Raw genomic sequence first — 115,343 nt, 5'->3', positions numbered from 1 at the left:
TTGGTCGCCCTGGTCGTATTGCTGCGTTAAGACGTTTCCTAGATTACGTTAAACAGCACGACAGCGTGTGGCTATGTCGTCGAATCGATATCGCGAACCACTGGCACCAACATCACCCATACAACGGACAACAAAATTAGAACGAACAGCAAGGAGGCTTAACGTGACTGAATTTCGATCTTGCCAACCAACAACCATGAGCCGCGATACCTTTATCGTGCACTTTGCTGATGTTTACGAACACAGCCCATGGGTTGCTGAAGCGGTGTATGACCAAGGTTTGAATGCCGAAGATGATCATATTGAGAATCTTCATCTAAAAATGGCATCGACCTTGTTAAATGCCGATCAAGGCAAACAGTTGGCTTTGATCAACGCTCACCCGGATTTAGCGGGCAGAGCAGCAGTAAACGGCGAACTCACCGAGTCGTCGACCAAAGAACAAGCGGGGGCGGGCATCGACCAATGCAGCGCCAAAGAATTTGAAAAATTCACTTCTTACAACAACAGCTACAAAAGTCGCTTCAATTTCCCTTTTATCATGGCGGTGAAGGGAGCCAATCGTTACCAAATTCTTGAGTCGTTCGAGATGCGATTAGGAAATGATAGTGAAACTGAGTTTGCTACGGCGATTCAAGAGATCAACAAGATCGCGATGTTTCGTCTCTGGGATATGTAAGTTAACGGAGTTAACAGCTATCTCAGCCCAGTCTTAGTGCGCTAAAGGTTTGATTTGTAAAAACATAAGCCACTAAGTTCTCATTTTATTATTACTTGATTAATTTCATAGGATTACACGGACATGACCCATAAATTTGAACAGTACATAAACCTTGCAGACGAAAAACTCGGCGCAGAAGCTATCTTCGCAACAGACGATTTTTTCGCGGATAAAAGCCGTCTACTCAGCCACGCAGCGCCAGAGTGGAAAGACGACTTATACGACGACAACGGCAAGTGGATGGACGGTTGGGAAAGCAGACGCAAACGCGGCGAAGGTTACGACTACTGTGTCGTTCGCCTTGGCCTAGCTGGCACCATTGCTGGCGTTGATATTGATACCTCATTCTTCACAGGTAACTTCCCACCTTCGGCATCAATTGACGCGTGTTATTCACCACAAGGTGAGCCAACTGACTCAACAGAGTGGCAAGAAATTCTGCCTTCAATGGCACTACAAGGTGATCATCATCATCTTGAAGAGATTGAAAGCGACCAAGTATTTACTCACCTACGTTTGAACATCTACCCAGACGGCGGTGTCGCTCGCTTACGTGTTTATGGCCGACCGAGTGTTGATTGGGACGCGATAGATTCTCAACAACAAGTCGACCTAGCATCGGTTGAACACGGTGGCCGAGCACTGGCATGTAGCGACGAGCACTACGGCAACAAAGCTAACATCTTAGGCCCAGGCCGTGGTGAAAACATGGGTGATGGCTGGGAAACAGCGCGTCGTCGTACGCCGGGTAATGATTGGGTAATCGTGGCATTAGGCCACCCAGGCAACATCGAACGTATCGTTGTGGATACGGCTCACTTCAAAGGTAACTACCCAGACAGCTGCTCAATCCAAGCGGCTTATGTGAAAGGCGGTACCGACGACCAAGTAGAAACACAAAGCCTATTCTGGCGTGAACTGTTGCCTGCACAAAAGCTGCAAGCGCACGAAATTCACGAATTCATTTCTGAGGTTAATGACCTTGGTGCGATTACCCACGTACGTGCAAACATATTCCCAGATGGTGGTATCAGCCGTTTGCGTCTATTTGGTACGAAGGCGAAATAGGTAAGGAAATCAGATATGAGTAATGGAATACGTCGTTTATCCATCGAACCGTTAACCAAGCAGGCTTTTGCAGAGTTTGGCGATGTTATCGAGTCCGATAATAGTGATTTCTTCATGATCAACAGTGGATCAACACGTCGCTACCACAAGCTAGCGACAACGGATGTGCAAGACCAAGACGGAGAAGCCATCATCAGCATCTTCCAAGCCACACCGTTGAGCTACCCACTAACCATCAAAATGTTAGAGCGTCATCCACTTGGCTCTCAGGCATTCATTCCATTACTTGGTCAACCCTATTTAATTGTTGTTGCGCCAAAAGGCGACGATCCAACATTAGCCAATAGCCGAGCTTTCTTGAGCAACGGCCGTCAAGGAGTGAACTATCACAAAGGGGTGTGGCATCACCCAGTTCTCGCCCTCACCGATCAAGACCAGTTCTTGATCGTCGATAGAGGCGGCGAAGGGCATAACTGTGACGAAGTTTATTTCGACAGCGACCGAGTGGCATTGCATTTGGACGACTTGCCAACGGACGACAATAAGGAAGAGCAACGTTTAGCTAAAGCGTTGTGATACAGGAGTTTATTATGGATCCGCATATTACAGAATGGTTGAATTTAGCAATACGCTGGGCTCACATGATTGTTGGTGTTGCGTGGATAGGCGCATCATTTTACTTTGTTTGGTTAGAGAACAACCTTAACCGAGTAAACCCAAAAACGGGCCTTTCAGGCGACTTATGGGCAATTCACGGCGGTGGTATTTATCACCTAGAAAAATACAAACTTGCGCCACCAGAGATGCCAGAGCACCTGCACTGGTTTAAATGGGAAGCTTACTTCACGTGGATCACCGGTGTGTGTCTACTGGGTGTGGTTTACTACCTCAACGCGGAGATTTACCTGATTGCACCGGGCTCTGGCCTTGATTCAACAACGGCAATCGCGATTGGTATTGGTTCATTCGTTGCCGGCTGGTTTATCTACGACTTACTGTGTGACTCACCATTAGGTAAAACCCCCGTGTTGCTTGGCGTTGTGCTGTTTGTGCTGCTCGTCGCTGCGACATATGGCCTAACTCAAGTGTTCAGTGGCCGTGGTGCTTACATTCATGTGGGTGCAATCATTGGTACCATCATGGTGGGTAACGTATTCCGCGTTATCATGCCTGCACAGCGTAACTTGGTGAAAGCGATTGAAGAGAAGCGCGAACCGGATCCGGCATTGCCAGCGAAAGGTCTACTGCGTTCTCGTCACAACAACTACATGACCCTGCCAGTGCTGTTCATCATGATCAGTAACCACTTCCCAAGTACTTATGGCTCGGAATACAACTGGCTGATTCTTGCTGGGCTAGCGATCTTCAGTATCTTGGTGCGTCACTACTTCAACACGCGTCATGGTAGTCAGAAGTTTGCATGGACAGTGCCAGTAGCTGCATTGGGTATGATCACGCTTGCGTTTGTGACTTCACCTTACGCGAAAAAACAGATGACTCCAGTTGTACAGGCGCCAGTGGTTCAAGAAGTGCAAGTAAGCGCGACTGAATCGACGGTAGAAGAGGCTGCTTCAATCGATACTGCTTCAACTACAACTGATGCTCTAGCTTTACCAGCAGACCACGCAGCTCAAACCGCTAGCGCAGGAGTCAGCTTTGAAACCATCAACAAGGTCATTCAAGAGCGCTGTTCTGTGTGTCACTCTTCAACCCCGAGCCACGCTGCTTTTGCTGCTGCGCCAGCCGGTGTGATGTTTGATACTCCAGAAGAGATTAAAGCCAACGTCCCAAGGATTGTTGCTCAAACCGTAACAACCAAGGTGATGCCGCTCGGCAACATGACTCAAATGACCGACGAAGAACGCGCACTCATCGGAACTTGGGTAGAGCAAGGCGCGACGCTTCAATAATCATGTGAAATCCTTTACCTAAGAGCATGAGTCTTAGGTGAGGCTTGGGGAGAGTTTGGTTTCGGGCACGCACCAAACTCATCCCACCCTGTTTCCCCGGTTCCTATAACCGGGGCTTTTTGTTTTTGGACAAAAGAAATGCAGAATTATCATTCAGTTGGTGACTCTAGGTGCATATGTGAATTAAAGTGTGCTGTTGGTTGTTCCTGTCTAGTCGGGCAGAGTGTTGATGTTCAAGATCAGTTGAGAGAGTTATGAAAAATATCGTTGTATTTAATACTGAAACAGCAGAGCACCGAGTTTTTGACGTATCAGATTCTGATGCGGAGAATTATCAAGAGATACGTTCTTTGCTAGTCAAAGCTTTAGATCTAGAAATTATTTATGACCAAATAATTGAAGCATATTGGGACTTCAAAAATAAAGTTAATTATTGGAATTTAAGGTCTATTTCAACCCCGTTTGCTGACTATGTACTAAACCATGAAATTCGTAGCTCTTTGAATAGTTTGGCTTTTAACTTGTTCAACTTAAGTAAGTTATATCTTGATTGGCATTTTAATGAACGGAAGAAGCGATGTTTTGCATTTGAGATTACGAATGACGAAGCTGCTAGAGTTGCTGTCGAATCACAACGTCAGGATATTTACGACTCAAATATTCATTACGTAGTTGGCTGCGACTTGAGAGGACATAGCCAACATAGCGCTTTACCTGTAAGAACTTTTACTACTGGTGTTCGCTACGATCACGGAACATCAAGTCGCACTGCTCATTTCAGTATTTTTTACGATTACGATGACCTAGTTAAAGCTGGTGTCCCAAAGAAAAAATTATCACATGATATTAAGCTAGAACTCTCAGAAATTATCGACGGTTTCGTATACGCGATTTCTCAAAAGCACATGTTGAATCGTGAGTTATCCGATTCAATTGTTCGTGATGGCCGTGAAAGATATTTGACTAAGTGGCAAAGTTTGGTCAATGACACGAATTTTGAACGGTATCGTTGCGAACTACATTTGGAAGGTGGTGAAAAGCATGTGTTATCTCTTGAGTGGTTTGAGGTGTACGGTCATCTCCAATTAAAGCATCGTAGGTCAATAGATTACTCAGCGATTCGGTTCGAAAAGTGAGTTAGATATAATCAAAAATGAGTTGTATGTAGTTTTAATCACAGTGTCTGAGCTATTAAATAGGGTTTAAGGAAAAGACAAATATGGATATTGCCGTACTAACATTTGATGGATTTAACGAGCTAGATTCTTTCATCGCATCGGGTATTTTGAATCGAATGAAAGAGTTTGGTTGGAATGTGCAGATTACTAGCCCTACAGAATCAGTGACTTCAATGAATGGAGTCACAATTAAATCTCAACAGCCTTTAGAGTTCGCGAATACAGCTGATGCGGTGTTGTTTGGTAGTGGCATGTTGACCCGCGATGTCGCCCAAGATGATAAATTACTCTCAAGGTTAAACCTTAATCCACAAACACAATTGATTGGTGGTCAATGCTCAGGGACTTTATTGATGTCGGTATTGGGGTTACTGAATCAAGTTCCAGCCTGTACTGATTTAACAACGAAGCCATGGGTAATTGAATCCGGTGTGACCATATTGGACCAACCGTTTTATGCGGAAGGTAACATTGCTACAGCGGGTGGCTGCTTGTCGTCCAAATACTTAGCTGCATGGGTTATCTGTAAGCTCGCAGACCAAGAACATGCCGAAGCTGCAATTCACTATGTTGCGCCTGTTGGTGAGAAAGAAGACTCTGTGAATCATTGCATGTCGATAGTAAGTACTTACGTTTAAACTGATTCATTGCGTGCGCAGTCCTGTATAAGGTTCTTGATATGAATCTCTACCCATGGCATTTTTAGTCCAAATTGACTTTAGTTAGGACAAAAAATGGAAGACTTGATAGTCGCGTATTTTAGGGCATTGAGCTCATTCTTTAGGTATATGTTTCAGTCGATATTGATTGAGTTCATTGGTTACGGAGCTGGCTGGATAGTCTGTAAAGTATTCACATTAGGGCGCTTCCCCCCATTGATTCCAACTGAAAAAGAGCGAACCAGAATCTCTTATATTGGAGCTATTAGCATCGTATTGTTTCTGTTAGCAATTGGTGTGTTCAATAGTTTGTGATTCGGAGTAAGGATATATGAAACTTTACCCCGCGGAGCAATACCAATCAGCTTGCAACGAGCTGTTTGTCCGATACGAACGTGACATCAAAAAGCTAATCCCTAATGCGAGAGTTGAGCATGTAGGCGCATCTTCTATTCCTTTTGCCGTGTCTAAAGGCGATTTGGATATCTTCGTAGGTGTTGAGCTTGGCGAACTTGAGGATGTAATAGAGAGACTCACAACACTCGGCTTTACAGAGAAACTCGATACCTTAAGAACGCCGGAACTGTGTATGTTGGAGTCTACATTAGGGGATGATGTGGCCTTGCAAGTGGTCGCCAGTGGTTCTGAGTTCGAATGCTTTCTAAGGTTTCGTGACAAGCTACGTGCGAATCCGGCATTAGTTCAGCAATACAACACCCTCAAAATGTCTTGCGAAGGTTGGCCGCAAGAAGAGTACCGTGAAAAGAAGTCTGACTTTATCGAGCATGTGCTGGCGGTGAAATAGCAAGTCGTCTTGTGATAGATTGGGTTAGTGACACAGACTGGCTTTACATTTTCCATTGATTCCTTGAGGTAGGCTTATGATTACAATTAGAAAAGCGGCTGAGTCTGATGCTCAGGATATTTTCGATATTCGAAGCCGTGCCATTGTCGAGAAGTGCTCGGCTTATTACTCAGAAGAACAGCTGTCAATATGGACGCAGGGTGGAATGTCTGATGGATTCATAAGCGATGTAGTCCAAACCTTTCACGTTTCAGAAGTTGATGGTCGAGTGATTGGCAGCGGCAAGATCAACATCGAAACTGGTATGATTGATGCTATTTTTGTGGACCCAGATTTTTCCGGAAAAGGCGCAGCGAAGCAGATGTTGCAGTTCTTAGAGGAACTCGCGATTCAACACAATTTGCCGTTAATGAAGTTAGAATCGACTCTGAATGCCGCTGCGTTTTATCGTGCGTGTGGCTTTATTGGTGATGAACTTTCCACTTATCACTCTCCTAGAGGTATTAGCCTCGACTGCATCCCGATGGAAAAACCGTTACTTGCTTAAATAAACAGCACTAACGCCAATTCTTAGTACTGTTTTTACTTTCCCCTTACACTCTTTTCAAATATCGAATTTAGTATCAAATTTCTCTTTGTTATACAGGCAAGTCTCTCATTATGAAGAACTTCTTTGATAGCGAACTCATGCTCTCTAGCTCCTTGAATTTCGTTTTGCTATCGCTTGGGCTAACGCTCCTTTTTCATCTTCCTATTTGGTGTGGGTTCAACTTGAGCCGACGCAAGTGGAAGCTTATGGATTATTTATGGCCGTTCTTGGCGGGTATCGGGATGCTGGGTGCAGTGTCTGAGATTCGTGCGAAAGTAGCGGGTGATTGGGTTGAAACAGAACAAACCAGAGCGGTGGCGATTTTAGAGTCGGTTCAGCAGTTTTCTTTGGATAAGCTGCGAAGTGATACCTGCACAGGTCAACCATCTTTAGATAATCACGCTCAGCACCATGAAGCGTGTTTGTGGTATCTGAATACGGCGATCACGTTCAAAGATGTCGATTTCACCTTGTTACCGAATGCATCGGATTTTACGGTCCCTGCGCCGAGCGTGTCGCTGGTGGAAAGCGACGCCGTGTGGGTGGATGGTATGTTGAGTCAGTATGAGAAGCAGAAAAACCAATACATAAAAACCAGAGAAGCGCAGGTGAAGCAGCCGCTAGAAAGCATCTTCTGGTATGTGAGTCCTTACTTAGTGTGTTTTGCTATTGCTTTACGTTTGACGAAAGTGACCGCAGAGCTCAAATTAGATAAGTGCGCATAGTTTGAGTTCCTATACCCAGATAGAAAAGGTGAAGTAATGAATGTGAGTGAGTTTTCTCGGTTGGTGGGTTTGTCGGCTCACACGCTTCGCTACTATGAAAAAATCGGCTTGTTGAAAAATGTTCATCGGAACAGTAGCGGTCATCGAGTCTATACATCGAAGGACGTTACCTGGATTGAGTTCGTGAAGCGCTTAAAAGACACCGCAATGCCACTGGACGAAATTCTGGAATACGCAAAGCTAAGGGAGTTAGGGCCAGAATCGACTTCGCAGCGCCAAGTGTTGCTCGAACAACATCAACAGAATTTGCGTTCCCATATCGAAGAACAGCAAAAGCATCTGGCTGCGCTAGAGCAAAAAATTAGTTTGTATCGAGATGGAAAAGTCCGTTGACTTAGAGTCGACTCTAACTTGTAAGGTGTTCCTGTGAACTATAAATACAGGAACAAACTCATGAATCAATCACGTTTCGACATTGGCTTAGAAAGGCTTAATCACATCGACGGGGAAGCAGGGCAACAGGTTATCGAAAGCCTGCAAGACATCTGCCCTGATCTTGCCAAATATACTATCGAGTATCCTTTTGGTGATATCTATTCACGCCCCGGTTTGGATTTGAAATCACGAGAGATCGCGACCGTCGCTGCCCTTACCGCACTCGGTAATTGTGCCCCTCAGCTTAAGGTGCATTTGAATGCGGCACTCAATGTTGGATGCAGCGAGGAAGAGATTAAAGAAGTGATACTGCAGATGTCGGTGTATGCGGGGTTCCCAGCTGCGTTAAATGGCATGTTCGCATTTAAAGAGGTGCTTGCGGAGAGAGGCACAGCTTGAGATAAATAGAAAATATAGTCTGAAAAGGGAGCGTCAACTTTGCTAAGTTGCGCTCCCTTTTTATTGATTGGCTAAGTTTTAAAGGTCGTAAACCTGAAGGTTCGCGGTTCTTTAAGATGACATAGACAGCGCGAATGACAACAAGATCGGCAAGGTGACCACGCTCAGGAAGTTGCCGAACAACACCATAGACGCGACCTTGGGTGGCTCGACATTGAAGCGTTCTGCAAACAGGTAGTTCATCACGGCAGGTGGCAGCATGGTGAACAGCACCATCATTTGTAGGTGCAGCGTTGGCAGCGGGATAAAGAAGTAGATGATGGCGAAGGCGATGGCACCAGTAAACAGCGATTGAGCCGTACACAGCAAGCCAACTTTGAGTCCGCTGAGCTTCAAGTTGACCATTTGCGAACCCAACGACAACAGCATGATGGGCACGGCTGCTTGGCCGAGTAGCGATGTTGCTTCGTAGATTGGATTCCATACTGCAATGCCAGACAGGTTGAGCGTCATCGCTAATGCTGCGGCTAAGAATATCGGCATCTTGAGGATCTGCTTGATCGGATTACCTTCACTCAACAGCGCCAAGCCAACACTAATGTGCACGCAAGCCGATACCACAAACAGCAGTACCGCAGGGGCTAACGCGCTTTCGCCAAAGGTATACGTGAATAGAGGAATCGCAAGGTTGCCACTGTTGCGGAACATGTGTGGCGGAGCCCAAGCTTTGAAGTTGAGCTTAAAGATCTTACAGATTGGTATCATCAATAAAGCAGGCACCAACACCGCGACCAAAGAGGCGGTGATGAGTGGCAATTGCTCGGTGTCGAGGGGCATGGTGGTCAGCGAGGCAAACACTAGCGCAGGAATACACACATCCATGTTGATCCGATTGATCGGTTTGAAATCGGGCTTGAGCCAACGACCTACCGCAAAGCCAGCACTGGCTAAAGCAAAAACGGGAAACAGAATGCTGACGACCTGTTCGAACATAGAATTCCTTTCTAGATGTAGTGCTTCCATTTAGCTGAGAAACGAATGTTCGAGAGAGACGCTAAAGTGAAGTATGAAATCGGGATGTATAAACATTAACCTATCAATATAATGACTTGGCGTCACCGAAGATCGTTGTCTGTGAGCGGTTAATTTATATTTCTTTGAATGAAGCACAAAAAAGACCAGTGGCATCAGCAACTGGTCTTTAAAGGCTAGATAAATCTGGACGGATTTTTAATTAACGACGGCTGCCGCTGTCTAGCGATTGTTACTCGGTTTTAAGCCTAACTAACGAGCTTTTTGTAATCTTTGAAGTTCACATCGTAGGCCTTTTCGCCGTAGATGTAAGTCTCGCTAACGGTTCTGTCGTCACCCAAACTCATTAGCACAAACAACTTCTCTTCAAGCTTGGTTGTTTGTTCCATTCTAAAGCGCATCAGCTGAGTTGCGTGTAGATCCAACACTACGAAATCCGCTTCTTTGCCGACTTCCAAGTTACCAATCTTGTCTTCTAAATGCAGCGAACGTGCGCCGCCTAGTGTTGCCAAGAACAGCGATTTAGCTGGGTGCAGCTTCTTATGCTGTAACTGCATGATCTTGTACGCTTCACTCATTGTTTGCAGGATTGAGAAGCTGGTGCCTGCGCCTACATCAGTACCCACGCCGACACGAATACCGTGATCTTCCATCTCTGGTAATCGGAACAACCCCGAGCCTAAGAAAAGGTTAGAAGTTGGGCAGAAGGCGATGGCAGATTCAGTATCGGCAAGGCGTTTACATTCACAATCAGAAAGGTGAATACCATGAGCAAATACCGAACGCTTGTGAAGTAGTCCGTAATGGTCATAGACATCTAGGTAACTGTCGCGTTCAGGGAACAGCGACTTCACCCACTCGATCTCTTTCTCATTTTCTGAAAGGTGCGTGTGCATGTACACGTCTGGATATTCTTCTAGCAGTTTACCGACAGTAGCAAGTTGCTCTGGTGTGCTGGTTGGCGCAAAACGAGGCGTCACAGCATAAAGTAGTCGGCCGCGGTTATGCCATTTCTCAATCAGTTCCTTGGAGTCAGCATAGCCAGATTCCGGTGTGTCGGTGAGGTAATCAGGCGCATTGCGATCCATCAATACCTTACCTGCGATCATGCGTAGGTTGCGTTTCTCAGCTTCTTCAAAGAACACGTTAACCGACTCTTTGTGCACGGTACCGAACACGAGTGCAGTGGTGGTACCGTTGCTTGCTAATTCGTCTAGGAATAGCTTCGCGACTTTGTGTGCATAAACTGGGTTTTTGAAGCGTTTTTCTTCTGGGAAGGTGTAGTTCTCTAACCAATCAAGTAGCTGCTCACCGTAAGACGCGATCATCCCTGTTTGAGGGTAGTGGATGTGCGTATCAATAAAGCCAGAGGTAATCAGCTTGTCTTTGTATTCTTTTACTTCGAGTGTTTTAGGTTGGCGAGCCAATACCTCATCGGCATGGCCTAAGTCGACGACATGGCCGTTCTCAACCACTAAAACACCGTCTTCAAAATAGTCGTAAGACTCATCGATACCGACATCTTTTGGGTCGGCGACGCTGTGTAAAATGCTGGCGCGATAAGCTTTGCGTTGCGTTGTCATGTTTACTTCCTTTTAATGACTTCAGCGACGTTATGGCCACTGAAGCTTTGCGACTTGTGTTAGGCGATCTTCTCTTCCAATGGTGGTTCGCCTACGTCGCTTGGTTGACTGTGTTGATCGGTCAAATCCTGATTTCGATATTGTTTGGTTGGGCGCTTTTGTTCAAGTGTTTGGCCTTGATAGTGTGCGATCAGTTCACCAGCAACCGACACCGCAATTTCGGCAGGATGTTTGCCATTCACCGCACTAATGCCAATCGGGCAAAGCATAGTTTCAATTTGTTCTTGGCTATAGCCGCGTTGCTCTAAGCGGAAGTCGAACTTCTTGCGCTTAGTAAGCGAGCCAATCATGCCGAAGTAACGGCTGTCTTCACGGTCGATAATCGCTTTGGTTAAATCGAAATCGAGCTGGTGGTTGTGCGTCATCACTAGGTAGTAGCTGTTCGGTGGCATGTGTTTCACTTCACCGACTGGATCGTCTGAGACAAGCTTTTTCACACCGTGTGGTAGCGTTTCAGGAAATACTTCTTCACGCTCATCAATCCAGGTCACACGGAAGGGTAGGGTTGCGACAATGTGCAGCAGCGCTTTGGCAACATGACCTGCGCCGAACAGCACAAGGTGGTTCTGTTGAGTGCCAATCGGCTCAAAGCTTAGCGTTGCCATTCCGCCACAACACTGGCCTAAGCGAGCACCTAGGTTGAAGCGTTCCACTTTGAGTGATTTTTCGCTGGCAATCAGCATCTCGCGAGCCATTTTAGTGGCCACATGTTCAAGGTGACCACCACCAATCGTAGCGATGATTCGGTCACGAGTGACAAGCATCTTGGTACCCGCATCACGTGGTACTGAGCCTCTGTCTTCAAGCACTGTCACCATCACACATGGCTCGTAGTTCTCTTCCAGTTTTGCCAGTTCGTGAATCCAATTATCCTTAAACATATGTCCTCCTAAATCCCTTCTATGCTTCCTAAGCTATTTATTGCGCCCTAAGCGGTCTATATAAACCGAGCCTTAAGCCGTTTCTGATTGAGCATCGACCGAGGTCGGAGCGGTTTCAGTGACTTCCTGTATTGCCATCAGAATACGTTCTGGCGTTGCAGGTGTGTTGAGCTTAGGAATCGCGCCATCGACGGCGACATAGCTGATTGCGTCTTTCAGTGCGCTCCATACTGACATACCCAACATGAAAGGCGGTTCACCCACGGCTTTCGAGTTGAAGACGGTGTCTTCTGGGTTGTTACGGTTTTCTAAAAGATGCGTTCTGAAATCAATTGGCATATCAGCAATCGCCGGGATCTTGTAACTCGCAGGACCATTGGTCATCAAGCGGCCTTGCTGGTTCCAAACCAACTCTTCCGTCGTTAACCAACCGACACCTTGCACAAAGCCACCTTCGACTTGGCCGATATCAATCGCAGGGTTCAGTGAAGCGCCCACGTCATGCAAAATATCGACGCGCAGGATCTTGTTTTCGCCCGTTAGGGTATCAACGATAACCTCTGAACAAGATGCGCCGTATGCGTAGTAGTAGAACGGGCGACCGCGTGCTTTTTCGTGATCGTAGAAGATCTTCGGCGTGCGGTAGAAGCCTGTGCTCGACAGCGAAATTTGATTAAACCAAGCCAGTTCAACAAATGAGTTGAAGGTCATGATCTCATCGCGGATCTGCACCATACCGTTCTTGAATATGACTTCTTCAGGCCACACTTTGAAGTGTGAAGAAGCAAAGTCGATCAAGCGCTGCTTAATGGTTATTGCGGCGTTTTGCGCGGCCTTACCGTTGAGGTCGGCGCCCGATGAGGCTGCGGTTGGTGATGTGTTCGGAACTTTGTCTGTGTTTGTAGCGGTGATCTGGATACGTTCGACATCGACTTGGAACTCCTGTGCAACGATTTGTGCCACTTTGATGTTCAAGCCTTGCCCCATTTCCGTACCACCGTGATTCAAATGAATACTGCCATCGGTGTAGATATGGATGAGCGCACCTGCTTGGTTCAAGAAAGTCGCAGTAAACGAGATACCGAATTTCACTGGTGTGATCGCTAGGCCTTTCTTCAAGATAGGGCTTTGCTTGTTGAACTCGGCAATTTCTTTACGACGTGCGTGGTAGTCACTGCTGCGCTCAAGCTGTTCGGTTATCTCAGGTAAAAAGTTGTCTTCAACGGTTTGGTAGTAGTGGGTCACGTTACGGCCTTCTTCGCCGTAGTAGTTTGCCTTACGTACTTCCAAGGGATCTTTTTTCAGGTAACGCGCAATCTCGTCCATGATGTGTTCGATGGTCATCATGCCTTGCGGACCACCAAAGCCACGATACGCGGTATTCGATGCTGTGTTGGTTTTGCATCGGTGACCGACCACAGTTGCATCACCTAGATAATAGGCGTTGTCTGAGTGGAACATCGCGCGGTCGACGATAGAGCTTGATAAGTCAGGTGAGTAGCCACAGTTACCTGCAACGGTAATATCAGCACCTTGAATCACACCATTGTCGTCAAAACCGACGGTATATTGGTTGTAGAACGGGTGGCGTTTACCTGTTTGCTGCATGTCTTCACTACGCAGCAAACGCATTTTTGTTGGTCGACCGGTTAGGCTCGCGATAACCGCTGCCATACAAGCTGGAGAGGCCGCTTGAGTCTCTTTACCACCGAAGCCACCACCCATACGACGCATATCAATCACGACTTTGTGCATCGGTACACCAATCACTTCCGCAACCAGTTTTTGTACTTCGGTCGGGTTTTGGGTCGAGGTATACACGATCATGCCGCCATCTTCGGTTGGCATCACGCTACTGATTTGAGTTTCTAGGTAGAAGTGTTCTTGGCCGCCGATCTCTAGATCACCAGAGATCACGTGTTTCGCTTTTGCTAATGCTGCTTTAGAGTCACCACGCTGTTGAGTGTGGCTCTCTGTGACGAAGTGTTCTTTCTCTAGCGCTTCTTTGACATCAAGGATGGCGGGTAGCTCTTCGTATTCAATGATCGCAGCGTGTGCGGCTTTACGTGCGGTTTCTAAATCGTTAGCTGCCACGGCAATCACAGGTTGACCGTAGTATTCCACTTTGCCATCAGCAAGCAGTGGGTCACCCGGAAGAATTGCACCGATATCCAGTTCGCCCGGTACGTCTTTGGCTTGAATGGCAATCGCCACACCTTCGAATTCGTAACACGGTGACAGGTCTATTTTAGTGATGTTGGCGTGTGCTTGAGTGCTCAGGCGTGCGTAAACGTGCAGCTGATTTGGGAACTCTAGGCGGTCATCAATGTACACCGCTTCGCCCGTGACTTGCTTGGCTGCACTGTCGTGTTTAACGCTTTTACCTACGCCAGTTTTTAGGTCTTGTTTTGCAATGGTAACCATCTCTTCGTGGGTCATCGCATGCTCGTGTGATTTAGACATAAGACGTTACCCTTGTTTCGATTTGGTTGTTTTTGTTTTGTTGTTCAATGAAGTAGCGACGCAGCATGTTGGCCGCCGACAATGAACGGTACTCTTGGCTTGCACGGAAATCAGAGAGCGGTTCAAAGTCGTTATACAGTTCCTGCATCGCTAACTTAATATTAGCGTCTGTCCACGGTTTGCCTAATAACGTATTTTCACAACGCGCCGCGCGCTTAGGTGTTGCAGCCATACCGCCAAAGGCGATACGAGCGTAAGAAACCTTGCCGTCTTCGATTTGAATATCAAACGCACCACATACCGCAGAGATGTCATCGTCTAAACGTTTAGACAGTTTATAAGCTCGGAAACTGTCGTTAGTTGGTTTAGGAATGATGATCTGTTCAATGAATTCACTTTCTTTTTGAGCCGTCACCTTGTAGCTAATGAAGTAATCTTCGATCGGCATGGTACGTGACTCATCACCACAACGAAGTTTGATCTTCGCGTTCAGGGCAATCAGCAGAGGAGGAGTGTCACCGATAGGCGAGGCATTCGCCACGTTACCGCCGATGGTGCCTTGGTTACGCACTTGCAGTGAAGCAAAGCGATGCAACAGTTCACCAAAATCTGGGTAGTGTTTTTTCAGTAGCGCGTAAGAATCACTGATCGGCAGGTTAGCGCCAATGATTAAATCGGTGTCGGTCTCTTTACATACCTTCATGTCTTCAACAAGGTTTACGCTTATCAGTGTTTCAATCTCGCGATGGAATTGCGTCACTTCCAGAGCTAAATCCGTACCGCCAGCAACCAGCTTAGCGTTCGGGTGGGCTTGAAAAAGCTTGGCCAGCTCATCGGTACTTTTCGGGGAAAAAGCGGTGAGGTGACCAAGGCGTAAGTTGGCCTCGGTGTCTTGAATGCTTTCTAATTTCTTGATGGTGTTGCGTTCAAGTTCAGCAAATTGGTCTATCAAAGGTTGGTCTGTTGAAAGCGACATCGCAGCATCAACAATTGGGCGGTAGCCAGTACAGCGACATAGGTTACCCGCCAGTGATTCCATGACGTCTTCTTTGCTCGCATCGGGTTTGTTCTTACCTAGCGCAAACATCGACATGATGAAGCCCGGAGTGCAGTAACCACACTGTGAACCGTGAAAATCAACCACTGCTTTTTGCACTGGGTGCAGAGAGCGGTCTTTGTTTTGCAAATCTTCTACCGTGATCAGTTGCTTACCATGCAGCGCTGATACAAACGTTAGGCAAGAATTCACCGAACGGTATTGCAGTTGCCCATCAACTACTTCACCTAGAACGACCGTACATGCGCCGCAGTCGCCTGAACCGCATCCCTCTTTTGTACCTGTCTTATTGATCTTGGTACGAAGGTAGTTGAGCACTGTCATGTTAGGTGACAGATTGTCTTCACGTCTTATTTCCTGATTGAGCAAAAAAGTAATCAAGAGACCTCCTTGTATATCGACATATTTCCATGTGTATTCTTTTTGACTTCTAGGTCAATAATTATCCATCCTGACCCCGTGGTCAACTATTTATTTACAAAAATGCAACAAAGAGGCGTTAATTGAAATTGTATACAATAAATTATCGACTATATTTAGTTGTTTTATAAAGGGTTGTCCGAAGTATCAATCAGTTTGATGGTGTGAATGAATTGATAGTGATGTATACAAAATGACGGCAGGGTTTGTGGGGTAGGCGGGAAATGCATTATTGAGGCAAAGTTAACGGTTTAGGCCTGTTTTGATGGGGCTTTAAGGATAAGTGGTATCGATTTTTGTACCGAGTTAGAGAAGGTGGGGCATAAAAAAGAGAAGTGAGCACAGGCGCTCACTTCTCTCTATTTGTTAACAGGTGGTTGCTAATGTTTGTGCGGTAATGTTCTTAGCATCGCTATATCGTTGCTACGGCTATGATTTGCTCTTGAGCAGATCAGAGAACACCACGTGTAGGTCGCTAGAAGCTGTGCTGCTGTCTAAATTGAGCTTTGAACGGATGTGGCTTAAGTGTTCTTGCATCAACTCTACCGCTTGCTCTTCATTGCCTGATTCAATCGCATCAAGTAACCCTGAGTGCTCATCTAAAGAACAGTTTGAATGATTACCTGTTTCGTATTGAGCGATCAGCAGTGAAGTTTGTGACACTAAACTGCGCTGGAAGGCAAGAAGTGGTGCGTTTTCTGCCATTTCAGCCAGTTTGATGTGGAACTCACCAGACAGTCGTAAGCCAGAACCGTAATCGCCTTGGTCAAAGGCGCAATTCTCTTTCGCTACTAATTTTCTACATTCTTCGATTTGAGCTTTGGTCGCGTTTTTCACTGCTAGTTCGGTGATAGCGATTTCCATCACTTCACGCGCTTTAAATATCTGTTTGGCTTCGTCTACCGTTGGCGCAGCAATCATTGCCCCTCGGTTTGGACGGATCACCACAACTTGTTCTAAAGATAGACGTAGCAAGGCACGACGGATGATGGTGCGGCTAACGCTAAAGATTTCTGCTAGCGCTTCTTCGCTTAATTTGGTGGCTGGTGGCAGCCTTTGTTCTAATATCGCGTCGAAGATATGGCAGTAAACAACATCGTCTTGAGTCTGGCCTGTTACTTTCGTTTTTACACCTTTGGAGACAGAATTTTTGAGAGCTGTCATAGAGATAAGGGCCCTTGTTTAGTCGAGTTGGGTAAGTCGAGAATAATTCATGAGAGTTACTCTATATTGTATACATTTATCTATACAATGCCACCGGATGAAAGTGCGATGCACGCTTATTTGTTAATGACTTATAACATTTAGTTTGCAGTGAACTGTGTGCAATCTAGAGCTTTAAGTCATTCGCCCTAAAACTAGACGCGATTATCACCGCAGCTATACGCAACGATCTGGCTTATTTCGCTCAGGCTACGGCCTGATTGTTGTTGCCATTCGTTGAAGGCTTTACCTGCCGCCAGTTGTGCTCGCTTGGTGTTACGACCGCTATCGATAACATCTGTACTACGCAGGTGCGCTTCAACGTCAGAAGACAAGATAAAGGTGTCTTTGCCCATTTGACGTAAGGTGTAGGCGCCCGTGTTACCGCCTAAACGCTTGCCGTGCTTTTTCAGGTAATCCCAAAGCTCGGTGATGCGCTCTGATGGCCACTCGGCAACCATTTGCGAAAATGAATCGGCTTCACGCTTGGCATTGTGGATCATGGTGGCGTTAGCTGGGATGGTCATCACCTTAGTGAGGTGACGAATAATACGCGGGTCTTGTGCTTTTTGTTCCCACATCTCGTTCGGCAGCATCAGCATTTTTTCGATATTGAATTCAAAGAACACTTCTTCAAATTGCGGCCACTTCTTTCTCACCACATTCCATGAAATACCACACTGGAATACCTTTTCGGTAAAGGCAGCGAGCCAACGATCGTCGGTGATTTGTGATAGCTCGGCTTGTGAAAGGGGCGCACGAACAATTTTTTCGAGTTCGGCCGCTCCGCCTTTGCGGTGAGCTGCACGTTGGTAAATAGTATCGAATTTTTCTTGGGTCATGAAGGTTCCAAATTACATCTGTGTATCTTGAGTATGTAGCCAATGCTTAATGATATGGGGTCAAATCTAGTAATTAAAACGAACTAGCAGAGCTTTAATTCCATCTGATACAAGGGCCACGTTTTGCCATTGAACTCTTTGACGCTCGGCTCTTTGTCGACCACCTGAAAGCCGGCTTTGTCGTAGCAACGTTTTGCTCCGATATTCTGCTGAAATACCGCCAAGCTGATGGTGGTGACATCAGGGATTTGTTTCGCGGCGTCTAATGCACTTTCTATCATTGATTGCCCAAGCCCTTTGCCTCGTTGGTTTGGGTGAATCGCAACTCGGCAGAAACGAAGTTCACTGTCTGACATACGTTGAAACTCCATAAAACCGAGCAAGTCATTAGCATTCGAGTTAGTGCTAGATGTGGAGAATGTGTAAAGCTCGACATGGGGCTCTTGAGAACGTTCGATGATAGAGGCGGCTTTTAACGGCCAACCAAATGTTCTCCCTCCCCATAGAACGTAGTCTTCTAAGGATGTAAACCAAGTGATGATCTCTTCAGCGTCGGATGCTTTAAAGCGGTTTATTTCCATATCCTTCTCTCTTCTTTATCGCTTGTCTCTTTTTATAAGCCGTTAAACTTCTGCGCCCAACTGTTCCAGAAAACCGCGCATGTAGTCGGTGCGCTTGTTGGCTTCTAATTTGGCGGATTCTGTATTCATGGTTTCAGCCAGCTTGAACAGTTTTACGTAGAAATGGTCGACGCTGTAATGCTTATCATCCAAGTCACGCTGCTTGGCGAACGGGTCTTCGTGGTTATAGAGTTCAGCGTTAAAGCTTTGACCAACGTATAGGCAGCGAGCAATGCCAATCGCACCGAGAGAATCTAGGCGATCAGCATCTTGAACAATCTGTGCTTCCAAGGTCTCTGGTGTGATGTTGGCACTGTAACTGTGAGTGACAATGGCATGATGGATCTCATCAAGATAGGACGCAGGATATTCGATAGATTTGAGATAAGAGATGGCTTTGTCTGCTGCCATTTGTGAGCTTTGAGCGCGGTCTGGGTGGTTCTTGGGAAAGGTGAAGCAATCATGAAGGTAAGCGGCGGGCACCACGACTTCAAGCTTAGCTTGTTCTTGAGTACATAAAGCCTTGGCAGTTTTGACTACGCGCTTAATATGGCTGATGTCGTGCGCGGCATCTTGTGTCATTTCTTGTTTTGCAAAATCAAGCAGTTGGCTTTCAAATTTTTCTATCACGCGTCCCTTTCTCCATTATCAATATTGCTTATCGATCAGTGTCGTTTCATATCGACTTTAACAGTTTCAAGCGCGAGTTTTTATCTTTTATAAAAGGAATACCCACAAAAAAACCGACTCTGTGAGTCGGCTTAATAGAAAGGTTATTCTGTGTTGATTAAAGCGTTATCAACGGTAATAAGAGCCTAAGCTGCAGCTTGTTGAAGCTGCGCTAACACATGATGCAGAGAAGGGCTGATCGTGTGACCAAGCGCTTTTACTTCTTCGCAAGGCTCAACCAAATCAGGGATCTGGAAGCTGATCATGTTGGCTGCCATTGATGCGCGAATACCGTTGTTTGAGTCTTCAAACGCTAGGCAGGTTTCAGGGGCAACACCTAGGCGTTCTGCCGCTAGCAGGTAGATCTCTGGGTGAGGTTTACCGTTGGTCACTTCACAGCCTGTGCTTAGTGAGGTGAAGTAAGAATCTAGGCCAGCCAGCTCAAGCTTCTTTTTAGCGATATCAAGCTGAGTTGAGGTCGCAACCGCGATTGGAATGTCGTTTGATTTCAGCCATTCAAGAAGTTCAATCACGCCATCTTTAACTGGGATAGCCTGGTGCTTAACAATCGCACTGTAGCGAGTGCGCCATTCATTGTTCAATGCTGGGTAATCTAACCCTTCGCCGTAGCCATTTCTAAAGATCTGTTCGATGGTTTTTGCGTTACAGCCAATGATGCCTAGGTAAACATCCTGCAAAAACGGAACACCTTGCGCGTGACATGCTTCTTCAAAAACCTGCATACAAAGTCGCTCGGTGTCGAGCAACAGTCCATCCATATCAAAAATAGCAGCTTGGAAATTCATATCCGTGGTTCTTTCTGTGTTGTCGTGGTGAGGGCGAGTATTTTGACATAGTGTCTAGTGATAGGCGAGTCAACGTTCAGTAAGAATATATCCAATCGGCTCGGCAATATGCTTCTGAATGACTTCAAATGTGATTGATTGTGGTTGAAATAATATCGTTCAGTTATGAGCCTGATATTTTATAGGCCATCCAGATCTAACAGAAACAATTATGACTATTCCACATAACAAATCTAGCTTGTGCGTCTGGCTTCTTATTACATTTCATAAACTTACAGGCGTGTTAGCGTGACCATAATCTTATAAAAAACAATTCGCGGAAGCCTGCAATCATAGTGTGACCAAGCAAAAAGTAAATGGTGGAACTTACGGACAAAATAGAATTAGTCCACATTTTTAGCAGGGTTGCTTATGTTGTATTTTGAGTTTCTATTTTTACTTGTCGTTCTCTATATCGGTTCTCGATATGGTGGTATTGGTTTAGGGGTTGTTTCTGGTATTGGCTTGGTTATCGAGGTGTTTGTCTTCAAGATGCCACCAACGTCTCCACCTGTCACCGTAATGCTGATTATCCTCGCCGTGGTAACCTGTGCTTCGATCCTCGAAGCGGCTGGTGGCTTGAAATACATGCTGCAAGTCGCGGAAAGGGTACTGAGAAAGAACCCGAAACGCGTCACCTTGATAGCACCGTTCGTGACTTACTCGATGACTTTCTTATTGGGTACTGGCCACGCGGTTTACTCCATCATGCCGATCATCGGTGATGTGGCATTGAAAAATGGCATCCGTCCTGAACGCCCAATGGCGGCTGCATCGGTGGCGTCTCAGCTAGCAATTACGGCATCTCCAATTTCTGCTGCTGTGGTCTATTACCTCGCTCAACTTTCAGATATCCAACACTCGATTACTCTGCTTTCTATTCTTATGGTGACGGTGCCTGCAACGCTGTTCGGCACACTTTTGCTTTCTTTGTATAGCTTGAAACGCGGTAAAGAACTGAACGACGATCCTGAATACCAAGCGCGTCTAAAAGATCCTGAGTGGAAAAAACGCATCGAGAGCACTACTGCGACTTCTTTGGATGAAGTACTGCCAACTTCGGCTCGTAATGCGGTATTGATTTTCCTATTGTCGATTGTGGTGATTGTTATCGTGGCGATGGTGCCAGAGATCAGAACAATCGTAGACGGCGACAAGCCAATCAAGATGTCGGTGATCATCCAAATGATGATGCTCTGCTTCGGCGGTATCATCTTGCTGGCAACCAAAACCGACCCGCGTGATGTACCAAATGGTGTGGTATTCAAATCAGGTATGGTGGCAGCGATTGCTATCTTCGGTATCGCTTGGATGTCAGATACTTACTTCCAATACGCAATGCCTCAGTTTAAATCTGGCATCGTGGAAATGGTGACCAACTACCCATGGACGTTTGCACTAGCGCTATTCATCGTATCGGTTGTAGTGAATTCTCAAGCGGCTACTGCACGTATGATGTTACCTGTTGGCCTCGGTCTAGGTTTAGACCCAGCCTTGCTTATCGGCTTGATGCCAGCAGTGTACGGTTACTTCTTCATCCCGAACTACCCATCAGATATCGCAACAGTGAACTTCGATGTGTCAGGCACCACCAAGATTGGTAAGTGGTACTTCAACCACTCATTCATGTCGGTTGGTTTGATCGGTGTGGTCGGCGCATGTTGCTTAGGCTACGCACTGGCACAGATTTTTATCGCTTAATGTATTAGCTAAGTAAGAAACTAAAAACAGCGCCTGAATTGGCGCTGTTTTTAGTTGTGATTAAGGAGGTGTCGTCAGTCGTTTTGATATTTATGACTCTTAAAGAACAGGTGGGTTAACTGAGTTTTGAAGTATCGATGATCTGAGAGGACATTAAAAAAGGCCACTCAATAGGGGGGTGAGTGACCTTCAGGAGTTTAGGTTGGGTTTTTAGCAGGAGTATAAATTCCCATCGACTAGAACGGAATTTGGTTCGCCGTTTTTATCAAGAATTGTTGCAGATGCTCGGTATCCTACTTTTAGGTAGCCTAGCTCATTTTCAAGATTCATCGCATGGGCTGGGTTAGTGCTAGCCATTTGGTAAGCGTGTTCTGGGCTAACGCCCCAATCAATAAGGTTTTTTACGGACTGAGCCATGGTGATATGCGCGCCTGCGAGGTTGCCTGCTTCGTTAACTAACTTACCATCTTTGACTCGAATCTTTTGGCCATCAAGAATGAAGCTTTCATCAGGGTTTCCTACTGATGCCATTGCATCGGTAACCAGCACCATTTTATTTTTGGGCTTGAGTTTGATAGCCATTAACAAGTTTTGTGGGTGAACGTGAATACCATCAGCAATGTAAGATGCCCAACAATCATCATCACTTAGTGCGATACCGACTGCGCCAAGTTCACGACCAGTTTGTGATGACATCGCGTTATATAGATGGGTAAAACCATGGATGTTCTTACGCTTACCAATCAGATCTAGCTCGGTAAGGTTGGTATGTCCTGCTGCAATGATGCAACCCTTATCTGATAGCCATTTGATGGATGCTGAGTCCACTTGCTCAGGCGCTAAAGTGATGAAGTTAATGCCTTGCGTTAGCCACGGAAAAGCGTCCAACTGTTCAATGCTCGGGCTGTAGAAGTTATTTTCATCGTGAGCCCCCTTTTTTACAGGATTTAACCATGGACCTTCTAAGTGAATGCCTAGCAAACCATCAACTTTTTTCTCTATCCCTTGCTCAATTGCGTTTAGCGCCGCTGTCATAGCGGATGGCTTTTCGCTCACTAGGGTAGGTAATAGATACGCAGTGCCGCCTTTGCGGTGTGCTTTTATGATGGTTTCAATCGTGGGAACGGATTGAGCATCATTGAGCATCATGCCACCACCGCCGTTGACTTGAATATCGATAAAGCCTGGGGTAATGATAGCGTCACCGTAACTAATCAAATCGACACTTGAATCGAGTTTGTCGATTGGGGTTATTTCGAGGATCCCGGTGTGATCAAACACTAAAGCGTGTTGCTCTAGATAGCGTTCACCGTCAAATAATGTGCGTGCGGTAATGGCTTTCAACATGATGCTATCCTTTTCTTATTTCGCTATTTTTGCACTAGCGGCTGCGTCGAGGTACCACGATGTTGCAACTTCTAGACGCGTTAGTGCGGAGCCAACAGTCACTGAAAGCGCACCGGCTTGGATTGCTTGTTTGCATAGTTCTGGAGAGTTGAATCTTCCTTCTGCCATAGTGAGATAGCCTGCTTGAGCAAACTTGGTAACCAGTTCAAAGTCTGGCTCTTCTGGAGTTGTTTCACCAGTGTAGCCAGAAAGCGTAGAACCGATCAATTCAATGCCTTGGGAATGCGCCCAGAAGCCGTCTGCAAACTCGGCACAATCGGCCATACCAATACAACAAGATTGAACAATAGCTTGCGCAATGACTTGGCGGGTTTCCGGTCTAACTCGATCGGTCGCATCGAAAGCAATAATCGCTGCACCGGCTGCTTCTAGTGCTTTCACATCATCAACAAAGGGTGTGATACGCACCGGGCTGTCAGGTAAATCTCTCTTTACGATGCCAATGATAGGGATGGATACGGCTTTCGCCACAGCAGCAACGCGTTCAGCACTTTCTATTCTTAACGCTGGTGCACCTGCCATTTCTGCGGCCTTTGCCATAGCAACAACAAACTCAGTGGTGTCGAGTGGACTTCCTTCAACTGGTTGGATAGAAACGACAATAGTGTCGGCCAGTGTTTTGGCTATTTTAGTGATATCCCAGTTCTTCATTACTCGCCTCTTAATATGATCTTTATTCTTCAGAACTTATTTATGAGGCAGTTATACTACTGAAAATAATCTTCATCCACAGTGAAGATTATATTTTTTATACCGATCACATATTTTCTTCATGGTGTTTGAAGAAAATTTTTATTGTGTTGATAATTGACTCGATTAAGGGGAGCTGCATAGCGGTTTAAATACAATTTTAATAAATCAAAGGGTTTGGAGGGTACATGAACGGTATCTTTTCTGTACTACAAAAGATCGGTCGGGCATTTATGTTGCCCATTGCTGTTTTGCCAATGGCGGGTATTTTACTTGGGGTTGGTGGGGCATTTACGAGTGGGCCACTCATTGAAACTTATAATCTGACCTTCTTAGCTCCAGGAACGCTTGCCAATCAGTTTTTGGTACTCTGTTTCCAAGCGGGTCTATTCGTGTTTGTAAACCTACCATTGCTATTTGCAGTTGGCGTTGCGATTGGTATGGCGAATAATAATAAAGAAACAGCGGCACTCTCCGCAGTACTTGGCTTCTTATTATTTCACACAGTGATTGGTGCAGTACTTGGTTTCCAGGGATTCTCACCAGAGACTACCAGTATTGAGGGGCTTATTGCGGCTGGCGCCAATGCGGATGAAGCGGTGGGTTTAGCCTCTCTGTATACCAAAGAGCTTGGCATATTTACCCTACAAACAGGTGTTTTTGGCGGTATTACGTGTGGCCTACTATCGGCGTTTATCACTAACCGTTTCTCAAACGTGACACTACCTGATTATTTGGCGTTCTTTAGCGGAAACCGCTTAGTACCCGTCATGACAATGGTGTTCTTTATTCCGTTAGCATTTGTGTTCCCATTCATCTGGCCACCAATTTTTAAATCTATCGTTTTTGCAGGTGAAGCCTTCTCTGCAATGGGGTACATCGGTACTTTCTTCTACGGTTCATTGATGCGTCTATTGAACGTATTTGGTCTCCATCATGCGATTTACCCATTGTTCTGGTATACCGAATTAGGTGGCGTACAAGAAGTTGCCGGTGAAATGGTCGCTGGTGGCCAAAAGATTTTCTTTGCTCAGCTCGCTGATCCAGCGACGGTACATTTTAGCTCTGAAGCAACACGCACAATGACCGGTGGCTTCTTACCAATGATGTTTGGCCTGCCTGCCGCAGCTTTAGCTATGTACCGCTGTGCAGACGATAAGAATAAAGCCAAAGTAAAAGGTATCTTGTTCTCAGCTGCGTTAACGTCGTTCCTGACAGGTATTACTGAGCCACTAGAGTTTACTTTCTTGTTTGTTGCACCAGCATTGTACGCGGTACACGCAGTGCTAGAAGGCATCGCTTACATGTTGATGCACATGCTGGACGTCGCGGTTGGCATTACTTTCTCTCGCGGTATCATCGACTTTACCTTCTTTGGTCTGTTACAAGGAACAGCGAAGACATCGTATCAATGGATTCTGATCCTTGGCCCGATTTACTCTGTGATTTACTACTTTGTGTTCAGCTTTATGATTCGCAAGTTCAATTATTCAACACCGGGCCGTAACGATGCTGAGAGCAAACTTTACACACGTAAAGACTATAGCGGTAAAGAAGGTGGGCTGATTGATGACATCGTGACGAATTTAGGTGGTAAAGAGAACATTGCTTCGATTGACGCTTGTATCACTCGCCTGCGAATTACTGTGAAAGACAGTGAGTTACCTGCCAGTGATGAGGTTTGGAAATCGTTGGATGCCAAAGGAGTGATTCGCTCCGGCAATGGTATTCAGTTGATTTACGGAACTCAGGCTGAAACCTATAAGAATCAGATAATCGAAAAATATCAGTTATAACAATTAATTGAGATAAGAGCCTAGCAATCGCTAGGTTCTTGTTGTTTGGAAATTACGTTATACTCACTGCGTTAGTTATGGAATCAAGAGCACTATGAACGCACAATCTCAAGTCAATTTACTCTCTCGCCTTCGCTATGGCATGGAAGGTTACAGCCCTAAATTAAAGAAAGTGGCTGATTTTATTGTATCTAACGCTGATAGCGCTCAATACCTAACCATTACAGAGTTAGCAAGAGATACTACGACAAGTGAAGCGACCGTGATTCGCTTGTGTCGAGACTTGGGCTTTAAAGGTTACTCTGACTTTCGAATGGGATTGGCAATTGAGCTAAGCCAGCCGCGATCACAGAAAGCAAATGAACCCCTTAATGAGAATGCAGATCGAATTGACAGCGCGACCCAAAGTGCGATTACCAGCCTGCAAGACACCAGTACACTGATAGATAGAAAGCAGATTGATCGTATTTGTCAGATGATTCATGAAGCCGACAATATTCATTGTGTCGGTGTTGGGGCATCGAGCATTGTTGGTCGTTACTTATCTTTTCGCTTAACTCGAATAGGTAAATGCTCGACCATGTTTGAAGACACTCATATTGCAGCGATGCGTGCCGTTAAGTCGAAAACAAGTGATCTGTGGTTTGCGATTTCAAGCTCGGGTTCAACGAAAGATGTGGTGTATGCCGTGACAAGAGCGAAGAGCCAACAGTCTCCAGTTGTGAGCTTAACTAACATTCGCCATAGCCCATTATCAGTGACTTCTGATGAAGTGTTGGTTGCCGCTAGACCAGAAGGCCCTTTAACTGGCGGTGCATTCGCATCAAAAGTAAGTGCATTGCTTTTGGTCGACGTCTTGATTAATCAGTTGGTGGCTGAGTACGAAGAGTACGCAGAATCGGTAAAAGACACCGCTGAAGTAACCATGGCGTTTATGGTTTGAGTACTGAATTTATTGGATACTCGATTTGATTTTGAAAAACAGCGCTTATTCGGCGCTGTTTTTGTATCCACTGTTTAACGAGCCTGATTTGTATCAGCGACCAATCTTAACGTGGCTCAAAAGCCAAAGACTGAATTGCTTCTTCGACAGTCAGGAAGTGGATCTTCATCAGGCATACTTCTGCTTTCTGGAACTCGTGATTTCGAATCAGTTTGGTCACGTTTTCAACTGAATACTGCTCAGCTCGTTTAGCTAGAGACAGTTGATTTGATCTTGATTCAAGTGAGTAGCTGTCGCCTTCAGAATCGATGAGGTAATCATCTTCGCCCAAGATCATATCTGAGCATTCTGCCTGAAATTCTTTTTCGGATGCGACGTAAATAAGTTCATCATCACCGTCGAGTTTTACTAAAGATGGCCAACTGATCATTACTGCCTCTAAATCATGTGTGTTGAAGTTTGTGTCGACTATAAACAGTTTTGAACCTTGGATCACCTATTGTCCTGACTGTTCAAAACGTTACTTACTTAAAGACCGCCCTAATGGTGCAAAATAGCCTTGCATCGCATTGTAGATTTCCTCTCTATGAGCGAGGTCGGGGTACAGAGGGAACATATCTGGTTTGGTTGTGCCATCAACTAGGTAACTGTTTTCGATATCTGAGCAGGATTCAATCGCAGATTCAAAAGCGCGCGCCATCATCTCTGTTGGTAACGAGAAATAACGAGCAGATGTCGCTTTGTCGGCAATAACACTGCGCGCAACGTAGTCGTGCTTATCCAGGTTGTTGTCACTGAGTAGTGTGGCATCGAACAGAGACATCAAACTCTCGTTTAATGGGTGAGGTCGCACCTTTCTATCGTGTAACCAACAGTTGCTAGCGAACAAGATGTGTTTTCGAGGACCTGAGGTGTCACCAATCTCAAACGCTTTTTCGGCAATATAGTGGTCAAACGCATGCCAAAACTCGTGGGCGAGTGCACCAGCACCAGCGTTCTTGGCAAGGGCTAATTCTCGTTGGTTCGGTGCGTAGTGTGCTTGCACGCCTTTTCTGCCACCACTGCCAAACGCTAAGCCTAATGTGCCGCGCAGGCCAATGGCTTCTGGCGGCAGAGCCAAGATGTAAGCCAAGTCTGCAAGCGAGTCGAATATCAGATTCGCAGCCAGCTCTTTCTCTTCTTTGGTTACCCAAGCACCCACGCGAATACTGCCCATACCAAAGGTCTGCTTGATGTCCATGAAAGACACCTGATCACCATGGCGATAGTCTGGGCCTTTGCGAGTCTTGTATTTAAAGTGGGTTAACTTCAAAAGAGTCCTTGGAAATGGTGGTAGATGCAGTTTAGAACTGTTGTGTGCGCATTAGGTTAAGCTTAGAAAGTTAACACCTTTGTGACTAAATTACCGAACAAAATGAGTTAGGTTGTGTTCGAAAGCCTCCCATGAGGTTGGGGTACCTTCGTGGGTCAGCGGAAACAGAGACTTATTTGGCTTGGCGTAACTCAATCGGTGAAGCCTTTGCGTGACGTGGTAGCTATCGAGCCCTGAAATCGTGACTAAATCTAGCGCTTCTAAATCAAGGTAGCCATCCGGCATCACGGCACGCTTGGGTGCTTGAATCGTAATAACCTCTCCAATCAGCATCTGGGTTTGATTACTCTCTATTGATATCTGTTCTTTCAAAACCAGCCCTATCTTGAGTGCACTTTCTAATACAAACGGCGCGGGAAACATGTCGTCATAATAAGGGGTGAGCCCAACGGCTTTGAATTCGGATGCCGACTTTGGATAACGAGCCGAGGTTTGATGCGCTTTTTGAACAAAGTCAGCGCCAATGCTGTTGATGGTGAAGTGTTTGGTTTCGAGAATGTTGTCCAAGGTGTGGCGACGGCTCTCTGCTGGCCGAACTATGAAGCCAAACAAAGGTGGGTTTGACCCTAGATGAACCACAGAGCTCACCACAGCAAGATTTTCTAGCCCTTGTTTATCACACGTACCAATCAGGTTTGCGCTCTTGAACCCCGATAAGGAGTTAATTAAGCGAGCGCGCTCTCGCTGATCCATCGTTTGTATATCTTGTCTTGAAAGGGTCATGTCCTTCATATCTTCTCTTCTTCTCATTTTTGTTTTCGACGATTTGTTTACTAACCAAATTATATTTACGCGGAAGCCCCCTCTAACGATCAGCTGAGCGTGTGCCTTTGCATAGATTTACGTATGTTGACGTCGCTTTACATCACGCAAGCTAAAGTAATGATGTCGTCTTTATGAGTGTTAAAAAATGAAAACAGTCCGCAATATCCTCTGGGCAATGATTGCCATAATGTCAGCCTTTTGGTTTGCGATGGAACCGCAACTCTTCGCTTCAAGCAACGTATTTGAATGGCGCTCCGCCATGATTCAGTACTCGGGTATTTTGTCTCTGATGTTAATGTCCATCACCATGATCTTGGCGATGCGTTTGCCTATGGTTGAGAATTGGCTCAACGGCATGGATAAAGCGTATCGAGTCCACAAATGGTTGGGTATCGGTGGCGTAGCTCTGGGTGTGACACACTGGTTGTGGTACCAGATCCCTAAGTGGCTAGTGATGTCTGGAGTGTTGGCTAAGCCTGTTCGCCATGATGGTTCCGGCCCGGCAAGAACTTTGTCTGGTTGGGAAGCGTGGGTCAATGGGCTACACGGTTTCGCTGAAAATATTGGCGAGTGGGGTTTCTATCTATTGCTTGTTTTACTGGTGGCGTCGTTGTGGGCGGCAGTGAAATACAAACCGTTTAAATTGTCACATCGCTTGATGTCTGTCGCGTATCTGTTGATCGCGTTTCACTCGGTATTACTGCTCAAACATGCCTATTGGGGCCAGCCTATTTATTACCTAACTGTGACTTTTGCTTTGGTTGGGTCTATCGCGGCGATTTACAGTTTGTTTGGTTTTGTAGGGCGTCGTAATCGTCACTCTGCTGCTGTTTCTTCCACTCGATATTTTCCACAAGCCGAAGTGATGGAGTTGGTGCTAAAGCCCGATACATCTTGGCGAGGACACAAAGCAGGGCAGTTTGCGTACTTGCGCTTCGGCAATGAAGACCCGCACCCGTTTACCATTGTTTCGGGCAGCGAAGATTCAGAACTGCGCTTCTTGATTAAAGAGTTGGGTGACTTTACTAATGGTCTTTATGAACGAGTAAATGCGGGCGATGCGGTTACGGTGGAAGGGCCTTATGGTCGACTTGAGTTTGACTTAAGTAAGCCACAAATTTGGATTGCGGGTGGTGTCGGGATAGCGTCATTTTTTGCAACGCTTGAAGCGCTCAAAACAGAGAAGACTCACTCTCACATCGAGCTGTTCTATTGTACTCGTGGTGTCGATGAGCATTTAGTGGATGAGTTATGGCACCTTGCACATCAAGTTGGAGTGAATTTGAACGTGATAGACACCTTGCATTCACCTCGATTAAACGCTGAACGCATTGCTCATCAGTGTGGTGATTTAAACGATTATGAACTGTATTTCTGCGGGCCAGAGCTGTTCTCAACATCGCTTAAAAAAGAACTCGATGCGTGCAAGTTCAATGTTGACCAGAATTATCACGAAGAGCTGTTTGTGATGCGTTAAAAAGACCGAATGAGGTATCAATAGCGTCAAGTTTGGCTCTTCGTTGCGGTGTTGGGGGAGCTGTCTGATTTGGCGTTATTGATACTTAACTACAAGCTCTAATTAAAAAGGCAAAAGTTACTCAATTTTTTATTGCAGCGGTTTGCTATTGAGCGATACCATGTACGGCTGTTTTATTGGTAAAGATTGCAAAATGTCAGATGAAAAGCTCGCGCTAGAGTGGATGCGTCAACAAGCGCATAGAATTGATCCATATGTTATAAATCCATCATTTGATGAGTGTGTCGAACTGCTTGAACCTGCTTTCAAAAAAGGGAAAAGTGTCGCGCAGCTAAAATATCTATTATCAGAAGCCGATCGCCGAGCTGGCGCTGCCGAGCGTAAACATGCCGCCTTAAAGTTCGCCAAAGAAAAAAGCCCGAAGGCAGGCCAAAACCTTCGTCTGCAAAGCAAGCTTCAGCAAGTTCAGTTAGCGCTAAAGCTAGCAACTGGCGACAACAACATGACCATATCGCAGTTTTGTTCTGAATATGATGTTAGCAAGCGGGACGGTAACGTAGCGTGGAATGAAAAGCTGGTTGAGCAGAACAAGAAGAAGTGATTTCCGCAATGCCTTATGCTTTTTGAAGTGATAAATGATAAATGATAAATGATAAATGATAAATGATAAGGCTTCATCGCTCAAATACCAATTTCAAACCCTACCAATAAATGCCGTTCAACTGTGTTTTAAAAGCCTGAAAAGCGTCTTCTCTTCTCAGGCTTTGCTAACGGCTAGTCACTCATCTTTTCCGTCTTAACCGTAAATCACTGCTAAAAGTATCGATTAGCGAATTTCATATATTACGGTCGAATGTTATTGAAACTGACCTTCTGCGTTCCATCAACTTGACTCTCCAACTCCACCACATCACCTTGATAATAGTAAGGTTCCATTGGCATCTTGCTGTTGGTTGGCCTTGCGTAGTGCAATACCGCGGGTTGGTCCTCAACTTGCTGCGCGTACAAATAACCAATCAACGCGTGCTCAAATTGATGGTAGCCGTTGCCCCAATGAAAAGCCTTAGTACGCTTAGGTTCAAGCCCTACGCCACCGTATTTGTGGTCAACCCACACATCATGAAAGGTTGGCAGGGTGTATTGCAGAACTTCTTTCATTGAACCATCAACAAGCGATACCGTCATTGCGGCTTGATCGAGCTCTGCCCATTCCCATGATGACGCCCAATTAGTGTTTGGCTTGCTTTGCCACCCAGTAATCTCTTGTCCTTTCCACGTATTCTGAAGTTCCTCGCCAAAATATTGGGAGACGTTCACGAACTCTTTCTGGTATTGAGCTTGCTCTAAGGTGTGTTTCATCCCTTGGATGCCAAATTGCGACCATTCAGAGTTATTCAATGTTTGGCCTGTCAGATAAGTCATCCAATACGCTTTGATGGTGTGCCCAAAATCGTTGTGATTGGCGTTCGGCATCATGGCTGCTTTGCTGTGAATGGCACCGTAGAAGCGTTGTTCATCTTCAGAGTGGTAGTGCTCAACCATGGTTTTTGTCAGCCAATTCAGATCATCAAGCCATTTCGATTTGATAGGCTCTTTTAGCAGGGGTGCTACTAACAGCATGTAGCCGTTAATCTGGTCAAGCTGTGCAACCAACTCCCGCTGAGTGGCTTTGCCATCTACGCCGTCAGTAAGTACCCACGCTAGGCCGCTGTTGTCGTTAAGTCGATATTTATTAAAGATAAATGCTTGTTGGGCAATGAGCGCTTCCTCTACCTGCTTGTCTTGGGTTAGGTAGTAGTACATTGCCAATCCAACTAGTGCATACGCTTGATCTTGAGCCGTTCGCTGTTGCCACTCAAGCCCAGATTTCCCACCTTTGGTAAAGCTGATGAAACCGCCATTTTGTTTATCTTCTAAGTGTTCAATAAGGTAGTAAGCCCCTTGCTTAGCGAGCGCTAATGCCTGCTTATCACCAGTCAGGTGGTATAGCACGCCATATGCGTAGGTTTGGCGTGATTTCATCCGAGTGAACTCTTTGCCAAAGTGTGGCGTGATCCAGCCTCTGTTCAATTCAGGACAAACATTAGTCACATCAAGCAATGTTCCATCATCACAACGAAAAGTAGGGAAGTTGCCTATCGGTTCGCCCTGAGCGCTCGGCATCATCCAATAAGGCGCAAGCCCTTCAGAAGCATGATTGATCCAGTCTTGTCCAGAGGGAGGGGTGACGTTGGCAGATACAGCTAAGCTTGTGACACTGAGGAATGCGATAGAGGTTCGTAACATGATGTTTATCTTAACGAATTGGATTTTGTTGAATATAAACAATCAGGTCTGCACATTGTGGTTCGGTGATCACAGTCGACAAAATTATTGCGATTTGGGTAAAGGTTCAGGTGATTGGTGGTTAAGTGAATCGACTCGAGAGCGAGCTAGGGCCTTGATCATTAACTGATAAATCTAACGCTATTTTGTTTTTTAATTAAAATGTTAAAAGGTAATAAATTATCGAAAAACGATAATTTATTATTGATCATCATTTAATTTGATCTTAGTATCCTCCTGTCAACTTAACAGGAATATTCATTATGTCTAACATCCAAAAACAGAGCCGACGTGTTCGCATGCTATTGCAGTTCTTTCTTGTACTTACTCCTATCATGGTGTGCTACTTCTGGTTAACCGTTGAGACTCCCTATGACTTTATAAGTGCGACAGGTATTTTTTATCTCACCTATGACATCGGGAGTTACACGATGTTGCCGCTTACTATGACAACAAGAATGGTTGCTGCGTTCACAAGTTTAGCGATGTCCAGCATCCTGATATACGCACTAATGGTTCTGATACGTTTATTTCGCAACTATGAGCGAGGCGAAATCTTCTCTTTGGAAAACGCAATGTCATACCAGAAACTCGGGTATAGCTTTTTCTATTGGGTATTTGGGTCGGTTATCTATGGTTCATTGATGTCAGTGATTTTGTCGTTCAATAATCCACCAGGTGAGCGTATCTTTGAGATTAGTTTTGTGGGTATGGACTTTTTGACACTTATATTAGGTATGATTATCTTGATCATCTCATGGGTGATGAAAGAGGGTTATATTTTGGCCGACGAACACAGCCACACGATTTAAAGGACTTGTCATGACTATCTGCATTAATTTAGACATTATGATGGCCAAGCGGAAAATGCGATTGAAGACATTGGCAAAAGAAGTAGGGATTACAGAAGCCAACTTGTCGGTGTTAAAGAATGGCAAGGCCAAAGCGGTAAGGCTATCGACACTTGATAAGTTGTGCGAAGTGTTAGAGTGCCAACCTGGTGACATATTGGAATTTGAAGCGAATGTTCACCAAGACAGCGTTACTTCCGAGTAGCGAGTCAGCGGATCGTATTCACTAGTAACAACAATGAGTCTCGACGCTATTCGAGACTCATTCTCTCCAAACTAAACAGGTTCTCCCGCCTCGTCTTCTTCAACGATATCCTTTTCTAAACTCGCCTCCGCCAACCATTTTTTTATAGACGGGCTATTCAACACTCGTTGTTGATACTGTCGGGCCTTGTCCGAAAGCTTGATGCCATAGGTTTCGACTCGCAGCGCTACAGGTGCAAACATCGCATCAGCAATCGACCATTCACCAAATAGCCAGCCCTCTGGGTATTGCTCCATTTGCTCTGACCAAATGGCATCGATGCGAGCGATGTCTTTTAGTGCACCTTCACTCAAAACCAATTTTCTTTTGGCTCGGCAATTCATTGGTAATTCATTTCTGATGTTGAAAAAACCAGAATGCATTTCTGCCGAGATAGCTCGGGCTAAGGCGCGCTCTGCAACGGATGTTGGCCAGGCAGCGCCGTTTAGGTAGGTATCATTAACGTATTCGAGAATTGCGAGTGAATCCCACACTGCAACGTCACCATCAACTAGAGTCGGCACTTTTGCGGTGGGCGTAACTTTCGCTAACGTGTCGTAAAAATCTGGCGTGAATAGCTTAAGTTTGATGACGTCTGCGTTGAGGTTGTAGTGTTCAAATATTAGCCATGCGCGCAGTGACCAAGTGGAGTAGTTCTGATTAGCGATATAAAGCTGCATAAATGCTTCCTTGCGTTTGGTGGGTATGCATTTGAGCTTAAGGGATTGTATTACGGCGCACTAACGGATAATTTTGATGCAATACATTAATAAAAACGATGGGTGGTGATTTCAATATGGATATTGATGCGTTGCGAGGCTTTCTCGCGTTTGTGGAGACCAGCAGTTTCACACGCGCTGCAAAGCAGATTAATCGCACCCAATCAGCCTTTAGTGCTCAGATGCGCAAGTTAGAGGAAGAACTTAACGTCACTCTGTTTCAAAAGGAAGGACGCAACCTGGTTTTGACTGAGGCGGGCTTGGCATTACGTTCTCATGCGGAGCAACTCGTCGCACTCCACAATACGGCGTTGAAACAAGTAAAACGTTATGAGGACAAACAGCCACTGAGATTAGGTTGCCCTGAAGACTATAACGACAGTATCTTGCCGAAAGTGATTAAGCTGTTGCAGAACGCAGAACCCACGTGCTCCATTCAAATATTTAGCTTGCCGAGCATTACGCTTAGAGAGTGGCTTGATGATGGTAGGCTTGATGCTGCTATCGTGACCCGCGCTCCCGATAGTGAAGAGGGATATTGGCTAACCAATGATGTGGGCGTTTGGATAAGCAGCCCTGATTTTGTGTTTGATGACTCTAATCCTGTGCCATTAGCTCTGTTCCAAACCGATTGTAAGTACCACGCTGCGGCCGTGAATGGCTTAACCAAGCAGGGTACGCCTTATCAACTGTTGGCTTGTAGCAATACCGCTTCAGCGCAGCGTGCGATTGTAAAAGCAGGATTAGCGATTGGTGCGATGGGCAAACTCAGTGTGACCCCGGATCTGAAAATCCTCGACGACATGCCACCGCTGCCTTCGGTTGATATTGTGTTGATCCTCGCAAGCAAGCATCACCCCGTATTGGATAAAGAGGTGCTCAATCAACTTGTCGAGTTGGATTCTGATTAGCTTTTTTCTAAATGACTTTTGTTTTCTCACTCAGGAGTTGAGCTTTTTACGATGAGATAAGGTGGATAAGAGATAGGCCGAGAACATTGAGTTTCTCGGCCTTGTTTTTATGGAAGAGAGAGTGAATTAAGATAGCTTAAACTTACTCAGTTCTCCGTGCAAATCTCCAGCTTTTACTGTCAGATCGTTACTAATTTGGACCGACGATGTCATGGTGCCCATCACCTCAACGGCAGTGTCATTGATGATCACCACATTACGGTTAATCTCTTCTGATACCGAGCTTTGTTCCTCAGCAGCGGAAGCAATCTGGTTGTTCATGTCGTTGATCACTTCAATCGCTTGGTTGATTTCTGACAAGGCGAGATGAGCGGCTTCAGTTTCGCCTTTGGTGTCGTTTGCTTGCTTTTGGCTTTGCTCCATCAATACCACGATAGATTGAGTCTCTTGCTCTAAGCGAGCCAACATAGAGCGAATCTCTTCGGTCGAACCTTGAGTACGATTCGCGAGGTTACGTACTTCATCAGCAACCACAGCAAAGCCACGTCCTGCTTCACCCGCACGGGCAGCTTCAATGGCAGCATTCAGTGCAAGTAAGTTAGTTTGTTCTGCAATACCGCCAATTTCACTCAAAATACCTTGAATGGCGGTGCTTGAATCAACTAAGTTTTGCGTTTGTTGCTGCGCATCATTGACCTGAATGGCCAAGCTATCTACTGCGCTCGCGGCATTGTCCATACGTGCCATACCATTAAGGCTGTTGCTTTGCACTTGGCTCGCAGCTGCGGCCGCTTGAACGGCTGAACTTGCCACTTCTTGTGCAGTCGCACTCATTTCATTAATGGCTGTTGCAAGTGAGTTCACTTCGTTAACTTGAGAATTCAACTGATCACGAGAAACCTCAGCGCGAGCTTGGCCTTCAGCGGCATTTTTATCTACTTGGTCTGCCGTTACCATAACGGTTAGGAGCATTTCTTGTATGCGAGATAGGAAGGTATTGAACCAATGTGCTAGCTGAGCAGTTTCATCCTTACCTTTCACTTCAATGCGATAAGTTAAGTCACCCTCGCCTTGTGCTGCATCTTTGAAACGTTCCACTAAGTTGTTCAGAACCTTGCCTAAAGAGTTGGCGATAAATGCCATGGAGGCAATGCCTAGAAGAGCTGCGATGATCCCCGCCCACACACCTTTTTCAAGTGCTTTTGAATTCTGTTCATCACTCCAATTCGTGTAGTCGTCGACGCTTTTTGTAAGGTGACTACTGGGTACTGAAACCATGACGACCCAAGGCGCATCACTGGTATTAATTGAAGTAATTGCGTATTCATCGCCGCCGAAAGTGACAAGGCCAGCGCCTGTTCGCTTAGCGATAGACTGAATGCTCGACCATTCTGCTTCCAATTCAGATGAGACTTTTTTACCTACCATATCTGCAGAGCGACTGTTGGCCAGTGTAATGCCTTTCCAAGAAGTGATGAGGATCTTGCCTTTGCCATCAAACAGGTTACGAGCAAACAATTCACTCTGGCTTTGAAGTTCAAACAAAGACAAATCAAAGCCAATTGAGCCAATGATTTTCCCGTCTTGTTTGATTGGTTGGCTGATGGTGGTGATGAGCTCTTGCTTACCTCGAACCGGGTAGAAATACGGTTCCATCACAAATGTCTTACCGGTTTGGTAAGGCATTAAGTGCCAATCGTCTTTTCGCTCCCCGTTACTGTTGAGTTCAGTATTGCTAAAGCTCTCCATTGCGACGGCATCAAAGCTGTTGTGATCATTTGGAGAGAAGAAAGGTGCAAGGTAGCCTTGGCTGTTAAAGCCTAATTCGGTGTTTGAGCTTTCTTGGGAGTTTGAGTTACTTTCGCTGTTCAACGTAGCTTGCTGTGGCCATGTTTTGTTTTCCCAAACCATGTAGCCCGCAAATACAGCTTTGTTTTGTGCTTCCAAGGCGGCAGTAAACTGTTTAACAACAAGGTCTGCGCTTGCGTTGGTTTCTGAACTCAACTCAATGATTGAGCGTGCTTGTTTTAGGTTGGCCAATACAGGGTCAAGCTGGTTAGCGATGTTTAAACCTTGTTGAAGCGCTGTGTTTTGTAAATCCGATGTTGTGGCGTCTGTCAGCTGCGTTTTGACTTTTTTAGTGACTTGCTCATTCACATCGGTAAATGCGTTGGTCGTCATCCCCATTGCGATTAACAGGGTGAAAGCCATTGCCCCGCCTGCACTTACCGCAATTCGTGTACGTATACTGTTAAACATATGATCTCATGCCAAATATTTTAAATTTGCTGAGATTTTAAACAAGATAAATGAATGAAAAATTCAAAATAATGAATACAAAAAGAATAGACAGATCTAATTTATAAACAGGATTGCATTGGGCTTATCTTTATATTTGATGTGTGGGTTCTGAAAGATAAATAAATACTTACTTAAGGTTAAGTAACCAATTGTATTTATTGATCTTTAAACCTTATTGATAAAGTGGTCTTTTATTAGGTGAGAACTGTGTTTTTTTCGCTCGTTACTGAATGTGGATTATTCATTATATGACAATGGTCACACTTAATTTTACTCAAAGTCATTCGCTCCCTCTATTTATGCGAGTGTTTATGTTTGTTTTATCAATTTAGGGCAGCCAAAGCTTGGTTCATTTCCTTCATTGAAGAATCCCCAAACTCTTTAGTTTTCGATAAATAGTATTACGGCTGATGCCCAGTATTCGGGATGTCTTGCTGATATTACCTTGGTTGGCTTGATAGGTTTGTAGCAAGGTCTCTTCAACGGTACTTCTTAAGTCAGCATTTGACTTACCTTCGATGATACGAGAAGCAGTAATCTGATGATGACTATCTTGAGCTAAAGAGGTGAGGTGCTGAGCAAGGTGGCTTGGTACATGTTCTAGAGTGACTTGTGGTACGTCGCTCGCGAGTAGGGCGGTAACCTTCAGTAAGTTATCTAATTCTCGGATATTACCCGGCCAAGAATAAGCGCATAGTAAGCTCATTAAGTGCGGGCAGATTGTCTGTTCGTCTTCCGCGTACTTACTGTGAATGTGCTCGATTAAGGCGTGTTTGTCTTGTCGGTGTTGCAGGCTTGGCAGAGTAAAGGCCAAGCCATTCAGGCGGTAAAAGAGATCTTGTCGAAATTCCCCCGTAGCGACCAACTGTTCTAAGTTTTTATGAGTCGCGGCGATGATCTGACAATCGACTTGGTAGCTTTGGTTCGAACCCACAGGGACCACGGATTTGTCTTGCAGAACATGCAGCAATCGACATTGAGCCTCCAATGGCATGTCGGCGATCTCATCCAAAAATAGAATGCCCTTGTCTGCTTGACGGATCTTGCCTTGGAATCCTTTGTGGCTTGCGCCAGTAAATGCGCCCGGCGCGTAGCCAAACAGCTCAGATTCGATAAGATCTTTCGGCAGCGCCCCACAGTTTACCGCCACTAAAGGCGACGATTTACGCTGGCTTTGCTTGTGTAATGCTTTAACAAATTCGCCTTTTCCAACGCCCGTTTCTCCTAAGATTAATAGGCTGATCCCTTTATCGATAACCTTATTAGCTTGCTGCCAAGCGTGTTCTATCTTTTGTTCGCCATGGTGCAAATCGCACGATGCTGAAATGGAGCGCGTGCGTTTGGTGGTTGGTTGTTTGAGATGCTGTTTCTCAAATACAAAGGGCGTGTCTAATGAGGTTCGGTTGAAGAGGGTATCTATGCATTCGCCGACGATCGAGGTTTGATCCAGCAGCTGAGAGGCGACCTGATTGTGCGCCACTACTTCGCCAGCCTCATTGGCTATCACTATCCCTTGCCAACCACTGTGTAGTAAAGATTTCTCACACGCAAGATCGATTCGAGTGGTGCCTTGTGGGATGTGGCTCAGTAGCTGGTTCTCAACAAGCTGAACCATATTTTGAACCAGTAATTGGACGGAACTGTCGTGTTGTTGCTGCTCACTGGTGATGTCCAATACGCCAACCATCTGGCCTTGATGATCGAACACCGGGCTTGCTGAACAGCTGATAAATCGATGCTGGTGGATGAAGTGTTGTTCGCCAATGATGGATACTGGCTTGGCTTCAACAATGGCGGTGCCAATCGCGTTGGTGCCTTTCAGTTGTTCCTGCCAACAGACTCCAGAGCTGAGTGCAATTGATGTCAGCTTCTCCTTAAACCGCTCCTGTCCCCAACTTGCCAGAATCACTCCTTCAATGTCGGTCAAAATCAAACGACTGTCGGTGCGTGCAAACATCTGATTAAACAAAGGCAGCGCATTGCGTTCGACGATGTTGATTAAGTCAGAAGATTGATGTCGTCGCTGTTTAAGAATCGATTGTGGCAGGCGAATGTCTTCGGGAAGTCGTCTCTGTTTTAGACCCGCTTCTGTGCTGCGGTGCCAAGAGGACGAAAGCCAATCTGAGGTGTTTGCTTGTTGAAGGTGCATGACTGTTCCATGTCGTAACAGTGAGGGTGTACCAATTTGGAACAGTTGAACACTGGAGTGGTTTCCAGACGTCCGTTCAATGCCAACTCACTTTGGGTTGTAAACGTTTGGTAATCATAGTTTTACAATTTATTAACAACAAGTTTTGAAGTTCTGGCGTGTGATTTGCGTTGTTACTGTTGTGAAGAAAACACGAAGTATCAGTGTTTTAAACAGAAAGCATAAACATGGGCGTCTTGTCATGAGTTCTTTTCTCAAGAGGAGCCGCCATAAAAATAAGACAGCTCTCGCTCAATAACGAATAACAAATCAAAGAAGGATCTAACTATGATTTACGCACAGCCGGGTAGTGATAACGCAGTGGTGAACTTTAAAGCGCAATACGATAACTTTATCGGTGGCGAATGGGTGAAGCCTGTCAGCGGCGAGTATTTTGATAACACTTCCCCAGTGAATGGTCAGGTGTATTGCCAAGTGGCACGCTCAACCAAGGCCGACATTAGCTTGGCACTTGATGCGGCGCATGCAGCTCGTGCAAGTTGGGCTTCGACCAGTGTGACTGAGCGCTCTAACATCCTGCTTAAAATTGCCGACCGCATTGAAGCGAACCTTGAAGAAATCGCGGTCGCTGAAACATGGGAAAACGGCAAGCCTGTGCGAGAAACCTTAGCGGCAGATATTCCTTTGGTTGTCGATCACTTCCGTTATTTCGCGGGTTGTATCCGAGCGCAAGAAGGCAGCGCAGCTGAGCTCGATTCAAACACCGCAAGCTACCACTTCCCTGAGCCAATTGGTGTAGTAGGGCAGATCATTCCTTGGAACTTCCCGATTTTAATGGCGGCTTGGAAACTGGCACCAGCACTGGCAGCAGGCTGTTGTGTGGTGATGAAGCCAGCCGAGCAAACACCGACGTCGATCTTGGTGATGATGGAGAAGATCGCCGACCTTCTGCCTGCAGGCGTGGTCAACATCGTGAATGGTTTTGGTAGCGAAGCGGGCCAAGCATTAGCAACCAGCGATCGTTTGGCGAAGCTAGCCTTTACCGGTTCAACAGAAGTCGGCCACCACATATTGAAATGTGCCGCAGAAAGCTTGATTCCATCAACGGTTGAGCTTGGCGGTAAGTCTCCAAACATCTACTTCCCAGACATCTTTAACCATGAAGATGAATACCTAGATAAGTGTGTCGAAGGCATGCTGCTTGCGTTCTTCAACCAAGGTGAAGTGTGTACTTGTCCATCACGTGTGTTGATTCATGAATCGGTATACGACAAGTTCATCGCGAAAGTAGTCGAGCGTGCTCAAACTATTAAACAAGGTAACCCGCTAGATACTGATACGCAGGTTGGCGCACAAGCTTCAAAAGAGCAGTTTGATAAGATCTTGAGCTACCTAGAAATTGGTCGTCAAGAAGGTGCGAAAGTGCTAACAGGTGGTGAAATCGCGCAGCAACCAGATGATCTCGGTAATGGTTATTACATTCAGCCAACCATGTTGGAAGGGCACAACAAGATGCGAGTCTTCCAAGAAGAGATCTTCGGCCCTGTTATCGCGGTAACGACGTTTAAAGATGAAGCAGAAGCGCTAGAGATTGCCAATGACACCGAATATGGCTTGGGTGCAGGCGTGTGGACGCGTGATGCAAACCTAGCGTATCGCATGGGGCGCAACATTGAAGCGGGTCGTATTTGGGTGAACTGTTACCACGCTTATCCAGCACATGCCGCGTTTGGTGGTTATAAGAAATCAGGCATCGGCCGTGAGACACACAAGATGATGCTCGACCACTACCAAAATACTAAGAACCTATTGATCAGCTACGATACTAATCCGTTGGGCTTCTTCTAATACAGGTTCGTTCTAAAAGAATGAGAATGAATCATGGGTACAAAGAATAACTAACAACGCAGTCGGCTTTAATAAAAACAAAAAGTGAAAGCAAAACGCCCAACTCATTTGAGTTGGGCGTTTTTATGTCTGAATCGTTTTAGCTTTGCGAAAAGAAGATCTCGGGCTTGTGGACCGGGCCATAGTTGCCTTCTAGCTGAGTGAGCTCTAAACCTTGCTTTCCGATCAGAGTACCGACCAATTGGCGGTTAAACGGGTAGCTGTCGGGGTTGTTAATATACTCTTCAACATCAATCCATTTAGCTTCTGCAATTTCATCAGTGTCTTGAATCGCAATCTCTTGAGTTTGAGCGATAAGGTGACAAATAAAGTAGAGGTTTGATTTGCCGAATTGATACGGGTGTCTTGTCGCCATGCCAACCACAGAAACGAATGTGGCTTCGATGCCAGTCTCTTCCAAGGTTTCTCGAACCACAGACTCTTCAATGCCTTCACCCAACTCAATATGGCCGCCAGGTAATTTGTAGCCTGTCATGCCATGCTCTTTGATCATCAGCACTTGGTTGTGTTCGTTGGTGATCAACGCGCCAGCACCCAAGGTGTGGGTAGGGATGAAAGGCACGAACTCGACAATTTCGGATTTATGGATCAGTGTAATTTCGTCTTCCAAACAGTTGTGAAACACAAAGCCAAGTTCAGTCGCCACTGAAATAAGGTGCGAGAGTGAAATAGGCAAGCTAATCCAAATGATGCCTTTGTTATTCTGCTTTGAAAATTCGGTGATCTGGCTGAGTTCGGCATTGAATGAGTCAGCATCGTGAGGGGCTGTTGCTGGGTCGATGACGATGCCGTTAAATTTGTCGAGCGTAAATTCCACGGGTGATCCTTTATTATTTTTGATTTATAGGGAGTCGAGCATAGGTGGAGCTTATCTTATCTCAAGAGCTTATAAAACCTGCTCTACTTGTAGCATTTTTAAGTGCACGGTAGTAGTGGGTAAAAAGTGAGGGAGAGTGTAAAGCGGGCGGCTTGAAACAAAAATTACGCTAGAAACAAAAAACTGCGCTTGGAAGCCAAAGCGCAGTTTTAAAATAGGGTTTATTTGGATTCGACTCTAACGAATATAGTTTGCATCAACACTTACGTACCAGTGTTGCAGTTTGCCGTTGGCCTTTTTGATCCATAAATCGTTGGTATAGCTCTCAATCTTACCGTTAACCGTTAAATTGAACGTGTTCTCGTCGAATTCACCAAGCTTGACGAACTGGTCTGTGGTAACTAGGAACGGGTCCATGTCGTCCACGCCAACCACATCTGAAATCACATAGTAGTGGTAAGTCAGCGGCTTGCTTGCATCATTCGGGTTGCTGCGATACGCCACAAGCTTGAATGGTTCCGTTAATGGAAGGTCGAGCGTTTGCTTGTCCATGGTCGCTGGAATCGGGATAAACAGCCAAGCGGTAAACAGACCGCTTAATAAAACCATCAGGAAGAAAAGAGTCTTAATTGCTTTCATAGCAACCTTCAAAATAGGTGATGTAGAAGACGCTATGGTAACAGGTTTGATTTGCCGATTGTAAGAGTATGAATAAGTGAAGGCGACACCCGTCTGTTAGGAAACTTGAACGCATTGACACACTGTTCATAAGTCACTATCTACACTAGTGCGAGTGACCTTGAGATAGGTTGATCATCACAACACCTGCTGCCACAAATAACATACCAATCCACACCATAGTATCGAGGTGCTGGCGGTAAACAAATGTAGAAATCAAGCTCACGGTTACGATAGCCAAGCCCGCCCATAAAGAGTGAACCACCCCAACTGGCATCCCTTTCATTGCTTGGCTCAAAAATAGAAATGCCGCCAAGTGTCCTGAAATTACCAATAGAGCAGGGATGGGTTTAGACAAACTGAAACCGTCGGTTGCTTTAAGTGCTACGTGAGAAAGTGCTTCCGCCATCACGCCCATCATTAAGAAAAACCAGCTCATAGTCGTACCTTTTAGTTGTATTGTTTTTTGTTGGTATAGCGGGGTATTTGAAAGTGTTAATCGTTGTTGCTGCTCTTTAGTAACAGCGTATTTGGCCAAACAGCAGGCACAAAAAAGCCCACACCTCACGCTTTTGCAAGGTGTGGGCTAATTCGGTGTGACTACTTGTTTAGGTAAGCTGCATGGAACTCAATGTGTTCATCAATAAAGCTAGAGATGAAGTAGTAGCTGTGGTCGTAACCTGGCTGTATACGTAGCTCTAAATCGGCATTGGTTACCTTAGCCGCTTCGACTAATTGCTCAGGCTTAAGCTGCTCAATCAAGAAGTTATCGGCTTCACCTTGGTCAACCAACATTGGCAGCTTCGTGCCTTTGGTTTTTAGAAGCTCAGAGGCATCGTAGTGCTTCCACTCTTCAATATCTAAGCCTAGATATTGGTTGAATGCTTTTTGTCCCCAAGGGCATTGCATTGGGTTGGTGATTGGGCTGAATGCGGAGATAGAACGGTAGCTATCTTCGTTCTTAATACCAATCGTTAGGGCACCGTGTCCGCCCATGCTGTGACCAGAAATCGACTTCACTGAAGTCACAGGGAAGAAAGACTCAATCAAGGCTGGAAGCTCTGTTACCACGTAATCGTACATATGGTAATGGCTGTCCCATGGTACTTGAGTGGCATTCACATAGAAGCCTGCACCTTGGCCGAGATCGTAGTTTTCATCGTCGGCAACGCCTTCGCCGCGTGGGCTAGTATCAGGTGCAACAATAGCAATGCCTTGCTCAGCCGCAGCTTTGAACGCGCCGGCTTTTTGCATGAAGTTTTCATCGGTACAGGTTAAGCCTGATAACCAATACAAAACAGGAACTGGGTTTTCTTTGCTTGCGTTAGGCGGCAAGAAAATCGCAAAACGCATGTTGCAGTCAAGCGTTGCAGAAAAGTGGGTGTATTGTTTGTGCCAACCACCAGCAACCTTTGCTTGGCTAATGTTTTCGATTGTCATCTATTGTGCTCCGTTAGGTTGATGGTTTTGGGAGTAAATTTGTCTATATCACTTAAAGTTTCACCACCCACCGGGCAGGAGGTGGTGAAGACAGTTTTGCTCTGATGTTTAAGTCAGAACTGTGGTCTCGACACCTAAGTGCTGAGACCAAGGAGAATTATTTATCCATGTGTAGAACAGTACGGATAGATTCACCTTTGTGCATTAGGTCGAATGCTTCGTTTACGTCTTGCAGACCCATAGTGTGAGTGATGAACTCTTGAAGACCAAACTCACCTGCCATGTAACGGTTAACGATTTCTGGAAGCTCAGAGCGGCCTTTAACACCACCGAAAGCAGAACCACGCCATACACGACCAGTCACTAGTTGGAATGGACGAGTTGAGATCTCTTGGCCTGCACCCGCAACACCAATGATGACTGATTCGCCCCAACCTTTGTGGCAGCACTCAAGTGCTTGACGCATCACGTTTACGTTACCAATACACTCAAAAGAGTACTCAACACCACCGTCTGTCATCTCAACGATAACGTCTTGGATTGGCTTGTCGAATTTAGTCGGGTTGATGCAGTCAGTCGCGCCAAGCTGTTTTGCTAGCTCGAATTTGCTCTCGTTGATATCAACACCGATGATGCGGTCAGCACCAGCCATGCGAGCACCAATGATTGCAGAAAGACCGATACCGCCTAGGCCGAATACAGCAACGTTGTCGCCTTTTTCAACTTTAGCTGTGTTCAATACCGCGCCCATACCCGTAGTTACACCACAACCTAGAAGACAAACTTCTTCAAGTGGTGCTTCTTTGCTTACTTTCGCTAGTGAGATTTCTGGAAGTACCGTGTACTCAGAGAAAGTAGAGCAACCCATGTAATGGAAGATTGTTTCGCCATTGATAGAGAAGCGGCTTGTACCGTCTGGCATCAGGCCTTTACCTTGCGTTTCACGAACGGCTTGGCATAGGTTAGTTTTACCAGATTTACAGAACTTACATTCGCCACATTCAGCTGTGTAAAGTGGGATAACGTGGTCGCCAATTTCAACACTTGTAACGCCTTCGCCGATCATCTCAACGATACCGCCACCTTCGTGACCAAGAATAGAAGGGAAGATACCTTCTGGATCGTCACCTGAAAGAGTGAATGCATCAGTGTGACAAACACCAGTAGCAACGATGCGAACTAGAACCTCACCAGCTTTAGGAAGTTGTACATCAACTTCTTCCATTTTTAGTGGCTCGCCAGCTGCCCATGCAACCATTGCTTTTGATTTGATATGAGTTTGACCAGGTTTAATTTCGATTGTCATTGGATGTTTCCTATATATGTCAGTACAGCGGATAACCGTGCAATTAAATTCAACCCGTTAAGCGTAGTTGAGCTTAATTGTTTCCGCTCTCTCGTTTTGTTGGAGCTAGTATAGGTGCGAGCCTTGGTTTTGATAATCCCCCTAAATAGAAAATGATTATTACGTATTTGTAATAATGAGTGTATTCAGAGGAGTTCAGAAAGGAGGGTTAGTTACTCAGAAAATCTAAGGACACAGTAAACAGGAACTATGTAGGCAAGACATTTATTAGAAACAAATGGGGCGTAAGCTTTCCGCCTATTTTCTCGTTGTAGACTCAAACATGCTTTTATCTCTTACGCCCTCAGTGATGCTGTCACTCGCTATTATGCTTGAAGTTGTCGCCACTTCTCTATTACCTAAAACACAACAGTTTACTTCTCTACCCGCCACTGCCGCAGTGCTAGTCGGTTATGGCTGTGCCTTTTATCTGTTGTCTCTCACGGTGCAAACCATGTCTTTGGGTGTGGCGTATGCGATTTGGTGTGGGGCAGGGATTGTATTAGTCGCAGCATTGTCTTGGCTGGTCTACGGGCAAAAACTCGATATCTTCGCGATCATCGGTATCGCTTTGATTCTGGCAGGTGTTGTGATTATTAACTTGTTTTCGACGTCGGTGAGTCATTAGGGGAGCTAGTTGTGTTATGCGTGAGGGGGACACAACTTTGTGACTCGTTATGTACGCAACACAGGAGTTTCAGCTACTGAACTTGTTAAGTTTAACCCTCAAGAACTTATTCCTAGTTAACTTATCAATAGTCGAGTTGGTTGATTCTCGACTGTTACATCCCTGCCCGTTTATTTGACAGATTGAATACTCTACACAATTTAGCGACGAGCCTTTCCCGACTAGAATTCACTCAAACGCAGTAAATATGCAACATATGCAACAATAAGCAATTCACTCGATTGACTTTCTTCTAACTTATTGATTTTATAAAAAGTCACAAAGAGAAGGTCGCATTATTTTATTACTTGCTATTTAAAGGTCGCTATAGCGACTTTGCTACTACTTGTCATAGATTTTGTGGAAATCACAAGTTACACACATAAATAATAATTATTACTTATACAACAGAGTCAGAGATGCGAATTTTAATTTTCTTAATAGTTTCTATTAGCTTGGCTGGGTGCACTCAAGATCGACATCAAGAAGATATTGAAGCAAAAAAAGCTGCATACTTTCAACAGGCAGAGCAAGGGGACGCTCATGGTCAATTTAATCTAGGCGTTATGTATGAAGACGGAAAAGGTGTATCTCAGGACGATACACAAGCAGTGTCTTGGTATAGAAAGGCCGCAGAGCAAGGGCATGCAAGAGCTCAAACCAATTTAGGACGGATGTACAAAAAAGGCAGAGGTGTTTCCCAAGATTATGAAGAGGCGGTGTCTTGGTATAAAAAGGCAGCTGAGCAGGGGGAGGCGAGCGCTCAAAACAATTTAGGATGGATGTACGACGAAGGCCGAGGTGTCTCTCAAGATGATAAAGAGGCGGTGTCTTGGTATAGAAAGGCCGCTGAGCAGGGGTACGCTAGAGCTCAAACCAATTTAGGATGGATGTACGAAAATGGCCGAGGTGTCTCTCAAGATGACAAAGAGGCGGTGTCTTGGTATAGAAAGGCCGCTGAACAGGGGTATGTAAGAGCTCAAACTAACTTAGGATGGATGTACGAAAAAGGCATCGGTGTTTCCTTAGATAACAAAGAAGCGGTGTCTTGGTATAGAAAGGCCGCTGAGCAAGGACATGCGAGAGCTCAAAACAATCTAGGCGTTATGTACGAAGAAGGCCGAGGTGTTTCTCAGGACTATAAAGAAGCGGTATCTTGGTATAGAAAGGCCGCTGAGCAGGGGAACGCGACAGCTCAAAACAATCTTGGCGTTATGTACGAAAAAGGCCGAGGTGTATCTCAAAATGACAAAGAGGCGGTGTCTTGGTATAGAAAGGCCGCTGAGCAGGGTGATGCGAGCGCCCAAAACAATCTAGGCATTATGTACGACGAAGGCACAGGCGTTTCTCAAGGTGATAAAGAGGCGGTGTCTTGGTATAGACAGGCCGCAGAGCAAGGGTATGCGAGAGCTCAAACCAATTTAGGATGGATGTACGCCGATGGCACAGGTGTTTCTCAAGATTATAAAGAGGCGGTATCTTGGTATCAAAAGGCGGCAGCGCAGGGGTATGCAAGAGCTCAAACCAAGTTAGGATGGATGTACGTCGAGGGCACAGGTGTTTCTCAAGATGATAAAGAGGCGGTGTTGTGGTTTAGAAAGGCCGCTGAGCAAGGGCATGCGCTAGCTCAAAACAATCTAGGTGCTATGTACGCAGAAGGCCGAGGTGTTTCTCAAAATTATGAAGAAGCGGTGTATTGGTATAGAAAGGCCGCAGAGCGAGGACACGCGCTAGCTCAAAACAATCTAGGCACCATGTACGCAGAAGGCCGAGGTGTTTCTCAAAATTATGAAGAAGCGGTGTCTTGGTATAGAAAAGCCATTGAGCAGGGTGCTATGGATGCTCAATATAATCTTGGATTGTCTTACGAACGAGGTGTGGGTGTAATTCAAGATTATGAAGAAGCGGTGTTGTGGTTTAGAAAGGCCGCTGAGCAAGGGCATGCGCTAGCTCAAAACAATCTAGGCAGCATGTACGTAGAAGGTCGAGGTATCTCTCAAAATTATGAAGAAGCAGTATCTTGGTATAGAAAAGCCACTGAGCAAGGACTTGCGCTAGCTCAAAACAATCTAGGCGTTATGCACGAAAAAGGCCTAGGTGTTTCTCAGGACTATAAAGAAGCGGTGTCTTGGTATAAAAAGGCTGTCGAGCAAGGATATGCGCTAGCTCAAAACAATCTAGGCGTTATGTACGGAGAAGGCCGAGGTGTTTCCCGAGATGATAAAGAAGCGGTGTTTTGGTATAAAAAGGCCGCTGAGCAGGGGGTTGTAGATGCTCAACATAACCTTGGAATGTCTTACGAGCAAGGTGCGGGTGTTTCTCAAGACGATAAAGAAGCGGTGTATTGGTATGAAAAGGCTGCAGAGCAGGGGCATGCGAGATCTCAAAACCATTTAGGGTGGATGTACGATGAAGGCATCGGTGTTTCTCAAGATGATAAAGAGGCGGTGTCTTGGTACGGAAAGGCCGCTAAGCAAGGACTTGCGACAGCTCAAAACAATCTAGGCGTTATGTACGCAGAAGGTCGAGGTGTTTCTCAGGACTATAAAGAGGCGGTGTCTTGGTATAGAAAGGCCATGGAGCAGGGTGATGTAGATGCTCAAAACAATCTAGGTGTTATGTACGCAAAGGGCACCGGTGTTTCTCGAGATGAAAAAAGCGGTGTCTTTGTACACAAAGGCAGCTCAGCAAGGACTTGCGACAGCTCAATACAATCTTGGATCAATGTACGCAGAAGGTAAAGGTGTGGCTAAAAACGATAAAACATCTTACATGTGGTTAAAATTAGCTCAATATAATGGCAAGGAAGGGATGCAAAACGACTTCGATATAATGACTAAAAGAATGACATTAATCGATGTCAATGAGGCGAAAAAAAGAGCTAAAATATGTTTGGAATCTGATTACATTCGATGTGATTAAATACAACCTTCATGCAACGTCAATAGTTGATTGAACTTAACTGCACTTAATCCGCACCGAGATTTAGACATATGACAGGCTCCCGATAGGGAGCCGTTTTTACACTACAAAGTCAATTCGAAGGGTGAATTTCTTCTAGCTCCACCGCTAAAGGCTTTTTACTCAATAATAGTGGTTTGAGCGGAACCGCATTTAGTCGGCATCTAAACCAACCTTTTATTAGTGCGATTTTACGCATCGCTCTCGCTCTCCAATACTCACTTTTTCATACCTTAGTTATCCACGAATTGCTAATTTAGAGTAAGCCCTGAGACACTTTTGTCCAAAAACGAGTTTGTCTACCCTTCCTCACACCCCAACACAGCCACAAACGCATTCAAATACTGCTCTATAGTCAGATCTGCAGAAACAGGTGGTAGCTCTACGGTAATACACGGTAGGTTTCTTTCTTGGCACCAGGTGCCGAAAGAGCCTGGGGTTTCGTAATCCACGTCTTCAACGAGCGGCAAGTTGAACTGTTTGCCTAGCCAAATGGCGAGTTCGGATTGAGCTGGGTCGTCGACCATGGCAAGTGGTTCGTGGAAAGAGATGACGAATTTAGGTTTGCGCTGCTCAATGAGGTTGATGAGCGACTGTACTTCCGGTTCAAGTTGGTCGGCTTGTCCTGTTTTCACTTTTACATCTCTGACTGGTGTGTGAGAGCTCCAGCGGTAAACGGTGCCGCCTTCTGTCCAGTTTTTCGTCGGGAATGCGCGGTTCAAATCGACTTGGTTAGCGTTGGCGCGTGTGCCTAACTGATTACCATCTGGGTTCATCGACAAGATCACATCGTGTCGCAAGTTGGCGGCTGGCAGGCTTCTTAGCGCACAAGACAAGCCTGCGATAGACGCGGTTTCATCACCGTGTGTGCCTGCTATGATTAGACCTTGAGATTCGTTTTCAACTTGCGCGGGGAAATAGAGCAAGGGTGCGCCCAATACCGACTTTCCATATGGCAGCGGCTTTATTGAAAATGCAGCTCTTTCCGTTCTTGGAATTAAACTCACCTTTATCTCCTGACTGATCAAGTACTATCAAGTATTAACGATTACAAAAACTACTTAGATAAACGAAAGCATTAAAACTCGTCAACCGTCGCATTGTTAATTTTATTACTTTGCTTCAAAGATAGGCTAGGAGAGCAAAAAAACATGGATTTTAAGAAACATTCAACGGCTTTACTCATTTCATCTTTATTGACCCCTTTTATCTCAGTGACTGCCGTTGCTGACACATTGCCTGCCGGAACTTCTCTGGCGAAAGAGCAACATTTGGTACGTGCTAATGATGCAGAAGCTGCGACACTCGATCCGGCAAAGGCAGAAGGCTTGCCTGAAATGCACATTCTACGTGACCTGTTTGAAGGTTTAGTGATCCAAGATCGCGATGGCAACATCACTCCAGGTGTCGCGGAATCTTGGGAAACCGAAGACAACCAGACGTTTGTATTCCACCTGCGTAAAGATGCTAAATGGTCGAATGGCGATCCGGTGACCGCCGATGATTTCGTGTACGCGATAAGACGCGCGGTCGACCCGAAACTGGCATCGCCAAATGTGTGGTATCTAAAGCTCACCAAAATCAACAATATTGCTGATGTGGCAGAAGGTAAGAAGCCGATTGAAGAGCTAGGCGTGTCGGCTGTTGATAAACACACAGTTCGTTTTGAGCTAGACAGCCAAGTACCTTATTTTGTGGCGATGACAGGCCACACATCCATGATGCCAGTGCATAAAGCAGCCCTAGAAAGTAGCGACAAGCCGTGGAGCGATCCTAAGCAATTTGTTGGGAATGGTGCATTTGTGCTAGACGAGTGGGTGGTGAACGAGCGCATTGAACTGAAGAAGAACCCAAAATACTGGGACAGCTCAGATACCCACTTAACCGAAGTAACTTATATTCCGTTTGAGAATCAGAATGCCTCAATTAACCGTTATGCCGTGGGCGAGGTCGATATCACTTCTGACGTACCAACACATATGGCGCAACAGCTGAAAACAAAGTATCAAGACGCTTATACCGCCGTCCCTCTACTGTGTACTTATTACTACGCATTCAATACCACACGACCTCCGTTTGATGACGCGAGAGTGCGTAAAGCGGTGTCTTACTCAATGATGCGTGATGTGATTACCAATGGCGTCACTCAGGTGGGTAACTTGCCGGCTTATACCTTTGCTCATGAATATACAGCAGGCTTTGATGCGACTCAGCCTGAATACAGCACATGGACTCAAAAGGAACGTGACCAAAAAGCAAAAGAGCTGCTGAAAGATGCGGGCTACGATGCTTCTAACTCATTGGACTTCAAATTGCTCTACAACACCAGTGAGTCGAACAAGTCGATTGCAGTGGCCATCGCTTCAATGCTCAAAGGCAACCTAGGCGCGCAAGTTGAACTTGAAAACCAAGAGTGGAAGTCTTACCTAGTATCACGTCGCCAAGGTGACTTCGATGTGATGCGTGCTTCTTGGTGCGGCGATTACAATGAAGCGTCGACCTTCTTGAGCTTATTGCGTTCTGAGTCTTCGGGTAACTTTGCGCGTTACAACAACGACAAGTACGACGCTGCAATGGACAGCGCACTGTCAGCAACTAATGAGCAAGATCGCCAAGGATTCTATGATCAAGCGGAGCAGTTACTGGCTGAAGATATGCCTATCGCGCCAATCTACTACTACATGCAGGCTCGCCTAGTGCGACCAAGTGTTGGTGGCTTTGCGAAGAACAACGTTGAAGGGCGCATCTATTCTAAGGACCTCTACATCAAAGAATAGATAGGCTAAATGCGAGTTCAGGCCTAACGCATAGATATAAGAGATAGAAGAAAAGGGACGTTGAACATAAATATATGATTAACGTCCCTTTATTATTTCCATATTTGTAATGAATCTAATTATGGGCGATTTAAATTGTCGATAAATGAACAATTGAGCTTGAAGTTGATACTAATCCCTATTATTTGTAATTTTATCATTGATACCTGAGATAAGGTTATTGATATTTATGATGTTTGTTTTTCTTGATAATAAATAAATCCCTATTTATCGAGCTCTATATGCCTATTTTTCTATTTGTGTTTAAGTTGATATCGATCAATTGAAATAAACTCATTCATTCCTACGCTTAATTGTATAAACAGATCAATGGAAGTTAGGAGAGTAACAATGAAGTACTCAATAATTACACTATCAACCGTGGCTGTACTTACGATCATTCCAGTCAGTGCTGTTCACGCAAAAGATAAGATACTAGAGAGCAGTAAGCTTACCTCAAATATAGTTATCGATGGCAACGTTGATGCCGTTTGGGAGCAAGCTAAACCACTGACACAGAAGGTGAACAAATTACCGTATAAACCAAATAATGGCTATGAAGGCATTAAAAAAACCAGTGTGGAAATGAAGTCGATGTATGACAGTGAATACATTTACTTCTTGTTTACTTATGCCGACCCGACCAAAAGTATTGACCGCTTTCCTTGGGTTAAACAAGAGGATGGGTCATGGAAGCAGTTGAAAAATAAAGATGATACTGGGCACGACAATACTTACTACGAAGATAAATTTGCGGTCTATTGGGACATCAATGCTGAAGGCTTTTCTGAGAAAGGGTGTAATGCTGCATGTCACAGAGCTAAAAAGGGTAAAAACGCAGGGCGTGATGATAAGAACCCAGCACGTAAATACACCAAGCAGGAAGGCGAGTTTATTGATATGTGGCACTGGAAAGGTGTGAGAACCGCGGTACATAATCAGCTCGATGACCAATATGTTGATAGTAATACCGATCCAAAACAAAACAAAGGTTGGGGACGTAAAGGAGACAGCAAAACGGGGGGGACTACGTTAATAACGTAAAAGACGGCCAGCCAGCCTATGTATCAGATAACTTAACCAATGAAACATTACTTATTTTAGACTCAGAGAAGAAGCCGTTTACAACTGACTACAATAAGTTAGACCGAATTCCAGGGCTAACAGGTAAGCCATTTACCGGTTCCCGTGGTGATATCGAAGTCGGTGCAATTTGGAAAGCGGGTGTTTGGACTCTGGAAATGAAGCGTAAGCTTGTAACTACGGGTGAAAATGCAGAAACGCAAGATGTGCAATTTAACGATTTGAGCCAATCATATCCATTTGGTGTTGCGGTTTTTGATAACTCTCAAATTAATCACATATACCATCGTGGTGTGTTAAACCTTGAGTTTAAATAAGTATAACACTCGTAACTAACTGAAATGATTTGTGTCGAAATAATCGGCTCAAATCATTTCTTCACAGAAGAGTACTATTATGGTCAAAACAGTTACTCAATATGTTTCTTATTTATTTGTGTTGACCACGTTGAGTATATTCTTTATGCCGCTATCGCTCTGTTCTGAGTCAACAGTTCAGGATTCCGCTTCCCATAATGTAAAACCGTTTTCTAGCCAAATTACCAATGAAGCGGAAATGCAGATTTTAGTAAAGGAAAATAAGCGTTGTATACGGTGCCATCAAAAAAAGCGTCTGCTTAAAAATATTGATGCCATCGCTTCTGTAGGAGCACATGCCAGTACCGAGTTTTACAACAACTGCACAGCTTGTCATGGCAGAAAAGGTTCTCACCCCAAAGATTCTGATGTGGTGAGTGTTATTCCATTCGATGATCATATCGACTTGCCAATTTTCGAGCAGAACCAAAAGTGTATCGCCTGTCATTCTCCTGAAAGCTTGAGGGTCAGTGAGTGGACTCACGATGTACATGCCACCCAATTGACATGTTCCAATTGTCATAATTTACATCGCGATTCAGACCCGATTATCGGTATCAGTAAGAAGTTTCGCATTGGGTTATGTGCAACCTGCCATCAAGCTATTCTGCGTGAGAAAGAGTTTAAGTCGCATCAGTAAGAAGGAGCCAGTTTTATGAGTACGACTAAATATTTAATTGGTGTGTTACTTGCTGGAGTATGCGCACTGGTGGTCGCTGAGGATTTACCTAATCCAGATGAGCATAATCTTGCGAATATTCACCTAAAGGATGAAACATGTGCGGGGCAGTGCCATCTAGACGAAGAGCCTTCTGACGATCTTGAGTTTGAATATAACAACTGCGTGGAGTGTCATGATGATTTTGGTCACCTCGAAGGGAGTCAGCATAATCTAAAGCACAAAGAGAGCGAAGAGATGGAGTGCGTTGAGTGTCATCTTCCCCATGAAGAATTTGATCCTAAGGACACTTGTACCGATTGTCATGATGAAGAAGACGAAGAATTATCAAACTTTTATTCAGTTAGGCTAGAGCGCTATTTAAACATGTCTAGCCTTGATATTGAGCCGTAAATGACGGAAATTTTGATCTGGTAAAAATAAAAACCCCCATTCGCTGACAAAACGAATGGGGATTTTAGTTACTAGGGGGTAGTTACTTTATCAATAGTGAGCAATCACTAATTTATTGATTCTTTATTTAGATAGCCTTTAGTTTTAGATCGCCACCATAGTCGCAGCTTTCTTCATCGCTTCCTTAGTTGAACACTCAATCACGTTCGCGTTAGCAAAGCGGTGAGCGTCTTTCACTTGAATATCGTGAGCTAAGATAACCAGTCTTGCGTTAGCCACATCTAGGTCGGTGATGCGGTTCTGAATACCGTTTTGACCTTGAGTTTCTACCTTAATCTTTAGGCCTGCTGCTAAGCCTGCTTTTTCCAGTGCTTTCGCCGCCATGAAGGTGTGTGCAACACCAGAAGGGCAACATGTTACTGCTACGATGTCGTACTCGCCTTCGCCTGCTACAGGCGCTGTTTGAGCTTGTACTGGCGCTTCAGTCATGTCCTCATCTGTTTCAACCGCTACAGGTTTCCAGAAACCAACGATAACCGCTGTTGTCAGTGAACCTAGCGCAATACCGACGACGTACATTGGAATGTTGCTTGATACTGGCGCAGTGATTAGGCCGCCCCACGGTGCGTGCAGTAGAACGTCTGTCATGAAGCCGAACACACAGCCAACGATACCACCGGCAACGATTGAAGGAAGTACGCGCATTGGGTCGTTCGCTGCGAACGGGATAGCGCCTTCAGAGATACCGATAGAACCCATGATTGCAGCCGCTTTACCTGCTTCTTGTTCTTGTTTAGAGAACTTGTTTTTGAATAGGAACGTTGCCAGTGCCATGCCTAGAGGTGGAGTACAAATCGCGATGCCTACACCGCCCATTAGCCATGGTTGTGTGTCCACTTGCGTTTGAGCGAATAGGGTTGCCACTTTGTTGATTGGACCGCCCATATCGAACGCCGTCATACCGCCAAGGATAGTGCCTAGAACCATCTTAGATGCGCCAGCCATTGAAGCTAGGAACTCGTTCATTGAAGACATGAACAGTTTGATTGGCTCACCGATGCCCCACAGTACGATACCTGCAGAGATTAACGTGCCTAGAAGCGGGTAGATGAAGTAAGCACCTAGCGCCGTCATGTTTGCAGAAAGCGGGATCTTCTTAAGTTGGAACACCACGCCACCGGCGATAAAGCCAGCCACGATACAGCCAAGGAAGCCGCCGCCCATATCAGCCATGATGCCAGAAGAGATCATCGCTGGCGCTAGTGCTGGTTTATCTGCAATTGAGTAACCAATAAAGCCGCCAAGAATGATTGGGAAAAGAACAAGGCCCTTGATACCGATATTAGAGATGTCTGCCAGTAAGCCGTCTGCAGGTACAGCACCTTTGCCTGATGCCATGACCGCTAAGGCCAATAGAACACCACCGGCTACGATGAAAGGCAGCATGTGTGAGGTTCCGAAAAGCAGGTGGCCTTTCATGGTACTAAGGATTTTTTTAAAGTCGCTACTACTGTTTTTATTATTGGTATTCGTAGCTTGAGTTGTTAGGGTGCTCATAATTTTCTACGCCTTATGAATTAATTAAAATATTAAGGATTTGCTGTTCGTCTTTTGCGTTATGGATATCTTGAATAAATTCATCGCTGAATTTTCCAAATAGTTCTTGTAGTACATAAATATGATGGTCAGCACCGTTATCGGGTGAGGCAATCATAAAAAACACGCTTGGGTTAATGCCGTCTTCATCGCCATACTCGATACCTTCACGCTTAACACCAACAGCGATTGCCGGCTCAGTTACCGCCTTACTTTTTGAGTGTGGGTAAGCGATGCCGTCCATTGAGGTGATGCTTTGAGATTCACGAATTTCGATGTCTGCCAAGAAGGCTTCTTTATTACTGATTCGTTTGCTTTCAAATAACATGCCTGCCAATTCTTCAAACAGTTCTTTTTTATTATTCGCTTGAAGGTTGTTATTAATTAAGTTGACGTTAGTTAGCTGTGTGATCATTTATTAACTCATTCACTATTGAAGTTCTTGAATTAAAATTAATGGATTAAGCTGATTCGCGAAATAGCAAATAAAAGCCCTTCACTGTACATTTGTACCAAGCAAAATTAAGTGTGATTTGCATCATTCATCCAGTGTGAGATGGGTCATATTTGATAGTGTATTTCGATGCTGAAATAATTTTCGTTAGGAATAAAAGAGCTGTAGGGACAAAAAAGCTCTAGGAAAACAAAAGCTATAGAAACAAAAATGCCCCGCAAAAGAAGGGCATGGATAGTGTGTGATTAGTGGTGATGGAGCTAGCTGTAAGCGCGCGCTACACGTCCAACGCAGTCCAGTTTGTAACTCTCAGCGTAAGCAGGAATAAACACCGATTGGCCTTTCTCTATCACGCAGGTTTCACCGCATTGGTGAGTGAGCACCATGGATTCGTCGAGTGGCAGTAGGATCTCTGCGCCTTCGGTAGTGATCTTGCGTTGATGTGAGTTTTGCACGATAGAGAACTTAAAATCCTCGACTGGAATTTCGTATTCCATCACATCATCTTGCTCTATCGGGCTTAGCAGTAATCTATCCGCGGGCTTTTCATTAAATCGAGTACAAGAAACCAGTTCATTCACGTCCATGTATTTAGGCGTCAGCCCTGCACGTAACACATTGTCTGAGTTCGCCATGATCTCTAGCCCTGTCCCTTTGATGTAAGCATGGGGAGTCTCGGCATCCAGATACATGGCTTGCCCCGGCTTTAAGGTAATTACGTTCAATAGTAACGGTACAAACAGGCCGACATCACCTGGATATTGATCTTCCAGTTCTGAAATCAATTGGAATACACGTTTATCAGAAAGCTTGGCCTTCATGATCAACATAGTAAGCGCCATTCCTTTTTGCTCGCCCTCTAAAGACAGTAAGCTCGCAAAAAAGCAGGCTAATCCATTGGGAGTTTGATCGCCCGTGAGATCGTTGACCATCGAATGAAGCTCTGGAATATCGAGGTAATGAAAATGCTCGAGGATCTCATTGATTGACCTAAAGCCATTCATCGCCGTGTAGTCGGTTAGGGCATACACCAGTTCTGGTTTGTGGTTGGCATCCTTGTAGTTACGATTGCCAGCTGTCATCGGAATACCTTGCTGCTCTTCTAGAGCATAGCCAGATTCAGCTTGTTGTTTGTTTGGGTGTACTTGTACAGAGAGTGCTTTCTCCGCCGCTAACACCTTGAATAGATATGGCAATTCACCAAAGCGACTTGCCACTTTCTCGCTTAAAAATAGGTTTAGGTTCTTGGAAATCAAGCTCGATAATGTGGTTTGCTGCCCGTTGTCGTTCACCATTGAACAACCATTCGGGTGAGCCCCCATCCAGATCTCCGCTTGCGGCTCACCAGACTGGTTATCTATCCCAAACAGTTGGCTAAACGAAGAAGGGCTACCCCATGCGTAGTTTTGAATCACGTTAGTCATAGGGTAGAAAAAACGTTGTACGAACGAATCGTTCGCTAAAGAAAAATCAGACATCGAAATCACCATGAAGGGAAACATGGCTTGAGCTCTACTCGACCTACTGAAATGTCTGAGTAGAATAGGGGCTCAAGCCATTGGAGTTGAAATGGCTTAAGCCGCTGCTGTTGTTAGCTTGGCTTTACGTAGATTTTTAAGCGCGATACAAGTCACCGCAGTCACACCCGCACCTGATGCCATGCACAGAAGTGCCAGCAATGGGTAGTTCATTGCGCCTAGTAGAGCAACAACCGGACCACCGTGAGCAACGCTGTTGGTGATTCCGAATGAGAACGCCATAACCGCTGCAGTCATTGAACCAAGTACGTTGGCTGGGATTACTGACATAGGGTCTTGAGCCGCGAAAGGAATCGCACCTTCAGAGATACCCACCAAGCCCATCGCACCTGCTGCTTTACCCGCTTCGATTTCAGAAGATTCGAACAGGTCGAACTTACGGCCAAGTCTGGTTGCGATAGCCATGCCTAGTGGAGCCACAGGGATTGCACACGCCATCGCACCCATGAATTGAGTTTGACCACTAGCAATCATGCCAACCGAGAACAGGAACGCGACTTTGTTGAATGGGCCACCCATATCAAAGCCAGCCATACCACCAAGGACAATACCAAGCAGAACCACGTTGCCTGTGCTCATGCTGGTTAGCAGCGCAGTAAGAGCATCCATCAACCCAGCGATTGGCGCGCCGATAACAAAGATGAATAGACCCGCGATGAATAGAGAACCAGTGATCGGAGCGATCATGATAGGCACTAGCGGTTGAACGAATTTGTGGTAGTTAAACGAGGTAATCCACTTAACGAAGTAACCAACCAATAGGCCGGCGATGATCGCGCCAATGAAGCCTGTACCTGCGTCAGCACCATAGAAAGAACCGTTGTTGGCAATCCAACCGCCAATCAAACCTGGAGTTAAGGCAGGGCGGTCTGCAATCGCGTAAGCAATGTAGCCAGCCAAGATTGGAATCATCAGGGTGAACGCAACCACACCCACTTCTAGAATTTGGTTCCACATGCTGCCAGCAGGAATTGCCATACCGGATTCACTTGGCTCGCCACCAATTGCCAATGCTAGGGCAATCAAAAGGCCGCCAGTCACCACGAATGGAATCATGTGTGATACGCCATTCATCAAATAACGATAAAGGTCAGAACGCGCTTGTGATGCTTTCTCTACAACAGATTGATTGGTCGGCGTTTGTTCGGCTTGGTAGCTAGGTGCGTTGAGTGCTTGTTTAATCAAGCCTTGCGCATCTTTGATTGGCGCTTTTACGTTGGTGCTGATAACGCGTTTTCCGGCAAAGCGAGCCATGTCGACCTGTTTGTCACAAGCGACGACAATCGCGTCTGCACGTTCGATCTCGTCTTGAGTAGGGCTGTTTTTAACACCAATAGAACCGTTAGTTTCGACCTTGATGTCGTAACCAAGAGCCGCCGCGCCTTTCTCTAGCGCTTCAGCTGCCAAATAAGTGTGTGCAACGCCGGCTGGGCAGCCTGTCACACCAATGATGAAGCCTTGTTTCCCAACGTTATTTTCCGTTTCTGATGGCTCAGGTTTGCTAAGCAGTAGTTCTAGTGCTTCTTCTTCAGATTGAGCATTCATGAAGCTTTCGATAAAGCCTTCTTCAATCAGTTTTGAAGAAAGCTCTGCCAGTACTTCGATGTGGTGATTATCGCCGCCATCAGGAGAAGCGATCATGAAGAACAGTTTTGATGGCTGACCGTCATCGGCACCGTACTCGATGCCCTGCTTGTGGACGCCAATAACAACCGCGGGTTTGATCACCGCGCTGCTTTTCGCGTGTGGTAGAGCAATGCCTTCTTCAAACCCGGTATTACCTTGCTCTTCACGAGCTTTAATGTCGGCAAGGAACTGTGCTTTGTCTGAAATTCGACCTTGTGCATAAAGCACGTCTATCAGCTCTTTGAATACTTCTTCTTTTGAATCAGCGCTAAGCGAAAGCTTAATCAAATCTTGATTGATCAATGTTGTGATCATAATGAACCCCTACTCTTTTTTATTTTGTTAGGGGTATTCTGGAATCTACAGCTTACCTTCTGTAGTGAAGAAAAAATGCATTTACTGGATGATTGATGCGTTCTAAATGGAGTGTGATTTTGATCGGTTAGTGGTGCGTTTTTCGGTCACTGTTGACAGCGGTTTTGAGGAGCTTAGGCTTTTATTTATAAGGTCTGCAGCGTCTTGGGTTCTCAGGGGGATTACGTGCTATATCAGATTTGTGACTGGAGATTTATTTCCACGACTGGATTTTTGTAACCTAGATCTCAAATTGTGATTTTGCTCAATAGCGCTATGTTTCACTAAAGGGTATATCTATTCCCGTAGCCTTATTGCTGCCCACTAGAGTTCGAATAATGATATTTCATGACTTAATCTCGTCTGTGTTAAATGAGCGAAAACCGTTTCATAACATCTGGTTTGGGGGAGATTTTCACACGCCTTCAGCATTCAGTTATCAGGTGAACTTTCCGCGTTTAGAGCTGGTGCTCGACGGTGAGTATATTAATGAAATGGAGAGTCATGAGCGTAAGGTCACCAATGTTGTTGCGAAAGCGGGGGATGCGATTTTCATCCCGCCTAACTGTTGGAATAAGCCCAATTGGGATACTGATTGTTCGGTGCTGAGCATGTTGTTTGGGCGTCGTCAGCTGGGTTTAAGTTTGGTGAGCAAACGCAAAGGTGAGGAGAGTTTTTATGATATTCAAAAGCACAGTATTCAGACTCGCTCTGGTTTTGCGATTGATAACATTCTAGAAGCGCTCAGCTCACTCGCGAGGGAGAGTAACAAGCAGCCTATGGATGAGTTATTGCTGCAAGCGCTACTTCAATACAGTAAGACGATGTTGGATGCGCCTGTCGAAAAATCTCACAGCCGAGTTCAGGATGTGTATCAGGGGATTTGTATCTACATTCAAGAGAACTTCCACCGCCAAATCACCCGAGACAGCATCGCCTCGCGCTTTAGCATTTCATCGAACCACTTGTCGCGAATGTTCCGTCAACAAGGCCACATGACGCTAGCAGAATACATCACCCGTGTGCGAGTTGACCGCGCTAAGTTCATGCTCAAGAAGTACAACTTCAAGCTCAATGAAGTGTCTGTTCGTTGCGGCTTCAAAGACGTGAACTACTTCTGCCGAGTATTTAAAAACCGAACCGGAAAAACCCCAACTGAATACCGTGGATCTATCTAGTCCAAGCTATTTGATGAATCAAATAAGGCGAGATGAGATGTACATCAACAGGGCTTGTAGATCGACACTGCTGCGGGTCTTCTGTAAACGCTCATTGACCTGATCGTGAAGCAGGTTTCTGGTTAGGTTAGTGGCGGCCACAATGTGCTCTCGTTGCGGCTTGGTTGGAAGCACTAAAGCGATAGCAACGTGTACTTCGCCGATACGTGATGCCCAATCAATCGGGTCGTCACTGACGATGACCGCAATCGAGAGATCTTGAGTCGATTCAAACATCACATGTGGCAGCGCGATCCCCGGTGAAACGCAGGTAGAGGAGCGTTCTTCTCGTTTAATAAACGCCAGAATCAGTTCATCCGGATCTTGTGGATACACTAGATGAGCGAGCCCTTTTAGGCATTCAAATTTAGTCAGTTGGGTTTGAGCTTTAGCATGATGCCAATTGATCTCACAAGATGGACATATCTGCGGCATGCGCTGGATTAGATCCTTGGAGAACTCATGATTCACTTGCGAACCAACCATAGCGTAATGCTCGGCAATCACGTCTTTAAGAACGAAACAGGCCAGCTCTGCATCAATACCCACAGCGGTAATCTGGCACAAATCCCCTCGGAGTAAACCCACTTGTAACATCGCGACAGATTTGGAGAGATCGGCGGTTCGGTTTTGAGTGATGTTGATAATACGGATGGTACTTTTGAATTTTTTAGCCAAGCGGCTAAGTGGCTGCGCGACGTGTGAGTTCGCGGCAGGATCGTCAACGAAGAAGGTAATCTGATATTCATTCATGAAAGGTTTAAGCTCGGCAATGCTTAATAAAAACCTTGTCGACGCTTAACAGCACCTCTTCCATAGGAATGAATAAGGTTTTAGCAGGGTCGAAGCGGCTTGGTTGTTCAATGTCGATATCAGAGACGATCAACACCTTGTCTGCGAGGCTAATGTCCTGTGCAGAGAGTAAGTTTTCAATACCCATAGCGCCTTGTGTTTCAACCTTGATTGAAACGTTGAATTTAGGGGCTGTTTTATTTAATGCATCAGCTGCCATATAGGTGTGCGCAATGCCTGTAGGGCACGCAGTTACCGCTACAATTTTCATTATTATTCTCGGCTTAATCTCGCCACTTTACTCTCTCGTATGGGAAAACCCAGTATAGACCGGGAGCATACAGTAGGGGCGATACGTTTATGGGTTCTGTGGATTTTATGGATTGGCGTTTTTTATTCTAAGGTGGACGTCACACTCTGAGTTCTTGGTTACAATAATCCAGTTAATGCACCTTTCGTCCTATATGATGATCGCTGACACACAGCTAATCTTTTCATCCTATTAACATCGAATTTTAATTTAGGTCGGAAGAACCTAATTACTTCAGTCTGAAATCAGGCGAGGCAGAGTAAAACATGGATATCACTGACATTATCGAGCCCGAGATTATCTGCTTAGATTTGCAAGCAGACTCAAAACAGGCAGTATTTGAAGAGCTAGTCGAGTTACTCGATCGCGCTGGTAAGCTCTCGAATAAAAGTGAATTCCTTGATGATATCTGGAAGCGTGAGGCTATTGGTAATACCGGTTTTGATGATGGTATTGCGATTCCACATGCGAAAAGTACTGCCGTTGCAAAGCCTGCTGTTGCTGTGGGCATCAGCCGAACGGGCATAGATTATGGTGCTGATGGCGGTGAACTGTCTGATGTGTTTTTTATGCTCGCTTCACCTGATAACAACGACGACCATCATATTGAGGTGCTGGCACAGATTTCTACCAAACTGATTGAAGATGGCTTTGTTACAAAATTAAAGGCAGTGGAGTCGGTTGAAGAGGCTCAAGAACTGTTTCTCGAAGTCAATTCTGAATCTTTCGATAGCTACGCTTCTAGCCATCATGAAGTGTACGTTGAGCCGCTCAGCCCTTGGGCGCAGTCTCTCAATCGCCTCAAAGAGCACTTGTTATACGGCACCTCGCATATGATTCCCTTTGTGGTCGCGGGTGGGGTGTTGCTGTCTTTGTCGGTGATGATGTCGGGTCATGGTGCTGTGCCTGAAAGTGGTGTGTTAGCAGACATCGCACAGATGGGGATCGCAGGCTTAACCCTGTTTACTGCCGTTCTAGGCGGCTACATCGCGTACTCAATGGCTGATAAACCCGGTTTAGCTCCCGGCATGATTGGTTCTTGGGTGGCGGTGAATCAATACAATACCGGCTTCCTCGGTGCGATTGTGGTCGGTTTCTTTGCCGGTTTTGTGGTTAACCTACTTAAAAAGATCAAACTGCCAGACAGTATGATCTCGTTGAGCTCTATCTTCATCTATCCACTCGTCGGCACTTTCGTCACTTGTGGCGCGGTGATGTGGGTGATTGGCTCTCCGATAGCTCAAGTAATGCTTGAGATGAACCAAATGCTAACGGGTATGGCAGGTTCTGGAAAAATGGTGCTCGGCAGTATTTTAGGCGCTATGACGGCCTTTGATATGGGTGGCCCAATCAACAAGGTCGCAACGCTGTTTGCTCAAACGCAGGTAAATACCCAGCCTTGGTTGATGGGTGGCGTTGGCATTGCGATTTGTACGCCACCACTGGGCATGGCTCTGGCGACTTTTATATCGCCGAAGAAGTTTAAACGAGACGAACGCGAAGCCGGCAAAGCCGCAGGCATCATGGGAATGATTGGCATCAGTGAAGGTGCGATTCCATTTGCTGCTGCCGATCCTGCACGTGTTCTACCTGCAGTTGTGGCTGGTGGTATTGTCGGTAACGTAGTTGGTTTTATGTTCCATGTGGTAAACCATGCACCATGGGGCGGTTGGATTGTTCTACCTGTTGTGGATGGCAAGATTGGCTATATCATTGGCACACTCGCGGGGGCTCTTACCACGGCTTTAATCGTAATATTGCTGAAAAAGAATGTGGTCGAAGGTGAGGCTCGCTCTAATCAGTTTGCGGGTGGTTCGGTGACCGAAGAAGGGCAAGCGGATGTACTCGCGATCACTTCTTGTCCGTCTGGTGTTGCTCACACTTTCCTAGCGGCTAAGTCTTTGGAAAAGGCGGCACATCATCTCGGGGTTAGAATAAAAGTTGAAACGCAGGGCGCCAGCGGGATAGGCAATCGCATCACACCTAAAGATATTGAAAGGGCGAGGTTGGTGATCTTTGCTCATGACGTGGCGATTAAGGAAGTCGAGCGCTTTGCGAATGTGAAAACCTTAGATGTCAGCACCAAAGAGGCGATGCTTAATGCACAGGCGCTGATCATGAGAAAGGTATAACCCTTAAACACTAAAGTTAATCATCTATAAAGTTAAGTAGATCAAAACTAAAAAGACTCCGCTCTAGCATTTGGCTAACAGTGGAGTCTTTTTGTATGGCTTCTAAAACAAGCTCAGCTTTTAGAAAGGATGATACTTAAATACGTCTTCAACCATTGAGTTAAGTAAATCGATGTCGTCACAGGTTTTCGCGTAGGTACGCAGGCCTGCGATTTGAACCTGAACATGACGAGCTAGTTGAGTCGGTTCACGCTCTTTGTTTATTTCACCAAGATCTTGTGCTTCGGTAATCAGCTTGGCGAATTCACCTTCCATGATCTTCAGTGATTTCTTCGCTTCTTCTAATAACTCGGCGTGCTCATCGGTCAGTTCTGCGACCGTTTTTGCCAGCATACACATGCCGTTTGGCGCACTCTGTTTTGATTCGACAACGGCACGTTTTACGAAGTTTTCCAGCGCTTTGATAGGCGAGTCTGTTTCGCTGCGGAAACTGTTCAGATTGAGGATACCAAGTTCGGTATAGCGAGCCAGCGTCTCTTTAAACAAACCTTCTTTGCTGCCAAAAGTCGCGTAGATGCTACCCGGACGCATATCAATCACGTCTTGCAGATTACGCATAGAAGTCGCATGAAAGCCTTTTTCCCAATACAGGTTCGTTGCTTTATCTACTACATCCTGTCTATCGAATTTCGCGGTCTTGGCCATAACATCTACTTCATTAATCTGAACATATGTTCAATATTTTATGCTGAACGCTCGTTCCAGTAAAGGTATGTTTTGCTCGACTTAATTGCCGGTCTTGCACCTTACTGGTGCATAAGGCGCTTGATTGAATGCAATTTATGACGAGCTTTGACAGCTTCTACGGTGAAATATTTCTCAATGTCTGATGAAGGCTAGTCGTCGACAACTTCGACGGTTTTATGTTGCGCACCGTAATAGGTGCCTTCGTCGATGGTGTACATCAAAGTTGCTTCACATTCAGGGCAGTCGAACTCTTCATTGGGCTCGATGGCTTCCTCTTCTACCCACTCCCATCCAATGTGTTCTTCGCAAGCTGGACAGTCCATAAATACCTCAGGTTATGCTTTTTAGTTGATTGAATTGTTAACTTTTCGGGGCGGCATTATACATAGTTGCTGCTTAATATGTAGTGAGTAATCAGCCGAACCTGAGTGTTTTCCTACCCCTTTAGTATTAATAAAAAGCGTCATTTTTCAGTCACTTGCGTCGGGAATATGTTGTTGCACGGTTTTTGTGTTCGATAAGGTTGCATAGCTAACAGATTTATAAATAAACCAATGAATTTTGTAAGGTTAAATGCTAGCGTTATCGATTGCCGATAACATGGCACGGTAATTGATAAAACTAAATATTATATGATCTTAGTAAAAGTACACCGTTTTAGAAGTGTGTCTAATTACATTACAGATAAAGATTCGTTAGCTGCTAGGAAATAACAATGAAATTAACCGATATGTCTTTTAAGCAAAAAATCATCGCTTTGCTTATTTTACCGATCTTAGGGTTTCTATGGCTGAGTGCTTCTACGATTTCTAAAAGCGTAGAAACGACCAGCGAAATGTCGTCATTAAACCAACTGACTCGTTTGTCGGTTGTGTACAGCGAACTTGTACATGAGCTACAAAAAGAACGCGGTATGACGGCAGGTTTTATCGGCTCACAAGGTACGAAGTTTGTCAGTGAGCTGCGAGCGCAAAGAACAAGTGCGGATAACAGACGCAATCAGAGAGCTGAGTACTGGCAGTCTGCAGAAATCGACTTACCCCAGATCTCCCGTCTGAACACTGAAATCAGCCAAAGCCTAAATCAAATTACGTCTATTCGTAATCGTGTTGATTCTCAGTCGATCCCACTTTCAGAGGCTTTAGGTTACTACACTAAACTGAATGCAAAACTGCTCAGCGTATCGGCTTTAATTGCTGAGTTAAGCTCCGATGCTACCATCACTACGGAAACCATCGCTTATTACAACTTCTTGCAAGGCAAAGAGCGAGCTGGTATCGAGCGTGCTGTCCTAAATAACACTTTTTCTAAAAATGAGTTTGGTCCAGGTATGCTGGTTAAGTTCATCTCTTTGGTGACACAGCAAAACACGTATTTCTCGAACTTTGAAGTTCTGGGTAACCCAGACAACGTTCGCTTCTTTCAACAACAATTAAATGACCGTTCGGTCGCGGAAGTCGAGAAGCTTCGTGATGTGGCTGAATCAAAAATGAGAGGTTTTGATGTAGACCCTGTGTATTGGTTCGCGCAATCAACTGCTCGTATTGTTCAGTTAAAGAAAACGGAGAATCAACTGGCTGAATCACTTATCGCGTTGACTGAAAACAAGGCGAGTGAAGCTCAATCTGCGATGTTTGCAAGTATTGCGGTATTTGTTGCAATTACTTTCTTTGCGACCTTTGTTAGCTTTAAAGTGATTACAGACCTAACGCTCCGAGTAAAAAATCTAACCTCAGTACTTTCTGTTGTTCGTGATGATAATGACCTAACGGTGAGAGCTAAGTATTTAGGAGAGAGTGAGCTAGGGCATATCTCTTCGTCTCTCAACGAAACGTTAGAGAAATTCTCTCAGGTAATAGATAACTTGTCGCAGTCTAGCTTGACACTTGCTTCTGCAGCTGAAGAGACGGCGCAAACTTGCCAATACAACTCCAACACCTTGGTTGAGCAGCAAGACCAAATTGGTTTGATTGCGACAGCAACAGAGGAGCTATCGGCAACGGTGAACGAGGTCGCGGCTAAAACTCAGCAAACAGCAAGCTCAGCTAAATTGGCTAATGAACAATCACAAGCAGGTTTGAGCACGGTTCAGCACTCTTACCAATCGATTGAGATCTTGGCTTCTGAGATTAACGGCCTCGCTGAAAAAATCACTCATCTACACGAAAGTAGCAATAACATTAACAGCGTGATTGATGTGATTAAGTCGGTTGCTGACCAAACCAACTTACTCGCACTAAACGCAGCGATTGAAGCAGCACGTGCTGGTGAACAAGGCCGTGGTTTTGCCGTGGTTGCAGATGAAGTACGTACTTTGGCACAACGTACCCAAGAATCTACCTTGGAGATTGAAGGCTTCATTAGCTCTCTACAATCAGACGTGCAAACCGCGTTTAACGTGATTGATAACAGCAAGAAGATGTCTTCAAGAGCGGTTGAAGACTCACGAGGAGTAGAGCAGACGCTGCAAGATATTTCAGGCGCTGTGAGCGAGATATTCAGTATGACAGAGCAGATTGCGACTGCAACCGAAGAGCAAGCGGTAGTGACTCAAGATATTGCTCAGAACGTTGTGGCAGTCGAACAGAAGTCGACAGAATCTACGACCGGTGCAACGCAAATTGCTGCGACAGCGAAAGAACAAGCTGAATTGGCAACATCGCTGAAAGAGCTCTCGAATACGTTTAAGAGTTAACCTTTTAAAAACAGCCAACGGCGGTTCGATTAGAGCCGCCTTAGAAAAAACTAAAAAGCCCGTGAATCTTAGGATTCACGGGCTTTTTTATCAGCAATGTTTGGGCTAACCCATAAGCTCTACCCCATAAACCAAGAGATAAAAATCAACGCCCCAAAGCCGAATGTTGCCATCAATGCCGTGTCGCCACCGGCTGCGGTATAGCTGCCTTCAGTTTGTAGATGAGGGAAGTCAGGTCTACGAACTTTAACTACCATTGCGAGTGGGCCCCAGATAGCTAGGAACACCAGCACCATACCTGCGTAGTCCAACATGCTTACAAACTGGCTAGCGAACAGCTCGGCTAATACCAAAGGTAAGATGAAGGTTAGAGCATAAGCCAACGCTTTATTGTTGGTGACGGCGTCTTTGTTTTGGTCATACAGCGCCATAGACACGCCAAGGAAAGAGGTCACCAATGCCAGTGCTGAGAACAGAGCAATCACTACTTTTAACCAAGCAGACTGTCCGCTAAACGCAGAGATCAACTCTGAAATGTTGTGGAATTGGCTGATGGCGTCTGTGCCAAGGTTACCGATAATCGCGAACAACCAAGTTAGGTAGCAGATTAGTGGAATCACCGAGCCTAGCAGAATCATATTGCGGATCTGCTTTTGAGTCGCTTCTCGGTTGTAGATAACCAGTGATGGGATCACCACCATAGAGGCAAAACTGGTAAAGATAACCGCACTGTATTGAACGACATCGTTGGCTGTGTAGTTGCTAGTTTGAGTTAGGTAATCCAAACGAATGTTGCTAAATAGAGAAGCAATCACAATAAACAACATGACTACCATCAAGATGAATAGTCCGCGATTCAGTTTGTCGATGTAGGATTTACCCGATACTACAATCACACCCATCAATAGGCTGAAAATGGTATAGGCAACAGATGAAGATATGTCTACGCCAACATCGAGTAGTAGCTTGTGAATGATGTCACCAACACCCAAGATATAAGCGATGAGCATGCATACCAACAGCAGGTAGAAGAGTGCATTGATAAAATGTTTCCCTTTGCTGCCCAAAGTCAGGTAAGCAACACTGCTCATGCCACTGTTGTCTTTGGTTTTGGTGCAGGCTTCTGCGAGTAGCAGTGCTGAGTATGTGGTGCCAATAAAAATTAGCAGCATCAGCACAGAGCTGATCATAAAGCCGAACTGAGCTAAAACCATTGGGATGGCTAACATACCAGCCCCTAATGCAGTTCCCGAAAGGATTAGGGAACTGCCGAATAATTTCATATTCAAGAAAAACAACCTCTAGCTATCCAATTAGTTTTTATTTGGATTGTAAATATTTGTTGCCAAGCCTAACAAATTACTCAGTAAAATTAGGGGTTAATTTCTAATAAATTTTGATTTTTTCTAAAAAAGTTACGAAGAGATTTTTACTTGTTATTGGTGCTCCCTGTATGTATTCGTCTGGTGATTTTATTTAGCGCCTGGTTAACATTTGTTAATTATTGAACGATTTAGAAGTAGATCCACTTAGCTAGTAAAAAGTATGTTTTTTGAATGGTTTGTTTTTATTTCATCAAGTTCATATCTTACTTTTTCTAAGTCTGGTTGGGTAATGTTGGTAACTAGCCTTCTATGGTTGAAATAGGTACTTAGAGACCTTTCCAATTTGAGCTTAAGGGCGGGAAACTAGGAAAAGAGGGGCATGAAGTATAATTTCGTATTGACCTGACTATAGCTTCATAGTTTACCTTATAGATAGAAATGAGGGAGAAGTGCATGTATCGCATATCTGAATTAGCTGAACTTGTTGGCCTGAGTCGCTCCACATTGTTGTATTACGGCAAGCTAGGTTTGATTGAAGCTCAACGCCAGAGTAATGGTTATCGCCTTTTTTCTGAAAAGGATCTGCAGCGTGTTCACTTGTTACAGCAGCTGCAAGCGGGCGGGTTAACGCTTAAAGAGTGCCAAGCCTGTTTAGATGCAAAGATAGAACGTGGCTTGTTGGAAAATCGTCTTAAGCAACTGGACGAAGAGCTTGTGCAAAAACAACGTTCACGAGATTTATTAGCAGCAATGCTGGGTGAGAGCGGCTTAGAAGAGTGGCATGAGTCGATGGACAAGATTGCGCCAGATGCACACCTCGATTGGTTAATTAAGCAGGGTTTTGATGAAAAACAGGCGCTGCGATTGAGGTGGTTATCGAAAGACATGAATGAACATGAACAATATATGGTTGATTTTGGCGGCATCTTCGAGGGTTTAGAGCGCTTAGGACCCGGAACGGCTGAAGATACCTTAGAGGCATTTGTCAAAGTGCCTAGTTCACCGGAACAGGTACTTGAGATTGGTTGTGGCAAAGGCATTGCAACAACTGTGTTAGCGAGAGCCATTAAAGAACATCAAGCGGATGTGCAGATAACAGCGGTAGACAACGATCAACCTAGTTTAGATATTCTGACTCAGCAAGCACAGGCATCTGGCTTAGAAAGTAATGTTCAAACCGTGTGCGCAAGCATGATGGATTTACCGTTTGAAGCGAAGTCGTTCGACCTGATCTGGTCAGAAGGCAGTGCCTACATCATGGGTGTCCAGAAAGCACTTAAACAGTGGCGAAAGTTACTTACTGATGACGGCATATTGGTCGTGAATGATTTGGTGTGGAACACCGAGAACCCGAGCGAACCTGTCAAAGCATTCTGGCAGAAAGAATACCCAGACATGACGACGGTACCTGAGCGAATTAAACAAGCAAAAGCAGAGGGTTATCAAGTATTGGATGACTTCGCGATGAGCGACACCGGTTGGCTCGCCTATTACCTGCCTTTACAAAAGCAAGTCGAGGCTTTGAAAGCGACGATGCCGAATTCTAAAGCGCTCGCAGATTGCGACAATGAAATTAAACAATTCTTCAATAACAGTAAACCTAAGAGTGACCTTTCAGAAGGTTCTCAATGCTCTAGGCTGCGTGATTTTGATTATCATTTTTTTGTGTTGAAGAAAGTACATTAAGTGAAGAACACCATGAAATTGAAACAATATGATTCAAGCGAGATCGAAACTATCACTCGCCTTTTTACTCAAACCTTTACGGATTCAGAAGGCGAGAACGAAGGTAAAACAGTGGGTAAGCTTGCTAACGATCTTTTAACGATCACGGATTCGACAGAGCTACTTTGCTTTGTTGCTGCAGATGATTCTAGTGAGTCAGATACGGATAGCACGATTATAGGCGCGATTATCTTTACACCACTTTCATTTGACGATGAAACGAAGGCATATTTGCTTTCACCAGTAGCGGTGAGTACTCAGGTTCAAAAACGTGGTATTGGCCAAAAGCTGATTAACTTTGGTTTACAGGTTCTTAAGGAGCAGGGCGTTGAACTTGCTGTGACATACGGTGACCCTAGTTACTATTCCAAAGTTGGCTTTGGGCAAATTACCGTTGAGCAGATCCCTGCGCCATTTAAATTGAGTTTCCCTCACGGTTGGTTGGCTCAGTCGTTGATTGGCGGTGAAGTTAAAGTAACAAGTGAAAAATCGAATTGCGTTAAAGGCTTGGCTCATGCTGAATATTGGTAGTTGCTTGAAATAAAAATTGAGAAGTAGAGAAAGCCCAATAGGTGTTTCCTATTGGGCTTTGTTGTATTGATCGGATTAAGTAATTTCATTGCCTATTAATTGGCGTTTAATGCTGCCTTAAGTCGTACCAATGCATCATTTAATACTTCAGCAGGACACCCTAGGTTCAAACGGATAAACCCAGAACCTTCCTCTCCAAAGGCACAACCCATACTCGGTACAATTCCGGCTGCAATGAGTTTTTTCTCAAGCTCAGTGTCACTTATTTCAATTGCTCGGCAGTCAAGCCATGCGAGGTAAGTCGCTTGAGGTTTTACAAAGCGAACATGAGGTAGTTCTGCTTTCAAGAATCCATGCAGCGTTTCGATGTTGCCTTGCAAATATTGCTTTAAGTCTGCTAGCCAAGTATCACACTCTTGATATGCCGTGGTCGCAGCGGACATTGATAGGTTGTTGAAGCAATCCATGCCATGAGCATCTAAACGGCGAACAAACTGCTCTTTCAATTCTGCATTTGGAATGATGAAGTTAGAGATTCTTAATGATGACAAGCCAAAAGTTTTACTGGCCGCAGTCGCCACAATAAGTTTGTCGGTTAGCGAACTTGGTAGTTTCAATGTTGAATGGAATATGTTGGATGCTAGCGCTAGGTCGCTCCAAATTTCATCACTGATTAGCCATACACCGTGTTTTTGGCAAAGCTCGGCAACTTGCAGGATCTCTTGTTCGCTCCATACTCGGCCTGTTGGGTTGTGTGGGTTGCAGAAAATCAACGCTTTGGCTCCACTCGCAAAGCAGTCTTCCAAATGTGCGAAATCAAGCTGGTAATGACCTTCTGATTCAATCAATGGGTTGTTCAACACCTTACGATCATTCAGTTCGATGATCTTACGGAATGAACCGTAGCCCGGGCTTTGAATAACGATTTGGTCATTCACTTGTGTGAGCATTTGCAACGCCATAGCAATACCGGGCAAAACGCCGTGTACCGTGGTGATCCACTCTCGTTTGATTTCTGTTTGATGTTGTTTTTTAAACCAATCAATCGCGGCTTGGTAGTAGTCGTCTTGACGTTCTGAGTAACCAAAAATACCATGCGAAATATCTTGAGCTAAGCGATCTAATACTTGTTGAGGTGCTTGGAAATCATAGTCAGACACCCACATTGGCAGCAACTCGGAGCCTTCTAAGCCAAGCTTCTGCTCCATAAAGTCCCACTTTACCGACCCTGTATTTCGGCGGTTAATCGTATTGTCGAAAGAATTCATAGGATGTGAGCCTTACTTAATGCTGTGAGCTAGAGAAGTTTCTGCGGAGTCTTCTGACTGTTCTGGTTTTGCAGGGGCGATACCAAACCCAGTGAAGCCATAAATCAGAGCGAAAACGACACCGGTGTAACATTGGATTGCCCAAGGTAGGTAATCTAGCGTCGCTACACCTAGTGTGCTTGCCATGTAAATACCCGCAGCAGTCCAAGGAACCAGTGGCTCAATAATCGTGCCCGCGTCTTCGATGGTTCTTGATAGGTTTTTAGTATCTAGCCCCATTTTACGGTAAGCGTTTTGGAACAATTCACCTGGAATAAGAAGAGCTAGTTTGCCATCTGATGTCGTGAAAACTACGGTAATAGTCGCGATCACTGTTGATGCGATAAGCTGTCCTGTTGAGTGGATAAGATGCAGGAAACGACCCAGTACCACATTTAACGCGCCCGTCAGGCTTAAAATACCAGCGAAAGAGAAGGCACAGAACACCAGTAGAATGGTGCTCATCATTGAGAACAGGCCACCACGGTTAAGCAGTTTTGATACGTCTGGGATTAGCCCATCAGTCACTGTTCCTTTTGCTTCAAACAATGAAACATTGAAGCCGTCGACATAAGCTTGGAAGCCTTGTTGTAGAGAGAATCCTTGTAGAACCATTCCCAGTACAATCGCTAGTGCTGAAGCTCCTAACATTAGTGGTAGAGCGGGTTTCTTAGTTAATGCACCCCATAGGATCATAACTGGTGGGATGATAAGGAAGATACTGAAGTTATAAAGGCTATCTAGCCCCGCAAGGATTTGCGTTACTTTCTCTGGCTGACCAATGTTTGCCACATCAGCGCTTTGTCCTGCAAAGAAGAAGACAACAGAAGCAATCACAAACCCCGGTAGTGTTGTGTAAAGCATGTGCTGAATGTGTTCGTACAGTGTGGTGCCTGAAACGACAGGTGCAAAGTTTGTGGAATCAGAAAGAGGCGAGATCTTGTCGCCAAAGTAAGCACCAGATACAACAGCACCCGCTGCGGCAGCAAGTGACACGTCTAAACCTGCCGCAACCCCCATCAATGCAACACCAACCGTACCTGCAGAACCCCATGAAGTACCAGTACATACCGAGACGATAGAAGTTACGAAGAATGCGGCGATCAGGATGTATTCAGCACTGATGACTTTAAGCCCCCAGTAAACCATGTATGGGATGGTGCCGCTGATCATCCAACTGGCAATGAGGCCGCCTACGGAAACTAAAATCAAAATGACGGGCATGGCTTTAGCAAGTTTCTCAACAATGGCGTTGATGATGTCATCCCAGTTATAGCCCATTTTCCAAGCAATGCATGCAGTGAAAGTTGCAGAAATCAGTAGTAGCACTTCAATGCGAAGTCCTAAAACACCGTATCCAATAGCAAGCAACGCAAACATAACGGCTATAGGTGCTAGTGCTAATCCGAACGATGGTAGAGGCTTTGAGTTATTCATATTTGTTGTCCTCAGGTGAATGTAGGGTTTGTTCGGAGTGGATAATAAGTGGGCTCTAGCATTGAAAGTGAGACTTCAATACTGTTTTCATGTAAGCGGTTACATGAGGTTCGTACATGAGATTTCGGTCACGTTTTGTCTAATTTTAGCGCTTGATTGGCTTAACGGTCTGCCTTTCAACCAAGGTTGTTTCGAATTTATGTTGTGTTGGCGGTACGTAACCCGCTGACTTTAACTTAATTGCGAGGTTGGCTGCGTAGGTCGACATTTCATCAATAGGATTGTGCATTGTGGTTAATCGAGGATAAAGGTAGCGAGCGAGTAAGACGTCGTCAAAGCCGATCACCGAAATATCGTTGGGTACAGAGATACCTTGGTCTTGCAGGCTGGTCATTAAGCCTGCGGCCATCACATCATTAAAGGTGACAGCTGCGGTAACCTCAGGACATTGACTCGCCAAGATGTCGCCAGCCGCTTCACCGCCTGACTCACTAAAGTTTTGGCTGATGATCCAGTTGGGTTGTATTTCGATATTGGCCGCTTTCATGGCCTCTCGGTAGCCTTCCAATCGATCGGTTCTGTCTTGAATGGGCAGGTCGCTGGACACATAAGCTATTTCTCTGTGCCCAAGCTTGATCAGGTGTTGCACTGATACTTGAGTGCCTAGTCTATTGTCTACCCATACTGAGCGGTTCGATACTTGGGCGATGGTGCGGTTGAGCAGTACCATCGCGGGTAACTGAGCGGTGTAGCGTAATAGCGTCGCGTCATCGAGCATTTTTGAGTGAACCACCATCGCCTCGCAGCCTTGGCTGATAAGAAAGTCGAGACCTTCTTTCTCGCGCTGAGCATTGTGGCCGCCGCTAACTACAACCAGTTGATAGCCGTTGGTTCGGGCAACTTCTTCAACACTTTTTGCAACCAGTGCAAAGAAAGGGTCAGCTAAATTGCCGGTTAATAAACCTAAGGTGTTGCTACTTCTATTCGCCAGAGCGGTTGCTCGTGCATCACGATGGTAATTAAGTTCTTTGATTGCTCGTTCTACACGTTCTAACGTGATTGGTTCGACATAGCAGGTACGGTTCATTACTCGTGAAACGGTTGCTGTTGAAACTCCGGCAAGTGCCGCTACATCTTTGATAGTTGCCACGTCGGACTCCGCTAGGCATAGAAAGGCTGAGAGTGTAGCGAATCTTTGCTGTTAAAAATGTTAATAAGGTCAAACCTTATTCATGATTATCACGGTATCTAGGGCAGGCCTGACACTCTCTAGTGTGTATGCTTAGCGATTATCTTCGCTAGTGTCACTACCCCTTCTTTCCACTCTTTGCTCTCTTCAATATTGGCGACAGTGAAGCGAAGGCAATGTTTATATTGGTCATTCGTCCCAAACACTGTGCCGGGTAAAATCCCCAACTTATGCTTTAAACAGTCTTGATAGACCGCGTAGCTATCGACTGACTCAGGCAGTGTTATCCAGTTTAAAAAAGAGCCTTCAGGTCTTGATAAGTGGTAGCGCTCGACAAGGTGAGGGTGACTATCCAATGCTTGAATTAAAAGGCTTTGGAATTGCTTTTGATTGGTTTGGTAAAGCCGTTTCATTTTCGAAAGGTGACTGCGGTATTTGCCTGTGGTGAGGAACTGCCCCACTGCCGATTGCATTAGGTTGGAACTCCCCATGTTGTCGCACAAGAGGTACTTTTCGATCAAAGGCTGGTAACGACCGGATAGTAGCCAGCCGACTCGCAAGCGTGAGTCTAAGGTTTTAGACAATGAGTTGACGTAGATAACTCTATCTTGATCATCAAGCTCTTTGAGGCTGGCAATTGGTGCGTCAAACGCTAAGCTGCCGAAAACATCATCCTCGATAATAGGCAAAGATCCGGTTATCTCCAACAAGGCTTTTCGATTAGCAAGAGGCATTCTAGAGCCTGTCGGATTGGTAAAGTTTGGCGTTAGCAGTAAGGTTTTCACTTCCCATTTGTCTAACGCGCTCTGTAGTGATGGAATATCAATACCGTGGCTAACACTGCTTGGAATCTCAAGGGCTTGCAAGCTAAGCGACTCAAGTAAAAGTAGATTACCGAAGTAACATGGTGACTCGACGGCCACTATGTCGCCGGGCTTGGTGAGCGCACGCAGAGCCAGGCTGATCGCCTGTTGAGCACCATGAGTAATCGCAATCTCTTTCGATCCCGCAGGCACACCAAGATCATGGGTGATCTTTAACAATTGCTTTACTAACTGCTCGTCTCCAGGAGGCAGTTGGTAATAACCGGGAAGCTGAGTTTGCAAACGGCTATGCCGACCGATTTCGGCGTACAAGCTACGAATCGCAGGGTTATTGATGTTCGGGTGTGCTGAGCCTGCCAGCAACTTCAGACGACCTTTTGGACGAGAGAGTACAGACTTGGTGACCGACAACAGGTCAACTTTTTGAGGTTGGTTTGGCGAATCCCAGCTTGTGGTGTTGGGTGCTTTCACGCGATAGCCAGATTTAGGTACTGAGTAAACCCAGCCTGTCGCTTCCAGTTCTTGGTAGGCACGAATCACGGTATTTTTACTCACGCCAAGCTGTTCGCTTAACTGACGAATTGAGGGAAGGCGATCGTCTGGATGAAAGAGTCCTTTATCGATCTGAGCCTTAATATGTTGTTCGGTAGCAAGGTATTTATTGCCGCTGACTTCTGCTTCCACGTTATTCTCCCTCGTGCTCACTTTTAATCTGTAACCATTTAAAGTGTTATATCTGTGTCTTTATTAGTTATCTGTACCCAACTAAGGTAGCAGCATTGATGAAGAGTTGACCAGAGGTTTGTAATGCTGATTAAAATGATTCCGTTTGTGTTTGTAATATTGTGGTCGTCAGGCTTTGTCGGCGCACGTCTTGGTGTGGAATACGCCGAACCCGCAACATTACTTTCACTGAGGATGGTAGCCAACGTGGCGCTGTTCTTGGTTTTGATTGCAATCCTTAAGCGTCGTATCCCTCGTGGTCGCGCATTCTTCCACGCTTGTGTGGTTGGCATCTTGATTCATGGTTTCTACCTTGGTGGCACCTATCTGGCGATTGATATGGGTATGCCCGCCGGGCTGAGTTCTCTACTTGTTGGCTTGCAACCGATTCTTACCGCATTGATTATGATCAGCTGTACTTCGCAGCGTTTTAATTTTGCACAGTGGTTGGGATTAGCGCTTGGTTTTGCGGGTATCAGTTTGGTGTTGATGGGCAATATTGAATGGCAGTCAGACGACCAAAAAGGCTTGGCAACGTTATTGTGTTTGGTTTCTTTAGTGGGTATTACCTGCGGCACTCTGTATCAGAAGCGCTTCTGTCAGGGGACAGATATGGTCGGCGGTGCGATGGTCCAATATTTGGCTTCTGCTGCTCTGTTTCTACCGTTCGCAATGCGCTACGAAACGATGCAAGTGAACTGGACTGTAGAATTCACGTTGACTCTAACCTGGCTGGTGGTAGTTCTGTCTTGTGTTGCCATCCTTTTGCTGCTTTACATGGTAGAGCACGGTGCATCTTCAAGTGTGGCATCGGTGTTTTACTTGGTGCCACCGACGACAGCAATTCAAGCGTGGCTTATCTTTGGTGAGTCATTTGATATCTATGGTGCAATGGGCTTTGCCTTGTCTGCCGCTGCGGTTTATCTGGTGGTGAAGAAGCCGGAATGGATTAAGGCTCGCAGGCGAACAGCGTTAGAGCGGTAAGCGTGTTTCATCAAAACTAACTGGGTTTAAAGCCGAGTGATAGAAACAAAAAAGAGCCTGAATATTCAGGCTCTTTCTGTATCAAATATTGGCTAGCGACTTTTTATTAGCGCTTCATCAAGCAAGCGTATGCCGTAGTAAACGGCGCTTCTTGGTATTGTTTAAGGCCAGTTTCTTTGAACTTCATCATTAGAGGGTTACGTTTAAGGCTCTCTTTGATGTCAGCCGGTGATACAACGGTTACGTCTAGGCCGTCGATCAGTTGAATTGCTGCTTCTAGTTTGAAACCAAAGCCACCGCCAGCAAATTTGCCTTTAGTTTGGCGCTGACGAATTACAACTTTATCTACTTGGTAATCTTCCATTAACTTTGCAAAAGAGAATTGAAAGTCTTTCATATTCTGTGTGTCGTTTGCGTCGCTAATTGAAACTTTAGAAACTCGGCAATCAGGAATGTTAAATACACCATCTGATAGAGAAAGAAGACAGATGACTGCATCGTTACCTTTGATTTCAACACCACAAATTTTCATGTTCTTACCTACTTATTTTAGAGCCCTACATTATGGTGTTATTTCTCACACTTCTCCAGTATTTGCGTGTATCAGCGGAAAATAAGTCTAAATCAGAGCATGCCTTAACGTTTGGGAGTTGAGCTATGGTCGAATAATCACCACGAAATTTGACGATATCGTTTGCTATGAGATGAAGCTCACAAATCCTTAGCGAGACTTCATATGTGTGCTGTATATTGCGCGCGCATCCCTATTTGAAGTGTGGTTATTAATCCCAATGAATATCAATAATCTTTCGATTAAGAGTAAAATCGCGATCCCGCTGTTTGTGATTGTGATTGTTTTTTCTACTGTTACTGTGCTCAACGTTATCAGATCAAATGCTCAAGCTGCGATTAATAACGAGCTCAATAATGTGGTTCAGCCAGTGCTAGATAACCTAGAAGATGGCTACCGAGATATCTACCAGATTATCGCTTCGGCACAAGGTCTGTTGCTTGCTAAAGACCAAGCGGCGATCGAGTACCAAAAGTTTGAATTTAAAGACAACGCTTACAAAGCGGTTCCTCGTTTTCAAAGTGTTGAAACCTTATATCAAGCGGGCGTGTTGGATCCATCTTCACGTGATGAGTTATCAAAGCTTGTTAATGCGATGAGCAAGTGGGTGGCACTGCACGAGCCAATGTTCGCTGATCCAGCAAACGCAGACCAATACAATATTGATTACTCACCTGCATTAGATGCTGAGTTTGCAACTATTCGTAAGCAACTGCGTGATATCCGAACTCTGATTGAACTGAAGCAGAAAGAGCTTCGCCAACAAGCCGACGATTCGATTGAATCAAGTAAGTTGATCATTGAAGTGGGTATGGCGGTTGCTATCTTAGCGGCGTTGTTTGCGATGTGGCTGTCGAATCGTTTTATTATTCGTCCAATTCAAAATGTCGAAAAAGCGATGAGCGAGATTGCTTCTGGCGACGGCGATTTATCACAGCGTATGCATGTTGAGGGCAATGACGAAATTGCACGTTTGAGCTCTGCGTTTAATCAATTTGTCGGTAAGATTCACGTGACAGTTGAGCAAGTTATCTTAGCGTCAAATGCGGTTCGTTCAGAGATGGAAAACATCAAATCATTGACTCAAAGTGTTGCTCTTTTCTCTGCTAATCAACAACAAGAAAGTGAAGTAGTGGCTGCGGCAGTACATGAAATGCAAGCGACCAGTGAAGTGGTCAGCGGTAACGCACTGGATGCGGCCACAGCAAGCAATGTAGCAAACTATGAAGTGGAATCGGCAGATACGACGTTGGGTTTAACCGTCACTTCAATTGAGCGTTTAGCGCAAGATATTGAAAATGCGGGTGGTGTGGTTCAAGAGTTGGATACCGATGTGAAGAACATCGCTTCTATTTTGGGAGTTATCAAAGGCATTGCAGAGCAAACCAATTTGTTGGCATTGAATGCGGCGATTGAAGCGGCACGTGCGGGTGAACAAGGTCGTGGTTTTGCGGTTGTGGCCGATGAAGTTCGTGCGCTTGCGAGCAAAACTCAAGACAGCACCGGTGAAATCCAATCAATGATTGAACGCTTAGAAGTGGGGGCGAAACACGCGGTTGGCGTGATGACTGAAAGCAAAGTGAGTGGCGAGAAAACCATTATTCAAGCCGGAACGGCGGCGTCTTCCTTGAGTGAGATTCGTAACTCAATTGGCAAGATGAATGAGATGAACACGCAGATTGCCACAGCGGCTTCCCAGCAATCTCAAGTGTCGGAAGAAGTGAATCAAAACGTCCAACGTATCGCAGAAAGCACCGTGCAAATGGTAGAGATGGCGAGCAGTGCTGAGAACGCATGTATGGCGTTGGCAGAACAGTGTGAAGCGCTTGATAGCCTTGTTTCTCAGTTTGAAGTTTAATTTTCAAAGCTAGACAGACGAATATGAGCTGATACTGGTTGTTCGTTTGAATTCCATTAATCAGCGCTGAACGACAAAAAAGCCCGTGCTCAATGAGTACGGGCTTTCTTTTAGATGCTAGGTCGGTTTTGAGACCTAATTAATCGTTCGGTATTAGCTGCTACGGCCGTCTTTATATGTGTAACGGTAGTCAACTTTTACGTTCGCTTGGTAGTGGGTGTCGCCGCTCATGTTAGTGATTTTCTTCACTTCCATATTCGCATCATCAATCTTGAACGAATCGTATTTGGTTGTTTGTTGGAACTGTGGCAGTTCTCTAGAAAGCTCAAAAGGTGTCTTTGCGCTTAGCTCATCCATAAGGTTTGTTCCTGCATCGTATGCTTCCGCTTCAGTAACAAATGTATCAGATTTTAGCGTTGTTTCTTGAATCGTTGTTTTGGTTGCTGCAAACGCTGTTGTGCTGAGTACAAGAGTTGATGCAAGTATGATTAATTTTTTCATAGGAGTACCTTACTTTGTTGAAGTACCTGTGTTCCGGTACAGAACCAACTTACCAATTAAGTGGTTGGATGAGTGTCAGAGGACAATACGATTTTGTTAGTGTTCAGTAAGGAGTTTTGAGAAATGTCAGGTATTGGTTGGCGTTATTTTGATCAGTTGTGGCTAGCGAATATTTATGCGTAACGCATATCAAGTAAGGTGACACTGATATATATCTTCAATACACTGTATGGGTAACCATCGTTAAACATAGGGTAAAAGTATGGCCAATTGGGAAGGGGTAAGTGAGTTTGTTGCCGTGGCGGAGCGTGAAAGCTTTACGGGAGCGGCGCAGAAGCTTGCTACGTCAGTTGCTCAAATCAGCCGAAGAGTGGCTAACTTAGAAGAGCGCCTAGCGGTCAAACTATTGAATCGAACTACACGTAAAGTCTCTCTAACTGAAGCCGGACAACTTTATTACCAACAATGTAAATTATTGGTTGAAGGATTAGAAATTGCTGAGCTTGCTGTTACTCAAATGCAATCCACCCCAAAAGGGCTTTTGAAAGTCACGGCACCAGTGACTTATGGTGAACGTCAACTGGCTCCGATTCTGCATAAGTTTTTAAAACTGTATCCGCAAGTTGAACTAGAACTTATGTTAACAAACCAAAAGCTTGATCTTATCGACTCAGGTGTTGATGTAGCAATTCGTCTCGGTCGATTAGAAGATTCTAGCCTCGTAGCCAAAAAGCTATCTCAACGACAACTTTATGTGTGTGCTAGCCCTGAGTACATCGAACGCTATGGTGAGCCTCATACACTCTCGGAGCTGAGTAACCACCAATGTCTAGTGGGTGGCTTTGAGCATTGGCGTTTTAAAGAAAACAAACGCCCACGAGCAGTGCGAGTTAATGGACGTATCAAGTGCAATAGTGGTTTGGCTTTGCTAGATGCAGCCAAGCAAAGCATCGGTTTAGTGCAATTACCAGAATATTATGTGAGTGAAGACCTTGAGTCTGGTGAGTTGGTTGAAGTGTTGTCTGATTATCGTGATGACAAAGAGGGTATTTGGGCACTTTATCCACAGAATCGTAACTTATCTTCTAAGGTACGCTTGCTGGTGGACTTCCTTTCTGAGCAGTTGGATTAGTTTATGACCTAAAGCCTCCACCGATAAAAAACGGGCTTCAGAATAGAGATTCTGAAGCCTGATTACTTTAGAGAGGATAGCTTTGAACGTTGAGGAGTGTTCACCTGCTCGACATTAGACTGTGAAGCGATCCACCAAGTGGTACAGCTCATTGGCACGACTGTTGAGGTTTTGGCTACCTGCACGGTTTTGGTTTGCTAGTGCAGCCGATTGCGAGCTTTGATCTGAAATCACCACAATGCGTTGAGATATCTCTTGGCCCACAATATTTTGCTGTTCAGTTGCTGTAGCAATAAGCGAGTTCATGTCCATGATGGTATCGATTGACTCTTGGATTTTCGCCAGCGCCGCGGCAGCAGCGTTTGCTTCTTCCACCGTTTGAGCACTACGGTTTTGGCTTGAATCCATTGCTTTTACCGCGGCGTCTGAAGCGGCTTTGAGCTGCTCAATCATCTTGTGAATGTCGCCCGTGCTCTCTTGAGTTCGGCTTGCCAGCTTACGAACCTCATCCGCAACAACTGCGAACCCACGACCTTGTTCACCTGCTCGAGCCGCTTCAATTGCTGCATTCAATGCGAGTAGATTGGTTTGCTCTGCAATGTCTTGAATTACCGCCAACGAAGAGGAGATATTCTGCACATCGCCTTCTAAGCGCGATACCACTGTGTTGGCTTCTGATACTTCGCTCGCCAGGCCTGCAACCGAATCGGCAGCTGCGTTTACTATTTGCTGCGCTTCTTTTGCGTTGCCTTCGGCAAGCTTGGCTGAATCGGCCGCTTGGCTTGCGTTGCTTGAGATCTCTTGCGCAGTCGTTGTCATCTCAGTCATCGCAGTTGCAACTTGCTCTGTTTCTTCACGTTGACCTGTGGCAATTTCGTCGACCTGCGCGGCGCGAGAAGACATGCTAGATGTTTCGGCTACCACTTGCTGGCCCACATCGCTTACGCTGCGAATGATGGTTTGCAGGCTTGCTACAAAGGCATTGAAGTTCTCGCTCAGTTTAGTGAACTCTGGCGCTTTGAAGGTTTCCATTCGTGCAGTTAAGTCAGCTTCGCCACTTGCGAATGCGCTAATTGAATGATCAAACTGTTCTAGCGGCTTCATGATGGTACGGTTAACTGCTACTGCGAACACGGCAACCACTAGGGCGATCAAGCCACAGAAAAGGGCGATAGCAGTCAGTGAACTTTGAAGTGCTGCATTTGAACTCTCTTTCATTTCTGCGATGACTGCATCAATGTCGTCAGTATAAAAACCAGTGCCCAGCATCAAATCCCATTGTGGGATGAATATCGAGTAGCTCAGTTTTGGTAAGGCTTCAGATTGACCAAGTTTTGGGAAGTAGTAGGTGGTGAATTCGCCAAGCTTCGAGTTCTTGATTAGGTCGCGAATCAGGTAATTGCCTTTTTTGTCTTGTAGGTCGTAATAGTTTTTACCAATGCCATCGTTATTTTGTCCAACAACCACTCGAACGCCTTTAGAGTCGTAGCCAAAGATGTAGCCAGACTCGCCATATTCGAGTGTTCTTAATGTCGGTAAGGCTTCTTCTAATGTTGCACCTCTTTCCAAGAACGGGCTGATAGAAGATTGAGCCATTTGCAGATACGCTTTGAGTTCCTTTTCTTTCATCGCCATCATATTGCTACGCGTCGATTCTACTTGTTGTGCGGTTAGCTCGGTGCTCTTCATATACGTCACGCTCATCATCCCGATTGCCATCAATAGCAGTGGAATGAAAGAGAGAATATAAAGGCGGTTTTTGATGGTTAGGGTCATGTCACGCTTCCTGTGTGATTGTCTCATGCAATTTTCAACACATTATTAATGTGGTTTCAAAATGTAAATGGGCTTGTTGTTTAATTGTTACCCTAGCGTGTTTTTGTTTTATAAATATGATGACGGTTAGATTTTTTTGTGAGAAGCCTTGCAACTAGAGGCTTAAGGGCGAAAAAGTGAGTTTGTATCGATGCTTTTGAATTCGACTCTGCTTTGTTAGAATGCGACGCTTTGTAGCACCCTGCTATGTCTATTCGTTAAGTGAGAAAGATTCATGAACAAAAGCCATGTGACTATTGGTTTAACTAACCCAAAGAGCCCGACAAACGTTGGTGCTGTTATGCGTGCGGCTGGTTGTTACCAAGTCGACGAAGTTAAATACACAGGGCAACGCTACGAAAAAGCCGCTAAATTTCACACCGATACCAAGAGTGCTGCGCGAACCATCCCGTTGACCGGTGTTGAGTCGTTTTTAGATAATCTTGATCCTGAAACTAAGATCGTTTGTGTGGAACTAGCAGAAGGTGCAACACCACTGCCGCGTTTTAAACACCCAGAAAACGCTATCTATATCTTTGGCCCTGAAGATGGTTCTATTTCTCAAGATGTTGCCGATAGAGCGGATCACGTTGTGTACGTTCCAACGGTGGGCTGCATGAACTTGGCTGCGACGGTGAACGTGTTGCTTTATGATCGCCTTGCGAAATCCGATGAAATGGATGAGAGCAACGAGCTGATTAAGAAAAGCCGTGATAATCGTAATCATCTGCTAATCAAAGAAAAGTAAATCTCGGCTTCTAGTGTTATCTATCCCGTACGCAATCGGATATTATCTTTGGTTCATCACTAGATAATTGAAGGGTTAGATAACACTATGGAAGACATGCAATTACTTGCCGCGCTACAACAAAATCCTGTCCTCGATCTGTATCAGTTATTCCAAGAAGTTGGTCAAAACCGCTCTTTGTATGCATTACTAGAAAAGCTATCTTCCCTTAAAGAACACCATCAACTGAGTACTCGTCTTAGCCCTTTTAAGCCTCACATTGAAGGGTTGTTGGCTCAATTTGATAGCACCACACCGGACAGTGACATCCTCAAGGCAGTCGCTCTTCAGTCTGAGATTCAACAACGAGGCCACAGCATGAGTCGTTACATCATGACATCTGACAACCATCGTCATTTTTCTCCAAACGCAGATTTAGTGATGTTTGGTGACTCGATCACCGAGTGGGCTCCGTGGGCGGATATTTTCCGTGATGTCTCAATGGTCAATCGTGGCCTAGCAGGCGATACCACAACGGGGATGTTGCGCCGCATTGATACCACCTTGAATGTGAAGCCAAAACTGGTGTGCTTTATGGCAGGGATAAACGATTTAGCTCAGGGTTATGATGTCGACCATATCTACCAGAACTACATTGATATGCTTAAGGTGTGGCAAGAAAACGATATTCGAATCTTGGTGCAATCAACGCTTTATGTTGGATCCAAACTGCAAGGTTTGAATCCGTCGGTTGAACTGCTCAATAGAAAGGTAAGCGAGTACTGTTCTCAGCAAGGCATTGCGTTCTTAGATGTGAATTCAGTTTTGTCGCCTAATCAGCTTCTGTCGAATGAATACTCGTGTGATGACCTGCATTTGAATGCTAAAGCTTATCAAGTTTGGGCTGAGGTACTTCAACCTGCGATAACTGAGCTACTAAAATAGACTCACGTAAAAAGCTAAAAAGCTAGTTAGATCGATAAGCAGCTTAGCCAATACCAGAAAACCAAGCCTAAACTTGTTTCGTGAACCACAAGGACATTAATGTGAACCTAAGACAGTTGGAAGTCTTCTACGCCATTATGCAGACCGGCACCGTATCTGGAGCCGCACGTAATCTGCATGTGTCACAACCTAACGTGACGCGTATTCTAGCGCACACAGAGCAACAACTCGGGTTTGGTTTATTTGAAAGAGTTAAAGGGCGTTTAGTACCAACGGTTGAAGCGAAAACTTTGTTACCGGAAGCGGAGAAGGTCTACCAACAACTGGGTCAATTTCGTTCTTTGACCAACAAAGTCAAGCAAGGCCATCAGCACCTGCGTATTGGTGCACCACCGATTCTGGCGACTAAATTGCTGACTCCGGTAATAGCCCAAATGTCTCGCGAACAAGAGATCTCTTTTGAGTTGCTGACTGCCAATCGCGATGAACTGTGTGCAGGGTTGTTAAAGCATGAGCTTGATATTGCTATCGCGTTTGGCGATGAAGCGCCGCCGGCTATATTAAGTGAAATGCTCTTAACCGAGTCACTCAAGGTTTTGGTTCCATCCAATACGGTTGAGCAGTTACCGGCAGAATTAACGCTAGATGATCTGATCAATTATCCGCTGCCAATCATCGGGCTTGATAGCCGCGATCCATTAGGCCTCCTGTTACATCAAAGCCTTATTGCGCGAGATGAGCATTATCACCATCCGATGTCTGTACGTGGATACAGCGCGGCGGCGGAACTAGTGAAGCACCAAGCAGGGTTTGCGATCGTTGACCCGTGGACTGCGGAGCACTATCAAAACGATGAGTCGATTTGTGTGTTGCCATTGCAACCTGATATTCAATTCTCGGTTTCTATACTTTGCGCAGAGCACACTCCTCAGTCTATTTCTGTTAAGCAGTTCATCACTTCATTCAAGAGCAATATTTACCCTATAACCTAAGGTTATAGGGTGCCGATAAATAGGTATTCGGCAGCCTTTAACTTCTTAATTAAAGTAATTCCATACAAGGACTTATTAATTAGGAATGCTTATGTCTATCGCTCAACCTTACCTTCTTTTTCTTGGGGATGTTACTGACCCATTGGCCGCAAAAACAGCCCGTGGTATTCACCAATGGCGACCAGAAATCTGTCTCGGCCAACTGCGTTTAACAGTAGAGACAGTTTCTCTTGGTTTGACGGATATGACCTTACAAGAGGCACAAACGCAGGGAGCGAAAACGCTAGTGATTGGTACAGCAAACCCTGGCGGTGTTATTCCTGATTCGTGGCAGCCAACCATATTGGCAGCAGCAGAAATGGGATTTGAGATTGCATCTGGAATGCACCAACGACTGAGTGAATTTTCACCGCTTGCTGACATGCAACAGCGAGGATTGACTAAGCTTCATGATGTACGCCATTTTGATGGTGACCTGAATGTTGGTAATGGCAAGTCTCGCCAAGGTAAGCGTCTTCTCACGGTCGGTACCGATTGCTCTGTAGGTAAAATGTTTTCGGCGTTGGCCATTGAAAAATCGCTTAAACAAGCGGGAACATCTGCTCAGTTCAAAGCGACAGGACAGACCGGTATCTTGATTGAAGGCAGCGGAATTTCGATTGATGCTGTGGTTGCGGATTTTATTTCCGGCGCGGTCGAAGCGATTAGCCCTGAATTTACCAATCACGATTGGGACATCATTGAAGGCCAAGGTTCATTGTTCAATCCGTCTTTTGCGGGCGTGAGTTTGGGTTTATTGCATGGTGCACAAGCCGATGCTTTGGTGTTGTGTCACGAAGTAGGGCGACCACATATTCGCAACCTTCCTCATGCGAAATTGCCAACGATTGAACAGACCATTGAAGCTAACTTGCAAGCTGCGCGACTTACGAACTCGGACGTACAACTGGTTGGCATCTGTTTAAATACATCAGCAATTAGCATTGAAGATGCTGAGGTATTGTGCCAAGAATGGGCCACACTTTATCAAGTACCAGTGACGGATCCAGTTCGTTTTGGTGTACAACATATTACTGATCATTTGCGACATTCACTTTAACGGTTTCATCATTTCTACGTTTCCATTTGTTAAAGCGAACATCAACCGAGTGAAATTATGAAGATTACAGCAGAACCCATTACTATCGCGATGCAAACGCCTTTCCGAATATCTCGAGGCAGCCGTACTGAGTGTCACGTTGTTCGTGTTTACATTGAACATGACGGCAAACAAGCGCAAGGTGAGTGTACGCCTTACCCACGCTATGGCGAGTCATCGGAGTCTGTGCTGGCGCAAATTCAACAAGCTGCTAGCTCTCTTGAAATGGCCTTTGAGCGTGGCATGAGCGACCCTGAAGAATTACGAGATCATCTTCAGTCTTCATTGACCGGAGGCGCTGCGCGTAATGCTATCGATTGTGCGCTTTGGGATTATCAAGCGCAGCAGAACGACCAGATCTTTCCGAATAGCTTGTTCGAGTTACCTAAGCAGATTGTTACCGCAATGACAGTCTCGATTGGCACACCAGAAGCGATGGCAACTCAAGCTCGAGATTATGTAGCGAACGGTGCGAAACTTCTAAAAGTTAAGCTTGATGGTGAGCAAGTAGTAGAGCGTGTACGCGCTGTCCGAGAAGCAGCACCAGAAGTTAAAATTGTACTGGATGCCAATGAAGCTTGGACAGGGTTGAACCTCGAAGAGTTGTTCAATCAGCTGACTGAGTTTGATATCGCGATGATTGAGCAACCTTTACCACAACAGCATGATGCCTCGCTGGCACACATCAAGCATCCTATCCCACTGTGTGCTGATGAAAGCTGCCATACCACTTCTCAACTGTCTTCGTTGTTGGGTAAGTATGAAATGGTCAACATCAAGCTTGATAAAACCGGTGGTTTGACAGAAGCATTAGCACTGGCCGAAGAAGCGCAAAGGCTTGGCTTTACTCTGATGTCTGGCTGTATGCTTGGCACTTCACTGGCAATGCGTGCAGCGCTGCCTATCGCGGTGCAATCGGAAATCGTCGACCTCGATGGCCCTGTATTACTTGGTCAAGACGTGTCGCCAGCACTGACTTATCAAGATGGGATGATCATTCTTTAACTCGTTGAGTCTCGACCACTAAATTGAAGTGATACTGATGAAATCGCATAGGTGAATGCCTATGCGATTTTTTGTATTGATAGAGTAATCACGTTTCTGTCGGCGAAGTCACTTTCTTCTCTCTCAAAACAGACAACCTAGGGTTTATAAAATAATTGTTATGGTGTTTTATGTGAAATGTTAATGATTACTCTTGTTTTCATAGTTTCACTAAAACTATTTGAAGTGGCTTTAAGTCGGGCTAACCACCTAACTGATTGAATCATTGACCTTTACTGTTGGTTTTTGATGAGAAGAAGGTGGGGCGAGTGAGTAGTCGTGTCTCAGAGGTGATAGACAACAAGGACCGTTTTGAACGTCCATTTCCGATCAAGATTCCGCGTCGTAAGTGGTTCGGCTGGAAAGGCATAGAGCTGCGTTTGGTGTTGGCGTTGGCCATGTTATCGATGACCACCATCTTCCTTTCGGTCGTCTCCAGTTTCACTTTTGATAACCTAAATCAACGCCTTGTTGAGCTAAAAGAGAGTGAAATCCCTGCTTTAGATAACGCTGCTCGCTTGAACGACATGGTGCGAGTGATTATCACCACCTCATCACAACTCAGTGACGCAGAATCCAATTTAGAGCGCAAACAGGCGATGCTTAAAATTGAAGAGGCTATATCAGTAATGAATAGCGTTATGGTTCAATTCCCTGATTATCACGCCTACTTTAAAGATCTTATCGCCCAAGTTAATAATAGTCTGAGCCTGTTGTATCAAAGTGAGATTGAGTCAGAACAACTCAATCAAGAACTTCGTAATTTGCTTGAAGGCTTTTATCCTCTATTGCAACAAGCCAGTGATTCACTCGATAGTTTACCTGAATCAGCCAAAGACCAGATCCAATACACGCAGTTAAAATCCCTGCTGTATTACCAATTAGGCTTGGTCGAAAAGCTGTATAACGACTCTAGCTTTAATGAGTTGGATTACACTAGCTTACGACTAGGGCAGGTTGGAGAAGAGTGGTGGCAGCTTTGGGTAAATGGTGATTTAAGAAGCAAATTTCCCCAATTAGATCACCAACTCACCGTAATTTACAACCTAGCCTCAAGTGATAGCAGCTTGTATGGGCTGAAAAACAAAGCGCTCGATCATCTTTACCAAGAGCAGTATTTCCTGCAAAACAGCCGTGAGCATTTGAATCAGTTAACAGTGCAAATCGAGCGTAACACCAGCCAAGTGAACCGCAATATTGATCAGTCGATTCAGCAGGCGCAACACTCTTTGCAATCGAACCAACGTTTGTCACTTTTTCTCTCTCTTTTTAGTGTGTTAGCTGCCGCAGCTATCTCATGGTTCTACGTGCGCAAGAGTATTTTAGAAAGGCTATTACAGCTGAAAGACAACATGTTCGCGATTTCGACTGGCCACTTAGATACCGAAGTCGCGATTCGTGGCAAAGATGAAGTGACGCAAATGGCGAAGTACCTAAAGGTATTTCAAACCACAGCCAAAGTCGTAAAGCAAACCAACCGCAAATTGGAGGCTGAGGTGGAAGAGCGTACCTTAGCCGAGGCCAAGCTGCGTGTTACTCAAGACGAGCTCATTCAAGCTGGAAAACTGGCCGCGTTGGGGCAGTTAAGTGTGGGTATTACTCACGAGATCAATCAACCATTAACGGCCGTGAACAGTCACGTTCGAAGTGCTCAATTATGGTTAGGTAAGCAAAGGCCAGACAGAGCAGAAGAGAACCTGAAAAAGATCGAGATCTTACTAGATAAAGTGGCTGCGATTACACGTCACTTGAAGGCATTCTCGTGCAAGAGTGACGGCAAAATTGATAACGTCGAGGTGGATACGGTTATTGGTGATGCGATCGACCTCTTTGAAACTCGGCAAAGTAGGGTGTTGATTCATTATACGCCACAAAGCGATCAAATGGTTCGAGCCAATAGCATTCGCTTGGAGCAGGTGTTGGTGAATTTGATCAGTAATGCGTTGGATGCCGTTGAACATAGAGCTCTGCCTCAGCTTAACATCTCCACTCAAGAGCACCTGAATACCATTCAGATATCAGTTAAAGACAATGGATTAGGGATACCTGAAGAAGATATTCCTTATCTGTTTGATCCGTTTTATACCCGCAAGACCACAGGCAAAGGACTCGGACTCGGTTTGTCTATTGCATACAACATAATTAAAGACTTTGGCGGCTCGATTCACGTCGAATCGGTTGAACACCAAGGCACCACTTTTATCGTCACTCTACCAAAAGGCACAGACTCATGACTTCAGAAAAACACATAGTTCTTATCGACGATGAAACCGACGTCGTTGAAGCCGTGAGTGAAATGTTGGAACTCGAGGGTTTTAGTGTCACGAGCTTTACTGACCCAAACCTTGGCCTAAAGTCCCTCAAAGCAAACAGTCAGTCGGTGGTGTTGTGTGATGTGCGGATGCCACAAGTGGACGGGCTTACGTTGTTGAGCTCAATCCAACATCGCGCAGCCAATATTCCGGTATTACTGATGAGCGGGCATGGTGATATTCCGATGGCAATCGAGGCGATGAAGTTGGGTGCGTTCGATTTTCTAGAAAAGCCTCTTAACGCCAGTGAGCTGGTGGAAAAGCTCGATTTGGCGTTGGCACAGTGTCAGCACAACAGCCCTGCAACGTTAGACGACGATCAGGATACAGAACTACCGATTGAATCTGTGGTTATCGGGCAATCCCAAGCGATGGACACCATACGTAAGCAAGTGCTTGCGCTCTCTTATACTGGCGTCGATACCATCATTAATGGTGAAACTGGAACTGGCAAAGAGGTGATTGCTCGCGCCTTGCATCAGTTTAGTCGTCGCAAGGCAAAGCCGTTTGTCGCAATAAACTGTGGTGGCATGACAGAGAGCATTATTGAGAGTGAGCTGTTTGGTCATGAAGCGGGCTCGTTTACCAGTGCCAATAAGAAACGCATCGGAAAAATAGAACAAGCCAATGGTGGCACTCTGTTTCTCGATGAAATTGAAAGTATGCCGATTGCAGTGCAGATTAAGTTGCTACGCGTGATTCAAGAACGAGTGATCGAGCGTGTGGGCGGTAATGAATTGATACCTGTCGATATTGTGGTGGTTGCCGCGAGTAAAGCAGATCTCGCAAGCCTCAGTGAATCCGGTCAATTCAGAGCCGATCTCTTCTATCGCCTCAACATTGCGAGCTTAAATCTTCCGGCGCTGCGCCAACGCAAGGAGGACATTCAGGTGTTGTTCCGTCATTTTGTGATTCAAGCGAGCCATAAATACAAGACACGCCCATCAACGATTTACCCTGAGCAGATACAGCAGTTGTGTCGACACGAATGGCCTGGGAACGTACGTGAATTACGCAATGTTGCCGATCGATTTGTGCTCGGTATTGTGGGAGATGGCTTTGATCTTCAATCGCCAATTTGTGAATCAATAGGAGAAGACTTCGCCTTTGAAAAGCAGATGGAGCAGTACGAGAGAAATGTACTGACCGAAGCGTTGATAGAGAGTGCTGGCAATATCAATGAGGTATCGAGCAAGCTGAATCTACCACGTAAAACGCTTTATCGAAAAATGAAGAAACATCAATTAGATAAAGAGAGCTTCAAGGCTTAACTCGCGAAGTTGGTTATCAAGTAGCAAATTAAAGCCAAAACCAGAAGAAAAAAGCACAAGACAACAATGACCCATTTATCATTTAGTTGAATGACTAACGGTTTCAAGTAATTGTAATAAAAGAGTTTTAATATTTGGCACAAAGCGTGCAATCCCTACATTGTGGCATCAGCCCACATGAGGTCATCTAACAGAAAGTAGAAATGACCGGATTAAGGAAATTAGAAAAATAATTGCTTGTTGCAAGGAGATATAAACATGAAGCAAATACTGAAAGGTTCGATTGCTCTGATAATTGGCGTTAGCTCAATGACAGCATGGGCAGCTACAGAGTCAGCAAACCTAGGACCTCGTCCCCTCTTTTTAGTCAACAATATGGATGAGAGCCCTTTGAAAACCAAGCTGCTGAGTTGTAGCGAAGGGCCTTTTCATCGTAGCGATTTTTCTATTGGGCACCGCGGAGCTGCAATGCAGTTTCCTGAGCACACTAAGGAATCTTACTTAGCGGCGATTCAGATGGGGGCGGGTGTCGTTGAGTGTGATGTCACTTTTACTAAAGATAAAGCGTTGGTATGCCGTCACTCGCAAAGTGATCTGCACACCACAACAGATGTCTTGGCACACCCTGATCTCGCTAAGAAATGTTCAGTTCCATTTAAACCAGCGAACCCAGCGACAGGTGAAGATGCTCAGGTTGAGTGTCGTACTTCTGATTTCACGTTGGCAGAGTTTAAGACGCTCAAAGGGAAAATGGATGGCGCGAATCCGAAAGCGACCACTGTCGAAGAGTACATGAATGGCACACCGGGTTGGAGAACTGACCTTTACAGCCAAACAGGGACACTGATGACGCACGCAGAAAGTGCAGCACTATTTAAAGAGCACGGCGTGAAGGTAACGCCTGAACTGAAATCAGCAGCGGTCGAAATGCCTTTCAATGGTTTCAGCCAAGAAATGTACGCGCAAAAGCTAGTGGATGAACTGAAAGAGGCAGGTTTTGAGCCTTCAGAGACTTACCTACAGTCATTCAACTTGGATGATGTGAAGTATTGGATCAAAGAAACACCGAAGTTCGGAAAACAAGCCGTTTATCTTGATGACCGTGTTTATGAGCAAGCGGACTTTGTTGCGTCTGTGGAGAACATGAAAGAGCTGCACGATGCGGGTGTGAATATCATCGCGCCACCTCTGTTTGCTTTGGTTGAGCTAGACAAGAATAACGAATTGGTTGCGTCAAACTACGCGAAGCTTGCTAAGGATGCAGATCTTGAGATTATCGCATGGACACTTGAGCGTTCAGGCCCACTCGCGCAAGGAGGCGGTTGGTACTACAAGAGTGTGAAAGATGGCATAAACAATGATGGCGATATGATGAAAATGCTCGATGTACTGGCACAAGATGTAGGTGTGATGGGCGTATTCAGTGACTGGCCTGCAACGGTCACTTACTACGCAAACTGCATGGACAGCGACGCCTAAGTTATCTGGATTATTGAAGAATAATAAGAGAAGAAGTAGTGAACCAAAGAGCCTCCGGGCTCTTTTTTTACCGTTAAAATTGATGGGACAGAAATGACCCAAATGTAATCTTTTGGGTTGGACATGAATGACTCAAAATAGTTTGTTGAATTTGACTTCTTCATTAAGTTGTTGAATTTAAATAAATAAAAATATGGCATAAAGGCTGCAATAGTGAAGGCGACTTTCAACAATAAGTAAAAGTAAGGTTTGAATATGAAAATCAGTGTTAAAGGACTGTTAATCGCTAGCTCATTGCTACTTCCTTCAATGGCTATGGCAAGCGACTGCTCTAGCCGTGGTGTGTTAGACGATCGATACTGTGATGAAAACCAAGATTTAGTGGCAGATTCACCAAAGAACCCAGATGAGTGGAATGATCCAAGCACACTTGTGTTTACCTACACCCCGGTAGAAGATCCTGCGTTATACAAAGATGCGTTTGCCGACTTCCAAGCTCACTTAAGCAAGATCACGGGTAAGCGAGTGATCTACTACACGGTGCACTCGAACTCAGCGCAAGTAGAAGCGATGCGTTCTGGTCGACTGCACGTTGCTGGTTTCTCTACGGGTCCAACAGGCTACGCAGTTAACCTAGCAGGTTACGTTCCAATTGCAGTGAAAGGCGATGAGTCTGGTTTTCAAGGCTACAACCTAATTACTATCGTGCGAAAAGACAGCGGCATTAACAAAATGTCTGATCTGAAAGGCAAAAAGGTTGCACACACTTCTGCATCATCAAACTCTGGCAACCTAGCTCCTCGTGCACTATTCCCTGCTAAAGGGTTAGTGCCAGATGAAGACTACAAAGTACTTTACTCGGGTAAGCATGACCAGTCGATTCTCGGTGTATTCAACGGAGACTATGATGCAGCACCTGTGGCATCTGATGTATACGATCGTATGGTGGCTGCTGGCCGTGTCGACGATTCTGAACTGAAGATCATCTACCGCAGCCCGCGTTTCCCAACGTCTGCTTTCGGTTACGCTTATAATTTAAAGCCAGAGCTAGTAGAGAAGATTAACGAAGCTTTCTTTAGCTACCGCTTTACTCCAGAGATGAGTGCATCATTCAAAGGTGCAGACCGTTTCTCGCCAATCAGCTACAAAGAAGAGTGGGACGTGATTCGTGACATTGCCCATGCGACAGGTACGGCTTATACCAAAGCAGGTCTGAAAAAACTGGCTGAAAAAGACGCCGCTAAACGCGCAAAGAAAAAAGCCGCTGAGCTAGCGAAACAAGCAAACAACGGTTAACTCTTCTCTCTGTTAAAAGATTAAGTTTTAGAAAGGCTTAGTCCTTTAAAAACACTTACCTCAACTAAAATCTATGCCCTCGCGGGTAGGGCATAGATCATTCTAAAATTCGCACAAGGAAATGCAGTATGGCCGTAGCAAGCTATGAAGGAATAAAGATCAACAACCTTTTCCACGAATATGTGGCAGGCAAGCCAATCCTTAAAGGCATTAATATTGATATCGATGAGCCAGGCATTATCGCGATTATCGGCCCATCCGGTACAGGTAAAAGTACACTTCTACGCTGTATCAACCGCCTTAACGACCCAAGCCAAGGGGAGATTATTTTTGATGGCGCAGACCTGACTCAACTAAAAGGCCAAGCACTTCGTAAACAGCGCCGTCATATCGGCATGGTATTTCAAGAGTACAACTTGGTAGAGCGTTTAACGGTTATCGAGAACGTGTTGAGTGGTCGTCTGGGTTACATGACCGCTTGGAATGCGTGGCGTCGTAATTACTCAGCTGAAGATTTAGCAAAAGCGTTTGAGTTACTGGAATTTGTTGGCCTGCAAGACTTTGCTAACCAACGTGCTGACAGCTTGTCTGGCGGGCAAAGACAGCGTGTCGGTATCGCTCGTGCGGTGATGCAAGACCCTTACATTCTTCTTGCTGACGAACCAACGTCATCACTCGACCCAAAAACTGCGGTTGAGATCATGGAGTTGATGGAAACTTTCGCTGAGCAGAAAAATATTCCAGTATTGGTGAACATTCACGATGTGAACCTAGCTAAGCGTTATGCTAAACGTATCATTGGCATGTGTAATGGTAAGGTACATTATGACGGTAGCCCTGAAGGTATTTCTGAGGAAGATCTAAAAATTATCTATGGGGGTGAATCATGGCTGGATTAAACCCAAGTTCATCGCCAAGCGTACCGTCAAACCAGTCGCCAGCGAAGCACGAAAACCCGTTCAAGGTGTCATGGACGAACCGTGCGATTATCGCTGGCATTATTGCTTACCTGTTCTACAGCTTTTCGACATTAGGGCTAACGTTTGATCGTTTGATCATCGGCTTTGGTGAAAGTGAGCGATTACTATCTAGAATGTTTCCGCCTGATTTTTCGCGTACTAGTTTGCTGTTAAGTGGTTTAGCAGAGAGCTTACAGATCGCGATTATCTCAAGTTTCTTCGGCATCGTTATCTCGCTATTTTTAGGCTTGCTTGCAGCGAGAAACATGATGCCGTCAATTGTATCAACACCAATCCGTGGTTTTATTGCATTGTGCCGTTCTTTTCACCCAGTGATCATCGCCATCTTGTTTGTGAAAGCGGTGGGCTTTGGTGCTCTGGCTGGGATCTTGACCTTGGTGTTCGCATCGATTGGCTTTATCGCCAAGTTGTTTGCAGAAGCGATTGAGGAGATTTCTTTTAAACCGGTTGAAGCAATTAAAGCGACCGGCGCTAACTTCATCAGTGTGATTCTGTATGCCGTGATGCCGCAGGTGTTTACTCGTTTTATTGGCTTCGCTAGCTACCAGTTGGACTCGAATTTACGTAACTCAACCATGGTGGGCATCGTAGGTGCGGGCGGCCTTGGCGGGACACTTTTCTCTGCCTTCCAACGTTTCGATTACGACTTCGTTGCCGCTATCTTGATCACCATTATCGCACTGATTCTGGTCGGTGAATTTCTTTCCAACATTGTTAGGAGAATCTTCTAATGACAACTGCATCTATCGATAGAGAGTGGCAGCGCTTTACACCCAACGAACGTGTGGCTCGATTTGCCGTTTACCTTAGTCTTGTGTGTGCCATCGTGTGGTCTTGGCAGACGGTGGAAGTGATTCCTGAGTTCCTTTATGACGCGCCCGCTCAATTTGCGGATATGTTCGAGCGAATGGTGCCAATGGACTACGGCTTCTACCCAGAATCGATCCACGCTGCAATGATTGAAACCTTACATATCGCGACGTTGGGCACACTGTTTACTTTGGTGTTTGCGATTCCTTTGGCGTTGTTGAATGCACCAAACATTACTCCAAATAAAGCGTTGAACTGGGTTGCTCAATTCTTCCTCGTGTCTTCACGTTCCGTGAATTCATTGGTATGGGCACTACTGTTTATCGCACTGTTTGGCCCCGGTGTTCTCGCAGGCATCATGGCAATTGCAATTCGCAGTATCGGCTTTGTAGGGAAGCTGTTAGCGGAAGCCATTGCCGAAGTGAACATGGGGCCTATTGAAGCTTTACGCGCAACGGGCGCTTCGTGGATGAGTATTCTGCTGAAAGGGTATTGGCCACAAGTGATGCCTGCGTTCTACTCAATCGTGTTATTCCGTTGGGACATCAACGTGCGTGAGTCTGCGGTACTAGGTTTGGTGGGCGCTGGTGGTATTGGTGTGGTGCTAAACGATGCGCAGAACCTTTTCGAGTGGCAAAAAGTGTCGATGGTATTGGTGAGTATTTTTGCAGTGGTTATCGTTGCAGAAGCGGCGGTGATCCACATCCGTAACAAGCTTATTTAGACAGATGGTGCAATGCAGCGTGTTTTGTGTGATGCGTCAAAGTTAAGAGCTTATCTAGCATTTTGAAGCTCAAACGACCCTAGGTACTTCGGTCTACCTAGCGGTCGTTTTTTTATGTCTATTGAGTGACCTGAGACCTTGTTAGAAGGGCGTAACTCGTTTTTAAGGGGTTAGCTTTTTAACTGCCAGTAGCGCATCCACAAATTCTGCAAACCCATAGCCACCAGGCTGCGACATGACCTTGCTTGGATGATACTCTAGTTTATCCCAATAATGCTTAATGTTTGCCACGCCAACGGTAAGTGGAAGTGATTCGAACATCTGCTGATCATTCATTGAATCGCCGACATAGCAGGCTTGATTGTGGATTTGTTCGAGCGATAAGCCTTTATTAGTCAGAAACCGGTGCACTGCGTTTTTCTTTGAGTGCTCGCCATACCAAGCGTTGATATGAATCGAACTTGCCGTTGCGTACGCACCTAAAGCGTGTATTCTTTCGAGTACCGCTTGCACTATTTCAGGATCAACAGGCTTACGGTTTTGGCCGATATCAATTGCGACCTCGCACAAGCGGTAAGATTGATCCAGAGTTAGGGATAGGTCTGGGTAACTCAGCAAGATAGCTTCAACTTGTTGTTTGAGTTTGGCTTGATTCTGGCGTACTTGCTCTAGCGGCGTTTCAAATGAGAGCTGTAATGCATTATCTTGTTTCTCTAGTAAGAAAGCGCCGTTCTCTCCAAGTACTGCATCGACAGGCCAAAGCTGCGCAATATGATCACACCAACCTGCACAGGCGCCCGTCACCGCGACCACCTTAATTCCATTATCTCGTAGTTTTTGTAATGCAATTAGGGTTTCTGGAGGCAATGAGCCTTGCCAAGTAAGGGTGTCGTCAACGTCGGTTAATAGCCATTCGATACGTTTCCAGTCATTACTTAGTTGGTGTTCCATCCTCAAACTCACTTATTCGGGGTTATTGTGTTGCGTGGAGTGCTCAGTTCGTCGTTGCACGTCTTTCACTTAGTGTCGTCAATTAACGCTTAGCAGTGTTTAGAAAACACAATGCTTAGCAAAATCACCGGCTTCATTGGCTGTCCAGTCACCTTTCGGCTTTTCTTTCATATCGGCACACCAAGCTTCACTGCCCACTTCTGTACAAGCCATTAGTTGAGTTGCCAGAAATACAATTAGCGCGATTTTTTTCATAATAAACACTCCGTTGTGGTCTAAATTTCAGTTTATAACTGTATCAAATACTACAAGTGATTGTTATAGCTGCTAAGAACTTAACGGAATCAAAAATGATGTGGGTTTGCTCTAAGTTCGAGAGGAGCAAAGAGGGAATAATTATTTGGCTTTTAGATCGAAAAAGCCAGCAACGTGTGCTGGCTTTGCAATTCTTGATAAGCTTCTATTCGTTAGTAAGCTCGAGCTACTTGAGTAATTATACCAGTTTCATCTCTTGGATGATGTCCGAAGCAATCTCTGGCTTGGTGCTTGTTGGTTTCTCGTGTAGGTCGGCTTTCAATTGTCCCTTACGGTTACTTAGGCCTGCTTCAAGTTTCTTGAGTGCTGAAGCGATAGCTGGGTACATAACATCGTCTGTAGATTTTGCTGTTACTCGTACACCTTCGTAGTTGGTGAATACTTCAACCTGATGTTGACCATGTTCTTTTGTAATGATGATGTCGCAGCTAATCAGTGATGGAAAATGGTTAGATATCTTTTCGAATTTACCTTCGATGTCTTTACGTGAGTCGTCGTTAATTGATACGTGATGTGTTTGAACGTTTATTTTCATAAATCATACCTTTCCAATGACTGTGTCATTTAAACGTAGCAAACATCGGATAGATTAACCAATAGAGAAAGTACACATGTGTGATTGACTTCAGTGTTATCAAATAATCTCTCCTTCCTCCCTTGAAAGTCCGAATAACTGATCGCATATTATGTTTCGTGTTTTCGAGACATGTTCAAAAATACTCCATCCTTGATAATTTGCTCTAACGTAGCGCTCAATTCCAGTGAATCTCTCTTTATCGGTTTTATAATTCCGAACTTGTCACTTGGCTAACCTCTTTCGTTTTTGATAAATAAGTTACCGATAGACTTTAATTTATAGACACTCAGCAGCCCACTTCATATTGAGGTTTGTCTCTAAACTCAAATAGATCCTAGTAACACACTAACTACTGATGATTTCGTCACTCATTATCACAATTACTAATATAGGCTGCAGTGGTTAATTGAGGTATTTGTTAGTGCGGGGTACTCTAACGCCTTCGTTAAACTTGGATTCGTTACCATGAAAATGCCTGTTAAATTTTCTGCGATCGCGGCTTCACTTTCTTTTGCCTTTAATGCTTTCGCTGCACCTGTTGAGTTTCAGAAAATTCCGGAGATCATGCAGCAATTTGAAACTGCAGAACTTTACGTTAAGAAGTCGGTGACGTTAGGCCGTTTGCCTGCTGATTCTGAAATTGGCGATGATTTTCCTACCTACGTTTCAGATGGAAAGGGTGGTTACAGTTTAGAAACCAATAATGTAATGACAGACGATGTGGTTATTGCAAGCATGCCGAAAGCGATTGTTGATGATGTTTTCAACCAATGGTTGGTGCCCAAAGAGACGTGGATCAGTAGCTATGGCTCACTGCCAACGTCGACCACTGAGTTCAAGCCGTTTAAGCGTATTAAAACCATCAAAGCCATTAAGATTGATGCAGAAATGCTTGAGCTGTTAGGCAGTGAAGATGGCAATACAGCGATGATCAAAGTGAGCTGGGATGAGAATGGAATGAAGGTCTATAAGGATGGCTACTTAGGGGATTATGAGTACGGGATTGCCCCTCATGAGATGCAAGAAAACTACGAGTTAGCACCTAAGTAGTTCGATTCAATTTAGAAAAGCGCCCTGTTTTTATGGGGCGCTTTTTTGTAGGTAAAGGGGTTGTTACTGAAGAATGTTGAGTGACCAGTATTAGAGTTAAGACTCATTAAACTCATAAGAAGATGGCACCACAATCACGCCTTGTTTTGATATGTGGAAGTGTTTCGCATCGGCAAGGCTATCAACACCGATCTGGGTTCCGTCAGGCACCTTAACATTCTTATCGATGATGCAGTTTTGTATGTGGCAATTTTTTCCAATCTCAACATCTTCAAACAGGATACTATCAATCACAATCGCCGCATTGTTCACTTTTACCTTCGGGAAGAAGATGGAGTTTTGCGCTGAACCACCTTCAATCACTACGCCATTCGCGATCATTGAATTGATGAAGATCCCTTGGTTACCTTCGACCGAAGCAATGGTTCGTGCGGGCGGCAGTTGCGGCTCATAGGTACGAATTGCCCAATCTGGTTGGTACAAATCGATAGGTGAGGCCGGTTTCAACAGGTCCATATTCGATTGGTAATAAGAGTCGATCGTACCCACATCTCTCCAGTAAGCATCTTGGGTTACGCGTCCTTCTTCATCACCAAATTTGTAAGCGTAAACACTGTTGTTGCCGACCAATTTAGGAATGATGTCTTTACCAAAATCGTGGCTTGAGTTCGGATCTTCTGCATCCGCCAATAATGCCTGTGTCAGTATTTCTTTATCAAAGATGTAAATCCCCATTGAAGCCATGCTTCGTGTCGGCCTACCAGGTACACATGCAGGGTAACGTGGTTTCTCTGTGAAGTTATTTATCTGATGCGATTCGTTAATTTCCATCACGCCAAACTCTTTAGCTTCATCAATCGACACCTCCATACAGGCTACCGTTAAGTCGGCTTCATTCTGCTTATGTTGCTTGAGCATTGGGGCGTAATCCATGCGATAGATATGGTCGCCAGATAACACCACTACATGCTTAGCTTCACTACGAGACAGCAAATACAAGTTTTGATAAATCGCATCGGCCGTGCCGCTATACCAGCTGTCACCTGTTCGCATTTGCGGGGGAACATTGGTGATGTATTCGCCGAGCTCGGGGTTAAGCACCGACCAACCATCACGTAAGTGTTTTTGCAAAGAGTGAGACTTGTACTGAGTCAGCACCAGTATTTGGCGAAGCCCAGAATGCAAGCAGTTCGCTAGTGTGAAATCGATGATTCGATATTTGCCACCAAACGGGACCGCAGGTTTTGCGCGGTTATCGGTGAGGGGGAAAGCCGAGAGCCAACACCGCCGGCCAGAACGATTGTTAGAGTGTCTTGCATAGTCAGAACCTCAATGTATTTATGATTATGAACATAGACTTGCAAGCACCACGCCAAATGTAACTCATTGAATATTAAACGAGGTGATAATGAACTCTGCGAGACTGCACCAAATTGATGCGTACGGGATGTTGGGTTGCTCTATTTTGATCCAAAGAGATTAGAGCAAAGTGAAAAGGCAGAGTTAACAAAATGATGCACGGAAAAGTTGCATTACAAAACTGTCAATAAAATGAAGAAATAAAGTGATCGGGTCGATATAAATTTACACAAATAATCATAACCTTTCACAAATTGATTTCCATCAATAAAGTAGGGTTATTGTATGTTACCTTGCACGCAAAATAAGAAATGATTACTCATTCACCAATAAAGAATAAGCCCTCAAAAGGAAATAATAATGAAAAAAACAGTATGTGGTATTGCGGTTATTGCGGCTCTTATGTCAACGAATGTTCTTGCTCATAAAGAAGGTGATTTCATCATCCGTGCAGGTGCAGCAACGGTATCTCCAAACGACAGCAGTGACGCTGTACTTAACAATCCTGACCTAGAATTCTCAGTTGATTCTAATACTCAACTTGGTCTAACTTTCGGTTACATGTTCACTGACAACATCAGTTTTGAAGTCCTAGCTGCAAGCCCATTTTCTCATAGCATTTCTGTCAACGGTCTAGGCAAAATTGCTGATACTAAACACCTTCCGCCAACGTTCATGGTTCAATATTACTTTGGTGAAGCGAACAGCGACTTCCGTCCTTACGTAGGTGCGGGCATCAACTACACTGTGTTCTTTGACGAAGGATTGAATGCTAACGGCAAAAATGCAGGCCTAACGGATGTGTCTTTGGATGATTCTTGGGGCCTTGCTGCAAACATTGGTATTGACTACATGATCAATGAGGACTGGTTCCTAAACGCATCGGTTTGGTACGCAGACATCGGTACTACAGCGACATACAAAACGGCTACAGACACGTTCAAAACAGACGTTGATATAGACCCATGGGTATTCATGATCGGTGGTGGTTACAACTTCTAACCCACCTATTCAGTTTACTAAAGGCGCTCAAGCACCAGCCAGCTTGGGCGCTTTTTTTTGCTTGCTTGTTAATGAAACGCTCATTCCAACTTGCTGTTGTTATAGGTAAGTGGAACCGATTGTCGTCACCTATTGTTAACAAAAGGTAAAGATAACTGTCATAAGCGGCCTCTATGATCGCGATTCAAATTATGGAGGATATATGAATCGTAAATTTAATAAGCTGACTTTATTACTACCTATCGCAGTAAGCTCGGCTCTAGTTGGTTGTTCTCAATCAACTTCAAAGCCGACAACATCATCTCAAACATCACTTGATGCTTTTAGCCTTCAATGCCAATCCATCCAGCAACCAATCGCGAGCGATGCTGTGGTAACTGGGCTTACTTTAGTGGGCAGCTCTATTGCTGACGCTCCCTTCGCAACTTCCGCAGCAGAAATTGTCAGCTACGATTCATGTACCGATAAGCTTTATGTGGTTAACGCTCAAGCGCAGAAAGTCGATGTGTTGTCGATGAATGCTGATAGCGCACCGACATCTGAGGGCTCGATAGACCTTCAAACAGCCGCTGCAGCTTCGGGTATTAATATCGGTGCTGCGAACAGTGTATCGACTCATCAAGGCTTAGTTGCTGTCGCGATCGAAAATGCTGACAAGCAACAAAATGGCATAATTGCGCTTTATCGCTCAGATACACTAGAGTTGATTACCACATACGCTGCTGGCGCATTGCCAGACATGGTGAGCTTCTCGAAAGACGGCCGTTACATCGCATCAGCAAACGAAGGTGAGCCGAATGCGGATTACAGCATTGATCCTGAAGGCTCAGTAACGCTGGTGGATTTAAGCAGTGGTCCTCTGCAAGCAAAAATCACGCAGATCGATTTTAAGGCATTCAACCAAGGTCAGCCTCGCCATGCAGAGCTGACCGACAAGGTTCGAATCTCTGCGCCGAATGCAACCGTAGCTCAAGACCTTGAACCGGAATACCTAACGTTTGCGGATAACGGAAAACTCTACGTTGCTCTTCAAGAGAACAACGCTTTGGCAGCGATTGATGTGGCGAGTGCACAAGTCGATGCAATTCTGGGATTAGGCGGCAAGCCTTGGGATAAAGCTAAGCTAGATGCGTCAAACAAAGACAAAAACATCGGAAATCTCCAAAGCTACGCAATGTTAGAAGGCCTTTACATGCCAGATAGCATCACCAGCTACAGTGTTGATGGTAACACCTACATTGTGACTGCGAACGAAGGTGATGGTCGTGAATATGGCATCAAAACGACGCAAAAAGTGTGTGACGAGAAAGGTTTTGAGTGGGATGGTGATGATTATAAAGGCACCGAAAACTACACCACAGAAAAAGACTTTTGTATCGCTTATGTTGATGAAGTACGTGGCAAGAAGCTAGATGTTGATGCTAACCACCCATTGGCTGGTGCATTGAAAGACAACAAACAACTGGCTCGTCTTAAGGTGATTAAGCCACAAGGCACACTTGCTGCTGACCAAAAAGTTCAAGCATTCGGTAGCCGTTCTTTCTCTATTTGGGATGAATCTGGCGAGTTAGTGTTTGATAGCGGCGATGATTTCGCTCGAATCGTTCTTGATCAAGATCCTGCAAACTTCAACAGCACCAATGATAACAACCAAAGTGGTGACGATCGCAGCGATGACAAAGGGGTTGAACCTGAGGCTATCGAAGTGGCTGAGATTAACGGTAAGCAGTATGCCTTTATTGGTCTTGAGCGCCAAGGTGGCATCATGGTTTACGACGTAACACAGCCTAAAAACACGAGTTTCATCAGTTACTTGAACAACCGAGACTTTACACAACCAGTGTGTACCAAAGTTGATGAAGACGGTGATTGCGACAACGAGACTTACAACGCTAAAGCGGGTGATTTAGGTCCAGAGTCAATCAAGTATTTCACTCGCTCTGGTAACCACTTTATCGCGGTCGGCAATGAAGTGAGCGGCAGCACATCAGTTTACCGCGTTGAGTTTTAATCACGCTTCTTACTAGCAATTAGATTGAATCAAAACAAAAGCGCCACTACTGAATAAGTAGTGGCGCTTTTTAGTTCATCGCTTGTTTAGTAGCGATAGCAAAGGCCTATGGCTGTTGCTTAGTTGGTGCTAGAGCAATCTCACGGATACATACGTTCTGTGGTTGTTGGTAAGCGAATGATACAGCGCGAGCGATATCGTCAGCTGCCAATACGCCGCCCATGTCTTCTTTCCAAGAATCGTAACCGTCTTTGATCTCTTGAGATGTTGTGTGAGACAGAAGCTCAGTTTCTACAGCACCCGGTGCGATAGTGGTAACACGAACGTTTGAAGCCGCCACTTCTTCACGTACGTTTTCAGAGATAGCGTGAACCGCGAACTTAGTACCACAGTAAGCAGCGTGGCTTGGGAATGTTTTCTTACCCGCGATAGAGCTGATGTTGATGATAGTACCTGTGTTACGTTCCATCATCGGAGCAAGTACAGACTGCATGCCGTTTAGAAGACCAATCACGTTCACATCGAACATTGTCTTCCACTCTTGAGCGTCTTGAGTATCGATTTGACCAAGAAGCATTGCACCAGCGTTGTTGATAAGCGCGTCCACAGGGCCAAATTTCTCTTCACCTTGTGCGATTGCTGCATCAAAAGAAGATTTGTCTGTTACGTCTACTTTCACAGATAGAGAGTTTGGTAGGTTCAGCACTTCAAGACGATCAATACGACGAGCTAAAAGTAGCAGAGGATGACCTTCATCGCTTAGACGACGAGCGATTGCTTCACCAATACCAGAGCTTGCACCTGTAATTACGATTAGTTTTTTCATTTATTTCCTCTGTACTTTTATTGCGTCGGTTGGCTACGACGTGTTGTTTAAGTGCATTCGAATCAAGTGCTTGTTGTCTTGCTTCGTTGCGATGGAGGTATATTAAGGAAAATAGCATTGTTGATATATAGCGCTTTACTTGAAACACTGTTGCTGTGGTGCAACAATGAACATGTGCTCTCTATTACTTCATCATCTTAAAATCTCACAACTAAGCTGGCGACCATGCTCAATCAAATTAACCTGTCTGATATTCGTTCTTTCGTGCTTATCGCTCGTTTAGGTAACTTCACTAAAGCAGCGGAGGAGCTTGATGTGTCGCGCTCCCACGTATCACGCCAAGTGAGTAGCCTAGAAAAGCAGATGGGTGTGACGTTGTTTATCCGCACTACTCGAACTTTAAGGCTGACGCACGCAGGGCAAGATCTGTACGCGAGATGCGAACAAGCCTTAGATAATATAGACCAAGCTCTGATTGCTGCTGTGGACGATGTCAGAAGAAGTACGTGGCGACATAAAAGTAAACTGTGTCGGCGGTTATTTGGGTGAGGTGATCATCGCGGATCTGGTCAATGAGTTTATGCAGCTCTATCCAGACATCAGTATTAGTCTTGATTTCAGTAGCAACCGAGTCGACTTGATTGAAGATGCCTTTGATATCGCTTTTCGTATGGGGAGCTTAGAAGACGCGGGCTTTATCGCTAGAAAGCTATTGGATATTGAAATGGGAACACTCGCGAGTCCTGAGTATTTCGCTCGCAAAGGAAAGCCAAATCACCCTAAAGATCTAATCCATCATGATTGCTTAACGGGGTCAGTGCGTAAGTGGAGTTTTCAAGCGTTGGACGACACCAAGAAAACGGTCGATGTGCATGTGACGGGCAGGTTGCAATGCAAAAATGGCCGAGTGTTGGTGCAGGGTGCTAAGTCGGGCAACGGAATTATTCGTGTTCCAACTATCTATTGCTTACAAGAACTCAACGACGGGCAACTGCTGCAAGTGTTTGATGAGTGGGTGGTACCGAAAGTGGACTTTTCAGCGATCTACCATCGAGACCGCTATCAACCAAGCCGAATTCGAACCTTCATTGATTTCGTAAAAGGACGCTTTGAACAAATGCCAGTCAGTTAGGCGCTGCGTGCTGTCGTCCGTCTTCCTTCTTTTGTCTTCCGTTTTTTGACAATAGTTGGACTGGCTCGAACTTACATCTCGTCGATTTCGTTTTGTAGGTTTTCCAGCTGGTCTAGAATCAACAAGAACTTCTCACCGAACGGTGTCACTTGGTACTCAACTCTTGGTGGCAGTTCGTTGAACATTTGCTTATCTAAAATCCCGAATTCTACATTTCGCTTCAAACATTCATTCAATACCTTGGTCGATAATCCTTCTACTGAGCGCACCATTTCACCGGGGCGATTAATGCCATTTGCCAGTAATTGGTAAACCGTTAGCGACCATTTACAGCCGTAGATGGTTTCGACCATGCGAGCTGAACGCTCTGGTGCTGATTTTCTTGAAAAAAAGTTTTCCTGATTTTTCATAAAGATGTACCAATAAGTACCTACCTAACCGATTTGTACTTACTATTCATAGTGTTAGTTCAAGGCCTAAGATTACCACGTTCACATGACTTAGGAGATAACAAAATGAACTTCACTAAAAATGGTATTGCAGTAGTAATCGGTGGCACAAGTGGTATGGGCTTTGAAACCGCGAAGCAGTTAGTCGCTCAGAACATCCATGTGTTGGTTGTCGGCAATAACCCAACTAAGTTAGATAAAGCGGTGTCAGAACTTCAATCGCTAGGCCACGCTTCTGGTTGGCAAGCCAACCTTTATGATGATGCAAGTGTGTCTCGCCTTATTACGCATTTAGAGTCGCTCGAAGAAGGCATTGGCTACCTTGTGAATGCTGCGGGTTACTTCAACCCTAAAGCGTTTATTGAACACCAAGAATCTGATTATGAGCAATACATGCAGCTCAATAAAGCAACCTTTTTCATCACTCAAGCTATAAGCAAATTGATGATCAAGAATGGCGGTGGCAGTGTGGTTAACGTTGGTTCTATGTGGGGTAAGCAAGCAATCAAAGCGACGCCATCTTCTGCCTATTCAATGGCTAAAGCAGGCCTGCACGCATTAACACAACACATGGCAATGGAACTGGCTGAGCATAACATTCGCGTGAATGCAGTATCTCCGGCTGTGGTTAAAACACCGATTTACGAATCTTTCATTAAACCGGAAGAAGTGGATCAGGCGCTAGAAGGTTTCAACGCGTTCCACCCGATTGGTCGAGTAGGTTTGCCGAAGGACATCGCCAATAGTATCTCTTTCTTACTGTCAGACAGTGCAGATTGGGTAACGGGTGCAATCTGGGATGTTGATGGCGGTGTGATTGCTGGTCGCAATTAATTAGGGTCCTTTTTAGGTGGCTGTCACGCAGGCAAAATAGCAGCGAGATAGCCTCCTTGATGAGTATTCGCGTAGAATAAAAGCTAGAAAGATAATTAGAATAATTAAAACGATAACAAGAGTAAGGTCGCCATTATGTTCAACATGGACTTTTCAAAAAAGCTGGTTATTGAAACCGAATCATTAGACTGGATTGCAAGCCCTGCCAAAGGGGTTTGGCGTAAGCCGCTTGAAAGAGAAGAGAAAGAATCGGGCCACACGACCAGTGTTGTGAAGTACGATCCTGAATCTTCGTTTTCTGAGCACCCGCATCCGCAAGGCGAAGAGATATTCGTATTAGAGGGTGTGTTCTCAGATGAAACTGGAGATTTCCCTGCGGGCACTTATATCCGTAATCCCCCGGGCAGTGCGCATTCTCCATCAAGCAAAGATGGCTGCACGATCTTGGTGAAGCTTAATCAGTTTGATGCGAGAGACTTAACTCAAGTTCGTATCAATACCCTAGAAACGGAATGGCTTCCGGGCATCGGTGGCTTACAAGTGATGCCGCTGCACGAGTTTGAGCACGAACATGTTGCTTTAGTGAAGTGGCCTGTCGGCGAACGCTTTCAGCCACATCGTCATTTTGGTGGTGAAGAGATCTTTGTGTTGTCGGGCACTTTTAAAGATGAACATGGCGTGTATCCAAAACACACTTGGATGCGTAGCCCTCATATGAGCGAGCATTTCCCTTATGTGGAAGAAGAGACGGTTATCCTAGTGAAAACGGGTCACTTGCCATTGGATTAAAGGAATGCTCAATATAAAGTTGAGAAAGCCGCATTGTTTTGAACAAGCGGCTTTTTTTAGTTTTTATATATGAATTGACTAGTAAGCGACACCAATACGCTGACGTGGGAACTTACCAGCTTCAAGTTCATCAATCATCGCAATAGCGTAGTCACTAACGGATATTTTGCTGTTGCCATCTTCGTCGGTGAGCAGTTGGTCTCCACCAGTACGGTAGGTTGACAGTTTCTCGCCCGGGAAAATTTCTGCTGCAGGGCTAACAAACGTCCAGTTAACTTCGCTGTTAGATTGCTTGAATACTTCAAGCGCTTCACCTTGTGCTAGCGCTTCGTTTTTGTAATCCGCAGGGAAGTCAGGAACGGTCACTAACGGTACGTTTGGTGCTACTTCTAATGAGCCTGCGCCCCCAACCCACAACAAGCGCTCGATACCAATGCTTGGTAGTGTTGCCAGCAATTTAGTCGCAGTGTTTGTTACGATGTCGTGATTACCTAGAGCACGTCCGCCAATCGAAGCAATAACCGCATCAACGCCTGTTAGCGCGGCCGCTAAGCTTGCTGTTTCATCTTGTAAATCAAATGAACGAACTTCAACATCATTGATTTCTACACGGCTTGCATCCCTTACGACAGCAACCACGTCGTGACCACGAGATTGAGCTTCTTGAGCGATGTGACTACCAATCCAACCTGAAGCGCCTAATACTGCAATTTTCATAATGTCTCTCCAATTATCTAATTTATTGAGTCGTTTTCTCGACAGCCATTGCAGTCTAATAGCTCACTAGGTTGCGATAAATATCGTAAAATGATGTAGATTGTATCTATATAGTGATCTAATAGGCTTGGTTAAGTCGGTAAGGGAGAGTGTGATGGACAGGTTGACGGCGATGCGTAGCTTTGTTGAAGTCGCAAATTGTGCCAGTTTTACTCAAGCAGCTGAGCATTTGGACATGAGCCGATTACAGGTTTCACGCCATGTTCAAGAGATAGAAGGTTGGCTAAAACAAAGGCTGTTGCACAGAACCACTCGTAAGGTGAGTTTGACGGCGGCAGGGGAAATCGCTCTGCAACGCTGTGAGAAAATCCTTCATGAGACCGCTGAGCTAGAGGTCACTGCGCTCAATCAAACCGATGATCTTTCTGGAACCATTCGAATTGCGGCACCTATTGGCTTAACTCAAAATATGCTGTTGGATGTGGTCGAGCAGTTTACTGAGCTGCATCCCAATATTACGGTCGAATTGTTTGCTTCTGACCGTTTTGCTCAGCTGGTGGATGAAAGGATCGATATTGCGCTGCGCTATACCGATCAACCTGAGGATAGCTTGATTGCTCGAAAGCTAATGGAAATCGATTCGGTGGTGTGTGCCTCACAAGACTACCTAGACAAACACGGTGAACCTGAAACGGTTGAAGCGCTTAGACAACACAATTGTTTTCGTCATTTGAGTGTCTCTAAGTGGGATTTTGTTAAGGATAACCAACATTATTCGGTTGAGGTGTCGGGGACTATTAAGGCCAACGATGTTGGGGTGTTAGCTCGTGCCGCACAGCATGGCAAAGGGGTTGTTCGATTACCTTGTGATTTAGCGAATCCGTTGATTGTTGAAGGGAAGCTGAAACGAATTTTGGATGATTTTGTTTCACCGAGTAGCGTGCTTTGGGCGGTGTACTTGTCTCGCAGTTATCAGCTGCCTGTTGTTCGTCAGTTCATTGATTTTGCAGCAGAAGCTTGGTCTAGCGATATCAAATCTGGAGACGTTTAAGCTTACATCGCTCATAACTTGTCTCGTCCTAAAATAGAACCAAATAAATATATAAACCCATAAATACAAAAATCCGATATCAAAGGTGATATCGGATTTGAACTCAATAATTCAGAGTTCCAGCACGCTCTCCTCTCACGAAGTCTTTACATGTAATGATGTACGGATAATCGGGTGTTTATCGCCTTATCGTTGATGCTAGGTAAAGGCTGATACAAGCTTTTGGTAATGTCTGATAAGACTTGGTCGTAGACTTGCGATACCACAGTAGAGATATCACTGGTTAACTCGTACATGCTATCTGCTGGTTGGGTCGCTTCAGTGCTTGATGCGATCTCGGTAAGTGCATGCATCGCACGTGTACAAATGGGTGACCCACTGCTGATAGGGCAGATAATCGATAATTGGTTGAGTTTGCGGTGTGTCTGAGATGCGTAGAATTTGAATCTCGCATACTCCTCAGGCTTTTCCATATCCGCCTTTTCTATTCCAGGGATACACATTCGTAACTTGGTCAAGATCTCCATGCAATCCAAGATCTGTTGCCAATTCATGTGGTACTCGCGGCTCATGTCTTCTCGTTCAGACTGAATTAACCAAATGATCATCACCTCATCCATCAAGAACATGCTGTGGCGAATGGTTTTACCGTGAATAGATTGGTTACGTACCAAGCTACGGTTTTGCCAATCGCTGTGCATTGCGATGAGTTTTAGATGGTAGATGCGATACATAGGACGGCTATCAAACGACACATGTGATTGAAGCAGTTCAGACACCTCAAGTATGTTGTCGTAAATCTCATTCACTTTGCGAATTGAGTCGCTAGATAGCTTATAACCAAGAGCATAATGCGTTGCGGCGCGATGTTTGCGTGATAGCAGCAATAGTTCTCTGAGTAGAACTAAGGTTTCAAACCTATGTGATAGCGCCGTTTGTCTCTTTTTGGAAAAATGAAATAGGGCAGCAAGTACTGCTATGGATAAACCAACTGAAATAATTACAAACATATTTAACTCCTAATATGTGCATACCTACTTAGTGGTAGTGCAGACACTGTGCCAAAATTAATAAGTGTTATATTTCAGTGGTTTATGTTTTTCTCTATTTATGAATGTTCAATAATGGTGCATGACTTCACCATTCGAGTGAATTTTTCTCATATTTTGCAGGATTTTTTGAGAGGTTACGCTTTTCTAGGGATTAGGCTGGGGAGGTTTCGATGGGTAAAGACACTTCGGCGATCAATCTCTAGCATGTCTCAAAATACGGAAATAAAAAAGGCCTTATTCTTTAATGCTATTAACTAGAAACAGCATTAAAGAGTTAGGCCTTTCAATATTTATTTCTGAGTTTAGTTACCTTCAATGCTAAATGCTAAGTGTTTAGCATTGAGGACTGAACTAAACGTTACGCAAGCTTAAGGTCGAACTCAGTGCGGTACATAACCATATCTTCAATGGTCAGTACTGGCATGTTGTGCATTTTACCGAAAGCAACGATCTCTGGCGCTTTTGCCATCGTGCCATCTGGGTTGGTTACTTCACACAGTACACCGGCAGATTGAAGACCAGCCATTTGCATAAGATCCACTGTACCTTCTGTGTGGCCGCGACGAGCAAGTACACCACCTTTACGAGCACGCAATGGGAAAACGTGGCCAGGGCGAGCAAGGTCAGTAGGCTTAGCTGTTGGATTTGCAGCTGTCTTGATCGTTGTTACACGGTCAGCGGCAGAAACACCTGTTGTTACACCAACTTTCGCTTCGATAGTTACGGTAAACGCAGTTTGGTTTGCGCTGTTGTTATCAACAACCATAGGTGGAAGTTCAAGTTGGTTCGCTTGCTCGTCAGTTAGACACAGGCACACAATGCCGCTACATTCGCGGATCATAAGCGCCATTTGAGCATTCGTCAGGTGTTCTACTGAGTAGATGATGTCGCCTTCGTTCTCACGATCTTCATCGTCAAGTAGAAGTACGCCACGACCTTCGCGTAGAGCTTGCAGTGCGTTTTCAACGCGAGTGATTGGTTCGCCAAATTCGGCAAGTAGTGAAGACTGATTCATGGTTAAACTCCTAAAATATCACCAGAATCAGGGCTGTATGAGGGATCTCAACCGAGCACAACAAAGCCTACTCATTACAAGTAGCTTGTACCAATCGTAGTAAACAACTGGTCATTCTAGCTGGTTAAAACCCTTGATAACGGCGTTAGAATTTTTGACTGTAGAATAACTACTTATCGAAAAATTTTGCCTTGTTCTCAAGCGTTTTTCCTGCGCTATCTCTGATCATTTATTTACTGTGATTGGTATTAGCTCATTATGGTTTTATCCAAAACGAAATGCACCCGTCTGAGTTGGAGGCATCAACCCAATAGATAGGTGCGCCTTTCCAACTTAAACGAGTGTGTTTCCATTCTCTCTCATCCGGACTATAACCGTCGGCTCTGGCATCTCACCAGATCTGCTGACCTCGACGAATCGAGCGCTCGCGGGCTTATCTTTAGATTTTGCTAAGGACATACCGCCGGTGGGGAATTTCGCCCCGCCCTGAGAATAAAAATTAATAATTTGTTTTGCTTTGAAAGCAGACCAGATGGTAATCCTTTCAATAGTGGATTTAAAGGACTGACAGCAAAGTTTTTAAGATTTTGGCCTTATAATCCGGTAAGTGTTCACTTTATCAGCAGAACGCGTCCGGTAGTTTATTAGTGGGATGATGCCTTTGTCTCGTCTGGTTTCAGTGGTTTTTGCTATCTCTATGAACATAAATGGATGTTGTACATTATTGGTGCTGGTGTGGCTGTTCACCGAATCAATACTCAAGAGGTCCATTAATCGAATATTGTTACACCATGACGGCTGACTGACCGTTTTGACATAAAATTGATATTGACGATGCTAAGCTGCGATAGCATCCGACCACTTTATCTAAAAGATCTTAGCCATGACTTCTCTGTTCTCTAACAAATCCAAAGGCTTATTACTGCTCGTTCTAAGTTTGTATTCCCTCATACCCTTTTTGATCTTTGGATCTGACTTCGACCTTGGAAGTGCTGTTTTGCCTTTCTATGGCGCCTTCATAACGTTTGTGACTTACTCTGCGGGCAATCAAGGATTCTTGGTAACGCTAGCGATTTTGTCTTTAGTATTGTTCACGATGAAGTTTTCCAAAGCTAAGTTAGTCAGTCTTTGTCTGCAGCTCGGCTTGTTGTTGGTGCTTAGCTTTGCAGCGAAAACCTTCTTAAAGCATTCCACTGAGAGTCCTCGTCCTTATTCTGAGTATTTAGTGACACAAGAAGTCGTTGAAATGCCGGAAGTGTTTTACGAATTACCATTGGTTGAAAAGAATGCTGCGATTGAGTCTGTACAAGATAAGGTGAGCGAGTGGCGCACGCGTCATTGGCTTGGCGAAATGGACTACTCTTTCCCATCTGGACATATGATCTTTGTCGGTGTGTGTTTGGCGTTCTTTGGTGGTTTGTTCTTAGAGGCGAAACGCTTTTATCTAGTCGGCGGTTTACTGGTTTGGGCTGGTGGTGTCGCCTATAGCCGTGTTTGGCTTGGCATGCATCGACCTGAAGACTTGGCCGGATCTATTGCCTTTGCGGGTTTGATCTATTTATTGGTGCCGCTTATCTCAGAGCAAAAAATAGAACGCTATTTACCTGCATTTTTGAAACAGACTTCTTAGGGATCCGTCCTCACTGCAAAAGAAGGGCTCAGATTAGCAGTACGTAATAAACGCTACTGATTGAGCCCTAGCTCTGCTTGCTTCTTTTTGGTTAGACCTAAGGACACAATTCGGTGTGACTCAATGAGATAGTATCTCAGCTCCTCATCCCTTTCTGGCGTGCTTTCAAACAGCTGAATCCATTTCATACCGCGTGAAGCAAAGTAGGGTGCGGGTTTATAGCCCGGCTCTTCTTTGAGAAAGTCGAAATTCTGATCGGACGCCTTGAAGATAAACGCAGGCTCATCTTTCGGTCCCCAACCACCAATCGCAAACACCTTGCCACCCACTTTCCAAACGTGCGAGTTATTCCACTGCATCACATAACTGGTTGCAGGCAGTGACTCGCAGAATGCGTTGAATTCGTCGTAAGTCATAGAGCGTCCTTTTATCTACTGGGTGTTTGTGTTGGTTTTCTAAGATGTCTTTCTTCTTCTTGTCTTTATCGCCAATAACTAGCCAGCTAAACCCTGCCAGATTGCCGT

Annotated in this window: 107 protein-coding genes, 3 pseudogenes and 1 riboswitch (2 of these 111 running past the window's edge); of the genes and pseudogenes, 58 read left to right on the top strand and 52 right to left on the bottom strand. The window is 45.1% G+C overall.

Annotated elements, in window-relative coordinates; translation table 11 throughout:
- The 13 genes from puuE to AB8613_RS17410 form a co-directional block, all read left to right on the top strand.
- Positions 1-140 carry the end of an allantoinase PuuE gene (gene puuE / locus AB8613_RS17470; protein ID WP_108082567.1) on the top strand. Its footprint begins 781 nt before the window's first position, so the window shows 140 of its 921 coding nt (coding positions 782-921); the start codon falls outside the window, past its left edge; its stop codon occupies positions 138-140.
- 23 nt (positions 141-163) lie between these two features.
- Positions 164-679 carry a 2-oxo-4-hydroxy-4-carboxy-5-ureidoimidazoline decarboxylase gene (gene uraD, locus AB8613_RS17465; RefSeq protein WP_372385363.1) on the top strand — a complete coding sequence of 172 codons (516 nt, stop codon included), beginning with the start codon at positions 164-166 and terminating at the stop codon, positions 677-679.
- A 123-nt stretch (positions 680-802) separates the two neighbouring features.
- Positions 803-1,789 (top strand): allantoicase, encoded by a 987-nt coding sequence (gene alc / locus AB8613_RS17460; RefSeq protein ID WP_372385362.1) that lies wholly within the window; start codon positions 803-805, stop codon positions 1,787-1,789.
- A 15-nt stretch (positions 1,790-1,804) separates the two neighbouring features.
- The gene (locus AB8613_RS17455) at positions 1,805-2,365 is read left to right on the top strand and encodes an ureidoglycolate lyase (RefSeq protein WP_004732859.1); all 561 of its coding nucleotides are present in this window, start codon (positions 1,805-1,807) and stop codon (positions 2,363-2,365) included.
- Positions 2,366-2,379: 14 nt separating this feature from the next.
- Positions 2,380-3,699: a urate hydroxylase PuuD gene (locus AB8613_RS17450; RefSeq protein WP_102463055.1), complete on the top strand. Its 1,320-nt coding sequence runs from the start codon at positions 2,380-2,382 to the stop codon at positions 3,697-3,699.
- 254 nt (positions 3,700-3,953) lie between these two features.
- A complete protein-coding gene (locus tag AB8613_RS17445; protein WP_372385361.1) occupies positions 3,954-4,835 on the top strand; it encodes a hypothetical protein in 882 nt (293 codons plus the stop codon).
- A gap of 83 nt (positions 4,836-4,918) precedes the next feature.
- Complete coding sequence (locus tag AB8613_RS17440; protein WP_102504008.1) at positions 4,919-5,515, top strand: DJ-1/PfpI family protein; 597 nt, start codon at positions 4,919-4,921, stop codon at positions 5,513-5,515.
- A gap of 96 nt (positions 5,516-5,611) precedes the next feature.
- Positions 5,612-5,851, top strand: a complete 240-nt coding sequence (locus AB8613_RS17435) for a hypothetical protein (RefSeq protein WP_017069070.1) — start codon at positions 5,612-5,614, stop codon at positions 5,849-5,851.
- A gap of 16 nt (positions 5,852-5,867) precedes the next feature.
- Positions 5,868-6,341 (top strand): GrpB family protein, encoded by a 474-nt coding sequence (locus AB8613_RS17430; RefSeq protein ID WP_372385359.1) that lies wholly within the window; start codon positions 5,868-5,870, stop codon positions 6,339-6,341.
- Positions 6,342-6,417: 76 nt separating this feature from the next.
- Positions 6,418-6,888 (top strand): GNAT family N-acetyltransferase, encoded by a 471-nt coding sequence (locus tag AB8613_RS17425; RefSeq protein WP_102450568.1) that lies wholly within the window; start codon positions 6,418-6,420, stop codon positions 6,886-6,888.
- 248 nt (positions 6,889-7,136) lie between these two features.
- Entirely contained in the window at positions 7,137-7,655 is a 519-nt protein-coding gene (locus tag AB8613_RS17420; protein WP_048669456.1) for a hypothetical protein, read from the top strand.
- A gap of 36 nt (positions 7,656-7,691) precedes the next feature.
- Positions 7,692-8,048: a MerR family transcriptional regulator gene (locus AB8613_RS17415; protein WP_102511294.1), complete on the top strand. Its 357-nt coding sequence runs from the start codon at positions 7,692-7,694 to the stop codon at positions 8,046-8,048.
- Between the two features lie 60 nt (positions 8,049-8,108).
- Complete coding sequence (locus AB8613_RS17410) at positions 8,109-8,489, top strand: carboxymuconolactone decarboxylase family protein (RefSeq protein WP_017083073.1); 381 nt, start codon at positions 8,109-8,111, stop codon at positions 8,487-8,489.
- A gap of 111 nt (positions 8,490-8,600) precedes the next feature.
- Here the strand turns inward: AB8613_RS17410 and AB8613_RS17405 are convergent, their stop codons facing one another.
- The 10 genes from AB8613_RS17405 to AB8613_RS17360 form a co-directional block, all read right to left on the bottom strand.
- Positions 8,601-9,482: an AEC family transporter gene (locus tag AB8613_RS17405; protein ID WP_004732869.1), complete on the bottom strand. Its 882-nt coding sequence runs from the start codon at positions 9,480-9,482 to the stop codon at positions 8,601-8,603.
- Positions 9,483-9,769: 287 nt separating this feature from the next.
- Positions 9,770-11,104 carry a guanine deaminase gene (guaD, locus tag AB8613_RS17400; protein WP_108161089.1) on the bottom strand — a complete coding sequence of 445 codons (1,335 nt, stop codon included), beginning with the start codon at positions 11,102-11,104 and terminating at the stop codon, positions 9,770-9,772.
- A gap of 59 nt (positions 11,105-11,163) precedes the next feature.
- A complete protein-coding gene (gene xdhC / locus AB8613_RS17395; protein ID WP_372385358.1) occupies positions 11,164-12,045 on the bottom strand; it encodes a xanthine dehydrogenase accessory protein XdhC in 882 nt (293 codons plus the stop codon).
- 72 nt (positions 12,046-12,117) lie between these two features.
- Complete coding sequence (xdhB, locus tag AB8613_RS17390) at positions 12,118-14,508, bottom strand: xanthine dehydrogenase molybdopterin binding subunit (RefSeq protein ID WP_372385357.1); 2,391 nt, start codon at positions 14,506-14,508, stop codon at positions 12,118-12,120.
- Positions 14,501-15,946: a xanthine dehydrogenase small subunit gene (xdhA, locus tag AB8613_RS17385; RefSeq protein WP_372385356.1), complete on the bottom strand. Its 1,446-nt coding sequence runs from the start codon at positions 15,944-15,946 to the stop codon at positions 14,501-14,503. Before xdhA ends, xdhB begins: the two co-directional genes overlap by 8 nt.
- A gap of 468 nt (positions 15,947-16,414) precedes the next feature.
- A complete protein-coding gene (locus AB8613_RS17380; protein ID WP_146490283.1) occupies positions 16,415-17,149 on the bottom strand; it encodes a GntR family transcriptional regulator in 735 nt (244 codons plus the stop codon).
- A gap of 194 nt (positions 17,150-17,343) precedes the next feature.
- A complete protein-coding gene (locus AB8613_RS17375) occupies positions 17,344-18,030 on the bottom strand; it encodes a DNA-3-methyladenine glycosylase I (RefSeq protein ID WP_146490284.1) in 687 nt (228 codons plus the stop codon).
- 83 nt (positions 18,031-18,113) lie between these two features.
- Complete coding sequence (locus tag AB8613_RS17370) at positions 18,114-18,611, bottom strand: N-acetyltransferase (protein WP_333911923.1); 498 nt, start codon at positions 18,609-18,611, stop codon at positions 18,114-18,116.
- Between the two features lie 42 nt (positions 18,612-18,653).
- A complete protein-coding gene (locus AB8613_RS17365; protein WP_372385354.1) occupies positions 18,654-19,280 on the bottom strand; it encodes an HD domain-containing protein in 627 nt (208 codons plus the stop codon).
- A gap of 185 nt (positions 19,281-19,465) precedes the next feature.
- Complete coding sequence (locus AB8613_RS17360; protein WP_061021371.1) at positions 19,466-20,125, bottom strand: HAD family phosphatase; 660 nt, start codon at positions 20,123-20,125, stop codon at positions 19,466-19,468.
- A 411-nt stretch (positions 20,126-20,536) separates the two neighbouring features.
- Here AB8613_RS17360 and AB8613_RS17355 point away from each other — a divergent pair, with 411 nt between their 5' ends.
- The gene (locus AB8613_RS17355) at positions 20,537-21,865 is read left to right on the top strand and encodes an anaerobic C4-dicarboxylate transporter (protein ID WP_004732879.1); all 1,329 of its coding nucleotides are present in this window, start codon (positions 20,537-20,539) and stop codon (positions 21,863-21,865) included.
- 210 nt (positions 21,866-22,075) lie between these two features.
- Here the strand turns inward: AB8613_RS17355 and nagA are convergent, their stop codons facing one another.
- Both nagA and AB8613_RS17345 read right to left on the bottom strand, forming a co-directional pair.
- A complete protein-coding gene (gene nagA, locus AB8613_RS17350) occupies positions 22,076-23,212 on the bottom strand; it encodes an N-acetylglucosamine-6-phosphate deacetylase (protein ID WP_146490287.1) in 1,137 nt (378 codons plus the stop codon).
- A 15-nt stretch (positions 23,213-23,227) separates the two neighbouring features.
- Entirely contained in the window at positions 23,228-23,923 is a 696-nt protein-coding gene (locus AB8613_RS17345) for an N-acetylmannosamine-6-phosphate 2-epimerase (RefSeq protein WP_146490288.1), read from the bottom strand.
- 227 nt (positions 23,924-24,150) lie between these two features.
- On the opposite strand from AB8613_RS17345, the gene AB8613_RS17340 reads away from it, so the two are divergent.
- On the top strand, positions 24,151-25,758 hold the full coding sequence (locus AB8613_RS17340; RefSeq protein WP_146490289.1) for a PTS transporter subunit EIIC: 1,608 nt from the start codon (positions 24,151-24,153) through the stop codon (positions 25,756-25,758).
- Between the two features lie 94 nt (positions 25,759-25,852).
- Positions 25,853-26,701, top strand: a complete 849-nt coding sequence (locus tag AB8613_RS17335) for a MurR/RpiR family transcriptional regulator (protein ID WP_372385353.1) — start codon at positions 25,853-25,855, stop codon at positions 26,699-26,701.
- 106 nt (positions 26,702-26,807) lie between these two features.
- On the opposite strand, the gene AB8613_RS17330 is transcribed toward AB8613_RS17335, so the two are convergent.
- The 3 genes from AB8613_RS17330 to AB8613_RS17320 form a co-directional block, all read right to left on the bottom strand.
- Positions 26,808-27,131: a DUF4144 domain-containing protein gene (locus tag AB8613_RS17330; protein WP_372385352.1), complete on the bottom strand. Its 324-nt coding sequence runs from the start codon at positions 27,129-27,131 to the stop codon at positions 26,808-26,810.
- 90 nt (positions 27,132-27,221) lie between these two features.
- On the bottom strand, positions 27,222-28,013 hold the full coding sequence (locus AB8613_RS17325; protein WP_372385351.1) for a CLCA_X family protein: 792 nt from the start codon (positions 28,011-28,013) through the stop codon (positions 27,222-27,224).
- A 90-nt stretch (positions 28,014-28,103) separates the two neighbouring features.
- Positions 28,104-28,805, bottom strand: a complete 702-nt coding sequence (locus tag AB8613_RS17320) for a flavin reductase family protein (protein WP_372385350.1) — start codon at positions 28,803-28,805, stop codon at positions 28,104-28,106.
- A 178-nt stretch (positions 28,806-28,983) separates the two neighbouring features.
- Between AB8613_RS17320 and AB8613_RS17315 the strand changes: the two genes are divergently transcribed.
- Both AB8613_RS17315 and AB8613_RS17310 read left to right on the top strand, forming a co-directional pair.
- The gene (locus AB8613_RS17315) at positions 28,984-30,315 is read left to right on the top strand and encodes a ferric reductase-like transmembrane domain-containing protein (RefSeq protein WP_285954747.1); all 1,332 of its coding nucleotides are present in this window, start codon (positions 28,984-28,986) and stop codon (positions 30,313-30,315) included.
- Positions 30,316-30,508: 193 nt separating this feature from the next.
- Positions 30,509-30,916: a hypothetical protein gene (locus tag AB8613_RS17310; protein ID WP_065206759.1), complete on the top strand. Its 408-nt coding sequence runs from the start codon at positions 30,509-30,511 to the stop codon at positions 30,914-30,916.
- A 242-nt stretch (positions 30,917-31,158) separates the two neighbouring features.
- Here the strand turns inward: AB8613_RS17310 and AB8613_RS17305 are convergent, their stop codons facing one another.
- Positions 31,159-32,601: an N-acylglucosamine 2-epimerase gene (locus AB8613_RS17305; RefSeq protein WP_372385348.1), complete on the bottom strand. Its 1,443-nt coding sequence runs from the start codon at positions 32,599-32,601 to the stop codon at positions 31,159-31,161.
- Positions 32,602-32,903: 302 nt separating this feature from the next.
- Here AB8613_RS17305 and AB8613_RS17300 point away from each other — a divergent pair, with 302 nt between their 5' ends.
- Complete coding sequence (locus AB8613_RS17300) at positions 32,904-33,452, top strand: DUF2975 domain-containing protein (protein WP_285954745.1); 549 nt, start codon at positions 32,904-32,906, stop codon at positions 33,450-33,452.
- A 10-nt stretch (positions 33,453-33,462) separates the two neighbouring features.
- The gene (locus AB8613_RS17295) at positions 33,463-33,696 is read left to right on the top strand and encodes a helix-turn-helix transcriptional regulator (RefSeq protein WP_146490297.1); all 234 of its coding nucleotides are present in this window, start codon (positions 33,463-33,465) and stop codon (positions 33,694-33,696) included.
- A 71-nt stretch (positions 33,697-33,767) separates the two neighbouring features.
- Here AB8613_RS17295 and AB8613_RS17290 read toward each other — a convergent pair whose 3' ends face one another.
- Entirely contained in the window at positions 33,768-34,415 is a 648-nt protein-coding gene (locus AB8613_RS17290) for a glutathione S-transferase family protein (protein WP_327784533.1), read from the bottom strand.
- A gap of 98 nt (positions 34,416-34,513) precedes the next feature.
- Here AB8613_RS17290 and AB8613_RS17285 point away from each other — a divergent pair, with 98 nt between their 5' ends.
- A complete protein-coding gene (locus tag AB8613_RS17285) occupies positions 34,514-35,365 on the top strand; it encodes a LysR family transcriptional regulator (RefSeq protein WP_372385345.1) in 852 nt (283 codons plus the stop codon).
- A gap of 126 nt (positions 35,366-35,491) precedes the next feature.
- Here AB8613_RS17285 and AB8613_RS17280 read toward each other — a convergent pair whose 3' ends face one another.
- Together AB8613_RS17280 and AB8613_RS17275 are read right to left on the bottom strand one after the other, a co-directional pair.
- Complete coding sequence (locus AB8613_RS17280) at positions 35,492-37,624, bottom strand: methyl-accepting chemotaxis protein (protein ID WP_372385343.1); 2,133 nt, start codon at positions 37,622-37,624, stop codon at positions 35,492-35,494.
- Positions 37,625-38,024: 400 nt separating this feature from the next.
- Entirely contained in the window at positions 38,025-39,815 is a 1,791-nt protein-coding gene (locus AB8613_RS17275; protein WP_372385340.1) for a sigma-54-dependent Fis family transcriptional regulator, read from the bottom strand.
- Positions 39,816-40,142: 327 nt separating this feature from the next.
- Between AB8613_RS17275 and AB8613_RS17270 the strand changes: the two genes are divergently transcribed.
- Complete coding sequence (locus AB8613_RS17270) at positions 40,143-41,663, top strand: aldehyde dehydrogenase family protein (RefSeq protein ID WP_372385338.1); 1,521 nt, start codon at positions 40,143-40,145, stop codon at positions 41,661-41,663.
- Positions 41,664-41,802: 139 nt separating this feature from the next.
- Here AB8613_RS17270 and AB8613_RS17265 read toward each other — a convergent pair whose 3' ends face one another.
- From AB8613_RS17265 to AB8613_RS17245, 5 genes are all read right to left on the bottom strand, one after another.
- A complete protein-coding gene (locus AB8613_RS17265) occupies positions 41,803-42,540 on the bottom strand; it encodes an NUDIX domain-containing protein (RefSeq protein ID WP_372385337.1) in 738 nt (245 codons plus the stop codon).
- 237 nt (positions 42,541-42,777) lie between these two features.
- A complete protein-coding gene (locus AB8613_RS17260) occupies positions 42,778-43,179 on the bottom strand; it encodes a hypothetical protein (RefSeq protein ID WP_372385336.1) in 402 nt (133 codons plus the stop codon).
- Between the two features lie 145 nt (positions 43,180-43,324).
- Complete coding sequence (locus AB8613_RS17255) at positions 43,325-43,657, bottom strand: multidrug efflux SMR transporter (protein WP_009846216.1); 333 nt, start codon at positions 43,655-43,657, stop codon at positions 43,325-43,327.
- Positions 43,658-43,818: 161 nt separating this feature from the next.
- The gene (gene fghA / locus AB8613_RS17250; RefSeq protein ID WP_372385335.1) at positions 43,819-44,658 is read right to left on the bottom strand and encodes an S-formylglutathione hydrolase; all 840 of its coding nucleotides are present in this window, start codon (positions 44,656-44,658) and stop codon (positions 43,819-43,821) included.
- Positions 44,659-44,815: 157 nt separating this feature from the next.
- Positions 44,816-45,964: an S-(hydroxymethyl)glutathione dehydrogenase/class III alcohol dehydrogenase gene (locus AB8613_RS17245; RefSeq protein ID WP_012601124.1), complete on the bottom strand. Its 1,149-nt coding sequence runs from the start codon at positions 45,962-45,964 to the stop codon at positions 44,816-44,818.
- 277 nt (positions 45,965-46,241) lie between these two features.
- On the opposite strand from AB8613_RS17245, the gene AB8613_RS17240 reads away from it, so the two are divergent.
- The 3 genes from AB8613_RS17240 (at position 46,242) to AB8613_RS17230 (ending at position 49,592) form a co-directional block, all read left to right on the top strand.
- Positions 46,242-46,631, top strand: a complete 390-nt coding sequence (locus AB8613_RS17240) for a multidrug efflux SMR transporter (RefSeq protein WP_372385333.1) — start codon at positions 46,242-46,244, stop codon at positions 46,629-46,631.
- Positions 46,632-47,089: 458 nt separating this feature from the next.
- Entirely contained in the window at positions 47,090-49,411 is a 2,322-nt protein-coding gene (locus AB8613_RS17235) for a tetratricopeptide repeat protein (protein ID WP_372385331.1), read from the top strand.
- Positions 49,320-49,592, top strand: a complete 273-nt coding sequence (locus AB8613_RS17230; protein WP_372385330.1) for a tetratricopeptide repeat protein — start codon at positions 49,320-49,322, stop codon at positions 49,590-49,592. The genes AB8613_RS17235 and AB8613_RS17230 overlap by 92 nt, the downstream gene beginning before the upstream one ends.
- Before the next feature lie 338 nt (positions 49,593-49,930).
- On the opposite strand, the gene mpaA is transcribed toward AB8613_RS17230, so the two are convergent.
- Positions 49,931-50,638 carry a murein tripeptide amidase MpaA gene (gene mpaA, locus AB8613_RS17225; RefSeq protein WP_372385328.1) on the bottom strand — a complete coding sequence of 236 codons (708 nt, stop codon included), beginning with the start codon at positions 50,636-50,638 and terminating at the stop codon, positions 49,931-49,933.
- A 144-nt stretch (positions 50,639-50,782) separates the two neighbouring features.
- Between mpaA and AB8613_RS17220 the strand changes: the two genes are divergently transcribed.
- The 5 genes and pseudogenes from AB8613_RS17220 (at position 50,783) to AB8613_RS17200 (ending at position 54,958) form a co-directional block, all read left to right on the top strand.
- Entirely contained in the window at positions 50,783-52,408 is a 1,626-nt protein-coding gene (locus AB8613_RS17220) for an ABC transporter substrate-binding protein (RefSeq protein WP_372385326.1), read from the top strand.
- A 390-nt stretch (positions 52,409-52,798) separates the two neighbouring features.
- Entirely contained in the window at positions 52,799-53,491 is a 693-nt protein-coding gene (locus AB8613_RS17215; protein WP_372385325.1) for an ethylbenzene dehydrogenase-related protein, read from the top strand.
- Positions 53,492-53,535: 44 nt separating this feature from the next.
- A pseudogene (locus AB8613_RS17210) lies at positions 53,536-53,847 on the top strand (ethylbenzene dehydrogenase-related protein); the annotation flags it as partial.
- Between the two features lie 79 nt (positions 53,848-53,926).
- Positions 53,927-54,526 carry a cytochrome C gene (locus AB8613_RS17205; RefSeq protein ID WP_372385324.1) on the top strand — a complete coding sequence of 200 codons (600 nt, stop codon included), beginning with the start codon at positions 53,927-53,929 and terminating at the stop codon, positions 54,524-54,526.
- A gap of 15 nt (positions 54,527-54,541) precedes the next feature.
- The gene (locus AB8613_RS17200; protein WP_372385323.1) at positions 54,542-54,958 is read left to right on the top strand and encodes a cytochrome c3 family protein; all 417 of its coding nucleotides are present in this window, start codon (positions 54,542-54,544) and stop codon (positions 54,956-54,958) included.
- A 144-nt stretch (positions 54,959-55,102) separates the two neighbouring features.
- Here the strand turns inward: AB8613_RS17200 and AB8613_RS17195 are convergent, their stop codons facing one another.
- From AB8613_RS17195 to AB8613_RS17180, 4 genes are all read right to left on the bottom strand, one after another.
- On the bottom strand, positions 55,103-56,515 hold the full coding sequence (locus AB8613_RS17195) for a fructose-specific PTS transporter subunit EIIC (protein ID WP_372385322.1): 1,413 nt from the start codon (positions 56,513-56,515) through the stop codon (positions 55,103-55,105).
- Between the two features lie 13 nt (positions 56,516-56,528).
- Positions 56,529-56,969, bottom strand: a complete 441-nt coding sequence (locus AB8613_RS17190; protein WP_372385320.1) for a PTS sugar transporter subunit IIA — start codon at positions 56,967-56,969, stop codon at positions 56,529-56,531.
- 299 nt (positions 56,970-57,268) lie between these two features.
- Complete coding sequence (gene manA / locus AB8613_RS17185; RefSeq protein WP_372385319.1) at positions 57,269-58,486, bottom strand: mannose-6-phosphate isomerase, class I; 1,218 nt, start codon at positions 58,484-58,486, stop codon at positions 57,269-57,271.
- Between the two features lie 96 nt (positions 58,487-58,582).
- On the bottom strand, positions 58,583-60,487 hold the full coding sequence (locus tag AB8613_RS17180) for a fructose-specific PTS transporter subunit EIIC (protein WP_372385317.1): 1,905 nt from the start codon (positions 60,485-60,487) through the stop codon (positions 58,583-58,585).
- Positions 60,488-60,864: 377 nt separating this feature from the next.
- Here AB8613_RS17180 and AB8613_RS17175 point away from each other — a divergent pair, with 377 nt between their 5' ends.
- The gene (locus AB8613_RS17175) at positions 60,865-61,704 is read left to right on the top strand and encodes a helix-turn-helix transcriptional regulator (protein ID WP_372385316.1); all 840 of its coding nucleotides are present in this window, start codon (positions 60,865-60,867) and stop codon (positions 61,702-61,704) included.
- Between the two features lie 18 nt (positions 61,705-61,722).
- Here the strand turns inward: AB8613_RS17175 and AB8613_RS17170 are convergent, their stop codons facing one another.
- Positions 61,723-62,496, bottom strand: a complete 774-nt coding sequence (locus AB8613_RS17170) for a PTS sugar transporter subunit IIA (protein WP_372385315.1) — start codon at positions 62,494-62,496, stop codon at positions 61,723-61,725.
- Positions 62,497-62,503: 7 nt separating this feature from the next.
- Positions 62,504-62,806, bottom strand: a complete 303-nt coding sequence (locus AB8613_RS17165; RefSeq protein WP_146490320.1) for a PTS fructose transporter subunit IIB — start codon at positions 62,804-62,806, stop codon at positions 62,504-62,506.
- Between the two features lie 305 nt (positions 62,807-63,111).
- On the opposite strand from AB8613_RS17165, the gene AB8613_RS17160 reads away from it, so the two are divergent.
- On the top strand, positions 63,112-64,977 hold the full coding sequence (locus AB8613_RS17160) for a fructose-specific PTS transporter subunit EIIC (protein ID WP_372385313.1): 1,866 nt from the start codon (positions 63,112-63,114) through the stop codon (positions 64,975-64,977).
- A 120-nt stretch (positions 64,978-65,097) separates the two neighbouring features.
- Here the strand turns inward: AB8613_RS17160 and AB8613_RS17155 are convergent, their stop codons facing one another.
- Both AB8613_RS17155 and AB8613_RS17150 read right to left on the bottom strand, forming a co-directional pair.
- On the bottom strand, positions 65,098-65,682 hold the full coding sequence (locus AB8613_RS17155) for a TetR/AcrR family transcriptional regulator (RefSeq protein ID WP_327784520.1): 585 nt from the start codon (positions 65,680-65,682) through the stop codon (positions 65,098-65,100).
- A gap of 191 nt (positions 65,683-65,873) precedes the next feature.
- Positions 65,874-66,047, bottom strand: coding sequence for a hypothetical protein (locus AB8613_RS17150; protein ID WP_186728027.1), 174 nt, complete (start codon positions 66,045-66,047; stop codon positions 65,874-65,876).
- A 392-nt stretch (positions 66,048-66,439) separates the two neighbouring features.
- Between AB8613_RS17150 and AB8613_RS17145 the strand changes: the two genes are divergently transcribed.
- Positions 66,440-68,419, top strand: coding sequence for a methyl-accepting chemotaxis protein (locus AB8613_RS17145; protein ID WP_146490323.1), 1,980 nt, complete (start codon positions 66,440-66,442; stop codon positions 68,417-68,419).
- A 119-nt stretch (positions 68,420-68,538) separates the two neighbouring features.
- Here AB8613_RS17145 and AB8613_RS17140 read toward each other — a convergent pair whose 3' ends face one another.
- Entirely contained in the window at positions 68,539-69,702 is a 1,164-nt protein-coding gene (locus tag AB8613_RS17140) for an amino acid permease (RefSeq protein ID WP_285954846.1), read from the bottom strand.
- A 495-nt stretch (positions 69,703-70,197) separates the two neighbouring features.
- On the opposite strand from AB8613_RS17140, the gene AB8613_RS17135 reads away from it, so the two are divergent.
- Entirely contained in the window at positions 70,198-71,430 is a 1,233-nt protein-coding gene (locus AB8613_RS17135; protein WP_372385312.1) for a methyltransferase domain-containing protein, read from the top strand.
- The gene (locus AB8613_RS17130; RefSeq protein ID WP_372385311.1) at positions 71,431-72,000 is read left to right on the top strand and encodes a GNAT family N-acetyltransferase; all 570 of its coding nucleotides are present in this window, start codon (positions 71,431-71,433) and stop codon (positions 71,998-72,000) included.
- 95 nt (positions 72,001-72,095) lie between these two features.
- Here AB8613_RS17130 and AB8613_RS17125 read toward each other — a convergent pair whose 3' ends face one another.
- The 4 genes from AB8613_RS17125 to AB8613_RS17110 form a co-directional block, all read right to left on the bottom strand.
- Positions 72,096-73,268, bottom strand: coding sequence for a MalY/PatB family protein (locus tag AB8613_RS17125; RefSeq protein ID WP_372385310.1), 1,173 nt, complete (start codon positions 73,266-73,268; stop codon positions 72,096-72,098).
- A 12-nt stretch (positions 73,269-73,280) separates the two neighbouring features.
- On the bottom strand, positions 73,281-74,744 hold the full coding sequence (gene nhaC / locus AB8613_RS17120; RefSeq protein WP_372385309.1) for a Na+/H+ antiporter NhaC: 1,464 nt from the start codon (positions 74,742-74,744) through the stop codon (positions 73,281-73,283).
- 145 nt (positions 74,745-74,889) lie between these two features.
- A complete protein-coding gene (locus AB8613_RS17115) occupies positions 74,890-75,894 on the bottom strand; it encodes a LacI family DNA-binding transcriptional regulator (protein WP_372385308.1) in 1,005 nt (334 codons plus the stop codon).
- Positions 75,895-76,013: 119 nt separating this feature from the next.
- A complete protein-coding gene (locus AB8613_RS17110; protein WP_371713946.1) occupies positions 76,014-77,441 on the bottom strand; it encodes a PLP-dependent aminotransferase family protein in 1,428 nt (475 codons plus the stop codon).
- A gap of 123 nt (positions 77,442-77,564) precedes the next feature.
- Here AB8613_RS17110 and AB8613_RS17105 point away from each other — a divergent pair, with 123 nt between their 5' ends.
- A complete protein-coding gene (locus tag AB8613_RS17105) occupies positions 77,565-78,464 on the top strand; it encodes a DMT family transporter (RefSeq protein ID WP_061021463.1) in 900 nt (299 codons plus the stop codon).
- A 106-nt stretch (positions 78,465-78,570) separates the two neighbouring features.
- On the opposite strand, the gene AB8613_RS17100 is transcribed toward AB8613_RS17105, so the two are convergent.
- A complete protein-coding gene (locus AB8613_RS17100) occupies positions 78,571-78,996 on the bottom strand; it encodes a DUF3010 family protein (protein ID WP_017069797.1) in 426 nt (141 codons plus the stop codon).
- A 259-nt stretch (positions 78,997-79,255) separates the two neighbouring features.
- Between AB8613_RS17100 and AB8613_RS17095 the strand changes: the two genes are divergently transcribed.
- Positions 79,256-80,893 (top strand): methyl-accepting chemotaxis protein, encoded by a 1,638-nt coding sequence (locus AB8613_RS17095; RefSeq protein WP_372385307.1) that lies wholly within the window; start codon positions 79,256-79,258, stop codon positions 80,891-80,893.
- Between the two features lie 153 nt (positions 80,894-81,046).
- On the opposite strand, the gene AB8613_RS17090 is transcribed toward AB8613_RS17095, so the two are convergent.
- The gene (locus tag AB8613_RS17090; RefSeq protein ID WP_017111515.1) at positions 81,047-81,394 is read right to left on the bottom strand and encodes a DUF3316 domain-containing protein; all 348 of its coding nucleotides are present in this window, start codon (positions 81,392-81,394) and stop codon (positions 81,047-81,049) included.
- Between the two features lie 262 nt (positions 81,395-81,656).
- Between AB8613_RS17090 and AB8613_RS17085 the strand changes: the two genes are divergently transcribed.
- Positions 81,657-82,526 carry a LysR family transcriptional regulator gene (locus tag AB8613_RS17085; protein WP_060981068.1) on the top strand — a complete coding sequence of 290 codons (870 nt, stop codon included), beginning with the start codon at positions 81,657-81,659 and terminating at the stop codon, positions 82,524-82,526.
- Positions 82,527-82,640: 114 nt separating this feature from the next.
- Here the strand turns inward: AB8613_RS17085 and AB8613_RS17080 are convergent, their stop codons facing one another.
- Positions 82,641-84,302 carry a methyl-accepting chemotaxis protein gene (locus AB8613_RS17080; protein WP_285954718.1) on the bottom strand — a complete coding sequence of 554 codons (1,662 nt, stop codon included), beginning with the start codon at positions 84,300-84,302 and terminating at the stop codon, positions 82,641-82,643.
- 274 nt (positions 84,303-84,576) lie between these two features.
- Here AB8613_RS17080 and AB8613_RS17075 point away from each other — a divergent pair, with 274 nt between their 5' ends.
- The 12 genes from AB8613_RS17075 to phnE (AB8613_RS17020) all read left to right on the top strand — a co-directional run bounded on the left by AB8613_RS17075 (position 84,577) and on the right by phnE (AB8613_RS17020) (position 98,059).
- Positions 84,577-85,089, top strand: coding sequence for an RNA methyltransferase (locus AB8613_RS17075; protein ID WP_017061674.1), 513 nt, complete (start codon positions 84,577-84,579; stop codon positions 85,087-85,089).
- Positions 85,090-85,176: 87 nt separating this feature from the next.
- On the top strand, positions 85,177-86,013 hold the full coding sequence (locus tag AB8613_RS17070) for an SGNH/GDSL hydrolase family protein (RefSeq protein ID WP_372385306.1): 837 nt from the start codon (positions 85,177-85,179) through the stop codon (positions 86,011-86,013).
- 101 nt (positions 86,014-86,114) lie between these two features.
- Positions 86,115-87,005: a LysR family transcriptional regulator gene (locus AB8613_RS17065; RefSeq protein ID WP_372385305.1), complete on the top strand. Its 891-nt coding sequence runs from the start codon at positions 86,115-86,117 to the stop codon at positions 87,003-87,005.
- Positions 87,006-87,096: 91 nt separating this feature from the next.
- Positions 87,097-88,104 carry an N-acetyltransferase DgcN gene (gene dgcN, locus AB8613_RS17060; protein ID WP_371713952.1) on the top strand — a complete coding sequence of 336 codons (1,008 nt, stop codon included), beginning with the start codon at positions 87,097-87,099 and terminating at the stop codon, positions 88,102-88,104.
- Between the two features lie 57 nt (positions 88,105-88,161).
- A complete protein-coding gene (gene dgcA / locus AB8613_RS17055) occupies positions 88,162-89,148 on the top strand; it encodes an N-acetyl-D-Glu racemase DgcA (protein ID WP_372385304.1) in 987 nt (328 codons plus the stop codon).
- 299 nt (positions 89,149-89,447) lie between these two features.
- Positions 89,448-91,421 carry an ATP-binding protein gene (locus tag AB8613_RS17050; protein WP_371713966.1) on the top strand — a complete coding sequence of 658 codons (1,974 nt, stop codon included), beginning with the start codon at positions 89,448-89,450 and terminating at the stop codon, positions 91,419-91,421.
- On the top strand, positions 91,418-92,770 hold the full coding sequence (locus tag AB8613_RS17045) for a sigma-54-dependent transcriptional regulator (protein WP_372385303.1): 1,353 nt from the start codon (positions 91,418-91,420) through the stop codon (positions 92,768-92,770). Before AB8613_RS17050 ends, AB8613_RS17045 begins: the two co-directional genes overlap by 4 nt.
- Before the next feature lie 258 nt (positions 92,771-93,028).
- Positions 93,029-94,249 (top strand): glycerophosphodiester phosphodiesterase family protein, encoded by a 1,221-nt coding sequence (locus AB8613_RS17040; RefSeq protein ID WP_215402906.1) that lies wholly within the window; start codon positions 93,029-93,031, stop codon positions 94,247-94,249.
- A gap of 255 nt (positions 94,250-94,504) precedes the next feature.
- Positions 94,505-95,545 (top strand): phosphate/phosphite/phosphonate ABC transporter substrate-binding protein, encoded by a 1,041-nt coding sequence (gene phnD, locus AB8613_RS17035; RefSeq protein ID WP_372385302.1) that lies wholly within the window; start codon positions 94,505-94,507, stop codon positions 95,543-95,545.
- A 128-nt stretch (positions 95,546-95,673) separates the two neighbouring features.
- Positions 95,674-96,444 (top strand): phosphonate ABC transporter ATP-binding protein, encoded by a 771-nt coding sequence (phnC, locus tag AB8613_RS17030; RefSeq protein ID WP_060981091.1) that lies wholly within the window; start codon positions 95,674-95,676, stop codon positions 96,442-96,444.
- Entirely contained in the window at positions 96,432-97,256 is an 825-nt protein-coding gene (gene phnE / locus AB8613_RS17025; protein ID WP_146490349.1) for a phosphonate ABC transporter, permease protein PhnE, read from the top strand. The genes phnC and phnE (AB8613_RS17025) overlap by 13 nt, the downstream gene beginning before the upstream one ends.
- Entirely contained in the window at positions 97,256-98,059 is an 804-nt protein-coding gene (gene phnE / locus AB8613_RS17020; protein WP_146490350.1) for a phosphonate ABC transporter, permease protein PhnE, read from the top strand. Before phnE (AB8613_RS17025) ends, phnE (AB8613_RS17020) begins: the two co-directional genes overlap by 1 nt.
- A 162-nt stretch (positions 98,060-98,221) precedes the next feature.
- On the opposite strand, the gene AB8613_RS17015 is transcribed toward phnE (AB8613_RS17020), so the two are convergent.
- The 3 genes from AB8613_RS17015 to hpf form a co-directional block, all read right to left on the bottom strand.
- Entirely contained in the window at positions 98,222-99,010 is a 789-nt protein-coding gene (locus AB8613_RS17015; RefSeq protein WP_146490351.1) for an HAD-IIB family hydrolase, read from the bottom strand.
- Between the two features lie 99 nt (positions 99,011-99,109).
- A complete protein-coding gene (locus AB8613_RS17010) occupies positions 99,110-99,265 on the bottom strand; it encodes a DUF3012 domain-containing protein (protein WP_081090158.1) in 156 nt (51 codons plus the stop codon).
- 238 nt (positions 99,266-99,503) lie between these two features.
- The gene (gene hpf, locus AB8613_RS17005; RefSeq protein ID WP_146490352.1) at positions 99,504-99,860 is read right to left on the bottom strand and encodes a ribosome hibernation-promoting factor, HPF/YfiA family; all 357 of its coding nucleotides are present in this window, start codon (positions 99,858-99,860) and stop codon (positions 99,504-99,506) included.
- A gap of 507 nt (positions 99,861-100,367) precedes the next feature.
- On the opposite strand from hpf, the gene AB8613_RS17000 reads away from it, so the two are divergent.
- Entirely contained in the window at positions 100,368-100,952 is a 585-nt protein-coding gene (locus AB8613_RS17000) for a hypothetical protein (protein WP_285954709.1), read from the top strand.
- A 96-nt stretch (positions 100,953-101,048) separates the two neighbouring features.
- Here the strand turns inward: AB8613_RS17000 and glgC are convergent.
- Positions 101,049-102,271 (bottom strand): annotated as a pseudogene (gene glgC / locus AB8613_RS16995) (glucose-1-phosphate adenylyltransferase).
- 400 nt (positions 102,272-102,671) lie between these two features.
- Here glgC and ompW point away from each other — a divergent pair.
- Positions 102,672-103,313 (top strand): outer membrane protein OmpW, encoded by a 642-nt coding sequence (ompW, locus tag AB8613_RS16990; protein ID WP_146490355.1) that lies wholly within the window; start codon positions 102,672-102,674, stop codon positions 103,311-103,313.
- A 202-nt stretch (positions 103,314-103,515) separates the two neighbouring features.
- On the top strand, positions 103,516-105,324 hold the full coding sequence (locus tag AB8613_RS16985) for a choice-of-anchor I family protein (protein WP_372385301.1): 1,809 nt from the start codon (positions 103,516-103,518) through the stop codon (positions 105,322-105,324).
- Between the two features lie 106 nt (positions 105,325-105,430).
- Here AB8613_RS16985 and AB8613_RS16980 read toward each other — a convergent pair whose 3' ends face one another.
- A complete protein-coding gene (locus tag AB8613_RS16980; RefSeq protein WP_372385300.1) occupies positions 105,431-106,150 on the bottom strand; it encodes an SDR family oxidoreductase in 720 nt (239 codons plus the stop codon).
- A gap of 225 nt (positions 106,151-106,375) precedes the next feature.
- Here AB8613_RS16980 and AB8613_RS16975 point away from each other — a divergent pair.
- Positions 106,376-107,282 (top strand): annotated as a pseudogene (locus AB8613_RS16975) (LysR substrate-binding domain-containing protein).
- 71 nt (positions 107,283-107,353) lie between these two features.
- On the opposite strand, the gene AB8613_RS16970 reads toward AB8613_RS16975, so the two are convergent.
- On the bottom strand, positions 107,354-107,692 hold the full coding sequence (locus AB8613_RS16970) for a helix-turn-helix domain-containing protein (RefSeq protein ID WP_004733017.1): 339 nt from the start codon (positions 107,690-107,692) through the stop codon (positions 107,354-107,356).
- Positions 107,693-107,797: 105 nt separating this feature from the next.
- Between AB8613_RS16970 and AB8613_RS16965 the strand changes: the two genes are divergently transcribed.
- Together AB8613_RS16965 and AB8613_RS16960 are read left to right on the top strand one after the other, a co-directional pair.
- A complete protein-coding gene (locus tag AB8613_RS16965) occupies positions 107,798-108,565 on the top strand; it encodes an SDR family NAD(P)-dependent oxidoreductase (RefSeq protein WP_102565986.1) in 768 nt (255 codons plus the stop codon).
- Positions 108,566-108,700: 135 nt separating this feature from the next.
- Positions 108,701-109,354: a cupin domain-containing protein gene (locus AB8613_RS16960; protein ID WP_280619421.1), complete on the top strand. Its 654-nt coding sequence runs from the start codon at positions 108,701-108,703 to the stop codon at positions 109,352-109,354.
- Positions 109,355-109,432: 78 nt separating this feature from the next.
- On the opposite strand, the gene AB8613_RS16955 is transcribed toward AB8613_RS16960, so the two are convergent.
- Positions 109,433-110,071, bottom strand: coding sequence for an NAD(P)-dependent oxidoreductase (locus tag AB8613_RS16955; protein ID WP_372385299.1), 639 nt, complete (start codon positions 110,069-110,071; stop codon positions 109,433-109,435).
- A 154-nt stretch (positions 110,072-110,225) separates the two neighbouring features.
- Between AB8613_RS16955 and AB8613_RS16950 the strand changes: the two genes are divergently transcribed.
- Entirely contained in the window at positions 110,226-111,122 is an 897-nt protein-coding gene (locus AB8613_RS16950; RefSeq protein WP_372385298.1) for a LysR substrate-binding domain-containing protein, read from the top strand.
- 146 nt (positions 111,123-111,268) lie between these two features.
- On the opposite strand, the gene AB8613_RS16945 is transcribed toward AB8613_RS16950, so the two are convergent.
- Both AB8613_RS16945 and ribB read right to left on the bottom strand, forming a co-directional pair.
- Positions 111,269-112,132, bottom strand: a complete 864-nt coding sequence (locus AB8613_RS16945; RefSeq protein ID WP_372385297.1) for a hypothetical protein — start codon at positions 112,130-112,132, stop codon at positions 111,269-111,271.
- Between the two features lie 400 nt (positions 112,133-112,532).
- The gene (ribB, locus tag AB8613_RS16940; protein ID WP_004733029.1) at positions 112,533-113,189 is read right to left on the bottom strand and encodes a 3,4-dihydroxy-2-butanone-4-phosphate synthase; all 657 of its coding nucleotides are present in this window, start codon (positions 113,187-113,189) and stop codon (positions 112,533-112,535) included.
- A 347-nt stretch (positions 113,190-113,536) separates the two neighbouring features.
- Positions 113,537-113,687, bottom strand: a riboswitch (FMN riboswitch).
- Positions 113,688-114,072: 385 nt separating this feature from the next.
- Here ribB and AB8613_RS16935 point away from each other — a divergent pair.
- Complete coding sequence (locus tag AB8613_RS16935; protein WP_372385296.1) at positions 114,073-114,819, top strand: phosphatase PAP2 family protein; 747 nt, start codon at positions 114,073-114,075, stop codon at positions 114,817-114,819.
- A gap of 53 nt (positions 114,820-114,872) precedes the next feature.
- On the opposite strand, the gene AB8613_RS16930 is transcribed toward AB8613_RS16935, so the two are convergent.
- Together AB8613_RS16930 and AB8613_RS16925 are read right to left on the bottom strand one after the other, a co-directional pair.
- Complete coding sequence (locus AB8613_RS16930) at positions 114,873-115,235, bottom strand: MmcQ/YjbR family DNA-binding protein (protein ID WP_017065872.1); 363 nt, start codon at positions 115,233-115,235, stop codon at positions 114,873-114,875.
- A 78-nt stretch (positions 115,236-115,313) separates the two neighbouring features.
- Positions 115,314-115,343, bottom strand: the end of a protein-coding gene (locus AB8613_RS16925; RefSeq protein WP_017083156.1) for a sulfite exporter TauE/SafE family protein. 696 nt of this gene lie beyond the right edge of the window; only the last 30 of its 726 coding nucleotides appear in the window; its start codon lies off the right edge, out of view; its stop codon occupies positions 115,314-115,316.

The sequence above is a fragment of the Vibrio sp. BS-M-Sm-2 genome, assembly GCF_041504345.1.
In the GTDB taxonomy this organism is placed as follows: Bacteria; Pseudomonadota; Gammaproteobacteria; order Enterobacterales; family Vibrionaceae; genus Vibrio; species Vibrio satsumensis.
The sequence above is the reverse complement of the archived record's forward strand: the minus strand, read 5'-3'. Positions and strand labels throughout refer to the sequence as shown.

Bases quoted from the DNA above. Each gene is read 5' to 3' on its own strand.
- AB8613_RS17375 (WP_146490284.1), bottom strand. From the start codon at position 18,030: ATGACCCAAGAAAAATTCGATACTATTTACCAACGTGCAGCTCACCGC.
- AB8613_RS17275 (WP_372385340.1), bottom strand. From the start codon at position 39,815: ATGCACCTTCAACAAGCAAACACCTCAGATTGGCTTTCGTCCTCTTGG.
- AB8613_RS17235 (WP_372385331.1), top strand. From the start codon at position 47,090: ATGCGAATTTTAATTTTCTTAATAGTTTCTATTAGCTTGGCTGGGTGC.
- AB8613_RS17100 (WP_017069797.1), bottom strand. From the start codon at position 78,996: ATGAAAATTTGTGGTGTTGAAATCAAAGGTAACGATGCAGTCATCTGT.
- AB8613_RS17410 (WP_017083073.1), top strand. From the start codon at position 8,109: ATGAATCAATCACGTTTCGACATTGGCTTAGAAAGGCTTAATCACATC.
- AB8613_RS17215 (WP_372385325.1), top strand. From the start codon at position 52,799: ATGAAGTACTCAATAATTACACTATCAACCGTGGCTGTACTTACGATC.
- AB8613_RS17430 (WP_372385359.1), top strand. From the start codon at position 5,868: ATGAAACTTTACCCCGCGGAGCAATACCAATCAGCTTGCAACGAGCTG.
- ompW (WP_146490355.1), top strand. From the start codon at position 102,672: ATGAAAAAAACAGTATGTGGTATTGCGGTTATTGCGGCTCTTATGTCA.
- AB8613_RS17455 (WP_004732859.1), top strand. From the start codon at position 1,805: ATGAGTAATGGAATACGTCGTTTATCCATCGAACCGTTAACCAAGCAG.
- nagA (WP_146490287.1), bottom strand. From the start codon at position 23,212: ATGTTGAAAGCCATTACCGCACGCACATTATTTGACGGTGAACGCTAT.
- AB8613_RS17190 (WP_372385320.1), bottom strand. From the start codon at position 56,969: ATGATCACACAGCTAACTAACGTCAACTTAATTAATAACAACCTTCAA.
- AB8613_RS17155 (WP_327784520.1), bottom strand. From the start codon at position 65,682: ATGGCCAAGACCGCGAAATTCGATAGACAGGATGTAGTAGATAAAGCA.
- AB8613_RS17285 (WP_372385345.1), top strand. From the start codon at position 34,514: ATGGGTGGTGATTTCAATATGGATATTGATGCGTTGCGAGGCTTTCTC.
- dgcN (WP_371713952.1), top strand. From the start codon at position 87,097: ATGTCTATCGCTCAACCTTACCTTCTTTTTCTTGGGGATGTTACTGAC.
- AB8613_RS17330 (WP_372385352.1), bottom strand. From the start codon at position 27,131: ATGATCAGTTGGCCATCTTTAGTAAAACTCGACGGTGATGATGAACTT.
- AB8613_RS17045 (WP_372385303.1), top strand. From the start codon at position 91,418: ATGACTTCAGAAAAACACATAGTTCTTATCGACGATGAAACCGACGTC.
- AB8613_RS17220 (WP_372385326.1), top strand. From the start codon at position 50,783: ATGGATTTTAAGAAACATTCAACGGCTTTACTCATTTCATCTTTATTG.
- AB8613_RS16985 (WP_372385301.1), top strand. From the start codon at position 103,516: ATGAATCGTAAATTTAATAAGCTGACTTTATTACTACCTATCGCAGTA.
- AB8613_RS17165 (WP_146490320.1), bottom strand. From the start codon at position 62,806: ATGAAAATTGTAGCGGTAACTGCGTGCCCTACAGGCATTGCGCACACC.
- AB8613_RS17315 (WP_285954747.1), top strand. From the start codon at position 28,984: ATGAAAACAGTCCGCAATATCCTCTGGGCAATGATTGCCATAATGTCA.
- AB8613_RS17345 (WP_146490288.1), bottom strand. From the start codon at position 23,923: ATGAAGAACTGGGATATCACTAAAATAGCCAAAACACTGGCCGACACT.
- AB8613_RS17310 (WP_065206759.1), top strand. From the start codon at position 30,509: ATGTCAGATGAAAAGCTCGCGCTAGAGTGGATGCGTCAACAAGCGCAT.
- AB8613_RS16930 (WP_017065872.1), bottom strand. From the start codon at position 115,235: ATGACTTACGACGAATTCAACGCATTCTGCGAGTCACTGCCTGCAACC.
- AB8613_RS16945 (WP_372385297.1), bottom strand. From the start codon at position 112,132: ATGTTTGTAATTATTTCAGTTGGTTTATCCATAGCAGTACTTGCTGCC.
- AB8613_RS17095 (WP_372385307.1), top strand. From the start codon at position 79,256: ATGAATATCAATAATCTTTCGATTAAGAGTAAAATCGCGATCCCGCTG.
- AB8613_RS16935 (WP_372385296.1), top strand. From the start codon at position 114,073: ATGACTTCTCTGTTCTCTAACAAATCCAAAGGCTTATTACTGCTCGTT.
- AB8613_RS17080 (WP_285954718.1), bottom strand. From the start codon at position 84,302: ATGACCCTAACCATCAAAAACCGCCTTTATATTCTCTCTTTCATTCCA.
- AB8613_RS17170 (WP_372385315.1), bottom strand. From the start codon at position 62,496: ATGAATGAATATCAGATTACCTTCTTCGTTGACGATCCTGCCGCGAAC.
- AB8613_RS17355 (WP_004732879.1), top strand. From the start codon at position 20,537: ATGTTGTATTTTGAGTTTCTATTTTTACTTGTCGTTCTCTATATCGGT.
- xdhC (WP_372385358.1), bottom strand. From the start codon at position 12,045: ATGTTTAAGGATAATTGGATTCACGAACTGGCAAAACTGGAAGAGAAC.
- AB8613_RS17295 (WP_146490297.1), top strand. From the start codon at position 33,463: ATGACTATCTGCATTAATTTAGACATTATGATGGCCAAGCGGAAAATG.
- AB8613_RS17160 (WP_372385313.1), top strand. From the start codon at position 63,112: ATGGATATCACTGACATTATCGAGCCCGAGATTATCTGCTTAGATTTG.
- AB8613_RS17200 (WP_372385323.1), top strand. From the start codon at position 54,542: ATGAGTACGACTAAATATTTAATTGGTGTGTTACTTGCTGGAGTATGC.
- AB8613_RS17445 (WP_372385361.1), top strand. From the start codon at position 3,954: ATGAAAAATATCGTTGTATTTAATACTGAAACAGCAGAGCACCGAGTT.
- AB8613_RS17175 (WP_372385316.1), top strand. From the start codon at position 60,865: ATGATATTTCATGACTTAATCTCGTCTGTGTTAAATGAGCGAAAACCG.
- hpf (WP_146490352.1), bottom strand. From the start codon at position 99,860: ATGAAAATAAACGTTCAAACACATCACGTATCAATTAACGACGACTCA.
- AB8613_RS17240 (WP_372385333.1), top strand. From the start codon at position 46,242: ATGGGGCGTAAGCTTTCCGCCTATTTTCTCGTTGTAGACTCAAACATG.
- AB8613_RS17335 (WP_372385353.1), top strand. From the start codon at position 25,853: ATGAACGCACAATCTCAAGTCAATTTACTCTCTCGCCTTCGCTATGGC.
- AB8613_RS17425 (WP_102450568.1), top strand. From the start codon at position 6,418: ATGATTACAATTAGAAAAGCGGCTGAGTCTGATGCTCAGGATATTTTC.
- alc (WP_372385362.1), top strand. From the start codon at position 803: ATGACCCATAAATTTGAACAGTACATAAACCTTGCAGACGAAAAACTC.
- AB8613_RS17320 (WP_372385350.1), bottom strand. From the start codon at position 28,805: ATGAAGGACATGACCCTTTCAAGACAAGATATACAAACGATGGATCAG.
- AB8613_RS17300 (WP_285954745.1), top strand. From the start codon at position 32,904: ATGTCTAACATCCAAAAACAGAGCCGACGTGTTCGCATGCTATTGCAG.
- AB8613_RS17340 (WP_146490289.1), top strand. From the start codon at position 24,151: ATGAACGGTATCTTTTCTGTACTACAAAAGATCGGTCGGGCATTTATG.
- AB8613_RS17070 (WP_372385306.1), top strand. From the start codon at position 85,177: ATGGAAGACATGCAATTACTTGCCGCGCTACAACAAAATCCTGTCCTC.
- AB8613_RS17125 (WP_372385310.1), bottom strand. From the start codon at position 73,268: ATGAATTCTTTCGACAATACGATTAACCGCCGAAATACAGGGTCGGTA.
- AB8613_RS17075 (WP_017061674.1), top strand. From the start codon at position 84,577: ATGAACAAAAGCCATGTGACTATTGGTTTAACTAACCCAAAGAGCCCG.
- phnE (WP_146490349.1), top strand. From the start codon at position 96,432: ATGGCTGGATTAAACCCAAGTTCATCGCCAAGCGTACCGTCAAACCAG.
- AB8613_RS17135 (WP_372385312.1), top strand. From the start codon at position 70,198: ATGTATCGCATATCTGAATTAGCTGAACTTGTTGGCCTGAGTCGCTCC.
- AB8613_RS17015 (WP_146490351.1), bottom strand. From the start codon at position 99,010: ATGGAACACCAACTAAGTAATGACTGGAAACGTATCGAATGGCTATTA.
- AB8613_RS17280 (WP_372385343.1), bottom strand. From the start codon at position 37,624: ATGTTTAACAGTATACGTACACGAATTGCGGTAAGTGCAGGCGGGGCA.
- AB8613_RS17205 (WP_372385324.1), top strand. From the start codon at position 53,927: ATGGTCAAAACAGTTACTCAATATGTTTCTTATTTATTTGTGTTGACC.
- AB8613_RS17000 (WP_285954709.1), top strand. From the start codon at position 100,368: ATGAAAATGCCTGTTAAATTTTCTGCGATCGCGGCTTCACTTTCTTTT.
- AB8613_RS17105 (WP_061021463.1), top strand. From the start codon at position 77,565: ATGCTGATTAAAATGATTCCGTTTGTGTTTGTAATATTGTGGTCGTCA.
- AB8613_RS17180 (WP_372385317.1), bottom strand. From the start codon at position 60,487: ATGATCACAACATTGATCAATCAAGATTTGATTAAGCTTTCGCTTAGC.
- AB8613_RS17090 (WP_017111515.1), bottom strand. From the start codon at position 81,394: ATGAAAAAATTAATCATACTTGCATCAACTCTTGTACTCAGCACAACA.
- AB8613_RS17290 (WP_327784533.1), bottom strand. From the start codon at position 34,415: ATGCAGCTTTATATCGCTAATCAGAACTACTCCACTTGGTCACTGCGC.
- AB8613_RS16950 (WP_372385298.1), top strand. From the start codon at position 110,226: ATGGACAGGTTGACGGCGATGCGTAGCTTTGTTGAAGTCGCAAATTGT.
- AB8613_RS17140 (WP_285954846.1), bottom strand. From the start codon at position 69,702: ATGAAATTATTCGGCAGTTCCCTAATCCTTTCGGGAACTGCATTAGGG.
- AB8613_RS16970 (WP_004733017.1), bottom strand. From the start codon at position 107,692: ATGAAAAATCAGGAAAACTTTTTTTCAAGAAAATCAGCACCAGAGCGT.
- AB8613_RS17270 (WP_372385338.1), top strand. From the start codon at position 40,143: ATGATTTACGCACAGCCGGGTAGTGATAACGCAGTGGTGAACTTTAAA.
- AB8613_RS17260 (WP_372385336.1), bottom strand. From the start codon at position 43,179: ATGAAAGCAATTAAGACTCTTTTCTTCCTGATGGTTTTATTAAGCGGT.
- AB8613_RS17255 (WP_009846216.1), bottom strand. From the start codon at position 43,657: ATGAGCTGGTTTTTCTTAATGATGGGCGTGATGGCGGAAGCACTTTCT.
- AB8613_RS17435 (WP_017069070.1), top strand. From the start codon at position 5,612: ATGGAAGACTTGATAGTCGCGTATTTTAGGGCATTGAGCTCATTCTTT.
- AB8613_RS17415 (WP_102511294.1), top strand. From the start codon at position 7,692: ATGAATGTGAGTGAGTTTTCTCGGTTGGTGGGTTTGTCGGCTCACACG.
- dgcA (WP_372385304.1), top strand. From the start codon at position 88,162: ATGAAGATTACAGCAGAACCCATTACTATCGCGATGCAAACGCCTTTC.
- AB8613_RS17450 (WP_102463055.1), top strand. From the start codon at position 2,380: ATGGATCCGCATATTACAGAATGGTTGAATTTAGCAATACGCTGGGCT.
- AB8613_RS17245 (WP_012601124.1), bottom strand. From the start codon at position 45,964: ATGACAATCGAAATTAAACCTGGTCAAACTCATATCAAATCAAAAGCA.
- phnC (WP_060981091.1), top strand. From the start codon at position 95,674: ATGGCCGTAGCAAGCTATGAAGGAATAAAGATCAACAACCTTTTCCAC.
- phnD (WP_372385302.1), top strand. From the start codon at position 94,505: ATGAAAATCAGTGTTAAAGGACTGTTAATCGCTAGCTCATTGCTACTT.
- AB8613_RS17195 (WP_372385322.1), bottom strand. From the start codon at position 56,515: ATGAGCACCCTAACAACTCAAGCTACGAATACCAATAATAAAAACAGT.
- AB8613_RS17010 (WP_081090158.1), bottom strand. From the start codon at position 99,265: ATGAAAAAAATCGCGCTAATTGTATTTCTGGCAACTCAACTAATGGCT.
- nhaC (WP_372385309.1), bottom strand. From the start codon at position 74,744: ATGAATAACTCAAAGCCTCTACCATCGTTCGGATTAGCACTAGCACCT.
- phnE (WP_146490350.1), top strand. From the start codon at position 97,256: ATGACAACTGCATCTATCGATAGAGAGTGGCAGCGCTTTACACCCAAC.
- guaD (WP_108161089.1), bottom strand. From the start codon at position 11,104: ATGACAACGCAACGCAAAGCTTATCGCGCCAGCATTTTACACAGCGTC.
- AB8613_RS16980 (WP_372385300.1), bottom strand. From the start codon at position 106,150: ATGAAAAAACTAATCGTAATTACAGGTGCAAGCTCTGGTATTGGTGAA.
- AB8613_RS17405 (WP_004732869.1), bottom strand. From the start codon at position 9,482: ATGTTCGAACAGGTCGTCAGCATTCTGTTTCCCGTTTTTGCTTTAGCC.
- AB8613_RS17150 (WP_186728027.1), bottom strand. From the start codon at position 66,047: ATGGACTGTCCAGCTTGCGAAGAACACATTGGATGGGAGTGGGTAGAA.
- AB8613_RS17230 (WP_372385330.1), top strand. From the start codon at position 49,320: ATGAAAAAAGCGGTGTCTTTGTACACAAAGGCAGCTCAGCAAGGACTT.
- fghA (WP_372385335.1), bottom strand. From the start codon at position 44,658: ATGACAATCGAAAACATTAGCCAAGCAAAGGTTGCTGGTGGTTGGCAC.
- AB8613_RS17145 (WP_146490323.1), top strand. From the start codon at position 66,440: ATGAAATTAACCGATATGTCTTTTAAGCAAAAAATCATCGCTTTGCTT.
- AB8613_RS17085 (WP_060981068.1), top strand. From the start codon at position 81,657: ATGGCCAATTGGGAAGGGGTAAGTGAGTTTGTTGCCGTGGCGGAGCGT.
- AB8613_RS17305 (WP_372385348.1), bottom strand. From the start codon at position 32,601: ATGTTACGAACCTCTATCGCATTCCTCAGTGTCACAAGCTTAGCTGTA.
- AB8613_RS17370 (WP_333911923.1), bottom strand. From the start codon at position 18,611: ATGGAAATAAACCGCTTTAAAGCATCCGACGCTGAAGAGATCATCACT.
- AB8613_RS17440 (WP_102504008.1), top strand. From the start codon at position 4,919: ATGGATATTGCCGTACTAACATTTGATGGATTTAACGAGCTAGATTCT.
- AB8613_RS16955 (WP_372385299.1), bottom strand. From the start codon at position 110,071: ATGAAAATTGCAGTATTAGGCGCTTCAGGTTGGATTGGTAGTCACATC.
- AB8613_RS17040 (WP_215402906.1), top strand. From the start codon at position 93,029: ATGAAGCAAATACTGAAAGGTTCGATTGCTCTGATAATTGGCGTTAGC.
- xdhB (WP_372385357.1), bottom strand. From the start codon at position 14,508: ATGTCTAAATCACACGAGCATGCGATGACCCACGAAGAGATGGTTACC.
- AB8613_RS17360 (WP_061021371.1), bottom strand. From the start codon at position 20,125: ATGAATTTCCAAGCTGCTATTTTTGATATGGATGGACTGTTGCTCGAC.
- AB8613_RS16960 (WP_280619421.1), top strand. From the start codon at position 108,701: ATGTTCAACATGGACTTTTCAAAAAAGCTGGTTATTGAAACCGAATCA.
- AB8613_RS16965 (WP_102565986.1), top strand. From the start codon at position 107,798: ATGAACTTCACTAAAAATGGTATTGCAGTAGTAATCGGTGGCACAAGT.
- manA (WP_372385319.1), bottom strand. From the start codon at position 58,486: ATGTCTGATTTTTCTTTAGCGAACGATTCGTTCGTACAACGTTTTTTC.
- AB8613_RS17380 (WP_146490283.1), bottom strand. From the start codon at position 17,149: ATGACAGCTCTCAAAAATTCTGTCTCCAAAGGTGTAAAAACGAAAGTA.
- AB8613_RS17420 (WP_048669456.1), top strand. From the start codon at position 7,137: ATGGATTATTTATGGCCGTTCTTGGCGGGTATCGGGATGCTGGGTGCA.
- ribB (WP_004733029.1), bottom strand. From the start codon at position 113,189: ATGAATCAGTCTTCACTACTTGCCGAATTTGGCGAACCAATCACTCGC.